The organism is Sphingomonas paludis (genome assembly GCF_053502515.1).
Genome location: NZ_CP187558.1, coordinates 1233105 through 1344771 on the forward strand (window position 1 = coordinate 1233105; position 111667 = coordinate 1344771).

General features: G+C 66.5%; 111 protein-coding genes (2 of these 111 only partly in view). 62 read left to right on the forward strand and 49 right to left on the reverse strand.

Going from position 1 to position 111667, the window contains the following annotated elements; genetic code table 11:
* On the reverse strand, positions 1-199 hold the 5' portion of the coding sequence (gene rsmI / locus ACPVPU_RS05975; protein ID WP_448660052.1) for a 16S rRNA (cytidine(1402)-2'-O)-methyltransferase. It extends 734 nt beyond the left edge of the window; the window shows 199 of its 933 coding nt (coding positions 1-199); its start codon is at positions 197-199; the stop codon falls past the left edge of the window.
* 15 nt (positions 200-214) lie between these two features.
* On the opposite strand from rsmI, the gene ACPVPU_RS05980 reads away from it, so the two are divergent.
* Positions 215-1408, forward strand: a complete 1194-nt coding sequence (locus tag ACPVPU_RS05980; protein ID WP_448660053.1) for a penicillin-binding protein activator — start codon at positions 215-217, stop codon at positions 1406-1408.
* Here the strand turns inward: ACPVPU_RS05980 and hemW are convergent.
* Positions 1405-2553: a radical SAM family heme chaperone HemW gene (hemW, locus tag ACPVPU_RS05985; protein WP_448660054.1), complete on the reverse strand. Its 1149-nt coding sequence runs from the start codon at positions 2551-2553 to the stop codon at positions 1405-1407. The two genes, ACPVPU_RS05980 and hemW, sit on opposite strands and share 4 nt — an antisense overlap.
* 29 nt (positions 2554-2582) lie before the next feature.
* Here hemW and ACPVPU_RS05990 point away from each other — a divergent pair, with 29 nt between their 5' ends.
* Positions 2583-2978: a cupin domain-containing protein gene (locus tag ACPVPU_RS05990; protein WP_448660055.1), complete on the forward strand. Its 396-nt coding sequence runs from the start codon at positions 2583-2585 to the stop codon at positions 2976-2978.
* A 118-nt stretch (positions 2979-3096) separates the two neighbouring features.
* Here the strand turns inward: ACPVPU_RS05990 and rdgB are convergent, their stop codons facing one another.
* From rdgB to ACPVPU_RS06005, 3 genes are all read right to left on the reverse strand, one after another.
* Positions 3097-3768: an RdgB/HAM1 family non-canonical purine NTP pyrophosphatase gene (rdgB, locus tag ACPVPU_RS05995; RefSeq protein WP_448660056.1), complete on the reverse strand. Its 672-nt coding sequence runs from the start codon at positions 3766-3768 to the stop codon at positions 3097-3099.
* Entirely contained in the window at positions 3765-4481 is a 717-nt protein-coding gene (gene rph, locus ACPVPU_RS06000) for a ribonuclease PH (RefSeq protein ID WP_448660057.1), read from the reverse strand. The genes rdgB and rph overlap by 4 nt, the downstream gene beginning before the upstream one ends.
* A gap of 236 nt (positions 4482-4717) precedes the next feature.
* Positions 4718-4957, reverse strand: a complete 240-nt coding sequence (locus ACPVPU_RS06005; protein ID WP_448660058.1) for a hypothetical protein — start codon at positions 4955-4957, stop codon at positions 4718-4720.
* Positions 4958-5043: 86 nt separating this feature from the next.
* Here ACPVPU_RS06005 and hrcA point away from each other — a divergent pair, with 86 nt between their 5' ends.
* The 4 genes from hrcA to ACPVPU_RS06025 all read left to right on the forward strand — a co-directional run bounded on the left by hrcA (position 5044) and on the right by ACPVPU_RS06025 (position 9883).
* Positions 5044-6087, forward strand: a complete 1044-nt coding sequence (gene hrcA, locus ACPVPU_RS06010) for a heat-inducible transcriptional repressor HrcA (protein WP_448660059.1) — start codon at positions 5044-5046, stop codon at positions 6085-6087.
* Positions 6088-6107: 20 nt separating this feature from the next.
* The gene (grpE, locus tag ACPVPU_RS06015) at positions 6108-6680 is read left to right on the forward strand and encodes a nucleotide exchange factor GrpE (RefSeq protein ID WP_448660060.1); all 573 of its coding nucleotides are present in this window, start codon (positions 6108-6110) and stop codon (positions 6678-6680) included.
* A 29-nt stretch (positions 6681-6709) separates the two neighbouring features.
* A complete protein-coding gene (locus ACPVPU_RS06020) occupies positions 6710-6949 on the forward strand; it encodes a hypothetical protein (RefSeq protein ID WP_448660061.1) in 240 nt (79 codons plus the stop codon).
* A gap of 186 nt (positions 6950-7135) precedes the next feature.
* Positions 7136-9883 carry a [protein-PII] uridylyltransferase gene (locus ACPVPU_RS06025; protein ID WP_448660062.1) on the forward strand — a complete coding sequence of 916 codons (2748 nt, stop codon included), beginning with the start codon at positions 7136-7138 and terminating at the stop codon, positions 9881-9883.
* Positions 9884-9889: 6 nt separating this feature from the next.
* On the opposite strand, the gene ACPVPU_RS06030 is transcribed toward ACPVPU_RS06025, so the two are convergent.
* Entirely contained in the window at positions 9890-11707 is a 1818-nt protein-coding gene (locus ACPVPU_RS06030) for a cation:proton antiporter (protein WP_448660063.1), read from the reverse strand.
* Between the two features lie 83 nt (positions 11708-11790).
* On the opposite strand from ACPVPU_RS06030, the gene ACPVPU_RS06035 reads away from it, so the two are divergent.
* Entirely contained in the window at positions 11791-12171 is a 381-nt protein-coding gene (locus tag ACPVPU_RS06035; protein ID WP_448660064.1) for a VOC family protein, read from the forward strand.
* Entirely contained in the window at positions 12168-12350 is a 183-nt protein-coding gene (locus tag ACPVPU_RS06040) for a hypothetical protein (RefSeq protein ID WP_448660065.1), read from the forward strand. Before ACPVPU_RS06035 ends, ACPVPU_RS06040 begins: the two co-directional genes overlap by 4 nt.
* A 142-nt stretch (positions 12351-12492) precedes the next feature.
* On the opposite strand, the gene ACPVPU_RS06045 is transcribed toward ACPVPU_RS06040, so the two are convergent.
* Positions 12493-12777 carry a BolA family protein gene (locus ACPVPU_RS06045; RefSeq protein WP_448660066.1) on the reverse strand — a complete coding sequence of 95 codons (285 nt, stop codon included), beginning with the start codon at positions 12775-12777 and terminating at the stop codon, positions 12493-12495.
* A 35-nt stretch (positions 12778-12812) separates the two neighbouring features.
* Between ACPVPU_RS06045 and ACPVPU_RS06050 the strand changes: the two genes are divergently transcribed.
* A complete protein-coding gene (locus ACPVPU_RS06050) occupies positions 12813-13433 on the forward strand; it encodes a J domain-containing protein (RefSeq protein WP_448660067.1) in 621 nt (206 codons plus the stop codon).
* A gap of 80 nt (positions 13434-13513) precedes the next feature.
* On the forward strand, positions 13514-13897 hold the full coding sequence (locus tag ACPVPU_RS06055; protein WP_448660068.1) for a hypothetical protein: 384 nt from the start codon (positions 13514-13516) through the stop codon (positions 13895-13897).
* A gap of 157 nt (positions 13898-14054) precedes the next feature.
* Here the strand turns inward: ACPVPU_RS06055 and ACPVPU_RS06060 are convergent, their stop codons facing one another.
* From ACPVPU_RS06060 to ACPVPU_RS06090, 7 genes are all read right to left on the reverse strand, one after another.
* Positions 14055-14510 carry an SRPBCC family protein gene (locus ACPVPU_RS06060; protein ID WP_448660069.1) on the reverse strand — a complete coding sequence of 152 codons (456 nt, stop codon included), beginning with the start codon at positions 14508-14510 and terminating at the stop codon, positions 14055-14057.
* A 10-nt stretch (positions 14511-14520) separates the two neighbouring features.
* Positions 14521-15291 carry a VOC family protein gene (locus ACPVPU_RS06065; RefSeq protein ID WP_448660070.1) on the reverse strand — a complete coding sequence of 257 codons (771 nt, stop codon included), beginning with the start codon at positions 15289-15291 and terminating at the stop codon, positions 14521-14523.
* Positions 15292-15319: 28 nt separating this feature from the next.
* On the reverse strand, positions 15320-15682 hold the full coding sequence (locus ACPVPU_RS06070; protein ID WP_448660071.1) for a DUF1428 domain-containing protein: 363 nt from the start codon (positions 15680-15682) through the stop codon (positions 15320-15322).
* Positions 15683-15695: 13 nt separating this feature from the next.
* Positions 15696-16349 (reverse strand): glutathione S-transferase family protein, encoded by a 654-nt coding sequence (locus ACPVPU_RS06075; RefSeq protein WP_448660072.1) that lies wholly within the window; start codon positions 16347-16349, stop codon positions 15696-15698.
* Positions 16346-16996: a glutathione S-transferase family protein gene (locus tag ACPVPU_RS06080; protein WP_448660073.1), complete on the reverse strand. Its 651-nt coding sequence runs from the start codon at positions 16994-16996 to the stop codon at positions 16346-16348. Before ACPVPU_RS06080 ends, ACPVPU_RS06075 begins: the two co-directional genes overlap by 4 nt.
* A complete protein-coding gene (locus tag ACPVPU_RS06085) occupies positions 16993-17223 on the reverse strand; it encodes a DUF4287 domain-containing protein (protein WP_448660074.1) in 231 nt (76 codons plus the stop codon). Before ACPVPU_RS06085 ends, ACPVPU_RS06080 begins: the two co-directional genes overlap by 4 nt.
* Before the next feature lie 70 nt (positions 17224-17293).
* Positions 17294-17728 carry a VOC family protein gene (locus ACPVPU_RS06090; RefSeq protein ID WP_448660075.1) on the reverse strand — a complete coding sequence of 145 codons (435 nt, stop codon included), beginning with the start codon at positions 17726-17728 and terminating at the stop codon, positions 17294-17296.
* A gap of 116 nt (positions 17729-17844) precedes the next feature.
* Here ACPVPU_RS06090 and ACPVPU_RS06095 point away from each other — a divergent pair, with 116 nt between their 5' ends.
* From ACPVPU_RS06095 to ACPVPU_RS06115, 5 genes are all read left to right on the forward strand, one after another.
* Positions 17845-18516 (forward strand): winged helix-turn-helix transcriptional regulator, encoded by a 672-nt coding sequence (locus ACPVPU_RS06095; RefSeq protein ID WP_448660076.1) that lies wholly within the window; start codon positions 17845-17847, stop codon positions 18514-18516.
* Between the two features lie 48 nt (positions 18517-18564).
* On the forward strand, positions 18565-19569 hold the full coding sequence (gene cobS / locus ACPVPU_RS06100) for a cobaltochelatase subunit CobS (protein WP_448660077.1): 1005 nt from the start codon (positions 18565-18567) through the stop codon (positions 19567-19569).
* 107 nt (positions 19570-19676) lie between these two features.
* Complete coding sequence (locus ACPVPU_RS06105; RefSeq protein WP_448660078.1) at positions 19677-22472, forward strand: calcium-binding protein; 2796 nt, start codon at positions 19677-19679, stop codon at positions 22470-22472.
* 107 nt (positions 22473-22579) lie between these two features.
* Positions 22580-26668 (forward strand): calcium-binding protein, encoded by a 4089-nt coding sequence (locus tag ACPVPU_RS06110; RefSeq protein ID WP_448660079.1) that lies wholly within the window; start codon positions 22580-22582, stop codon positions 26666-26668.
* 33 nt (positions 26669-26701) lie between these two features.
* A complete protein-coding gene (locus ACPVPU_RS06115; protein WP_448660080.1) occupies positions 26702-28249 on the forward strand; it encodes a tryptophan halogenase family protein in 1548 nt (515 codons plus the stop codon).
* Here the strand turns inward: ACPVPU_RS06115 and ACPVPU_RS06120 are convergent.
* Entirely contained in the window at positions 28246-29634 is a 1389-nt protein-coding gene (locus ACPVPU_RS06120; protein WP_448660081.1) for a cation:proton antiporter, read from the reverse strand. The two genes, ACPVPU_RS06115 and ACPVPU_RS06120, sit on opposite strands and share 4 nt — an antisense overlap.
* Positions 29631-30626 (reverse strand): TSUP family transporter, encoded by a 996-nt coding sequence (locus ACPVPU_RS06125; protein ID WP_448660082.1) that lies wholly within the window; start codon positions 30624-30626, stop codon positions 29631-29633. Before ACPVPU_RS06125 ends, ACPVPU_RS06120 begins: the two co-directional genes overlap by 4 nt.
* Positions 30627-30812: 186 nt before the next feature.
* Between ACPVPU_RS06125 and ACPVPU_RS06130 the strand changes: the two genes are divergently transcribed.
* The 4 genes from ACPVPU_RS06130 to ACPVPU_RS06145 all read left to right on the forward strand — a co-directional run bounded on the left by ACPVPU_RS06130 (position 30813) and on the right by ACPVPU_RS06145 (position 33796).
* Positions 30813-31052 carry a type II toxin-antitoxin system prevent-host-death family antitoxin gene (locus tag ACPVPU_RS06130; protein WP_448660083.1) on the forward strand — a complete coding sequence of 80 codons (240 nt, stop codon included), beginning with the start codon at positions 30813-30815 and terminating at the stop codon, positions 31050-31052.
* A 25-nt stretch (positions 31053-31077) separates the two neighbouring features.
* Entirely contained in the window at positions 31078-31545 is a 468-nt protein-coding gene (locus ACPVPU_RS06135; RefSeq protein ID WP_448660084.1) for a PIN domain-containing protein, read from the forward strand.
* 65 nt (positions 31546-31610) lie between these two features.
* Positions 31611-32900, forward strand: coding sequence for a hypothetical protein (locus tag ACPVPU_RS06140; RefSeq protein WP_448660085.1), 1290 nt, complete (start codon positions 31611-31613; stop codon positions 32898-32900).
* 62 nt (positions 32901-32962) lie between these two features.
* Positions 32963-33796, forward strand: a complete 834-nt coding sequence (locus ACPVPU_RS06145; protein WP_448660086.1) for an energy transducer TonB — start codon at positions 32963-32965, stop codon at positions 33794-33796.
* 8 nt (positions 33797-33804) lie between these two features.
* Here the strand turns inward: ACPVPU_RS06145 and ACPVPU_RS06150 are convergent, their stop codons facing one another.
* The 3 genes from ACPVPU_RS06150 to ACPVPU_RS06160 are packed head-to-tail and all read right to left on the reverse strand — an operon-like array spanning position 33805 to position 35250.
* A complete protein-coding gene (locus ACPVPU_RS06150; RefSeq protein ID WP_448660087.1) occupies positions 33805-34260 on the reverse strand; it encodes a vgr related protein in 456 nt (151 codons plus the stop codon).
* Positions 34261-34779, reverse strand: coding sequence for a PH domain-containing protein (locus ACPVPU_RS06155; RefSeq protein WP_448660088.1), 519 nt, complete (start codon positions 34777-34779; stop codon positions 34261-34263).
* A 27-nt stretch (positions 34780-34806) separates the two neighbouring features.
* A complete protein-coding gene (locus ACPVPU_RS06160) occupies positions 34807-35250 on the reverse strand; it encodes a copper chaperone PCu(A)C (protein WP_448660089.1) in 444 nt (147 codons plus the stop codon).
* Positions 35251-35407: 157 nt separating this feature from the next.
* Here ACPVPU_RS06160 and dnaK point away from each other — a divergent pair, with 157 nt between their 5' ends.
* A complete protein-coding gene (dnaK, locus tag ACPVPU_RS06165; protein WP_448660090.1) occupies positions 35408-37312 on the forward strand; it encodes a molecular chaperone DnaK in 1905 nt (634 codons plus the stop codon).
* A gap of 134 nt (positions 37313-37446) precedes the next feature.
* Positions 37447-38565, forward strand: coding sequence for a molecular chaperone DnaJ (gene dnaJ / locus ACPVPU_RS06170; protein WP_448660091.1), 1119 nt, complete (start codon positions 37447-37449; stop codon positions 38563-38565).
* 15 nt (positions 38566-38580) lie between these two features.
* Here the strand turns inward: dnaJ and ACPVPU_RS06175 are convergent, their stop codons facing one another.
* Positions 38581-39663: an HD-GYP domain-containing protein gene (locus tag ACPVPU_RS06175; RefSeq protein ID WP_448660092.1), complete on the reverse strand. Its 1083-nt coding sequence runs from the start codon at positions 39661-39663 to the stop codon at positions 38581-38583.
* An 81-nt stretch (positions 39664-39744) separates the two neighbouring features.
* Positions 39745-41061 (reverse strand): adenylosuccinate lyase, encoded by a 1317-nt coding sequence (purB, locus tag ACPVPU_RS06180; protein ID WP_448660093.1) that lies wholly within the window; start codon positions 41059-41061, stop codon positions 39745-39747.
* Positions 41062-41308: 247 nt separating this feature from the next.
* Between purB and ACPVPU_RS06185 the strand changes: the two genes are divergently transcribed.
* Positions 41309-41710: a calcium-binding protein gene (locus tag ACPVPU_RS06185; RefSeq protein WP_448660094.1), complete on the forward strand. Its 402-nt coding sequence runs from the start codon at positions 41309-41311 to the stop codon at positions 41708-41710.
* 115 nt (positions 41711-41825) lie between these two features.
* On the forward strand, positions 41826-42008 hold the full coding sequence (locus ACPVPU_RS06190) for a CsbD family protein (protein ID WP_448660095.1): 183 nt from the start codon (positions 41826-41828) through the stop codon (positions 42006-42008).
* Between the two features lie 72 nt (positions 42009-42080).
* Here the strand turns inward: ACPVPU_RS06190 and radC are convergent, their stop codons facing one another.
* Entirely contained in the window at positions 42081-42764 is a 684-nt protein-coding gene (gene radC / locus ACPVPU_RS06195) for a RadC family protein (protein WP_448660096.1), read from the reverse strand.
* A 138-nt stretch (positions 42765-42902) separates the two neighbouring features.
* On the opposite strand from radC, the gene ACPVPU_RS06200 reads away from it, so the two are divergent.
* From ACPVPU_RS06200 to ACPVPU_RS06240, 9 genes are all read left to right on the forward strand, one after another.
* Entirely contained in the window at positions 42903-46151 is a 3249-nt protein-coding gene (locus ACPVPU_RS06200; RefSeq protein ID WP_448660097.1) for an intermembrane phospholipid transport protein YdbH family protein, read from the forward strand.
* Positions 46148-46390 carry a YnbE family lipoprotein gene (locus tag ACPVPU_RS06205; RefSeq protein ID WP_448660098.1) on the forward strand — a complete coding sequence of 81 codons (243 nt, stop codon included), beginning with the start codon at positions 46148-46150 and terminating at the stop codon, positions 46388-46390. Before ACPVPU_RS06200 ends, ACPVPU_RS06205 begins: the two co-directional genes overlap by 4 nt.
* 5 nt (positions 46391-46395) lie before the next feature.
* Positions 46396-46791, forward strand: a complete 396-nt coding sequence (locus ACPVPU_RS06210) for a YdbL family protein (RefSeq protein ID WP_448660099.1) — start codon at positions 46396-46398, stop codon at positions 46789-46791.
* 186 nt (positions 46792-46977) lie between these two features.
* Positions 46978-47298: an AtpZ/AtpI family protein gene (locus tag ACPVPU_RS06215; RefSeq protein ID WP_448660100.1), complete on the forward strand. Its 321-nt coding sequence runs from the start codon at positions 46978-46980 to the stop codon at positions 47296-47298.
* A 97-nt stretch (positions 47299-47395) separates the two neighbouring features.
* Complete coding sequence (locus tag ACPVPU_RS06220; RefSeq protein ID WP_448660433.1) at positions 47396-48160, forward strand: F0F1 ATP synthase subunit A; 765 nt, start codon at positions 47396-47398, stop codon at positions 48158-48160.
* A 47-nt stretch (positions 48161-48207) separates the two neighbouring features.
* Positions 48208-48435 carry a F0F1 ATP synthase subunit C gene (locus ACPVPU_RS06225; RefSeq protein ID WP_448660101.1) on the forward strand — a complete coding sequence of 76 codons (228 nt, stop codon included), beginning with the start codon at positions 48208-48210 and terminating at the stop codon, positions 48433-48435.
* Between the two features lie 66 nt (positions 48436-48501).
* Complete coding sequence (locus tag ACPVPU_RS06230) at positions 48502-48999, forward strand: F0F1 ATP synthase subunit B family protein (RefSeq protein ID WP_448660102.1); 498 nt, start codon at positions 48502-48504, stop codon at positions 48997-48999.
* Positions 48992-49555 carry a F0F1 ATP synthase subunit B family protein gene (locus ACPVPU_RS06235; RefSeq protein WP_448660103.1) on the forward strand — a complete coding sequence of 188 codons (564 nt, stop codon included), beginning with the start codon at positions 48992-48994 and terminating at the stop codon, positions 49553-49555. The genes ACPVPU_RS06230 and ACPVPU_RS06235 overlap by 8 nt, the downstream gene beginning before the upstream one ends.
* A gap of 169 nt (positions 49556-49724) precedes the next feature.
* Complete coding sequence (locus tag ACPVPU_RS06240; RefSeq protein WP_448660104.1) at positions 49725-50030, forward strand: hypothetical protein; 306 nt, start codon at positions 49725-49727, stop codon at positions 50028-50030.
* Positions 50031-50042: 12 nt separating this feature from the next.
* Here the strand turns inward: ACPVPU_RS06240 and ACPVPU_RS06245 are convergent, their stop codons facing one another.
* Positions 50043-50621, reverse strand: a complete 579-nt coding sequence (locus tag ACPVPU_RS06245) for a hypothetical protein (RefSeq protein ID WP_448660105.1) — start codon at positions 50619-50621, stop codon at positions 50043-50045.
* Between the two features lie 84 nt (positions 50622-50705).
* On the opposite strand from ACPVPU_RS06245, the gene uvrC reads away from it, so the two are divergent.
* The 8 genes from uvrC (at position 50706) to ACPVPU_RS06285 (ending at position 60893) form a co-directional block, all read left to right on the forward strand.
* Positions 50706-52628, forward strand: coding sequence for an excinuclease ABC subunit UvrC (uvrC, locus tag ACPVPU_RS06250; protein WP_448660106.1), 1923 nt, complete (start codon positions 50706-50708; stop codon positions 52626-52628).
* A 65-nt stretch (positions 52629-52693) separates the two neighbouring features.
* On the forward strand, positions 52694-55534 hold the full coding sequence (locus tag ACPVPU_RS06255) for a DUF3857 domain-containing protein (protein ID WP_448660107.1): 2841 nt from the start codon (positions 52694-52696) through the stop codon (positions 55532-55534).
* Positions 55535-55591: 57 nt separating this feature from the next.
* Positions 55592-56548, forward strand: a complete 957-nt coding sequence (locus ACPVPU_RS06260; RefSeq protein ID WP_448660108.1) for a polysaccharide deacetylase — start codon at positions 55592-55594, stop codon at positions 56546-56548.
* Positions 56545-57477 carry a GNAT family N-acetyltransferase gene (locus ACPVPU_RS06265; RefSeq protein ID WP_448660109.1) on the forward strand — a complete coding sequence of 311 codons (933 nt, stop codon included), beginning with the start codon at positions 56545-56547 and terminating at the stop codon, positions 57475-57477. The genes ACPVPU_RS06260 and ACPVPU_RS06265 overlap by 4 nt, the downstream gene beginning before the upstream one ends.
* 74 nt (positions 57478-57551) lie before the next feature.
* Entirely contained in the window at positions 57552-57932 is a 381-nt protein-coding gene (locus ACPVPU_RS06270) for an endonuclease domain-containing protein (RefSeq protein ID WP_448660110.1), read from the forward strand.
* 2 nt (positions 57933-57934) lie between these two features.
* A complete protein-coding gene (gene recO, locus ACPVPU_RS06275; RefSeq protein ID WP_448660111.1) occupies positions 57935-58666 on the forward strand; it encodes a DNA repair protein RecO in 732 nt (243 codons plus the stop codon).
* Positions 58667-58726: 60 nt separating this feature from the next.
* Complete coding sequence (leuB, locus tag ACPVPU_RS06280; RefSeq protein ID WP_448660112.1) at positions 58727-59770, forward strand: 3-isopropylmalate dehydrogenase; 1044 nt, start codon at positions 58727-58729, stop codon at positions 59768-59770.
* Positions 59771-59774: 4 nt separating this feature from the next.
* The gene (locus ACPVPU_RS06285) at positions 59775-60893 is read left to right on the forward strand and encodes a glycosyltransferase family 2 protein (protein WP_448660113.1); all 1119 of its coding nucleotides are present in this window, start codon (positions 59775-59777) and stop codon (positions 60891-60893) included.
* Here ACPVPU_RS06285 and ACPVPU_RS06290 read toward each other — a convergent pair.
* Entirely contained in the window at positions 60890-62101 is a 1212-nt protein-coding gene (locus ACPVPU_RS06290; protein ID WP_448660114.1) for a phospholipid carrier-dependent glycosyltransferase, read from the reverse strand. The two genes, ACPVPU_RS06285 and ACPVPU_RS06290, sit on opposite strands and share 4 nt — an antisense overlap.
* Before the next feature lie 86 nt (positions 62102-62187).
* On the opposite strand from ACPVPU_RS06290, the gene ACPVPU_RS06295 reads away from it, so the two are divergent.
* From ACPVPU_RS06295 to ACPVPU_RS06315, 5 genes are all read left to right on the forward strand, one after another.
* Entirely contained in the window at positions 62188-63396 is a 1209-nt protein-coding gene (locus ACPVPU_RS06295; protein ID WP_448660115.1) for a trans-sulfuration enzyme family protein, read from the forward strand.
* Complete coding sequence (apaG, locus tag ACPVPU_RS06300) at positions 63393-63791, forward strand: Co2+/Mg2+ efflux protein ApaG (protein WP_448660116.1); 399 nt, start codon at positions 63393-63395, stop codon at positions 63789-63791. Before ACPVPU_RS06295 ends, apaG begins: the two co-directional genes overlap by 4 nt.
* 4 nt (positions 63792-63795) lie before the next feature.
* Positions 63796-64587, forward strand: a complete 792-nt coding sequence (locus ACPVPU_RS06305) for a LysR family transcriptional regulator (RefSeq protein WP_448660117.1) — start codon at positions 63796-63798, stop codon at positions 64585-64587.
* Positions 64588-64672: 85 nt separating this feature from the next.
* A complete protein-coding gene (locus ACPVPU_RS06310) occupies positions 64673-65296 on the forward strand; it encodes a GNAT family N-acetyltransferase (protein WP_448660118.1) in 624 nt (207 codons plus the stop codon).
* Positions 65296-66144 carry a hypothetical protein gene (locus tag ACPVPU_RS06315; RefSeq protein ID WP_448660119.1) on the forward strand — a complete coding sequence of 283 codons (849 nt, stop codon included), beginning with the start codon at positions 65296-65298 and terminating at the stop codon, positions 66142-66144. Before ACPVPU_RS06310 ends, ACPVPU_RS06315 begins: the two co-directional genes overlap by 1 nt.
* Here ACPVPU_RS06315 and ACPVPU_RS06320 read toward each other — a convergent pair.
* The 3 genes from ACPVPU_RS06320 to parE are packed head-to-tail and all read right to left on the reverse strand — an operon-like array spanning position 66122 to position 70680.
* The gene (locus tag ACPVPU_RS06320) at positions 66122-67465 is read right to left on the reverse strand and encodes a serine hydrolase (RefSeq protein WP_448660120.1); all 1344 of its coding nucleotides are present in this window, start codon (positions 67463-67465) and stop codon (positions 66122-66124) included. The genes ACPVPU_RS06315 and ACPVPU_RS06320 overlap by 23 nt on opposite strands.
* 29 nt (positions 67466-67494) lie before the next feature.
* Entirely contained in the window at positions 67495-68646 is a 1152-nt protein-coding gene (locus tag ACPVPU_RS06325) for a tetratricopeptide repeat protein (protein WP_448660121.1), read from the reverse strand.
* Positions 68647-68688: 42 nt separating this feature from the next.
* The gene (gene parE, locus ACPVPU_RS06330; protein WP_448660122.1) at positions 68689-70680 is read right to left on the reverse strand and encodes a DNA topoisomerase IV subunit B; all 1992 of its coding nucleotides are present in this window, start codon (positions 70678-70680) and stop codon (positions 68689-68691) included.
* 159 nt (positions 70681-70839) lie between these two features.
* Here parE and ACPVPU_RS06335 point away from each other — a divergent pair, with 159 nt between their 5' ends.
* A complete protein-coding gene (locus ACPVPU_RS06335) occupies positions 70840-71664 on the forward strand; it encodes an outer membrane protein (protein ID WP_448660123.1) in 825 nt (274 codons plus the stop codon).
* Positions 71665-71748: 84 nt separating this feature from the next.
* Here ACPVPU_RS06335 and ACPVPU_RS06340 read toward each other — a convergent pair whose 3' ends face one another.
* From ACPVPU_RS06340 to ACPVPU_RS06350, 3 genes are all read right to left on the reverse strand, one after another.
* Positions 71749-73392 (reverse strand): TadG family pilus assembly protein, encoded by a 1644-nt coding sequence (locus ACPVPU_RS06340; protein WP_448660124.1) that lies wholly within the window; start codon positions 73390-73392, stop codon positions 71749-71751.
* A complete protein-coding gene (locus tag ACPVPU_RS06345; protein ID WP_448660125.1) occupies positions 73392-73832 on the reverse strand; it encodes a TadE/TadG family type IV pilus assembly protein in 441 nt (146 codons plus the stop codon). Before ACPVPU_RS06345 ends, ACPVPU_RS06340 begins: the two co-directional genes overlap by 1 nt.
* 152 nt (positions 73833-73984) lie before the next feature.
* Positions 73985-74665: a GcrA family cell cycle regulator gene (locus ACPVPU_RS06350; RefSeq protein WP_448660126.1), complete on the reverse strand. Its 681-nt coding sequence runs from the start codon at positions 74663-74665 to the stop codon at positions 73985-73987.
* A gap of 62 nt (positions 74666-74727) precedes the next feature.
* Here ACPVPU_RS06350 and ACPVPU_RS06355 point away from each other — a divergent pair, with 62 nt between their 5' ends.
* The 9 genes from ACPVPU_RS06355 (at position 74728) to ACPVPU_RS06395 (ending at position 82163) form a co-directional block, all read left to right on the forward strand.
* Positions 74728-75570 (forward strand): ABC transporter permease, encoded by an 843-nt coding sequence (locus tag ACPVPU_RS06355; RefSeq protein WP_448660127.1) that lies wholly within the window; start codon positions 74728-74730, stop codon positions 75568-75570.
* 126 nt (positions 75571-75696) lie between these two features.
* Positions 75697-76893, forward strand: a complete 1197-nt coding sequence (locus ACPVPU_RS06360) for an acetylornithine transaminase (protein ID WP_448660128.1) — start codon at positions 75697-75699, stop codon at positions 76891-76893.
* Between the two features lie 93 nt (positions 76894-76986).
* Positions 76987-77910 carry an ornithine carbamoyltransferase gene (gene argF, locus ACPVPU_RS06365; protein ID WP_448660129.1) on the forward strand — a complete coding sequence of 308 codons (924 nt, stop codon included), beginning with the start codon at positions 76987-76989 and terminating at the stop codon, positions 77908-77910.
* Between the two features lie 147 nt (positions 77911-78057).
* Positions 78058-78966, forward strand: coding sequence for an Hsp33 family molecular chaperone HslO (gene hslO, locus ACPVPU_RS06370; RefSeq protein ID WP_448660130.1), 909 nt, complete (start codon positions 78058-78060; stop codon positions 78964-78966).
* A gap of 82 nt (positions 78967-79048) precedes the next feature.
* Positions 79049-79471: a hypothetical protein gene (locus ACPVPU_RS06375; RefSeq protein WP_448660131.1), complete on the forward strand. Its 423-nt coding sequence runs from the start codon at positions 79049-79051 to the stop codon at positions 79469-79471.
* 150 nt (positions 79472-79621) lie between these two features.
* On the forward strand, positions 79622-80314 hold the full coding sequence (gene queC, locus ACPVPU_RS06380) for a 7-cyano-7-deazaguanine synthase QueC (protein ID WP_448660132.1): 693 nt from the start codon (positions 79622-79624) through the stop codon (positions 80312-80314).
* A 3-nt stretch (positions 80315-80317) separates the two neighbouring features.
* On the forward strand, positions 80318-80950 hold the full coding sequence (queE, locus tag ACPVPU_RS06385) for a 7-carboxy-7-deazaguanine synthase (RefSeq protein WP_448660133.1): 633 nt from the start codon (positions 80318-80320) through the stop codon (positions 80948-80950).
* Between the two features lie 24 nt (positions 80951-80974).
* Positions 80975-81610, forward strand: a complete 636-nt coding sequence (locus ACPVPU_RS06390; RefSeq protein WP_448660134.1) for an SOS response-associated peptidase family protein — start codon at positions 80975-80977, stop codon at positions 81608-81610.
* 19 nt (positions 81611-81629) lie between these two features.
* Positions 81630-82163, forward strand: coding sequence for a thermonuclease family protein (locus ACPVPU_RS06395; RefSeq protein ID WP_448660135.1), 534 nt, complete (start codon positions 81630-81632; stop codon positions 82161-82163).
* A 276-nt stretch (positions 82164-82439) separates the two neighbouring features.
* Here ACPVPU_RS06395 and ACPVPU_RS06400 read toward each other — a convergent pair whose 3' ends face one another.
* The 5 genes from ACPVPU_RS06400 to ACPVPU_RS06420 all read right to left on the reverse strand — a co-directional run bounded on the left by ACPVPU_RS06400 (position 82440) and on the right by ACPVPU_RS06420 (position 86603).
* Positions 82440-83492 carry a ribonucleotide-diphosphate reductase subunit beta gene (locus ACPVPU_RS06400; RefSeq protein WP_448660136.1) on the reverse strand — a complete coding sequence of 351 codons (1053 nt, stop codon included), beginning with the start codon at positions 83490-83492 and terminating at the stop codon, positions 82440-82442.
* A gap of 233 nt (positions 83493-83725) precedes the next feature.
* Positions 83726-83911 carry a hypothetical protein gene (locus tag ACPVPU_RS06405; RefSeq protein WP_448660137.1) on the reverse strand — a complete coding sequence of 62 codons (186 nt, stop codon included), beginning with the start codon at positions 83909-83911 and terminating at the stop codon, positions 83726-83728.
* A gap of 9 nt (positions 83912-83920) precedes the next feature.
* Positions 83921-84247, reverse strand: coding sequence for a hypothetical protein (locus ACPVPU_RS06410; RefSeq protein WP_448660138.1), 327 nt, complete (start codon positions 84245-84247; stop codon positions 83921-83923).
* On the reverse strand, positions 84244-84654 hold the full coding sequence (locus ACPVPU_RS06415; protein WP_448660139.1) for a membrane protease subunit: 411 nt from the start codon (positions 84652-84654) through the stop codon (positions 84244-84246). The genes ACPVPU_RS06410 and ACPVPU_RS06415 overlap by 4 nt, the downstream gene beginning before the upstream one ends.
* A 65-nt stretch (positions 84655-84719) precedes the next feature.
* A complete protein-coding gene (locus ACPVPU_RS06420; RefSeq protein WP_448660140.1) occupies positions 84720-86603 on the reverse strand; it encodes a ribonucleoside-diphosphate reductase subunit alpha in 1884 nt (627 codons plus the stop codon).
* A gap of 482 nt (positions 86604-87085) precedes the next feature.
* Here ACPVPU_RS06420 and ACPVPU_RS06425 point away from each other — a divergent pair, with 482 nt between their 5' ends.
* The gene (locus ACPVPU_RS06425; protein ID WP_448660141.1) at positions 87086-88141 is read left to right on the forward strand and encodes a flagellin N-terminal helical domain-containing protein; all 1056 of its coding nucleotides are present in this window, start codon (positions 87086-87088) and stop codon (positions 88139-88141) included.
* A 61-nt stretch (positions 88142-88202) separates the two neighbouring features.
* On the opposite strand, the gene ACPVPU_RS06430 is transcribed toward ACPVPU_RS06425, so the two are convergent.
* On the reverse strand, positions 88203-90521 hold the full coding sequence (locus tag ACPVPU_RS06430) for a TonB-dependent receptor (RefSeq protein WP_448660142.1): 2319 nt from the start codon (positions 90519-90521) through the stop codon (positions 88203-88205).
* 159 nt (positions 90522-90680) lie between these two features.
* On the opposite strand from ACPVPU_RS06430, the gene ACPVPU_RS06435 reads away from it, so the two are divergent.
* Together ACPVPU_RS06435 and ACPVPU_RS06440 are read left to right on the forward strand one after the other, a co-directional pair.
* Positions 90681-92294, forward strand: a complete 1614-nt coding sequence (locus tag ACPVPU_RS06435) for an amidase (protein WP_448660143.1) — start codon at positions 90681-90683, stop codon at positions 92292-92294.
* Positions 92295-92335: 41 nt separating this feature from the next.
* The gene (locus tag ACPVPU_RS06440) at positions 92336-92959 is read left to right on the forward strand and encodes a phosphatase PAP2 family protein (protein WP_448660144.1); all 624 of its coding nucleotides are present in this window, start codon (positions 92336-92338) and stop codon (positions 92957-92959) included.
* Here ACPVPU_RS06440 and ACPVPU_RS06445 read toward each other — a convergent pair.
* Both ACPVPU_RS06445 and ACPVPU_RS06450 read right to left on the reverse strand, forming a co-directional pair.
* Positions 92956-94209, reverse strand: a complete 1254-nt coding sequence (locus ACPVPU_RS06445) for a threonine synthase (RefSeq protein WP_448660145.1) — start codon at positions 94207-94209, stop codon at positions 92956-92958. The genes ACPVPU_RS06440 and ACPVPU_RS06445 overlap by 4 nt on opposite strands.
* The gene (locus tag ACPVPU_RS06450) at positions 94206-94667 is read right to left on the reverse strand and encodes a DUF2721 domain-containing protein (RefSeq protein ID WP_448660146.1); all 462 of its coding nucleotides are present in this window, start codon (positions 94665-94667) and stop codon (positions 94206-94208) included. The genes ACPVPU_RS06445 and ACPVPU_RS06450 overlap by 4 nt, the downstream gene beginning before the upstream one ends.
* An 84-nt stretch (positions 94668-94751) precedes the next feature.
* Here ACPVPU_RS06450 and ACPVPU_RS06455 point away from each other — a divergent pair, with 84 nt between their 5' ends.
* Complete coding sequence (locus ACPVPU_RS06455; protein ID WP_448660147.1) at positions 94752-95861, forward strand: GNAT family N-acetyltransferase; 1110 nt, start codon at positions 94752-94754, stop codon at positions 95859-95861.
* 6 nt (positions 95862-95867) lie between these two features.
* Here ACPVPU_RS06455 and ACPVPU_RS06460 read toward each other — a convergent pair whose 3' ends face one another.
* The 4 genes from ACPVPU_RS06460 to ACPVPU_RS06475 form a co-directional block, all read right to left on the reverse strand.
* Positions 95868-97235, reverse strand: coding sequence for a PQQ-dependent sugar dehydrogenase (locus ACPVPU_RS06460; RefSeq protein WP_448660148.1), 1368 nt, complete (start codon positions 97233-97235; stop codon positions 95868-95870).
* 65 nt (positions 97236-97300) lie between these two features.
* Complete coding sequence (locus ACPVPU_RS06465; RefSeq protein ID WP_448660149.1) at positions 97301-98224, reverse strand: hemolysin family protein; 924 nt, start codon at positions 98222-98224, stop codon at positions 97301-97303.
* A gap of 8 nt (positions 98225-98232) precedes the next feature.
* Positions 98233-98742: an rRNA maturation RNase YbeY gene (gene ybeY / locus ACPVPU_RS06470; RefSeq protein ID WP_448660150.1), complete on the reverse strand. Its 510-nt coding sequence runs from the start codon at positions 98740-98742 to the stop codon at positions 98233-98235.
* Positions 98735-99733, reverse strand: coding sequence for a PhoH family protein (locus tag ACPVPU_RS06475; RefSeq protein ID WP_448660151.1), 999 nt, complete (start codon positions 99731-99733; stop codon positions 98735-98737). Before ACPVPU_RS06475 ends, ybeY begins: the two co-directional genes overlap by 8 nt.
* 98 nt (positions 99734-99831) lie before the next feature.
* Between ACPVPU_RS06475 and ACPVPU_RS06480 the strand changes: the two genes are divergently transcribed.
* Both ACPVPU_RS06480 and ACPVPU_RS06485 read left to right on the forward strand, forming a co-directional pair.
* A complete protein-coding gene (locus ACPVPU_RS06480; protein ID WP_448660152.1) occupies positions 99832-101955 on the forward strand; it encodes a calcium-binding protein in 2124 nt (707 codons plus the stop codon).
* Positions 101956-102072: 117 nt separating this feature from the next.
* A complete protein-coding gene (locus tag ACPVPU_RS06485; RefSeq protein ID WP_448660153.1) occupies positions 102073-104070 on the forward strand; it encodes a calcium-binding protein in 1998 nt (665 codons plus the stop codon).
* Positions 104071-104136: 66 nt separating this feature from the next.
* Here ACPVPU_RS06485 and ACPVPU_RS06490 read toward each other — a convergent pair whose 3' ends face one another.
* The 7 genes from ACPVPU_RS06490 to ACPVPU_RS06520 are packed head-to-tail and all read right to left on the reverse strand — an operon-like array spanning position 104137 to position 110838.
* Positions 104137-104751, reverse strand: a complete 615-nt coding sequence (locus ACPVPU_RS06490; RefSeq protein WP_448660154.1) for a retropepsin-like aspartic protease family protein — start codon at positions 104749-104751, stop codon at positions 104137-104139.
* A 51-nt stretch (positions 104752-104802) separates the two neighbouring features.
* Positions 104803-105702: an RDD family protein gene (locus ACPVPU_RS06495; protein WP_448660155.1), complete on the reverse strand. Its 900-nt coding sequence runs from the start codon at positions 105700-105702 to the stop codon at positions 104803-104805.
* Positions 105695-106714 carry a stage II sporulation protein M gene (locus ACPVPU_RS06500; protein WP_448660156.1) on the reverse strand — a complete coding sequence of 340 codons (1020 nt, stop codon included), beginning with the start codon at positions 106712-106714 and terminating at the stop codon, positions 105695-105697. The genes ACPVPU_RS06495 and ACPVPU_RS06500 overlap by 8 nt, the downstream gene beginning before the upstream one ends.
* On the reverse strand, positions 106711-107976 hold the full coding sequence (locus tag ACPVPU_RS06505; protein WP_448660157.1) for a DUF58 domain-containing protein: 1266 nt from the start codon (positions 107974-107976) through the stop codon (positions 106711-106713). The genes ACPVPU_RS06500 and ACPVPU_RS06505 overlap by 4 nt, the downstream gene beginning before the upstream one ends.
* Positions 107973-108929 (reverse strand): AAA family ATPase, encoded by a 957-nt coding sequence (locus ACPVPU_RS06510; RefSeq protein WP_448660158.1) that lies wholly within the window; start codon positions 108927-108929, stop codon positions 107973-107975. Before ACPVPU_RS06510 ends, ACPVPU_RS06505 begins: the two co-directional genes overlap by 4 nt.
* Entirely contained in the window at positions 108926-110161 is a 1236-nt protein-coding gene (locus ACPVPU_RS06515) for a hypothetical protein (protein WP_448660159.1), read from the reverse strand. The genes ACPVPU_RS06510 and ACPVPU_RS06515 overlap by 4 nt, the downstream gene beginning before the upstream one ends.
* Positions 110161-110838, reverse strand: a complete 678-nt coding sequence (locus ACPVPU_RS06520) for a DUF4129 domain-containing protein (RefSeq protein WP_448660160.1) — start codon at positions 110836-110838, stop codon at positions 110161-110163. Before ACPVPU_RS06520 ends, ACPVPU_RS06515 begins: the two co-directional genes overlap by 1 nt.
* 171 nt (positions 110839-111009) lie before the next feature.
* Between ACPVPU_RS06520 and ACPVPU_RS06525 the strand changes: the two genes are divergently transcribed.
* Positions 111010-111667 carry the 5' portion of an amidohydrolase gene (locus ACPVPU_RS06525; protein WP_448660434.1) on the forward strand. It continues 749 nt past the right edge of the window, so the window shows 658 of its 1407 coding nt (coding positions 1-658); the start codon lies at positions 111010-111012; its stop codon lies beyond the right edge, outside the window.

The following is a 111667-nucleotide window of genomic DNA, read 5'->3' on the forward strand; positions in this document are numbered from 1 at the left end:
GATCCGCATTATGATCGTGATAGGGTGTCATTGGCCGCTTTACCCCGATATGGCGAAGCAGACCGGCCGTCACACGGCTGTCTTCAACCGCGATCACATCGGCGCGGGACAGGATTTCGGCGGCACGCGGCGACAGATCGCCAAGATTGCCGATTGGGGTGGCGACGATATAGAGACCGGGCGGAAGTTCGGCGTTCATTGGACGGGGAGTGGCATGACTGAAGCGGCAGGGAAACCCGGAAGCGTGACGAAGCTGTTCAGGATGGCCGTCATCGGCCTGGGGCTGGTGCTGGCCGGTTGCCAGGTGGTGCCGAAAAGCGGGCCGCAACAGCCCGGCCCGGTCACCCAGCCGCGTCCCGTCGATCCGCCGCCGATCACCGGCGGCATTCCGGAAGACCGCGAACGCCATCGGATTGCGCTGCTGGTGCCGATGACCGGCCCCAACGCCGGGGTGGGGCAGAGCCTTGCCAACGCCACTACGCTCGCATTGCTGGATACCAATACCAAGGCGATCCGGATCACCACCTATGACACCCAGTCGGGGGCGGCAGTCGCGGCGCAGCGGGCGATCGCCGATGGCAACCGCCTGATCCTGGGGCCGCTTTTGTCCGAGGATGTCCGTGCCGTCGCGCCGATCGCCCGCCGGGCGAATGTGCCGGTGCTGAGTTTTTCGAACGACGTGTCGGTGGCGGGCAATGGTGCCTATGTCATGGGCTATTCCCCCGACCAGTCGATCGAGCGGGTGGTCGATTTCGCCCGCCAGAACGGGATCAGCGACTTTGCCGGGCTGATGCCGCGCGGCACCTATGGCGACCGCGCCTCGACCAGTTTCCTGCGCGCGGTGGAGGGGGCGGGCGGCCGCGTTGTCGCCATGCAGAGCTATGACCGAAGCCAGGCATCGATCAACGCAGCCGTCGGCCGGTTGAATGGCGCATCCCCGTTTCAGGCGGTGCTTGTGGCGGACAGTTCGGGAACGGCGGCGCTGTCGATCCCGGCCATCCGGCGGGGCAAGAACAGCGGTGCGCGGCTGCTTGGTACCGAATTGTGGAACACCGATACCGGGCTGGCGAGCAATGCCGCGCTGAACGGCGCATGGTTCGCCAGCGTGTCGAACGGTCTGTATCGCACCTATGCCACCAAATACCGCACGCGGTTCGGGGCGGCGCCATATCGCCTGTCGAGCCTGGGATATGACGCGGTGCTGCTGACCGTGCGGATTGCCCGCGACTGGAAAGTGGGCACGCCGTTCCCGCAAGGGCGGCTGGTGTCGCCGGACGGCTTTGCCGGACTGGACGGTGCGTTCCGATTTGGCCGCGACGGCGTGGCGGAACGCGCGCTGGAGGTGCAGGAGATCAAGGGCGGCACAACCGCCGTCGTGTCGGCAGCGCCGCGCAGCTTCGCCGACTAACGGGCGATTTCGCGCAGTATCGCATCGAGCAGCGGCATCCCGGCGGGGGTCAGGCCGATGCGATCGGGCGACTGCCAGACCAGGCCGTGACCCGCCAGCCGGTCGGCCGCCCTCAGGTCGATCCGCGTATCCGCCGGGGCATTGCCCACCGCCGCCAGATGGCCAAGGTCCAGCCCCTCGGCCAGTCGCAGGCCCATCACCATCGCCTCGGTCGCGCGCTCATCCCGGATGAGCGCCGTCTCTTCGCGCAGGCCATTGCCGTTTCGCTGGACCGCCGCGATCCAGTTTTCCGGCTTCTTGTGGCGAAAGGTCGCCATGCCGTCGCGCCGGCCATGCGCGCCGGGGCCGATGCCGGCATAGTCGGTATAGCGCCAATAAGTCAGGTTATGGCGGCTTTCCGCGCCCGGCCGTGCGTGGTTCGACACTTCGTAAAGCGGCAGCCCGGCGGCGGTGGTGAGCGTCTGGGTCGCGTCCCACAGATCGGCGGCGGCATCGCCATCGGGGATGATAAGGTCGCCCCTGGCCGCCAGCGTGGCAAAGCGGGTGCCGGGTTCGATGGTCAGCTGATAGAGCGAGAGATGCTCGGTGCCGAAGGCGAGGGCGCGGGCCAATTCCGACTGCCAGGCCGCAAGCGACTGGCCGGGGCGGGCGTAGATCAGGTCGAAGCTGACGCGGGCGAAGGACGCTTGCGCGGTGGCGAGCGCGGCCAGCCCCTCGTCCACGCCGTGCGCGCGGCCGAGAAAGACGAGCGCGGCGTCGTCCAGCGCCTGCAGCCCCAGCGACACTCGGTTCACGCCCGCAGCGGCGAGATCGGCGAAGCGCGCCGCCTCGACCGAGGAGGGGTTGGCCTCCAGCGTCACTTCCAGCCCGTCGACGGGCGACCAGATGCGTGTCGCGGCATCGATGATCGCGGCGACGGTGGCGGGCGGCATCAGCGAAGGGGTGCCGCCGCCGAAGAAGATCGAGCCGAGCCGTCGGCCGGGAAGCAGGGCGGCTTCGTGCGCCAGGTCGGCGAGCAGCGCGGCGGCCCATGCGTCCTGGTCGACGGTGTCGCGGACATGGCTGTTGAAGTCGCAATAGGGGCATTTGCTGACGCAGAACGGCCAGTGGACATAGAGGGCGAGGGGAGGGATCATGCGGGCCATGCTTCGACGCCGAGTGGAAGGGGAAGTCCATGCCCAAGCTGACCGATCATCCGATCCATCTGGGGCCGGGCGGTACCGCAGCGGCCCAGCCCGTGCTCGACGGGCCGCAATGGTATGAAGGCTATGACGTTCGGCATGGCAATGATGGCATCGAGGGGCGGCTGGTGTTGCAATACCGGTTCGACACGAGCTGGGACAGTTGGGAGATGCATCCCGCCGGGGCGGAAGTGGTGCTGTGTGTCGCAGGGGCGCTCACGCTGGTTCAGGAATTTCCGGACGGGCGGACGGAGCGGGTGACGCTGAGTGCGGGGGAATTTGCCATCAACCCGCCGGGCGTCTGGCATACCGCCGACGTCGCGGCCGGGGAGGAGGCGGATTGCGTGTTCATCACCACCGGCATGGGGACGGAGCATCGGGCGCGCTGAGATGGCGTGCCGAAGCCTGTATCCCCGTCTGCGTTTGGGCATTCACCCTCTCCAAGCTCTGCTAGCCGCTGGCGCGGCAAGCGGCGCTATCCTCCCCCGTCGAGGGGGAGGATAGGGTTTAGAACACCGCTTCGACCAGCTGGCGGAAGGCGTCGGCGCGGTGGCTGACGGCGTGTTTTTCCGCCGGGTCCATTTCGGCGAAGGTGCGGGTTTCGCCGTTGAGCACGAACACCGGATCATAGCCGAAGCCAAGTTTCCCGCGCGGCGGCCAGACTAGGTGGCCGTGCGCGCGCCCTTCGAACCACTCGACATGACCGTCGGGCCAGGCGAGCGCGAGGGTGCAGGCGAAATAGGCGGAGCGGTTGGCGTCCGGGCCAAGCTCGGCGAGTTTCCCCTCTACCTTGCCCATCGCCATGTACCAGTCGCGACCCTTTTGTCCCTCGTACGGCTGACGCTCCGCCCAGTCGGCGGTAAAGACGCCGGGTGCGCCCAGCAGCGCCTCGACGCACAGGCCGCTGTCGTCGGACAAAGCGGGCAGGCCGCTCAGGTCGGCGGCCTGCATCGCCTTCAGCTCGGCATTCGCCAGGAAGGTGGTGCCGGTCTCGATGGGCTCCGGCAGGTCGAGTTCCTTGGCGCTGACCGGCTCGATGCCATAGGGGGCGAGCAGGTCGCGGATTTCGCGGACCTTGCCCTCATTATGGCTGGCGATGACCAGCTTGCCGGGGGCGAGCTTGCGGATCGCCTGGGGCGGCACCGCGTCCTCGTCGCCATCCTGTCCCGGCGCGCTCACCGGCCCACCGCCTTTGCCTGAGCGGCGAAAATCTGCGTGCAGCCGATGCGGGCGAGGCGGAGCAGGCGCAGCAGCCCTTCCTCGTCATAGGTCGCGCCCTCGGCGGTCGCCTGCGCTTCGGCGATGTTGCCGTTGCCGAGCAGCACGAAATTGGCGTCCGCGTCCGCCGCCGAATCCTCCGGGTAATCGAGGTCGAGCACCGGCGTGCCTTGCCAGATGCCGCAGCTGACCGCCGCGACCTGGCTGGTGATCGGATCGACGGTCAGCTTGCCCTCGGCCAGCAGCTTGTCCACCGCCAGGCGCAGTGCGACCCATGCGCCGGAAATGCTGGCGGTGCGGGTGCCGCCATCAGCCTGGATCACGTCGCAGTCGAGCGTGATCTGGCGCTCGCCGAGCAGTTTGAGGTCAGTGACCGCGCGCAAGCTGCGGCCGATCAGCCGCTGGATTTCCTGGGTCCGGCCCGACTGCTTGCCTTTTGCCGCCTCGCGGCTGCCGCGCGTATGGGTGGCGCGGGGCAGCATCCCATATTCGGCGGTCACCCAGCCCTCGCCCTTGCCGCGCAGCCATGGCGGCAGCTTTTCCTCTATGCTGGCGGTGACCAGCACCTGGGTATCGCCGAACGCGATCAGGCAGGAACCCTCCGCATGGCGGGTGTAATTGGGCGTGATGGTAATGGCGCGCATTTCGTCGGGCGCACGGCCGGATGGACGCATGGGGGTTTCTCCTGTGGCTGTCGCTGCGTCCCCTAGACCCGATGCGCGCGGGGCGAAAGAGGCGCGGAAGGTGGCGAAGGTGGTGGCACGTCACATTGAAAATCGCCCCTCGCGCTGTCTCGCCGACGATGCGGGGCGGGCGAGGGCGGTTATGGGCATGGGGGTGTTAGAGCAGGGGAAACCCAACATTGCCAGCGGGGCGCGGGCGTTCACGCGGTGCCGGCCTGCCCGATCAATCAGAACAGCAGGAGTGGTGCGGCCCCCAGCGCAATGTAACCGATGCCCAATATTCTGATCCATCTGGCCCTGGTCGGGACATAGGTTTCAAGGGCGCGGCGCTCTTCGAAATGAGCCTCGCTGGCTCCGGCCTTGAGGTCCGCAAGCCGCGCATTCTGGCGCGCATGGGCCTTGCCTGAAATCTGGTTTGAAAAGGCCAGCAGAAGGATGCCGACGACAATCAGGACGATTTCCCACATCGTCCGACGGTATCCTTGCCAGTGACTGCTGGCAATGCCGCCTCAACCCGCTTTGATTCTGCGCAAAAATCCCTAAATCTGAGCCCATGATGGGGCCGCCGATTACCGAATTGACCGACCGGGCGCGCGATGTGTTCCGCATCGTCGTGGAATCCTATCTGGACAGCGGCGCGCCGGTGGGATCGCGGACCATTTCCAAGGTATCCGCGCTGAACTTGTCCCCCGCATCCATCCGCAACGTCATGCAGGACCTGGAGGAGCTGGGCCTGCTAGCCGCGCCGCATACCAGCGCGGGGCGGATGCCGACCGACATGGGCCTGCGCCTGTTCGTCGACGGGATGATGCAGGCGCATGAGCCGTCGCAGGACGAACGCGCCGCGATCGAGCGCGAGGCGGGGCAGGGCGGGCCGGTGGATGCGGCAATCGCCAGCACGACCGCCGCGCTGTCCGGCCTGTCCGCCTGTGCGGGCCTGGTGCTGGTGCCCAAGCGTGAGCCGGTGCTGCGTCAGGTGGGGTTCGTGCCGCTGGCGCAGGACAAGGCGCTGGCGGTGCTGGTCGGCGCGGACGGGACGGTGGAGAACCGGGTCATCGACCTGCCCCCCGGCCTGCCGCCCGGCGCGCTGGAACAGGCGGCCAATTACCTGTCCGCCATGCTGGCCGGGCAGACGCTGAGCGAGGCTCGGGCCCGGCTGTCCGGCGAGATCGCGCGGGAGCGGGCCGAGCTGGACGTGGCGGCGCGGGCGCTGGTCGAACGCGGCCTGGCGGTGTGGAGCGAGGATGGCGACCGGCGGCCGGTGCTGATCGTGCGGGGACAGGCGCGGCTGGTCGACAGTGCGGCGGCCGAGGACCTGGAGCGCGTGCGGCAATTGCTGGACGAGCTGGAGGGCAAGCAGGAAATCGCGCGCCTGCTCGATTCGGCGCGGGAAGGGGATGCGGCGCGCATCTTCATCGGCAGCGAGAACAAGCTGTTCGCCCTGTCCGGATCGTCGGTGATCGCCAAGCCGGTGCGGGCGCTTGACGGGCGGGTGGTCGGCGTGGTGGGGGTGATCGGCCCAACGCGGTTGAACTATGCCCGCGTGGTCCCCATGGTGGATTTCACCGCAGCGACGCTGGCGCGTCTGCTGGCATAAAGACGAAGCAGAACAGGGACATGATGACTGAGGAAACCGAGAACGCCGGGCAGCAGCCGGGCGGCGAGACCATCAGCGAGGAATTGCGCGAGGCAACCGCCGAAGCAGCGCCGGAAGTGGCGATGCAGGACCGGTTGGCCGCGCTGGAGGCCGAACTGGCCGAGGCACGGCAGCAGGTTCTCTATGCCCGCGCGGATACCGAGAATGTGCGCAGGCGTGCGGAAAAGGAAGCGCAGGACGCCCGCGCCTATGCGGCGACCGGCTTTGCCCGCGACATCCTGTCGGTGGCGGACAATCTGTCGCGCGCACTGGCCGCGATCCCCGACAGCCTGCGCGCCGACGAGAAGATGAAGGGCCTGGTCATCGGGCTGGAGGCGACGGGCCGCGAGCTGGAAACGGTGTTCAGCCGCCACGGCATCACGCGGATCGAGGCGGTGGGCCAGCCGCTCGACCCCAACCGGCATCAGGCGATGATGGAAATGCCGTCGGACGCCGAACCGGGCACGGTCGTGCAGGAAATCCAGGCGGGGTACATGATCAAGGACCGGCTGCTGCGGCCCGCGCTGGTGGGCGTGGCGAAGAAGGCGGAGTGATCGGGGTGGCGTGGACGGCCGACCGATAAATGTCAGAAGACGGCTTCATCGCGCCGGGAACGCATGTTCGTTTAGATAGCCTACTGGGCGACGACGGCAAAACATCCCCCGAATATGGCGTGGTTGTGCACTGTTGGTTTGATGACGAGCTCAGCGGTTTTGACTGTTATGTGGCGTTTTTCGGCGCGGCAATTCCAAATGGAACGCCCAACGATAAGCCCTATGTTCTTCGTTATGCAGCAACGTCGCTAACGAGCTTGTCCGTTTGACGATCCGCGATGCAAAGGCAATTAGGACTGCCGCCATCCCCCCTTTCCAAGCTGCGCTAGCCGCATTTGAGGCAAGCTCCGCTATCCTCCCCCGCAAGGGGGGAGGAGGGGCTGCCCCGGCGGTTTTGGGGTAGAGCGTCCTTTTCGGCCGTGACGTTGGGGCCACGACCCCCTATCTGACAGCCCATGCCAGAACGTTTTGCCGCCGTCCGCAATCGCCGTGAGATCATCGACCGCCGGGCGCTGGCCGAGGTGCTGGCGGCAATTCCGGTGAGTGATGCCGGGCGGATGCGGCAGGCGGCGACGGCCGAGCTGAAGGCGGCGCTGACGGCCGGCTGGGTGGAAATCCGCAGGCGGTTCGAGGAGAGCCCGGCGCATGGCATGGTGGCGGCCGCGTCGGGCGCGTTCCTGACCGACCAGATCCTGCGCCTGCTCTGGGATTTCACCACCGAGCGGCTGTATCCGCTGGCCAATCCGACCGCGTCGGAGCGGATGACGCTGATCGCCGTCGGTGGCTATGGTCGCGGCGAGATGGCGCCGTTTTCGGACGTCGATATCGGGTTCCTGACCCCCTACAAACAGTCGCAATGGCATGAGCAAGTGATCGAGACCATGCTCTATGGCCTGTGGGACCTGGGGCTAAAGGTGGGCCAGTCCAGCCGGTCGATCGATGAGATGGTCCGCCAGGCCAGGGGCGATATCACCATCCGCACCGCACTGCTCGAGGCGCGATACGTCTGGGGCGATACCGGCGTCTATGAAGAAGCGGCGCGGCGGTTCAAGACCGATGTGCAGGCGGACGGCGCGCGCAGTTTCGTGATCGAAAAACTGGCAGAGCGCGACGAGCGGCACCGCAAGATGGGCGACAGTCGTTACGTCGTCGAGCCGAACGTCAAGGAGGGCAAGGGCGGCTTGCGCGACCTGCACACGTTGTTCTGGATCGGCAAATATGTGCACAATGTGGGCGATGCCGCCGCGCTGGTCGATGCGGGGTTGCTCACCAAGACCGAATATCGCCAGTTCAAGCGGGCGGAGAATTTCCTGTGGTCGGTGCGGTTCCACCTGCACCTGCTTGCGGGCCGTGCCGAGGAGCGGCTGACGTTCGACGTGCAGCCGGAGATTGCGGAGCGGATGCATTATGCCGACCGGCCGGGGAAATCCAAGGTCGAGCGGTTCATGCAGTTCTATTTCCTGCAGGCCAAGCGGGTCGGCGACCTGACGGGGCTGTTCCTGGCGCATCTGGACGAACAGTTCGCCAGCCGCACCGCGCGGTTCGGCCTGCCGCGCATTCGGCGCTCGCCCCGCAAGCTGAACGGGTTCGTACTGGATCGGGGACGCCTGGCGCTGCCGGCCGACGACTGGTTCGCGGACGATCCGGTGCGGCTGATCGAGATGTTCTGGCTGGCCGACAAGCACGGGCTGGAGGTGCATCCGCTGGCGATGCGGGCGGCGGCGCGCGATGCGAAGATGATCGACGACAAGCGCACCGATCCGCGGGCGAACGCGCTGTTCATGGATGTGCTGGCGTCGAAGCGCGACCCGGCACTGGTGCTGCGCTGGATGAACGAGGCAGGCGTGTTCGGCCGGTTCATGCCGGATTTCGGCCGCGTCGTGGCGCAGATGCAATATGACATGTACCATCATTATACGGTGGACGAGCATACCATCCGGGCCATCGGCCTGCTCAGCCGGATCGAACGCGGCGAGCTGACCGAGGATCACCCGCTGGCGCATGGCATCTTCCCGCAGATCGTGTCGCGCCGTGCGCTGTATGTTGCGGTTTTGCTGCACGATATTGCAAAGGGCCGGGGCGGGGATCATTCGATCCTGGGCGCGGAGGTGGCCGAACGGCTGTGCCCGCGCCTTGGCCTGAGCAAGGCGGAGACGGAGACGGTCGCCTGGCTGGTGCGGTACCATCTGTTGATGTCGGCGACCGCGTTCAAGCGCGACCTGTCGGACTTCAAGACGATCCTGGATTTCGCGGAAGTGGTGCAAAGCCCGCAGCGTCTGATGATGCTGCTGGTCCTGACGGTCGTCGATATTCGCGCGGTCGGGCCGGGCATCTGGAACGGGTGGAAGCGGCAGTTGCTGACCAACCTGTACGACAGCGCCGAGGAAGTGCTGCGGCTGGGCCACAAGCAGAAGGGGCGGGGGGAACGGGTCGCGGTCAAGCAGCAGACGGTCGCGGACGCGCTGGGATGGGACGATGCCGAGCGCGACCGCATGGTGCGCGTCCTGCCCGAGGCCTATTGGGTGGCGGAGCCGGTCGATGTGCTGATCCGCAATCTGAAGCTGATGGCGGAAGCGGGCGATGCGCCGCTGTCGATTTCGACCGAGCCGGACGGAGAGCGCGCGGCGACGCTGGTGACCGTCTATGCCGCCGATCATCCCGGCCTGTTCTATCGCATCGCAGGCGCGATCCATGCCGCCGGGGGCAACATCATCGATGCGCGCATCCACACGACCCGCAGCGGCATGGCGCTGGACAATTTCCTGGTCCAGTCGCCGATGGGCGGGCCGTTCGACGATGTGGCGCAGCTGCAGCGGCTGAAGGCGGCGATTGCGGATTCGCTGGCCAACCGGGCGCGCCTGCGCGAGCGGCTGGCGCGCAAGACGGCGATCCGCCCGCGCAGCGATGCGTTCACCATCGAGCCCAATGTGCTGATCGACAATCGCGCGTCCAACCGCTTTACCGTGATCGAGGTGAATGCCCGCGACCGGCCCGCGTTGCTGCACCATCTGGCCAATGCGCTGTTCCAGTCGAAGGTGACGATCCATTCGGCACACGTCGCCACATATGGCGAGCGCGCGGTGGATACATTCTATGTCACCGACCTGATGGGCGACAAGATCGGCAGCGGAACGCGGCTGCGCGCGATCGAGCGGCGGTTGCTGGAGGCGGCGGGCGGCGAGGTGCTGGCGGACGCGGCCTGACCGGGTTCAGGCCGGGTCGATCGGCGGTTGCAGCTCAGTCGCAGGTTCCTTTGATTCTTCCTTTGGCGGGACAAAGGCGATGACGCTGTCGCCCGACTGGATGGCGGGGCGCAGCCCCTGGGCGACGAAGCTGACCGCGCCGTCGTGGTCGACCGCGACGATTTCGCCGCCCGGTCCCAGCGATGCGCGATAATCGTCGAGGCTGAATTTCTCGGTGATGCGCGTGCGGCGGAAGGTCCAGCCGGATGCCAGTTGCTGCTGCAACTGGTCCACGCTGCGACCGCTGTCGAGCAGGACGGGGCCGCGCGCCGCTCGCTGCTTGCCCATCGGGGCGGTGCGCAGGATGCGGTGCGAGCCCATTTCCGGGCCGAGATCGGCAGCGACCAGCGCGTTGTAGGCGTCATTTTCGCTGGCGGCGAGCAGCGTGGAAAAACCGTGCAGGTCGAGATCGTCGCTGGTCACCTCGTCCAGGATTTCGCCGCGATGGACGGTGATACCCGACTGCCGCGCCCGGCGCAGCGCAAAGCTGGACGTGTCGGCAAGAAGGACGTTGTGGCCCATCGCATGCAGCTGTTCCGCCAGGCCGATCGTCCAGTCATTGGCCCCGACGATCAGCACGCCGTCCCCAGGCCCCCGGTCGATGCCGAGCCAGCGGGCAACGGCGGCCGCCGAAAAGCCATGGGCAAAGATGGTCGCGACGACCACGCCGAAACTGAGCGGGACCAGCGCGGCGGCATCGGGCACGCCCGCTTCCTGCAACCGAAGCGAGAACAGGCCGGTGATCGCCACCGCCACGATGCCGCGGGGCGCGATCCAGGCGACGAACGCCTGTTCAGCCAGCGGCATTTTCGACCCCGCCAGGCTGGCGAACACCGTCATCGGGCGCACCGCGAACAGCAGCAGGAATAGGAACACCAGGAATTGCCAGCGGAAGGCGGAGAGGGTTTGCCAGTCGAGCGTGGCCGACAGGATGATGAACACGCCGGAGACCAGAAGGACGGTCAGATCCTCCTTGAACCGGCGAAGCGCCCGGCTGGACTGCACCTCGCGGTTGGCGAGGACGACGCCCATCACCGTGACGGTGATCAGGCCGGTTTCATGGAGGATGCTATCCGCCGCCACGAAACCGCCGATGACGGTGACCAGCAGCACCGGCGATTTCAGATATTCGGGCACCGCCCCGCGCGGGAACAGCCAGGTGAGCGCAAAGCCGAGGGCAAGGCCGATCAGCGCGGCGGCAAGCGTCGCCAGCAGGACGTCGGTTGCGATCGGCAGGATCGGGGTGCCGCCCGACCCTTCATAGGTGATCCAGCCATAGATGCCGATGGCGAGCAGCGCGCCGATGGGATCGTTGACGATTCCTTCCCATTTCAGCGTGTCGGACACGCGCTGCGGCACGCGCAGGGTGCGCAGCATCGGGCCGATGACGGTGGGGCCGGTGACGACCAGGATGCCGCCGAACAGCAGCGATACTTCCCAGCTCAAGCCCGCGGCATAATGCGCGGCGAGCGTGCCGAGCGCCCAGCCGATGGGCACGCCCAGGAATACCAGGCGAAGCACCGGGCCGCCGGCATGGCGCAGGTCGCGGAAATTGAGGCTCAATCCCCCTTCGAACAGGATCACCGCCACGGCGAGCTTGATGATGGGTTCCTGAAGCGGGCCGAGATCGCGTTCGGGCACGATGATGCCCAGTACCGGCCCGGCGATGACGCCCGCGATCAGCATGAGCGCGATTGCCGGGCGGCCCGTGCGCCAGGCGAGCCATTGCGCGCCGATGCCGATAATGCCGATCAGCGCGAGTTTGACGAGAAGCGAGGAGATCATCGGCGCGGCCATAACAGACGGGCGGGCTGGGCGGTATTGGAATGATCGGATAGGATGGCGTTCCATCGACGGGAGGAACGGCCATGGGCGTGCTGGGCATTGGCGGTGTGTTTTTCCGGGCGCGCGATCCGGATGCGCTGTCCGCATGGTACCGCGAGCACTTGAACATCGGGGCCGGATGCGTCGCGGAGGGTGCGGGCGAGCCGAACGACTGGGTGTGGCAGACGCTGGGCGGGCCGGTGGTGTTCGCCCCGTTCAGGGCGGACAGCGATTATTTCGCCGCGGACAAGGCATTCATGATCAACCTGCGCGTCACCGACCTGGAGGGGATGTGCGAGCGGCTGAACGCGAGCGGGATTGCGGTCGAGACGCGGGCCGAATGGGATTCGCCTGAGGCGGGTTCGTTCGCGCGCATCCACGACCCGGAGGGCAATGCCATCGAGCTGTGGGAAGCGCCGCGATGACCGCCGTCTGGATCGCGCTAGCCGCAGTATTCATCGCGCTGATCCCGGCATTCGCCATGGCCGGGCAAAGCAAGGAAAAGGGCAGGCCCGGACGGAATGGCGGCGATGGCGGATCGACCGCAGCCGCATCGGACAGCGGGTCCGATTGCGGAAGCGACGGCGGCGGAGGGTGCGACTGACAAGCGACCTTGTTGACGCGGGAAGGCCCTCACCCTTCCCACCGCTTTGCGGCGCCCCTCCCTCCCTCTCCCGTTTACGGGAGAGGGAGGGAGGGGCGCAGCCCCAGCAGGGTGAGGGGTTATGCAGCGGGAAATGGCGCTTTCAGGCCGTCGGCACCCGCGTCCGAAGCGCAAGCGCGTGGATGCGTTCTGCCAGAAGATCGGCCAGCTCGCGGTTGACCATGCGCTGCTGCTCGACGCGGGACTTGCCGGCAAAGGCGGCGCTTTCGATCACCACGGTGAAATGCGATTCCCCCGTGCCATCGTCGCCCATATGGCCGGCATGGTGATGGCTGTCGTTGACGACCTCCAGCCGGGACGGGGCGAATGCCTGGGTCAGGCGGGCGGTGAGTTCGGCGGCGACTGGGCCGGTAGCGGGATCGGTCATCGGCCCTATATAGGCGATTTGTTCCGAGGAGCCACGTGGCAAGCCGTTCTGATTCCCCGCGTTCCGACCGACCCCGTACCCGCTTTCATGGCCGCGTCGAGGGGACGGGCCGGGTGTGTGCCCACCCCGGATGCAACGAGCCGGGCGAGTTCCGCGCGCCGATGGGATCGGCGGGATCGGGTTTCGACGGGCCGGGGCAATATCAGTGGCTGTGTCTGGACCATGTGCGCGAGTTCAACACGCGGTACAATTTCTTCACCGGCATGAGTCCCGACGAAATTCATGAGGCGCAGCGCCCGACCGCGGGGTGGGAGCGCGAAACGCGGGCGTTCAAAGCGACCGGCGGCGCGGACCGTCCGCCCCGCTGGGCCGATTTCGCCGATCCGCTGGATGCTATCGGTGCGCGGTTCAAGCGGCGGATGGAGGAGGAGCGCCAGCGCCCCGATGGCCGTCCGCTGACGGGCCGCGAGCGCGCCGCGCTGAAGGTGCTCGACCTGCCCATCGATGTCGACCGACGGGCGCTGAGGCAGCGTTATTCGGAGCTGGTGCGCAAGTTCCACCCAGACAGGAACGGCGGCGACCGCAGCCACGAACGCGCGCTGCAGGCGGTGATCGAGGCGTATAATGCGCTGAAGGGATCGGCGGCGTTTGCCTGAGCGAGGTCCAGTCGTCGCTTTACAATGCCGGCGAGCGACATAGGCTGAGGTCCGACGACTGAACGGCAAAGGGGGCTGCCATGTCGAGTCGAACCCGGATACGCATCGTCGGCGTGCTCGCTGCGCTCTGGAATTGCGTTGGCGTCGCCAGCTATCTTGCTCATGTCGGCGTGATCGTGGGCGACGCGCCGCCACCCGGCGGTCCGGTCATGCCAGCAGCGATCACGGCCAGCTTTGCCATCGGCGTCTTTGGCGGGGTCGCCGGATCGGTGGCGCTTGCCCTGTTGTCCCGCCGGGCGCGGCCGTTGCTCTGGCTGTCCTGGGCTGGCACGGTCATCGACTGGGTCTGGGTGTTCGGGTGGAGCGGCTCCGCCTTCGTGCCGCTGGGCGTGACGGTCGTGGTGGTGGCAACGCTATTCGCGGTGCTGGCCGAATGGGCTGGGCGGCGCGGGCTGTTGCGATAGGCGAGCGCGGTTTCGCAGCAACGGGACCGTCTCGAAAGAAAAGGACAGTGCTTCGACAAGCTCAGCACGAGCGGGTGCGGGGTCCATGGGAAGCTGCAGGCCCGCACTCTTTCGCGGCTGACGCCGCACCCTCCCTCTCCCGCAGGCGGGGGAGGGATCAGCCCTCCGCCGCGATCCGCTTTGCCACGGCTTCCCATTGCTCGGCGACCTTGCCCCAGCCGGCTTCGAAGCCCATCGCTTCGTGCTGCGCCTTTGCCTCCTCGGTCCAGTGGCGTGCCCAGCCGCGATAGCGGGTGCGGTCGCCATCGGGTTCGAAGTCGAAGCCGCCGACCATGAACGGGCCCTGGGGCTGCCAGTCGGTGGTCAGCGCGTCGGTGAACACGATGCGGCGTTCGGGGATCACCTCCAGATAGATGCCGTCATTGGGCATCACCTCGCCGTCCGGGCCATACATGGTGATGGCGGAGCGGCCGCCGGGGCGCAGGTCCATCTCGACCACTTCCGCCCGCCAGGGAACGGGGCAGAACCATTCGCCCAGATGGTGGGTATAGGCCCGCCAGACGGCGGCCACGGGCGCGTCGAGCACGCGTTCGATGCTGAGTTCGTTGGACATGGAGCCTCTCTTATTTCGGGCCGACGAGCGAGAAGGCCGCGCCCTGCGGGTCGGTGGCGACCAGGATATATTCGCCGCCGGGAATTTCGCTGGGGCCGAACATCACCGTGCCGCCGCCTGCCTCCACCCGGCCCTTTGCCGCGTCGATGCCGATGACTCGGACATAATGGCTCCAGGCGGGGCGGGGGGTGCCGGGCTGCATCGGCATGACCGCACCCATCGGTGCGCCGCCCGCGGGGCCGAGCATCTGATACTGGCCCGCCGGACCCATATCCATCGTGTCGAGCACCACCCAGCCGAACAGCGCGCCGTAAAAGGCCAGCGACCGGGCAGGGTCGGCGGCGGACAGCTCGTTCCAGGCGAAGTGCCCGGCGGGACCGTCATGCCCGCCGAACGCCTTGCTGACCCCGCTCTCCACGCTGCCGCGCATGATGTAGAACATCGCGCCGTCGGGATCGGCGCAGAAGGCGAAGCGGCCGACGCCGGGAATATCCTGCGGCCCCATATGGATGGCGCCGCCATGGTCGGTGACCAGCGCGGCCGTGGCATCGACGTCATCGACGGTGACATAGCCCAGCCAGCAGGGCGGCATCGGATTGCCGGGCATCGCCATGAAGCCGCCGATATCCTCGCCATGCATGGCGAAAAGGCGGTAATCCATCCCCTCCTGCCCCGCGGAGCGGGCTTCCCAGCCGATCAGGTTGCCGTAGAATGCGGCGGCCGCGTCGGCGTCGGTGGTGATCAGCTCGTACCAGAGCCAGCTGCCATGTGGATTGGTCATGTTTCCCCTCCTCGTTTTCCCGGGCGCGTCAGCCGCGATCGTCGACGAAGGGCGTGAAGCCGCCCCAGAACATGCGCTTGCCGTCGAACGGCATCTCCGCTGTCGCGTTGGATTGGGATCGTTCGTCGGCCATCACCGCTGCCCAGCCGGTGTCGCGCGTCGCCTTGTCCGGCCAGACGATCCAGGAGAAGACGACCGTTTCCCCTTCTTCTGCCTTCACTGCCATCCAGAAATCGGTGTGCTCGCCCTTGGGCACATCGTCCGCCCAGGCCTCGACCACATGCAGCGCGCCGTGATCGCGGAACACGCCGCTCATCCGGGTCGCAAGATCGGCATAGGCGCCGCGCTTGCCCTCTGGCACCGGCAGCACGAATCCGTCGATATAGCTCATGATCCTCTCCTCCTCAGTAATCGGCGGGCCAGTCGAACGGCGTGCCCGCGCGGTAGGGGCGCGCTTCGTCGATGACGCGGGCGATGGCGGGTCGCGCGCGCAGCCGCGCGAACCAGGCGGCGAGCAGCGGACGGTCGCCGAACGGTTCGACCAGATTGGCATAGAATAATGCGGGCGCGGCGGCGCAGTCGGCCAGGCCGAACGCATCCCCCGCACCCCAGGCGCGTCCGGGCAGGCGGGCCTCCAGAAAGTCATAGGCGGTGGCGATCGTCGCGCGCTCGGCGGCCTCGTCCGCTGTCTTGCCGGTGAAGCGGCCGACCACGATCCGGGTCAGCGGATCGGCGACATGATGGTCCAGCACCCGCTCCAGCATGCGCGGTTCCAGCGCCGCCCGCCGGTCCGCCGGGATCATGGGTTCGCGTTCCGGCGACAGCGTGTCGAGATAGTCGATGATGACCCCGGATTCGCCCAGGATCGTGCCGTCGCCGGTGTCGAGCGCCGGAAACTTCGCAAAGGGCCAGACGCGCGCCAGCTTTGCCCGGCTGTCGGGATCGCCCAGGTTGATCCGGACGGGATCGAACGCGACCTCCCGCTCGTACAGGGCGATCAGCACCTTCTGGCAATATTGCGCGAAGGGATGGAAATAGAGGCGGGGCAGGGCCGTCATGCTGCGGTCGCTTCGGGATTGAAGTCGGCCAGTTGCGCCGCGAGCGCGCGCTGAAAGGCGGGGCGGGCGGTGCCGCGTTCGACATAGGCGACAAGCGCGGGGCGATCGCTGATCACGCCGGTGCCGCAATCGTCGCGCAGCATGGTGATCATGGCGATATCGGCGATGCTGAAGTCGCCCGCCAGCCAGTCGCGGTCGCCAAGTGCCGTGACCAGCCGGTCCAGCCGCTTGCCCGCATCGGCGACCAGGCTGGGACGTCGCGCCTCTGCCCAAGGTTTGTCTGAGGAGAACAGCATCACGTCGACGATCTGGAAAATCCACGGTTCGACGGAGTTGTAGGCGGCGAACAGCCAGCTGATCGTACGGGCGCGGGCCGCCGGATCGGTCGGCAACAGGGCGGGGCTGCGCTCGCCCAGATGCAGCAGGATCGCGCCGCTTTCGAACCATTCGACGCCGCCATCGTCCAGCGTCGGCACCTGACCCCAGGGCTGGCGCGCATAATGGTCGGCGGGTTTGTTTCGCGGGTCGATCAGGTCCATGCGATACTCGCAGCCGATCTCTTCGCATGCCCAGCGTACGCGCAGATCGCGGACATAGCCTTTCGCGAAATCCGGAACCCAGTCGAAGCCGGTGATGGTAAGCGTCATTGGTCGCCCTCCTTCTTCGCCCCCTTGAGGAGCGCAACCACCGCCATCGCATGGCCGTGCCCCAGGCCGAGCTCCTCCTTCAGCACTGCCACGATGCCCATCGGCTTGATGCCCGGCGCGAGCGTGCCGCCCGCCGTCCAGCCGCGTTCGGCGCCCATTGCGCGCAGGTCGGCGGGCGTCTTGCCGGTCTTTTGATGAATGGTGTTCAGATAGGCCTGGAACGACATGGTCAGCCTCCGTTTGCCGCCGCCTCGACATCGCCGTCGAACCACAGGACGGTGGTGAGCTTGTCCGCCATCATGCCGGCTCCTGCTGCGGCGCGTTCGTCGCGGCGAGCGCGGCGTCAATGTCCATCCAGAACGGACCGAAACCGTGCCCGTCCGGGTCGGCAAAGGCACGGCTGTACATCCAGCCATGATCTTCCGGCGGATGCACCTCCCGACCCCCGGCGGCGATGGCCGCTTCCGTAACGGCGTCCACTGCCTCCCGGCTGTTGAAGGAAAGCGCGTAGAGCGCAGCGCTGACGGCGTTGGCATGGGCAATCGGCTTGGATGTGAAGGTCGAGTAGAACGGCCGTGACAGCAGCATGAAATAGATGGTGTCGGACCAGATCATGCCCGAGCCCTGTTCATTGCTGTACCGAGGATCGATTTCGAAGCCGATGGCCTGATAAAAGGCGGTTGACCGTGCCACGTCGCTGACGGGCAGGTTCACGAAGATCATCTGGGCCATGGGTCCCTCCTTCCGGCCGTTACCGACCGACCCGTTGTCCACCGAGTCGGCCCGCTTGAAAGAGGTGACGCAGTCAGTTAGTTATTGCAACCATGCAGTTAGAAAAAATAACTAACATGGGTCGTAAGCGAAAGGGGCGGTGGTACGACGATGCCTGCGGCACCGCCCTCGCCCTGGAATTCGTCGGCGAACGCTGGGCGCTGCTGATCATCCGCGAATTGCTGTTGGGGCCGCGGCGGTTCGGCGAAATCCGGGCCGGGCTGCCTGGCCTGAGCGCCACGGTGCTGACCCAGCGGCTGGAGGCGATGGAGGCGGATGGCATTCTGGTCCGCGACATCCTGCCGCCGCCCGCCCGCGTGCCCGTCTATTCGCTCACGCCATGGGGTTATGAGGCGGAGCCGGTGGTGATGGCGCTGGGGCGATGGGCGCTGCGGTCGCCCCGGCACGATCCTTCGCTGCCCTTTTCGCGGGTTTCGCTGATGCTGGCGCTGCGTATGAACCTGCTGGCCGACCGTGCGGCGGGCGAGCGGATGTCGATGGCATTCCGGCTGGGCGACGACCTGTATCGGTGCGATCTGGCCGACGGGACGATCGGTATCAAGCGCGGCACGGCCGACGGGGCGGCGGCGATATTCGTCGGCGAGCCGAACGATTTCCTGCCCGCCCTGTTCGGGCCGATGCCGCTAACGATGGCGGTGGAAAAAGGATTGTTTCGCGTCGAGGGCGATCAGGCGCAGGCGGCGCATTTCTGCACCTTATTCGCGCTGCCGCCAAAGATCGGCGCTTGACCTGGCCGTCCCGGCTTCCCACTGACAACGGGCAACAACGGAATCGACATGGCCAGCATCCCGAATACCCAGCCCGACAGCCGCGACATGACGATCCTCGCCGCACCCGACAAGATGGTGAAGGCGCGCGACGTGTTCGGCATCGACAGCGACATGGAAGTGCCCGCATTCAGCGAGGCGGACGAGCGGGTGCCGGACCTTGATCCGGCCTATGTGTTCGATCCCGACACGACCATGGCCGTGCTGGCGGGCTTTGCCCATAACCGCCGCGTGATGGTTCAGGGTTATCACGGCACCGGCAAGTCGAGCCATATCGAACAGGTGGCGGCGCGGCTGAACTGGCCGTGCATCCGCATCAACCTGGACGCGCATATCAGCCGCATCGACCTGATCGGGCGCGATGCCATCGTGCTGAAGGACGGGCAGCAGATTACGGAGTTCCGCGAGGGGCTGCTCCCCTGGGCGCTGCAGACCCCGACCGCGCTGGTGTTCGACGAATATGATGCGGGCCGCCCAGACGTGATGTTCGTGATCCAGCGCGTGCTGGAAACCGAGGGCAAGCTGACCCTGCTCGACCAGAACCGGGTCATCCGGCCGAACCCGTGGTTCCGGCTGTTCGCCACCGCCAATACCGTCGGGCTGGGCGATACCAGCGGGCTTTATCACGGCACGCAGCAGATCAATCAGGGCCAGATGGACCGGTGGAACATCGTCGTCACCCTGAACTATCTGCCCGCCGCGACCGAGGCGCAGATCGTGCTGGCCAAGTCGGGCGAATATGACAAGCCGGGCGGCAAGGAAGTCGTCGAGAATATGGTCCGCGTGGCGGAACTAACGCGGCGCGGGTTCGTGAACGGCGATATCTCGACCGTGATGAGCCCGCGGACGGTCATCACCTGGGCCCAGAATGCGCTGATCTTCGGCGATGTCGGCTTCGCGTTCCGCCTGTCGTTCCTGAACAAGTGCGACGAGGCGGAGCGGGCGCTGGTCGCCGAATATTATCAGCGCGTATTCGGCAAGGATCTGCCGGAAAGCGTCGTCAGGAAGGTTTAGGCCATATTTCGTCCCCGAGCGGCGATGGACTTCCCGGTTGCTTGCTTGCGCTGAATGATCCGCTCTGAAATACCTGATCGCGCGGTGTTGCGTATCGGGAGCGGGGCATGACGAATGGGGTGAGCGCGATCGCCGGGGATGCCGAGGCGATCATGGCGGTGACCACCGGCCCCGATGGCGCGCCGCAAGTGCGGGTCGATACCGTTATCACGGCCGACCAGACGGTGACGGGACCGACGCTGATCGTCCTGGACGGTGCCGACCTGGACAATCGCGGCACGATCCGGGTCAACCACCAGGGCATCGGCCAGGGCAATGGCGTGTTGGTCCGGACCGGATCGACGCTGACCAACGAGGGCCTGATCGAAAGCACCGCTTCGGCACCCAATGGTTATTTCGGCATCGCAACCGGCGTGTTGATGGAGGGCCTGTCTGACCGGTTCGTCAATCGCGGCACCGTGCGTGCAGTCACGGACGCCGAGGGCACGGCTTACGGCGTCCAGGCGGGGAATGTCAGCAATCTGGGGACGATCGAGGCGGTGGGCAATTACGCCTATGCCTATTTCCTGGGTGCGCCGACGCGGAACGACGGGACGCTGCGCGCCACCGGACTGGCCGATGCCGACACGCAGACGGGGGGGATGGCGATCGGCGCCTGGCTGGTCGGCGATTTCGTCAACAACGGGCTGATCGAGGCGACGTCGGAGGAGGCCAATGCCTATGTGGTCGGCATCGCGTTCTTCACCGGTTCGGTCAACATCAATGTCGTCAACCGGATCGTCAACAACGGCACGATCAGCGCCGAACTGGCGATCGTGCGTCATGCAAGCTATTCGGGCGCGCTGCACCTGACCAATACCGGGCTGCTCGACGGGCGGATCGAGCTGGATGCGGGCTATAACCGGTTCTGGAACAGCGCCGACGCGCGGGTGAGCGGCAGCATCACGCTCGGCATCTGGGACGATATCGTCGTCAATGCCGGGCGGCTGGACGGGTTGGTGACGCTGAACGGCGGCTTTGACCTGTTCGACGGGCGGCGATCGGCCAGCGTTCAGCAGGTCGAGGGCGGCGAGGGTGCCGACGTGCTGTGGGGCGGCGACGCGGCGGATGTGCTGAACGGCGGGGCGGACATCGACCTGATTGCTGGCGGGTCGGGTGCCGACGTGCTGACGGGCGGCGGCGGGGCGGACCTGTTCGTCTATCGATCCGCAAGCGATTCCACCGCAGCGGCGATGGACCGGATCGCCGATTTCGTCAGCGGCGAGGACCGGCTGGACCTGTCGCGCATCGGGGCGACCGGCATCACCCTGACCGTCGATGGCGCGGGGACCATCGTGACGGCGCAGACCGCCGCTGGTGCGCTGCAGGTGCGCGTGAGCGGCACGATCGCGCTGACCGACATCGTGACCGCGCCGATAGGCTCCATCATGATCGGCACGGGCGGTATCGACGCCCTGAACGCAGGCGATGGCGGCGTCGAGATGCAGGGGCGATCGGGCGACGACGTGCTGATCGGCGGCGACGGCAACGACCGGATCGACGGCGGCAGCGGGGCCGACCGCATGGTCGGCGGGCTGGGCGACGACATCTATCTGTTCGACGATCTGTTCGACCGGGTGGTGGAGGAAGCGGACGGCGGCCACGACACCGTCTATTCCTATGCCGATTTCCACTGGATGCGCGACCATGTGGAGGACCTGTATGTCGTCAACGGCGAATATGGCTGGGGCAATGGCAGCGACAACCTGATCGTCGGAAACGCGCGTAACAACAATCTGGATGGCGGCGGCGGCGTCGACCGGCTGGTCGGCGGGGCGGGCAACGACCTGTACCGCGTCGATGACGCGCGCGACACCGTGGTCGAGGCGGCGGGCGAGGGTCGCGACCGCATCGTCGCGGCCGACACCGGCTATTACCTGCCGGACCATGTCGAGGAGCTGGAGCTGACCGCGTTCCGCCTCGCCTTTGAACCCACAACGACGCCGGGGGGGTACGGCGTCGGCAACGCGCTCGATAACCTGATCATCGGGTCCTATCTGGCCAATCTGTTGCTGGGCGGCGACGGCGACGACCGGATCGATGCGGGCGAGGGCGCGGATTGGATGTTCGGCGAAACCGGCAACGACACCCTGTTCGGACAGAACGACAATGACGTGATCGACGGCGGCATCGGCGACGATGTGATCTGGGGCGGCAACGGGGCCGATTATCTGATCGGCGGCGAGGGCGATGACGCATTGCATGGGCACCGCGAATATATTCTGGACGTGATCAGCGGCGGGCCGCTTCGCCAAACCGATTTCGTGACCGACATCCTGGTCGGCGGTGCGGGCAACGACCTGCTCGACGGGGCGAGCGGGCTTGGCGATTACGACCTGATGGACGGGGGCACGGGCAATGACGTGTACCGTGTCGATACGCCGGCGGACCTGACGTTCGAGGCGGCGGGCGGCGGCATCGACACCGTGCAGGCGGATATCACCGGTGCCGGCTATTACCTGTACGATCATGTCGAGAATCTGGTGCTGGAGGGCGCGACGCCGTTCGGTGTCGGCAATGCGCTGGCCAATCGCATCACCGGCAGCGGCAGCGCCAACTGGCTGCTGGGCGGGGCGGGCGACGATGTGCTGGACGGCGGCGGTGGCAATGACGTGCTGTTCGGCGAAGCGGGTGCCGACCGGTTCGTGTTCGCACGCGGCACCGGCGGCGACGTGATCGGCGATTTCCAGTCGGGCACCGACCGGATCGACCTGTCCGCATTCGGCTTTGCCTCGTTCGCGGCGGTGCAGGCAGCGATGGGCGAGAATGGCGGGACCGCGTTCATCGACCTGGGCAATGGCGACTTCATCGTGCTGAACGGCGTGGCGATGAGCACGCTCGGCGCGGGCGATTTCATCCTCTAGGCCGACAGGCATCCTGCCGCCCTCGCTAGCCCGATTTTGTCCAAAATCTCCAATCCCTTCGGTCGAGCCGGATTACATCTGGCGCGGGCGACGGGGGGGATGGTTCAATGGCACGCGTACGGGTGAATGTCGGCACTAATTTCAATGAGATCGACCTGTACTGGTATCGCCGCCATCAGGTGGATGCCGACGCCGAGAAGAACACCAATTTCGTCTATAACGGCGTCACCTATCCCGACACATTCTATGTAAACGGCAAGGATGGCAGCGAGATCATGTCGCTGACCTTTGGCGCCTATGACCTCGCCTATACCAGCAATGGCCAGATTACCGGGGGACGGGTGACCGGCATCCTGGAACAGGATCTGGTATCCGGCATCGCCACGCTGATCATCGAGGGGATCGATGTGTCTGCGGTCGCCATATTCAACGCCTATCGCAGTTCGAGCAATGCCGACGACCTGGCGCTGCTGGAATCCGCGTTTTCGGGCAATGACGAATTTTTCCTGTCCGAAGAACGCGACGTGATGAACGGCTTTCGCGGCAACGACCGGATGTTCGGTTACGGCGGCGACGACACGCTGTACGGCGGCGAGGGGGCCGACCTGCTGGACGGCGGTTCGGGATCGAACATCCTGTACGGCGGATTGGGCAACGACATCCTGCTGGTCCGGTCGATCGGCGACACCATCATCGAATATGCCAATGAAGGGTTCGACATCGTCCGATCGGCGATCAGCTATACCCTGGGCGCGAACCTGGAGGTGCTGGAACTCTATTCCAGCGCGCCGATCAACGGCACGGGCAATGACGCGGACAATTACATCGTCGGCACCAATTCGGACAATGTGCTGGAAGGGCGCGGCGGCGACGATATCCTGGTCGCCTATTCCGGCAACGACATCATGCGCGGCGGGGTAGGGAACGACACCTATTACGTCCATTCGACCAGCCAGCAGGTCAGCGAGCTGGCCGGGCAGGGCTATGACGATGTGCTGTCCTATGTCTCCTACACCCTGCCCGATCATGTCGAGGACCTGGAACTGCTGTTGCTGAACGGGCCGCCCACCAGCAGCTCGGCACGGGAGGGGACGGGCAACGCGCTGGACAACTGGATCACCGGCAACAGCCTGGCCAATGTGCTGCGCGGATTGGACGGCGACGATACGCTGATCGGCGAAGAGGGCGACGACCTGTTGATCGGCGGCAGCGGGGCCGACGACCTGCGCGGCGGGGACGGGTTCGATACCGTTTCCTATGCAGCGGCAACCGCCGGCGTCACCGTCAATCTGCTGGGTGCCGGCACGCCGGGCGAAGACAGCATCGAGGGCGTGGAGAGCGTCATCGGTTCCGCCCATGCCGACCGGATGATCGGCAGCCTGACCGGCGACCGGCTGGCAGGCGGCGAGGGCGGCGACGTGCTGCTGGGCCTGTACGGGACCGACACCTTGCTGGGCGAGGGCGGCGACGACGTATTGTCGGGCGGGCACGGCGCCGACCGGATCGAGGGCGGGGCGGGGCGCGACGTCCTGTTCGCCCATGAACAGGGGGATGCGGCCTTTGGCGGGGACGAAGGCGGCAACGAGCTGCTGGGCGGCGACGGCAACGATATCCTGGTCAGCTGGAACTCGGTGGCCACCGGCAACGACGACATCCTGACCGGCGGCGCGGGCGCGGACCGGTTCTATGTCGATACCTATGTCATCGACCGGACCACCGGCGCGCGCGACCGCATCATGGATTTCAGCGATGGCGACATCGCATCGACGCGGACATCGGCCGATCCTGGCCGCTATTTCGTCTTTTCCGGCGCGACGCTGACCGTCGTCAGCTATTCGGGCGCGGACGGCAAGCTGGGCGAATTCCAGTTTTCCGGCCAGATCGTGCCGGGCAATCTGCAACTCTACCGCGAGCAGTCGCCGTTCGATGCCGGCGATCTGCTGAGCGTCCGATATACGACCGACCGGATCGCCGAGGCCTATGACTGGGCCAGGGAGATGGAGCCGTATCTGAAGATCCTGCGCGGCCAGGTCGCCAAGCTGGTCGTCGAACTGGGGTCGGAGGCTGCGGCGAGGAAGCTGTGGGCCTATTTCAAGGACAAGCTTTCGCCAGACGGCGCGCTGACGATTGCGTTGCAGGAGGCGGTGAAGAAGGCGACGCCCGAGCTGTCCTTTGCCGATGCCAAGCAGAACGAGGAAATCCGCAAGCAGATTGTCGACAAGCTGAAATCCGAAATCCTGTCGTCGCTGACCAAGACGTTGAACGAAGCGACGGATTCGGGGCGCGCCTATTCGTCCGGCGACCTGTTCGATACCGCCGTCGACGGGCTGAAGGCGGCGGCGGTCTTTTTCCCGGTGGTCAGCCCGGTGGTGAAGGCGCTGGAAATCGGGGAAAAGGTCATCAGCGGCTTTTTCCTGGCGGCCGACCTGTATCTGGCGTCGCAGGACGTGGAGATCCTGCGCAATACCCCGGATACCGAAGCCGGAACGATCGATCCGCGGGTGATCCGGCTGGATACCGGCACCCAGTCGCTGATCCAGCGCGCATCGGACATGAGCGAGGCGCTGGGCAGCGCGGGCGAGGACAATGTCTATTCGACCGTGGGGCTGGCGACGCTGGCGGCCAATGTCGAGAATGCAACGCTGCTGAACGGCGAAAACGGTGCCGCCAAGAACGGGCCGGGGGAAGCCGCCGCCGCCGAGGGGCCGATGGTGGCGCTGGGCGGCAATGCGCTGGCCAATGTGCTGACCGGCAACGATCAGGCCAATGCAATCGAGGGGCGCGGCGGTGACGACCGGTTGACCGGCGGCGGCGGCAACGACCGGATCGACGGTGGCGACGGCACCGATACCGTGGTGCTGCGCGGCATCGCCGGCGATTATGCCGTCCGCATGGTGGACGGCACGATGGTGATCGAGGATCTGGTCGCCGGGCGCGATGGCCAGGACGTGCTGATCGGGATCGAGCGCGTTGCCTTTGCCGACGGCACGGTCGATGCGGCGACCCTGGCCAGCGGGGCGGCCACCGTCCGCACGGGCACGAACGGCGATGACGGCATTGGTGCTGCGGGACTGACCGGCAGCGTCGATCTGCGCGGACTGGCGGGGAACGACACGCTGATCGGCGGCAGCGGCAACGACATCCTGCGGGGCGACAGCGGGCTGGATGCGATGCGCGGGGGGCTGGGCAACGACCGATATCTGGTCGACCGGCAGGACGATCTGATCTTCGAGGATGCCGATGGCGGGCACGACACCGCCGTCGCCGACGCCAGTTTCTACCTCTATGCCAATGTCGAGGACCTGATCCTGCTGGACGGCACCGCGTTTTTCGGCGTCGGCAATGCGCTTGGCAACCTGTTGCTGGGGAATGCGGGGGGCAATCTGCTGCTGGGCGGTGCGGGTGACGACCGGATCAGCGGCGGCGCGGGCATCGACCTTTTGTGGGGCGAGGACGGGGCCGACCAGTTGTTCGGCGATGCGGACAACGACGTGCTGGTCGGGGGCGGCGGCAACGACCGGCTTTTCGGTGGCGAGGGCGGCGATGGCCTGTACGGCGAGGACGGCGACGATGTGCTGACCGGCGGGGACGATTTCGTGTTCGACCAGCTGGTCGGCGGTGCCGGGAACGACCAGCTGTTCGGCAATAGCGGGCGCGGCGATTTCGACTATCTGTTCGGCGGCACCGGCGACGACCAGTTCTGGGTCGACACCCCCGCCGACCTGGTGTTCGAGGACGCCGATGGCGGCACCGATACGGTATATGCGGATATCGCCGGTGCTGGTTACTATCTGTTCGGCGGGATCGAGAACCTGGTATTGCAGGGCGCGACGCCGTTTGGCGTCGGCAATGCGCTGGCGAACCGCATCACCGGAAACGACATCGGCAATTACCTGCTCGGCGGGGCGGGCGACGATGTGCTGGACGGGCGCGGGGGCAATGACGTGCTGTTCGGCGAAGCGGGTGCCGACCGGTTCGTGTTTACGCGCGGCACCGGCGGCGACGTGATCGGCGATTTCCAGGCGGGCACTGACCGCATCGACCTGTCGGCATTCGGCTTTGCGTCGTTCGCGGCGGTGCAGGCAGCGATGGGCGACAATGGCGGGACGGCATTCATCAACCTGGGCAATGGCGATTTCATCGTGCTGAACGGGGTGGCGAAGGCCGCGCTCGGCGCAGGCGATTTCATCCTCTAGCCCGGTGGCACTGCTTGCCCTATGCCTGTCGGCATGGCGCAGCGGTCGATCCTGATTATCGGCGGTGGGACGGCAGGGTGGCTGACCGCTGCCTATCTGGCGCGGCATTTCGACCTTGAACATAATCCCCGCGTCACCATCACGCTGCTTGAATCGCCGGACATCGGCATCATCGGCGTGGGCGAGGGGAGTTTCCCGACGATCCGCAACACGCTGCGCTTTCTGGGCGTGGACGAGTCGGCGTTCGTGCGGGAGGCGTGCGCGACGTTCAAGCAGGGCATCCGGTTCGACGACTGGCTGCACGCGCCGACGGGCGGCCGGCGGCACAGTTACCTGCATCCGTTCGAGGCGCCGTTCGACGGCGAGGGCGGGCCGAGCCTGGTCGATTACTGGCTGCTGGAGGACCCTGCGGCGCGCCCGTCCTTTGCCGAGGCGATGACCATTCAGAACCGGGTGGCGGCGGCCCAGCGTGCGCCGAAGCGGGCGGGCGAAGAGGCGTTCGACGGGCCGCTCAGCTATGCCTATCATTTCGATGCGCAGCGGGTTGGCGAAGTGCTGGCCATGCGGGCAGTTGAGCTGGGCGTCCGGCATCTGAAAGGGCGGCTGGACGGGGTGACGCTGGATACCGAGACCGGGGCGATCGCCGCAGTCCAGTGTGCGGCGCACGGGCCGCTTACGGCAGACCTGTATGTCGATTGCACCGGATTTCGTGCCGAGCTGATCGGGCGGGCACTGGATGCGCCGTTCAAAGGCGTGCGTGACACGCTGTTCGCCAATCGCGCCATCGCCTGCAAGCTGCCCTATGACCGGGCCGACGCGCCGCTGGACAGCTATACCATCGCCGCCGCGCATGAAGGCGGATGGCTGTGGAATATCGGGCTGTCGGGCGCGCGGGGGCTGGGCTGCGTCTATTCCAGCGATCACCTGGACGACGCGCGGGCGCACGACATTCTGGATGCCTATAGCGGCGGGCGCAGCCGCGACGTCGCCGTCAGGGCGCTGCCGTTCGAGGCCGGGTATCGCACCACGCCCTGGGTGAAGAACTGCGTCGCGGTGGGGCTGGCCGGGGGATTCCTTGAGCCGCTGGAATCGACTGGCATGGTGATGATCGAGACGGCGGCGGCGATGATTGCGGAGTTGCTGCCGCTTACCGGGCCGGTCGCCGGGCCTGCGCGCCGGTTCAACGAGCGGATGCGGGCGCGGTACGACAATACGGTCGCGTTCCTGAAGCTGCATTATTGCCTGAGCCGCCGGGACGAGCCGTTCTGGCGGGACAATGCCGCGCCGGAATCAGTGCCGGAGCGGCTGGCGGAGCTGCTGGAGGAATGGCGCTATCGCCCGCCGGGGCGGTTCGATTTCATCCTGGATCTCGATAGCTTCGCCTGGTTCAACTATCAGTACATCCTGTACGGGATGGAATATCCGACCGACCTGTCGCCGGTGCGCGGGGATTATGCCGATCTGGCGGGGGCAAGGCGGCAGTTCGAGCGGATCGCGCGGTTCGGCGCGCGGGCGGCCAGCGAGTTGCCGGCGCACCGCGCGCTGATCGACAGTTTCCATGCCGAGGGGATGGCGGCTTAGACCGATCGCGCGACTGGCGTCCGCCCGGCACCCTCGGACAGCGCGCCCAGCTCGCCGCTTGCCCGCGCCTTGCGGCCATAGACCAGTTCGAACAGCGGCCCCGCCATCACCGTGGTGACGATCGCCATCAGCACCATCATGGCGAACAGGGTCGGGCCGATAATCCCCTTTTGCAGGCCGATATTGATGATGATCAGCTCCATCAGCCCGCGCGCGTTCATCAGCGCGCCGATGCCCATGGCGGTGCGGTTGTCCTCGCCCGCCAGCCGCGCCGCCAGCCAGCAGGCCCCGAACTTGGCGGCGATCGAGACGGCCAGAATGCCGAGCGCGACCAGCAGCAGGGTGATGCTGTTCACCATGTCGAGCCGGGTGTTGAGGCCCGAATAGGTGAAGAACATCGGCAGCAGGAACACGACCGTCATCGGTTCCACCTTGCGCTTCAGTTCCTCGACGAAGCGGCCGCGCGGCATGCAGGCGCCGAGCAGGAAACCGCCGAACACGGCATGGATGCCGACCGCGTCCATGACGAATGCGGACAGGGCATAGAGCATCAGGACGACGGCAAGCAGCCCGTGGCTCATCTGCCCCTGACGCTCGACGATCCCACCCAGCGGGGCGAGCAAGCGGCGGCCGAACAGCAGCATGAAGACAGCGAAAGACACGCCGCCCAGGATCGCCAGCAAGGCGACGCCGGGTCCGCCGCCAAAGGTCGCCAGCACGATGGCCAGGATGCACCAGGAGGCGGCATCGTCGAACGCGCCGGCCGTCAAGGACAGCGTGCCGAGCGAGGTGTTGGCCAGGCCGCGTTCGTTGATGATCCGCGCCAGCATCGGAAAGGCGGTGAGCGCGATGCACGCCCCCATGAACAAGGTGGCGTTCACCCGGCTGATCCCGTCCGTGAACAGGCCCGGAATAGTGAGCAGGAACGGCGTGATCAGAAAGGCGAACAGGAACGGCGCGCCGATCCCTGCCGCCGACACGCCGACCGCGCTTTTCGCCTTTGACTGGAAATGATCGAGCCGGAGCGTGGTGCCGACCAGGAACATGTAAAGGCCGACGCCGAACTGCGCCCCGACATAGAGGACATTGCGCGTCTCCCTGGGGAACAGTGCGCCTTGCACCTCGGGGAACAGCAGCCCGAACAGCGACGGGCCGAGGATCACGCCCGCGATCATTTCGCCCACCACCTGCGGCTGGCCGAAGAAGCGATTGGCCGCCCAGCCGACCACGCGGCAGGTGGCTAGGATTACCGCGATCTGCAGGAAGAAGTGGATGGAATAATCCGACGGCGCATAGCTTTTGGCCGCTTGGACCGCCGGGCCATGGGCATTGAGGATGTCGCCCGCCACGCGCCATAGATCGGCGATCCACTCCGAGATCGTCATGCTTCAAGTTCCACGGGATCAGGGGGACAAGCAGCCCTGTATCGGGCAAGCCGGGTGAGCGAGAACCAGAACAGGGCGAATAGCAGGGCGCTGGCCGCGCCCGACCAGGCGAGCTTTTCGAGGCTGGGGTTCTTCAGGTTGAAATAGCCGAGCTGGAAGATGTTCAGCGCGACGATGCCGCGCAGCATCCATTCGACATTGAGCCTGGCGAGGATGTGGCTGCCGAACGGCGCCATGAACAGGACGACGGGCCAGGCGCACAACCAGGTCTGGACCTGATAGGCGGTGATGTCGCCGTCCCAGAAGGCGCGATAGCCATAGCCGAGCACCGAAATCGCCGCCATCACCATGATGCTGATGTGCGTCGCCACCTTTTCCCGCATCCGGAACCGGGTGACGAGCAGGGTGTAGATGCAGATGTCGGCGCCGGTGCCAAACAGGCTGGCGCACATTCCGCCGACCAACAATACCCCGGCGAGCATCGCATGATCCCCGGCCTTGGCCGTCCGCAATTCCGACCGGTCGCCGCGATGGCCGCCCAGTGCATAGGCAAGGGCGAAGGTGAAGATGAGCGACAGGAACAGCGCCTGGATGATGAACACCGGAATCGCCTGAAGCAGCAGCATCCCCAGCACGAAACCGGCAAAGGCGATGGGCACGAACCAGACCACCGGGGCATAGGCAGAGACGGCATGTCCGCGCCGGGACAGGATCCAGATACTGGCGCTGGTCATGCCGACCGACTGGATCATCAGGCTGAAATCGCGGGCCATTTCCCGTTTGATGTCGAGAAACACGCTGAGCACCGGAAAGGCGACCGCGCCGCCTCCCTCTGGGGTCAGGCCGGCGACAAACGCGCCGACGACCATGATCGCGGGGTAATACCAGTGCTGGGCGAGGAAACCGAGCGAGCAGAAGGCGGCGAACAGCGCTGCCCACAGCAGCATCATGCCGCCATACCATGCCCGAAAGATCCGGCTTTCGAAAAACATTCCTCTCCCCCGCCCGGTCATGCCTTGGGCGGAGGCATGGGGAGCGTCATCCGCGTGCGCGTGCAAGCGGGTTTATGGATCGACCCCGACGATTTCCGGCCCCCGGCTGCAATTTGTTGCACCGTGGCAACGTTGTAGTAATGTAGGTACATCGAAAGAGTGGATTTCGGACCATCGAGACGCGCCATGAAGCTGATTTCTGCCCGCGCCTTCAATCAGGATGTGACCGCCGCCAAGCGATTCGCCGATGTCGAGCCGGTGTTCGTCACCGATCGTGGGCGGCCCAGCCATGTGCTGCTGTCCATCGCCGCCTATCGCCGGATGGCGGGCGAGGAGGAGGGGGTGATCGACCTGCTGGCCGCGCGGGTAGGGGCGCCGGCGTTCGATCCCGCCGATCTGGCGGCGGCGATGGCGGCAGGAGGCTGATCCTCTGTTCCTGATCGACGCCCCCATGCTGGTCGGGCTGCGCGAGGCGAGGCGCGGCGGAGCGCCCGGCCTGTCCGCATGGGCCGGGCGGACGCCCCGCCACCGGCTGTTCCTGTCCGCCGTCTCGCTGATGACGCTCTACCGCGCGGCGACGATTGCCGAGGCACGGTCGCGCGCCGAGGGCGAGGCTTGGCGCGAATGGCTCGACGGGCCGGTCAGCGCGGCGTTCGACGGGCGGATCCTGGCCGTCGACCCGGCCGTGGTGCGCAGGCGGGCGAAGCTGCCCCTGACCGACGACCGCGACGCGCTGATCGCGGCGACCGCGCTGGAACACGGCCTGACGCTGGTGACCGGGCGAATGGCGGCGTTCCGGGGGGCGCGGGTCAAGCTGCTGGATCCCGAACGCACCGAGACGGAAGCGGAGGAGGGCGATTGGCAGACGGCGGCGCGGGGCGGATCGCGCTGGTTGAAGACGCTGTTCGTGCGGGGGTGACGATGCGCACCGCTCATGCCCTGTTCAGCGGCACGATCTCATCCCGAACGTCAGGGAGAGTGGCGATGGCACGGGTCAGGATGATGGCGAGCATAACGGCGATGGCGCTGATGCTGGGCGGATGCATGATGCCGCTGGCGGCCGACGCCGGTTATCCGCCGCAGGCGATCGGCGAGTTCGGGGCGGAGGCCGCCGACTATGCCTGGATCGACCGGGCCGATGCGCTGTGGGAAGCGATTGGCGAGGCTCCGCCCGATTTCTCGCTGGCCAGCGGCGGCGGAGACCCGCAATGGGTGTGGGTGACCGCCGACGGCTATTGGGTCATCACCGAGCCGGTGGGGCCGGACGGGGTGCGCGGATATTATTTCGAGCCCGGCGCGATGCTGCCGTTCCTGGTGCGGGATACCGACTGGAGCTATGGCTTTTCGGGCGAGCGGCTGGCGGTCGTCTATGGCGGCGACGGTCGGCTGTCGACGACAGCGCCAGCGCCCGTCCAGCGGGCCGATGCCATCGAATTGTTGCGACGCGGCCAGATGCTGCGCGCCGAAGCCGACGGACAGGGGCGGCGCGATGCAGTGCGGCCGGAGATATGGGCGGGCAGCGCGCCGTTGTTGTGGGACAATTTCGCCACCTGGGATTTCGGCTATGCCGCCGATCCGCTGTGGGGCAGCTATCGCCGGTCGCCAGGGGGCAGGGCGGAGCGCGAGCGCTGGCGGCTGGAACGCGAACGGCGGCGGGCGCGGGCAGAGGCGTTCCGCGACTGGCGCGAACGGGGGTTCGTGGGCGAGCCGCCGCCCGGACTGGACCGGCCGGGGCGCCTTGGTCGACCCGGACGTCCGGAGACGGGCGGGCGTCCGATCCGGCCCGGCCGTCCCGATGGCAATGCAGCCCCGCCCATCCTGTCATCCCCCGACCCGATCCGCAGGCCGGTGCGGCGGGAAGACGCCCTGCGCCCCGACCGGATCGAGCGCGCGCCCGCCGTTCGGCCGACCCGGCCCCAGTCGCCCCCCGGCGCCATCGGCATCCGGCCCGACCGCGATGCCGGTGCCGGGTCGGGTCGACGCCCGCCCGGGACCGACCGGTCCCTGGAGCGCCCCGCCATCGCTCCGCCGCCAGGCGGCGGGGTGACGGGCAGGGGCCAGCCGACCCGGCCGCTATACACGCCAGAGCGCGCCGGTGCCCGGCCGGTCACTCGGCCCGCCACCCCGATGGTTCGCCCGTCGCAGCCGGCGGCAATAGCCCCCGCGCCGCCCCGCGCCGCTCCGCCGCCGCCACCCCGTGCCGCGCCACCGCCACCGCCACCGCCGCGGATCATGCAGCGGATGGAGCCTGCACCGCAGCTGTCGCCGGAATAGCGATGGCCCGACCGGACGATTTCCGATAAGCCACTGCGAACAGGCGAAAACCGGGGGCAGCGATGCGCAGAGGGTGGCGGGTGATCTGGGCCGGGGTTGCGGCCGCTGTGCTGGCACCGCCGTTGCCCGCCGCCGATCCGGTCGTGCTGAGTCCATCGACCGGATGGACGCTGGAGTTCGGCGAGAAAAGCTGTGCCGCCATCCGCAGCTTTGGTTCAGGGGCCGAGGCGGTGACGCTGGCCGTGCTGCCGTCGCCCGGCCTTGAATCGACGACGCTGGGGCTGGTTAGTGAACGCAGGCCGAAATTATGGCAACGGATGCGGGTCGGCCTTTCCAATCGGCCGGACCCCATCGATACCGATCTGTGGGTGGATCCGGTCGGCAAGGCGGGGCGGTGGATGATTTCCACCTTTACGCCGATCGCCTTGAGCGATCTGGACGGCGCAAACCGGATCAGTTTCACGATGGACCGCGATCCACCCATCACACTGGCGGTGGGCAACATGGCGGCGCTGCTGAAGGCGATCCGCGATTGTGATGCCGATTTGATGCAGCAATGGGGCATTGGCCGGCCCGATCCGGTGTTGGCCGGCGCGACCGCGCCCGGACCGGCAGCGGCCGACGGCGATCCGGGTGCATGGCTTACGTCCGACGATTATCCGCCCCGCGCCGTCATCGACCGCCAACAGGGCATGGTGGTGGTGACGTGGATCATCGATGTGGACGGCCGGGTCCGCCAATGCCATGTGACGCGCACCAGCGGGTGGCCGCTGCTGGACGATGCCGCCTGTCAAGCGATGATCAAGCGCGGGCGCTTTACGCCCCGAAGGAACGAAGCGGGCGAAGCGATCCGCAGCCTCGGTTCGCGCCGCGTGATCTGGCGCCTGCCCGGATAATCACACCATCAAAAGGGCAGGATGCCCCGATATTGCTCCAGCGGCGGTGCGCCGGGGACGGCCATGCCCTGCCGCAGCAGAAAGACGTGGCGGACGATTTCCGCCTGTTGTTCGATGCCGTACCTGTCCAGCCGCCAGCCAGGTTTCAGGGCATAGTCGTATCGGCAGAAGGGGTGTCGGCGCAGCGGCAGGAAGATGCCCTGCTGATGCTGCCACACATGGACCAGTTCGTGGATGAACAGCCCCTGGAGATGCGGGGCAGCGCAGCCGAAATCGTCGCAATAAAGGCCGCCCTTCGGGTGGAAATGGATTGTCCCCACCGGGGCCATCGTCACACGGCGAGGCTGGAAAAAGGCCCATTTGCGATTGGCGACGCGCGCCGCGTCATAGTTCAGCGCATCGCCGAACACGGTCCGGGCGAGCGCGATCTCGTCGGGCGTCAGCGGGCGGGACGGCGCCGCCATTCAGACGGCATCGCCGCCGAAATCGATTTCGCGCACGCCGCGCGCCTGGCGGGCCAGGTTGACCCGGTCGCGGATCTGTTCGCGGCGGGCGCGGGCACCGGGAATGTCCCGCATGACCAGCGGCGCAGCGGCGGTGGTTTCGTCCGACGACCCGATGGTGATCCGGCCGATATCCGCAATCTGATTGATGATGGTGAAATCGATCCGCACATTCTTGACGCGGTAGAGTTCGATTTCGTCGATCGATTTGGCAATGATCCCCTGACGCAGGATCAGCCGGTCCTCCGTCAATTCATAGGCGGTGGCGATGTTGCCCAGCCAGCGGACAATGACGATGCCCAGCCCGCCCGCTAGGACAATCGGGGCGAGCCAGGCCGCCCCGGTCAGCGTGCCCTGAGCCTGGAAATAGAAGCTGACCAGCAGGCCGCCGACGATCAGCACCAGCGTACCCCAGCCGGCCAGCGTGCCGATCAGCCAGCCACGGGTGGAGGAGCGGAAACGATCGATGATGGTCGGCATGGTTCGCTGTTCCCCCCGTGCAGATGGTTATTCACCCGGTGCGGGATCGCCCGCGCCGATCAGCTTCGCCTCTGTCCGGACCGTGCTGCCATCCGCGAACTGCAGGGTCAGCGGTGCCGTGGCGCCGGGCGCGGCCCCGGCCGTCACCCCGAACAGCATGACGTGCTTGCCGCCCGGTTCGAACCGGATGGTCTCGGCGGGTGCGACCTGCACTTCTTGAATGGCGGCCATGGACATGGCCCCGCCGTCCCGGCGGATGGTTTCGTGCAATTCCGCCCGCGTGGCGAGCGGTGTGGTGATGCCGGTCAGAACCGCGGCGTTGCGCCCGGCGGTGAACGCGAAATAGGCAGCCGCAGGCCGTCCCTCGACGGCGGGCAGGCGAACCCACGCGTCGGTGACGGCCGGTTCCCCGATGCCGCCACAGGCGGCCAGGCCGGACAGCAGGGCGATTGTGAGAAGGCGGCGGATCATGACATGGCTCCCAATTCGGGAATCACCGGTAACGTCCGCCCAATCTTGCGGCAAGCCAAAGCCCGCCTATATCCCGTCCAGTCAACCGAGCGATCCGGCCAGGGATGGGCGGGGTCGGTCACCAACTGTTTGAACTTTCGGGGGCTTACGAGGAGCTATGGGTAAAGTAATCGGTATCGACCTCGGCACGACCAATTCGTGCGTCGCGGTGATGGAGGGCGGCAAGCCCAAGGTGATCGAGAATGCGGAAGGTGCGCGCACCACGCCGTCGATCGTTGCGTTCGCCAAGGATGGCGAGCGGCTGATCGGCCAGCCGGCCAAGCGCCAGGCGGTGACCAATCCCGACAACACCGTTTTCGCGGTGAAGCGGCTGATCGGTCGCCGGTTCGACGATCCGATCACCAAGAAGGACACGGAGCTGGTCCCCTATTCCATCACGCGCGGGCCGAACGGCGATGCGTGGGTGAAGGCGGGCGGCGAGGATTATTCGCCGTCGCAGATTTCCGCGTTCATTCTTCAGAAGATGAAGGAAACCGCCGAGAGCTATCTTGGTGAGACGGTGACGCAGGCGGTGATTACCGTTCCCGCCTACTTCAACGACGCCCAGCGCCAGGCGACCAAGGATGCCGGCAAGATCGCCGGGCTTGAGGTGCTGCGCATCATCAACGAGCCGACGGCGGCCGCGCTCGCCTATGGCCTCGACAAGAACGAGAACAAGACCATCGCGGTCTATGACCTGGGCGGCGGCACGTTCGACATCTCGATCCTGGAGGTCGGCGACGGCGTGTTCGAGGTCAAGGCGACCAATGGCGACACCTTCCTGGGCGGCGAGGATTTCGATTCCAAGATCGTCCAGTTCCTGGCCGGGGATTTCCAGAAGGCCGAAGGCATTGACCTGACCAAGGACAAGCTGGCGCTTCAGCGGCTGAAGGAAGCGGCGGAAAAGGCCAAGATCGAGCTGTCGAGCGCGGCGACGACCGAGGTCAACCTGCCCTTCATCACCGCCGATCAGAATGGCCCGAAGCACTTGGTGAAGAGCATCAGCCGCGCCGATCTGGAGCGGCTGGTCGACGATCTCATCCAGCGCACGCTGGAGCCGTGCCGCAAGGCGATGGCCGATGCGGGCGTCAAGAACGACGGCATCGACGAGGTCGTCATGGTCGGCGGCATGACCCGGATGCCCAAGGTGCGTCAGGTCGTGAAGGATTTCTTTGGCAAGGAGCCGCATGTCGGCGTGAACCCGGACGAAGTCGTCGCGATCGGTGCGGCCATCCAGGCAGGCGTGCTACAGGGCGACGTCAAGGACGTGCTGCTGCTGGACGTCACCCCGCTGTCGCTGGGCATCGAGACGCTGGGCGGTGTGTTCACGCGCATGATCGACCGCAATACGACGATCCCGACGAAGAAGAGCCAGGTCTATTCGACTGCCGATGACAATCAGCAGGCGGTGACCATCCGCGTGTTCCAGGGTGAGCGCGAAATGGCTGCGGACAACAAGATGCTCGGCCAGTTCGATCTGGTCGGCATTCCGCCTGCGCCGCGCGGCGTGCCGCAGATTGAGGTGACGTTCGACATCGACGCCAACGGCATCGTCAACGTCAGCGCCAAGGACAAGGGCACCGGCAAGGAACAGCAGATCCGCATCCAGGCATCGGGTGGCCTGTCGGACAGCGACATCGAGCAGATGGTGCGCGACGCCGAGCAGTTCGCCGAAGAGGACAAGAAGCGCCGGGCATCTGCCGAGGCGAAGAACAACGCCGAAAGTCTGATCCACACGACCGAGCGTCAGCTGGCCGACAACGGCGACAAGGTGGATTCGGCGCTGAAGGGCGAGATCGAAGCCGCGATTGCAGAGACCAAGACGGCGGTCGAAAGCGGCGATGCCGATGCGATGACGCAAAAGGCGCAGGCGCTGGCTCAGGTGGCCATGAAGCTGGGCCAGGCAATCTACGAGAAGCAGGCGGCATCCGAAGCCTCTCCGTCGGCGGACGCCGAATCCGGCCCGAAGGAAGAGGTGGTCGACGCCGAATTCTCCGAGGTGGACGACAACCAGAAGGCGTAATCCTCCATGTCACACCCCCGTCATCCCCGCGAAGGCGGGGATCCATCTCCGAACCGTCCCGTTCAGTGCGGCGCTTCGGAGTTGGGTCCCCGCCTTCACGGGGGCGACGGTGGGGCTGACGGAGCCGGGGCTGTATGACCACCCAGATCGATTATTACGAGCTGCTCGAATGCGAGCGCGGGGCCGACGACAAGACGATCAAGGCCGCCTATCGCAGGCTCGCCATGAAGTATCACCCGGACAAGACCGGGGGATGCAAGGAATCGGAAGCCAAGTTCAAGGCGATTTCCGAGGCCTATGAGGTGCTGAAGGACCCGCAGAAGCGCGCCGCCTATGACCGATATGGCCATGCCGCTTTCCAGCAGGGTGGCGGGGGTGGACCGCAGGATTTCAGCGGGTTCAGCGACATTTTCGAAAGCGTGTTCGGCGAATTCATGGGCGGTGGGCGCGGCGGCGGCGGGCGCAATTCGCCCCGGCGCGGCGCTGACCTGCGTTATGACATGGAAATCACGTTGGAAGAGGCGTTCCACGGCCGCCAGGCGGAGATCACCGTCGACGTGTCTGGCACCTGTTCGCGCTGTTCCGGCTCGGGTGCCAAGCCCGGCACCGCGGTCAAGGCGTGCGGGACCTGCGGCGGTGCCGGCAAGGTGCGCGCGCAACAGGGATTCTTCGTTGTCGAACGGACGTGCCCCGCCTGTCACGGCCAGGGCCAGGTGATCGCCGATCCCTGCCCCGATTGCCGGGGCGAGGGGCGCGTGGACCAGACCAAGACGCTGCAGGTCAACGTCCCCCCCGGCGTGGACGAGGGCACGCGCATCCGGCTGAGCGGCGAGGGCGAGGCGGGCGCGCGCGGCGGTCCGCCGGGCGACCTCTACATCTTTCTGCACATCAAGCGACACGCGATCTTTGCCCGCGAGGGCACGACGCTGCACGCGCGCGCGCCGATCAGTTTTACCACAGCGGCGCTGGGCGGCGAGATCGAGCTGCCCGGCCTGGACGGCGAGACGATCAGCGTGAAGGTCCCGCAGGGCACCCAGTCGGGCAAGGAAGTGCGCCAGCGCGGTGCCGGGATGCCGGTGCTGCAGGGGCGCGGTCGCGGCGACCTGGTCGTTCATCTGCAGGTCGAGACTCCGACCAAGCTGTCGGCACGCCAGCGTGAGTTGCTGGAGGAGTTCCGCGCGCTGGAGACGGGTGAGGAATGCCCGGAATCGAGCGGCTTTTTCGACCTTTTGAAGCGCGCCGTCGGCGGGTGATCGGCTGGGCCGGGTTCAGGCCCAGCCGCGCGGCATTTCGTCGCCCCAGTGCATCAGGACCCGGCGCAGTTTCGGCCAGTCGGCGATCGACCAGCGGTCGGGGCGTTCGATCCCGACCACCGGGTCGTCTCGGGTATCGATGCGCAGCCATTCGATCGGCCGGTTGGATGCGCCGTGGTGAAAGGCGATGACCGGGGGGTTTAGCGGATCGTCGCCGCCCGGCACGATCACCGCCAGACGGTCGCTGCTGAGCCGCACGAGCGCCCCGGGCAGGAACGCGCCCAGCATCCGCACCAGGGCGGCGACCAGCGACCGGTCATATTCCAGCGGGCTGGCGCGGAGTTGATCGATCAGTTCAGCGCCCGTCAGCGGTTCCGCATAGGGACGGGGCGCGGTGCCCGCGTCGAAACTGTCGCAGATCGCGGCGATGCGCGCGCCCTGGCTGATCGCATCCCCCGTCAGACCATAGGGATAGCCCGACCCGTCCAGCCGTTCATGATGGTGTAGGCAGATATCGAGCACGAAATCGGAGACTGTGCCGGTTTCGGCCAGCAGCTTGCAGCCCAGTTCGCAATGCCGTTTGACGTGATCCTGTTCCGCCTCGGTCAGCGGCGCCTGCTTGTTCAGGATTTCCGGCGGCAGCGCGGTCATCCCGATATCGAGCAGCAGGCCGGCCAGCCCGTATTCGGCGACCTGGCCCGCGTCCATCCGCAATTCGCGCGCCATGCCGATCATCAAGCTGCTGGTGCCGATGGCATGGAAATAGGCCGATTCGCTGGCATCGCGGAGTCGGAGAAGCCCGGGCAACGCGGTTGGATTGCGGGCGAGCGATGCGGAAATCGCATTGACGATCGGCATCAGCGCGCCGGTATCGACGGGCTGGCCACCGCGCGCGCAGGCAAAGGCATGGGCCAGCGTTTCGCGCGCCAGCAGGGTGATCTCGTGTGCGCGCGCCAGTTCCTCCTCGCGCGAGGCGGGGCGGGCACGCAGATGCAGGCTGGGCGCACGACCAAAGGCCGGACGCGCCGGGGCAACCGGCTGCGGGGACGGCGCCTTTCCACCCCCGGCCCATTCATCGCTGTTGAGCAGACCCGTCATGACGCCCGCTGTAACGATCCGTGGTTACCAGCGCGTTAGGATGGGCGTTCGTATCGTTGCGCAGCGGCGAGCTCTTGCCCGCTACTCCGCGCCGAAGACGCGGGTGAAGATCGTGTCGACATGCGCAAGGTGATAGTCGAGGTCGAATCGCGCCTCGATTTCCGGAACGCTCAAGGCCGCCGATACTTCCGGATCGGCCTTCAGCAGGTCCATCAGCGACAGGGCGCCGTCCGATTCCCACACCTTCATCGCGTTGCGCTGAACCAGGCGATAGCTGTCCTCGCGGCTGAGCCCGGCTTGCGTCAGCGCCAGCAGCACGCGCTGCGAATGGACAAGGCCGCCCATGCGGTTGAGGTTCTTCTCCATCCGTTCGGGATAGACGACCAGCTTGTCGATCACGCCCGTCATCCGGCCCAGCGCGAAATCCAGCGTGATGGTGGCGTCGGGGCCGATATAGCGTTCGACCGACGAATGGCTGATGTCGCGTTCGTGCCACAGCGCGACGTTTTCGAGCGCCGGGGTGACATAGCCGCGCACCATGCGGGCCAGGCCGGTGAGGTTTTCGGTCAGCACCGGGTTGCGCTTGTGCGGCATGGCCGACGAGCCCTTTTGCCCGGGCGAGAAATACTCCTCCGCCTCCAGCACCTCGGTGCGCTGCAGATGCCGAACCTCGGTCGCCAGCCGTTCGATCGAGCTGGCGATGACGCCGAGCGTTGCAAAGAACATCGCGTGCCGGTCGCGCGGGATCACCTGGGTCGAGACGGGTTCGATGGCGAGGCCCAGCTTGTCGGCGACATAGGCTTCCACCTGCGGGTCGATATTGGCGAAGGTGCCGACCGCGCCCGAAATCGCGCAGGTGGCGATATCCGCCCGGGCGGCGGCAAGGCGGGCGCGGTTGCGGTCGAACTCGGCATAGGCCTGGGCCAGTTTCAGGCCGAAGGTGACGGGCTCGGCATGGATGCCATGGCTGCGGCCGATGGTGGGGGTGAGCTTGTGCTCCATCGCCCGGCGCTTGATCGCGGCGAGCAGCGCGTCGAGGTCGGCGATCAGCAGGTCGGCGGCGCGGGCAAGCTGGACCGCCAGCGTCGTATCGAGCACGTCGGAGCTGGTCATCCCCTGATGCATGAAGCGGGCTTCGTCGCCCACCTGTTCGGCAACCCAGGTGAGGAAGGCGATGACGTCGTGCTTGGTCACCGCCTCGATCGCATCGATGGCGTCGACATCGATCGTCGGTTTGGTCGCCCACCAGTCCCATAGCGCCTTGGGCGCCGATTGCGGGACGACGCCGAGATCGGCCAGTGCCTGGGTCGCGTGCGCCTCAATCTCGAACCAGATCGCGTAGCGCGCCTCCGGCGTCCAGATGGCTGTCATGTCGGGGCGGGCATAGCGGGGGACCATCGGATGTCCTTTTTCGGGCGAACTGGCGGGTTCGGAATGTGGCGAAAATGCGGCTCGTCGTGCCTGGATACCGGAATCCGGGCGAGGCGGCCCCTAGCAAAGGCGGCCCGAGCGGGCAATTCGCAGCTTTATCCGTCGTGCGGGATTGATGTTGCAGCGGTTCAGGCCGCAGCGGCCGGGCCAGAAATCGCCCCATAGTTCGTCGGTCCGGCCGCAGAGATTCACTGTTTCGCAAAGGAGCAACACCATGCTGAAGACCATGATGCTGGCCGGAGCGGCCCTGATTGCCACCCCCGCCATCGCCCAGGATATGCAGACCCCGGCGGCCCCGACGCAGGAAGGCACGGCGCCGATGCAGGGTACGGACACAGCCCCGGCACAGGGCCAGCCCGCCACCACCGAGGCTCAGGTCGCTCAGGTCGTCGAAGCCGACTGGGCCAAATATGACACCGACGGCAACGGCGAATTGAGCCAGGACGAGTTCGCCGGCTGGCTGGGCGCGTTGCGCAAGGCAAGCGAGCCGGGCGCCGACATGGCCTCGACCGAAATGCAGGGATGGATGGGCCAGGCATTTGCCGCAGCCGATGCCGACAAGTCGAGCGCGGTGACCAAGGAAGAGCTGACCAGTTTCCTGTCGCAGTCGGCCTGATTTCGGCCAAAGCTCCCGCCCTTGCCGGTGAAACCAGCATGGACGGGAACACCCGCCGGAACCCGATTTCAGTCGTGACGTTTTACCGTCAACTTCAACCCGAAGGAGACATCAGATGGGTGAACTGACCGACAAGCTGGCAGCCGCTGGCAACAAGATCGCCGGCAACGTCAAGGAAGCCGCGGGCAAGGCGACGAACAACCCGGAACTGGAAGCCGAGGGCAAGGCCCAGCAGCTCAAGGGCACGGGCCAGGATGTCGCTGGCAGCGTCAAGGGCGCACTGGGCGACAAGATCTGACGATATCGTCATGTTCTACGGGAACGGGGTCGGGCCGCAGGGTCCGGCCCCGTTTTTTTGCGAGTGCGGCGGTCAGATCATCCCTTGGGCGCGTAGGCTGACATGGCCGTTGCGACCCATGATCAGGTGATCGTGAACGGCGATGTTGAGCGGTTTGCCCGCCGCCGCGATGGCGCGGGTCAGGTCGATGTCCGCCTTGCTGGGCGTCGGATCGCCGGATGGGTGATTGTGGACGAGGATGATGGCCGCCGATCCGAAATCGATGGCGCGGCGGATCACCTCTCGAAGATGGACCGGCGCCTCGTCGATCGTGCCCCGGCTCATCGCATCGTCGGCGATCAGGATGTTGCGGGTGTTGAGGTGCAGGACCCGGACCTGTTCTACGGCATCGTGCGCCATCCGCACGCGCAGATAGTCGAGCAGCGCCTGCCAGTTGGACAGGACGGGGCGGTCCATCACCTGCGCCTTCAGGGTACGGGTCATGACGGCGCGCACGATCTTGATCGCAGCGGCGGTCGCTTCGCCAGCGCCATCGACTTTCAGGATGGATTGCACGTCGGCAGCCAGCAGATCGGGCAGACTGCCGAACCGTTCGATCAGCCGCTTGGCCGTATCCTTGGTATCGACGCGGGGCTGGGCGGTGGCCAGCAGATATTCGATCAGTTCGTGATCGGCCAGGCCGTCGCCGTCCGATGCCAGCAACCGATTGCGCACGCGTTCGCGGTGGCCGGTCCGGTCGGTTACGGGGCGGTTCATGCCCAAGGGCGTAGCGACAGGTGGCCAGAGCGGCAAGCCGTGCTAACGAACGGAGCGCATGACCCCGGAACCTTGTCCTTTGCTGATTGACCCGGCATGCGGTGCAACGGTCCCGGCAGTCGGGACGTTGTGCGCGTCGTGAGCGAACCACCGGGCCAGCCCGTCCTGAACGATAAACCGGCCCCGGCATCGCCGATGCGGCGACGGCGATTGCGACGGACTGCCCGATTTGGCGGTATCGTCATCCTGATGCTGTTTGCGGCATCGGCGCTGATCTGGTCGCAGCGGCGGCCGATTGCCGACGGGTTCATCCGCGACGCCCTGGTTTCGCGCGGAGTGCCGGCCCGGTACCGGATCGAGGATATCGGGTTTCGCACGCAGCGGATCACCGACCTGGTGCTGGGGGATCCGGCCAACCCGGACCTGACCGCCGACTGGGCCGAACTGGACCTGAGCCTGGGCTTTGGCACGCCGGAGGTGGTGGCGGTGCGGGCGGGGCGGGTTCGGATGCGGGGTCGAGTCGAGGGCGGCCAGTTGCGCCTGGGGGCGCTCGACCGGTTGATGCCGCCCCCGTCGGGCAGGCCGTTCGCCCTGCCGGAGATTGCGGTTGCCGTGGCCGACGGCCGGGCGCGGATCGACACCGAACAGGGGCAAATTGGGGTCAAGCTGAGCGGCAGCGGGCGGTTGGATGACGGCTTTTCGGGGATGCTCGGCCTCGTCGCGCCTCGACTGGCCATGGCGGGATGCCAGGCGGACAGGGCCAGCTTCTATGGATCGTTGCGGATCACCGACCGCCAGCCCCGACTGACCGGATCAGTGCGGATCGGCGCGGGGCGCTGTGCCGGTGGCAGCATCGGGCGAGCAGCGGCGGTGGTGGACCTTGCGCTGAACGAGCGGCTGGACCGGTGGCAGGGCATCGCCGAATTGAACGCCAGCGACCTGTCGGGCGCCGATGCCCGGCTGGGCCGAATGGCGGGGACGGTCCGGTTCGATGGCGGACCGCGCGCGACGACGGGTTCGGTCGACCTGAGCGGCAGCGGGATCAGGGTGCGGGGGGCCACCGCGGCGAAGGGCCGGATCACTGGCGATTACAGGGTTGGCGGCGACAATCGGTTGAGGGCGCAGCTGAGCCTAGATGGTGCAAAACCCGACGCGGCGCTGCGGCAGCAATTGGCCAGCCTGAACGGCAGCGGCGCGGGAACGCCGGTGGGGCCGTTGGTCGACCGGCTGGCCGGTGCGCTGGCAGGGATGGCGAAGGGCGTGTCGGTACGGGCCGACCTGACCGCGCGATCGGCGGCGGATGGCGGGGAACTGGTGGTGCAGCGGCTGGCGCTTTCCTCGAACAGCGGTGCGCGGATCGCCCTCAACGACGGAGCGGGCGCCCGGCTGGCCTGGCCTGGCGGCGGCTTTACGCTGAACGGTCAGTTGGCGATGGGCGGGGGCGGATTGCCCGACGGCGTCGTCCGGCTGACCCAAGCGGCGCCCGGCGGGCCGGTGACGGGCAGCGCGCTGCTGGCGCCCTATCGCGCCGGGACAGCCAGTCTGGCGCTGAATGACGTGCGGTTTCGAATGAACGGGCCGAACATGCGGGTTCAGGCCGACGCGGTGCTGAGCGGGCCGCTGGGCGATGGCCGGGTGGATAGCGTGCGCCTGCCGATCGATGCGGCACTGGCGGGGGGCGCGCTGACCGTCAATCGCGCCTGTGCGCCGCTGTCGTTCCGGCGATTGGCCGTATCGAGCCTCGACCTGGGCGCGACGCGCTTGACGCTGTGTCCGGCGGGCGGCGCGATGGTGCGGATGGCGGGCAACCGGGTTTCGGGCGGCATGACCACGGGTCCGCTGACCCTGAACGGACGATTGGGCAGTGCGCCGCTGATGATCGAGGCGGCAGCGGCGCAAATCGACCTTGGCAGTCGCCGCTTTGCGCTGAATGACGGCAGGGTCGTGCTTGGCCAGCCAGACCGGCCCAACCGCCTGACCGTCGCCCGGCTGGACGGAGCCATTGACGGTGCCGCCATGGCCGGTCGGTTCGAGGGGCTGGCGGGGGGCATCGCCAATGTCCCGCTGGTGCTGTCCGGCGGGGCGGGGGATTGGCGCTTTGCCGATGCCGCACTGTCGCTGACCGGGCGACTGGACGTCAGCGACGATGTGAACGCGGTCGAGCCGGGGCAGCCACCGCGCTCGCCGAGATTCAATCCGCTGGTCAGCAACGACGTCCGCCTGACCCTGGTGGACAACCGGATCGAGGCCGCAGGTGCGCTGACCCTGCCAGAGGGTGGCGCGACGCTGGCGCAGGTGACGATCCGGCACGACCTGAACCGCACGGTCGGCGATGCCGTGATCGACGTGCCGGGCATCCGGTTCGATCCGAAGGGCGTGCAGCCCGCCGACCTGACCCGGCTGGCGCTGGGCGTCGTGGCCGAGGTTGACGGCGTGGTCAGCGGTCGGGGCACGATCGAGTGGACCGCCGACGGCGTGACGAGCGGCGGCGTGTTTCGCACCGACGATACCGACCTGGCCGCGGCGTTCGGACCGGTGCGGGGGCTGTCCGGGGAAATCCGCTTTACCGATCTGCTGGCCCTGGAAAGCGCCGACCGGCAGGAAGTGCGCCTGGCGGAGGTCAATCCCGGCTTTGCGGTGACCGACGGCATGGTGCGGTACCGGCTGCTGGCCGGACAGAAGGTGGCGATCGAGGGTGGCCGCTGGCCGCTGGCGGGCGGTGTCCTTACGCTCGCCCCCACCGTGCTGGATTTCGCCAGCGAGGCCCCGAAACGGATGGTGTTCGAGGCCAGCGGCATCGATGCCGGCCAGTTCCTGCAGCAGTTCGATTTCGATAATCTGAACGCGACGGGGACGTTCGACGGGACGATCCCGGTGGTGTTCGACGCCAGCGGGGCGCGGGTGGTGGACGGCCGCCTGTCGGTGCGCGAGGGCGGCGGTACCGTCGCCTATGTCGGGGAGTTGACCGAAGAGGATCTGGGTGCATGGGGGGATTTCGCGTTCCAGGCGCTGCGGTCGCTGCGCTACCGCGAGCTGGAACTGGGACTGAACGGGCCGCTGGCAGGCGAGATGATCACCCAGATCCGCTTTGCCGGCATCGCGCAAGGGGAGGGGACGAAGAGCAATTTCCTGATCCGCCGCCTGGCCCGGTTGCCGCTGGTGTTCAATGTGCGGATCGAGGCGCCGTTCCTGCAGCTGATCGATTCAGTGCAGTCGGTGTACGATCCGGCGCGCCTGGTGCAGCGGCAATTGCCGGCGCTGTTGCGCGAACAGGCTGAGCAGGAGGAACGGGCACGACCGGACACGCCGGTGCCGCCAGCCAAAACGCCCTCGCCAGCGCCATCCCGACCGGTTATTCAGCCCAGCGAAAGCGAGACCATGCCATGAACGCAATGAACCGGGGCGGCGCGGTGTCGCCCGGCAACACGGACAGGGAGGCGAAGGTTCGCACAGGGTGGGCGATGGGCGCGGTGGCTGCCGGAATGACGCTGTGCGGATGCGTCACCGTCAATGCGCCGGACAAGCCGATCGAGATCAACCTGAACATCAAGATCACGCAGGAAGTGGTTTATCGCTTTGACGGCGATGCCAAGCGGCTGATCGAGGAAAATGCGGATATCTTCTGATGGGAATGATGATGAGCAATCGTGGACGAACCTTTACGACGGCGCTGCTGTCGCTGGCCCTGCTGGGTGCGGGCGGCATGGCGCTGGCCCAGGCCCGTGACCCGGCCTATGCCGCCGCGCGCTCTGCGGGCCAGGTGGGCGAGCGGCCCGACGGCTATCTGGGCGTTGTCGGCAACCAGTCCGATGCGATCCGCGACATGGCGGCCGACATCAACCTCAAGCGCAAGAAAGCCTATACCGACCAGGCCCAGGCCGAGGGCGGCACGGTGGAGCAGCGCGGCTTCGTCGCGGGTTGCAACCTGATCGCGCGCACGTCGGCTGGCGAGAAGTACATGGACCCGGCGGGCGCTTGGCAGACGCGCGGCAGCGGTGCGCCGATCCGCGACCCCAAGTGCATCTGACGCAGACCGCATAGGTATGCAGGGCGCGCCGTCCATTTCCGGGCGGCGCGTTCCCGCCAGTTTGCCGGCGCTAAATCCTATCTGTTGACTCAGGGGTTTCCCCTTCCTAAACGGCCCCTGCCTTGGCGGGCCGACGCCCGTCATCGGCGTCCTTCCGCCCCGCAACCGGGCAGGGGAGCGACGCGGATGACGGAACAGCGGCCCGGACTGGACCCCCTTGGCCAGGATGCGCAACTGGAGTCGCTGGAAGCGCGGCTCAAGCGGGCGCAGGTCGAGGAAGCGGTGCGGCGCGGCGAAGCACAGCCCGATACGGGCAAGGCGGATACCCGGATGGGGAACCGCGTGCTGGCCGAGCTGATCGGGGGAATGGTCGGAGGAGCCGTGGTCGGGTATGTGCTCGACCTGTGGTTCGAAACCTCGCCCTGGCTCCTGCTGGCGATGCTTGCCCTTGGGGTGGCTGGCGCCTTCAGGAACATCATCCGGATTGCGAACCGGCGCTCGAAATGATTTCGGGCGTCGTGTTTTAAGTGGGTTCTTTGACTGGAACGGCGTTTACTAAGGAATGGCTGGGGCAGTGGCTGAAGAAGCAGGCAAGATCGACCCGATGCACCAGTTCGAGGTGCAGACGATCGGCGACCCGTTGTTCACGGTCGGCGACGCCGCGGTCTCGTTCACCAACAGTGCGTTGTGGATGCTGATCGCGCTGGTCGCGCTGTGGGCATTCGTGATCGGCGGCGCCAAGGGGCAGCTGGTGCCCGGCCGCTGGCAGATGATGGTCGAGGGCTTTACCGGCTTCATCGGCAACCTGCTGAGCGCCAATATCGGCCCGGCGGGCAAGAAGTACGTGCCGTACGTCTTTACCCTGTTCATGTTCATCCTGTTCGCCAACGTGCTCGGCCTTTTGCCGCTGGGCCTGATCGGCGTGCATCCGTTCACCTTCACCAGCCATTTCACGGTGACGGGCGTGTTCGCCATCGTCAGCTTTGCGATCGTGCTGGCCGTCGGGTTCGGCAAGCACGGGCTGAAGTTCTTCAAGCTGTTCGTGCCGCACGGGACGCCGGTGCCGGTGCTGCTGCTGGTCGTGCCGATCGAGATGATCTCGTTCCTGGTGCGGCCGTTCAGCCTGGCGCTGCGGCTGTTCGTCGCCATGACGGCGGGCCACATCCTGCTGAAGGTGCTGGCCTATTTCATCGTCAATTCGGTGAATGCGGGTGCTGGCCTGGGTGCGGCGGTGGGCATTCCCAGCTTCCTGCTGATGGTCGGCGTGTCCGCGCTGGAACTGCTGGTGGCGGGCGTTCAGGCTTATGTCTTTGCGCTGCTGACCAGCCTCTACATCAACGATGCCGAGCATCTGCACGAGCATCACTGAGCCGTTTTTCGTCAAATAACCTGATTATCCCGAAGGAGTGAATTCAAATGGAAGCTGATGCGATCAAGCTGCTGGGTGCCGGTCTGGCCGCCATTGGTGCCGGTCTGGCGGCGCTGGGCGTGGGCAATGTGTTTGCCGCGTTCCTCGAAGGCGCGCTGCGCAACCCGTCGGCCGCTGCCAGCCAGCAGGGCAACATGTTCATCGGCTTCGCCGCCGCCGAACTTCTGGGCCTGCTCGCGTTCGTCGTCGCGGTTCTGCTGATCTTCGTCGCGTAACACCGCTTGCGACGATGGATTGCCGGGCCGGAGCTGTTCCGGCCCGTGGAACACGGGAAACGCTGAATGCCTCAAATCGCGCAATTGGGTGACCTTGGCTATCTGCTGTCGCAGGTGCTGTGGATCGTCCTGATCTTTGGCCTCGCCTATGTGCTGGTCGGCCGCGGGCTGGTGCCCAAGGTGACCCGGACCATGGATGCGCGCGATGCCGCCATCGCTGCCGATCTGGCGGCGGCGGAAAGCGCGCGGGTTCAGGCCGATGCGACCGAGGCAAGCTGGCGTGCCAAGGAAAATGCGGCGCGCGAGGCGGCGCAGAAGCTGATCGCCGAGGCGAAGGCGGCTTCGGCCCGTTCGACCGAAGCGGCGCTGGCCAGCGCAAATGCCGATGCCGAAGCGAAGATCGCGGGGGCTGAGGTCCGGATCGCCGCGTCGCGCGATGCGGCGGTCGCCGAGATCGAGGGCGTCGCCGCCGATGCGGCACGCGATATCGTTGCCCGCCTGTCGGGTGTTTCGGTATCCGACGAAGCCGCCCGTGCGGCGGTGAAGGAGGCCCTGAATGGCTGAAGCGACCCATGGCGTGACCGCCACGACTGAAGCTCATGGCGGCCCGGCCGAGCATCATGCCGATCCGACCGCGCTGTTCCTGGACCCGACGGGCTGGGTCAGCCTGGCCATGGCGGTGTTCATCCTGATCCTGCTGGTCAAGAAGGTGCCCGCGCTGATCGGCGGGATGCTGGACCGGCAGATCGCGGGGATCCGCGCTCGGCTCGACGAGGCAAAGGCCCTGCGCGACGAGGCGGAGCGGCTGCGTGACGATTATGCGCGCCGGATCGCCAATGTCGAGGCGGAGACCAAGGCGATGGTCGATGGCGCACGGGCCGAGGCCGAAGCGCTGGTGGCCAAGGCACAGACCGATGCCGACGCGCTGATCGTCCGCCGCGCCCGCATGGCCGAGGACAAGATCGCCGCTGCCGAGCGCCAGGCGCTGGCCGATGTACGGGCGACCGCCGCAACGGCCGCAACCCGCGCCGCAGGGACGATCATCGCCGGACATCATTCCGCCGACGCGGACAAGGCGCTGGTCGATCGCACCATTGCGGGCCTGTCGCGCCTGAACTGATTATTGCCGCGCCACCGCCGATCGGCGGGTGCGGGAGACCGAACGACAAAGCCCCGTCCGGCATGCAGCCGGGCGGGGCTTCCTCGTTTGGATCATGCCCGGCATCGAAGGTGATTGATGCGCGCAATACGCTGGGCTAGGCCATGGCGACATTGCGAGAGGATTGGACATGATTGAAGTCGTTCTGGCCGGCCTGGTCGGCATGATGCCGGTGCAGGATCATTCCGCCCATGCCGGGCATGACGCCGCGCAGGCACCCGCTGCCGCGCTGACCTTGGACACGCCGGTCGAGGCCCTGGCCGCCAATCCGGCCGCCAAGGCGGTTCTGGACAAGCATTTCCCCGAAATGCTGAGTCACCCGATGTACGACCAGTTCAAGCAGATGAGCCTGAAGCAGCTGCAGCCGATGGCGCAGGGTCAGATCACGAACGACATGATGACCGCCGCCGAAAAGGATCTGGCCGCGATCAAGTAAGCCGATTGGGGGTCAGCCGGGCTGCGCACGCCTCAGGGTGCCGCAGCCATAGGCCCGGGCATAGGGCTGATCCCAACAGGCCAGAAAGCCGTCGAGCACGTGCAGGTTCATCGGCCAGATCACCGGCTGGGGCTTGCCGTCGGGGCCGACGGGTTTGAACCAGTCCGGTTGGGGCAGCATCGCCAGCTGTGCCCGCGCCCGTTCCAGCGCGGGCCGGTCGCGGCGCAGGAACGCGATGCTGCCGTCGACATAATGGTTCCAGCCGAACGGCGCGTCTTCATCCGCCGGTTTGCGGGATTGATCGAACAGGGCGATCGCGGCATCGGTTTGGCCGGCATAGGCGCGCGACTGCCCTTCGTGCCATATCAGGATCGAGTCGTTGACGCCGTGCCGGGTGCGCCAGTCGCGGATGAGGTCCGCCGCCTGTGCATCGCAGCCGCGATTGGCCAGCGCCCGCCAGCCGCCGTCCATGTCCTGATCGAACGCCTGTTGTGGCAGGGCGAGCAGCGCCTCGCGGTCGTGGCTGCAATCGGGTGCAAGGGGTGCCGCGGGCGGCACGGTCTGGGCGAGCAGGGCAAGGGCGAACAGCATCGCCCGAAAGGCTGATGCAGCGGCGGGGAAGCGTCAAGCCATGGCTGGCGTTTCCATTGCCGCGTCCCTAAATCCAGCCGGACCATGTCGACCCCCAACAGCCCCGACCGGTTCAACGAAGACAAGGCCGCCTATGCAGTGCGCGGCGCGGAACAGCCCGACCTGGATGCGGGCGTGGCGGCGATCCGCAATGTGCTGAAAACGCTGCCGACGCGGCCCGGCGTGTACCGGATGACGGATGCGCGCGGCGACGTGCTGTATGTCGGGAAGGCGCGGGCGCTGAAGCACCGGGTGTCGAACTATACCCAGGTCAGCCGCCTGTCGAAACGGTTGCAGCGCATGGTCGCGCAGACGCGCGGCATGACTATCGTGACGACGGGCAGCGAGGCGGAGGCGCTTCTGCTGGAGGCGCAGCTGATCAAGCGCTATCGCCCGCCCTACAACGTCCTGCTGCGCGACGACAAAAGCTTCCCCTTCATCCTGATCCGGCAGGATCACGACTTTGCCCGCATCCAGCTGCATCGCGGGGCACGGCGGGCGAAGGGGGATTATTTCGGGCCGTTTGCGGGCGCGGGACAGGTGCGCAAGACGCTGAATGCCCTCCAAAAACTGTTCCTGCTGCGGTCGTGCACCGACAGTTTCTTCAAGACGCGGGACCGGCCATGTCTGCTCTATCAAATCCGCCGCTGTTCGGCGCCGTGCGTGGGGCGCATCGGCAAGGCGGACTATGCCGAGCTGGTCGCGGATTCAAAGGCGTTCCTCACGGGCAAGTCGACCCAGGTTCAGGCCAAGCTGGGCCAGCAGATGACGGCGGCGGCCGAGGCGATGGATTTCGAGCTGGCCGCCGTGCTGCGCGACCGGTTGAAGGCGCTGACCTTCATCCAGGGGACGCAGGCGATCAACGCGGACGGCGTGGGCGATGCGGACGTGTTCGCGCTGGCCGCAAAGTCGGGCGTGATCGGGATCGAGGCGTTCTTCATCCGGGGCGGGCAGAACTGGGGGCATCGCAGCTTCTATCCCACGCATGTCGCCGATGTCCCGGAGGATGAGGTGCTGGCGGCGTTCCTGATGCAATTCTATGAGGAAGTGCCGCCGGCGCGGAACGTGTTCCTGGACCGCGACCTGGCGGAGGCGGAATTGCTGAGCGAAGCGCTGTGCGAGCGCGCCGGGCACAAGGTGGCGATCAGCGTGCCCCAGCGAGGCGCTCGCCGCCGCCTGATGGAACAGGCGCAGCGCAATGCGGCAGAGGCGCTCGACCGGCGACTGGCGGAGAGCACGACCCAGGCGAAGCTGCTGCGCGAGGTGGCCGAGTTGTTCGACCTGCCCGGCCCGCCAGAGCGGATCGAGGTCTATGACAACAGCCATATCCAGGGGACGAACGCGCTGGGCGCGATGATCGTCGCCGGGCCAGAGGGGTTTCGCAAGGGCGGCTATCGCAAGTTCAACATCAAGCGGAAGGAGACGGTGGGGGGCGATGACTTTGCCATGATGCGCGAAGTGCTGACCCGGCGTTTCGCGCGTGCGCAGGAGGAAGACCCGGACCGCGAGCGCGGCGAATGGCCCGACCTGGTGCTGGTCGATGGCGGCAAGGGGCAGCTGGGCGTCGCCATGCAGGTGTTGGAGGAACTCGGTATTGAGGATGTGCCGGTGGTCGGCATCGCCAAGGGCCCGCATCACGGGCGCGACGGACGCGAGGTCTTCCACCTGATGGACGGGCGCGAGTTTCAGTTGCCGGTCAACGCGCCGGTGCTGTTCTACCTCCAGCGGCTGCGCGACGAGGTGCACCGCTTTGCCATCGGTGCGCATCGGGAGAAACGGGCCAAGGCGATCGGCGCGTCGCCGCTGGACGAGGTGCCCGGCATCGGCCCGGCGCGGAAGAAAGCACTGCTGATGCATTTCGGCACGGCCAAGGCGGTGCGATCGGCCAGCCTGGACGACCTGAAGCGTGCGCCTGGTGTGAGTGCCGCCGTCGCACAGCAGGTTTACGATTTTTACCACCCGAATTGAACGCTTTGCCGCTTGCCCCCCGCCTGAACAAGGGGATACGCTGATCGCATCGCGCGCCGACAGGCTTGGCTGCGCCGGTTGGGGTGGGTTTCGGCATGATCTGGATGCGGTGGATGTTGGTGCTGGTGGCGATCGTCCTGTCGCCGGCCGGGGCGATGGCCGGGGAGACGATCCGGTACGAATCGGCACCGCAATGGGTGAAACCAGCCCCGGCAATCGATGCGAAGACGCTGACCGACGCCGATCCGGTGTTGCAGCTGCGCGATATCCAGGTCCGGTTGAACGGCAATGAAGTGTGGAATTACACCGCCATCGCCACGCGGGCGGCGACCGCCCAGATGCTGGGCGATATCGGCAATCTGCAACTCGGCTGGAGCCCGGACAGCGGCGACCTGATCATCCATTCGGTCGAGATCCTGCGCGGCGGCGACACCATCGACGTGGTGAAAGCGGGCCAGAAGTTCGAAGTCCTGCGCCGGGAACAGCGGCTGGAGCAGCGCTGGGTCGACGGGGTGCTGACGGCGACATTGGCCGTCCAGGGGTTGAGGGTCGGCGATGTCCTGCGCCTGAGCTTTTCCATAACCAGCAAGGACACGGCGCTGAACAACGGGGTGCAGGGCGCGATGAGCCTGCCCACGCTTCCATTGAAGGTCGGTTATGCGCGCAGCAGGATGATGTGGCCGGAAGGTCAGCCGATCCGCTGGAAAAGCTATGCCGACGGGTTCGACGCGACCGTGCGGACCAGTGACGGTTGGAACGAGCTGGAGCAGATCGGCACATTGCCCAAACCGGCGGACCTGCCGGAGGATACCCCGGTGCGGTTCCGCAAGCTGCCCATCCTGGAAGCCACCAGCTTTACCGATTGGCAGAGCGTGTCGCAGACGATGGCGGCGCTGTATGCGACCGACGGCCTGATCACGCCCGGCAGTGCGCTGGCCGACGAAGTGGCCCGCATCCGGGGAGCAGAGCGCGACCCGCTGAAGCGCGCGGCGCTGGCGCTGATCGCCGTGCAGGACAAGGTCAGTTACCTGTTCAACGGCATGAACGGCGGCAATTATCGGCCGCAGGCGCCAGCCGAAACGTGGGAATTGCGCTACGGCGACTGCAAGGCGAAATCGCTGTTGCTGCTGGCCATGCTGCGCGAGCTGGGGATCGAGGCGGAAGCGGTACTGGTGCACAGCCAGCTGGGCGATCTGCTGCCGGGTCGGCTGCCCATCCCGGCGGCGTTCGACCATGTGATCGTCCGGGCGCAGATCGACGGCACCAGCTATTGGCTGGACGGGACCAGCGCCGGTGCCCAGCTGGCCGATATCGCGGACGTTCCGCCGTTCCGCCACGCTCTGCCGCTGCGGACTGCTGGCAGCGGGCTGATCCCGATCGATCAGCGCCCCCCGGCGCGGCCGCAATATCTGGCCGAGATCGAACATGACCTGTCGGCCGGAATCGACATGCCGGGCGTCTATTCGGCAAAGATGACGCTGCGCGGCCCGTTGGTCGAACAGATCCGCGTCGGACAGGCGCAGGGCAATGCCGACGGCATGGAGCGGATGGCCGAATCGCTGAACAAGACCCTGATGGGTGACGGCGCGACGATGACCGATCACAGCATCCGGTTTTCGGACGAGGACGGCACGGCCGTCGTCGCCATGACCGGGGTGGCGCATGGCGGCTGGACACGCGATGGCGACCGACGGACGCTGTCGCTGGACGAAGCGCTGGGCGCGATCCGATTCGCGCCCGACCGTTCGCGCACGGCGTGGCGTGACCTGCCCGTTTCGATCGGCGATGCCGAACATCTGCTCCATCGCCAGCGGGTGAAGCTGCCCGATGGCGGCCGCGGCTTTACGCTGGATGGCGACCTGACGCTGCCGCCGACCCTGGCGGGCCGTGCGCTGTCGCGCAGCGCGGTTATCGGTGCGGACGGATGGTTGTTGGTGGAGGACCGGGTGGGATCGGGCGGCGGCGAGATCGCTGCGGCGGATATTCCCGCAACCCGGCAGGCGCTGGCCCTGGCCAAGAGCCGGGCGCTGCGGCTGATCGCGCCGTCAAGCACCCCGGCGCAGTGGCAGCAGGTGCAGGCGGCGCGAAAGGCCAATGCCTTTGCCCCCGCGCTGGCCGCCTATGCCCGCGCCATCGCCGCCAAGCCGGACGAACGGTTGCCCCTGACCAACCGGGCGGATTTCCATGCGACGCTGCTCGACTGGAAATCGACGCTGGCCGACCTGGATCGTGCCATGGCGATCGAGCGCGACGTGGATCTGTTGCTGTGGCGGGCGCGGGTTCACCAGTTGGTCCGGGACGATGCCAGCGCATTGAAGGACATCCTGGCGGCCCGCGAACTGGATCCCGGTTCGTCCAGCGCGGTCAGCGCGCTGGCCATGCTGCAGATGAAGACCGGCCAGACCGACGCGGCGCTTGACCTGCTCGACGAACGCATTGCCGAAGGCGGCGAGGACAAGGCGAGTTACCTGTCGCTGAAGGCCGAGGTGCTGGCGCATCTGGGCGACACCGACCAGGCACTGACCGTGATGGACGAGGCGATGGCGGCGGCGCCCGGCAATGCCGACATGCTGAACGGGCGATGCTGGTTGAAGGGGACGCGCAACGTCGCGCTGGATACCGCGCTCAAGGACTGCACCAAGTCCATCGAACTGAGCGATTATCCGGCATCCGCGCTGGACAGCCGGGCCATGGTCTATTTCCGGATGGACCGGATGGACGATGCCCTGGCCGACCTGAAGGCCGCGCTGGACATGTCGCCCGACATGCCGGCCAGCCTGTACATGCGCGGGATCATCCAGCAGCGGATGGGAAAGCGGGCGGAAGGGGATGCCGACCTGGCCGCAGCCCGGATGCTGGCGCCGCGAATCGACGAGGATTATGCCCGCTATGGGATCAAACCCTGATCGGATCGACGGCGGGCCATTGGCACTATCTTTACCCGCGTGGATTAACCGGGCGGCATGGCAACCGATGTTTTCCTGACGATTGATACCGAGCTATCCTGGCGACAGCATCGGGCGGGGCATGACCTGTCCGCGATCGTCGCTCGGTCGCTGGAACCGGCAGGGGTGGGGATCGCGCATCAACTGGCGCGGTTGAACGCGTATGGGCTGAAGGCGTGTTTCTTTGTCGATCCGATGCCGGCCATCCCCTTTGGCCCCGATCCGATCCGCCGGGTGATCGAGGCGATCCTGGCGGCGGGGCAGGAGGTGCAATTGCATCTGCATCCCGGCTGGACCGACGCGGTGCCCGGCGATGGCGGCGCGGCCCATGCGCTGTTCAACCTGATCGACTATGACGAAGCGGCGCAGACCGAGCTGATCGGTCGGGCGATCGAGCTGTTGATGGCGGCGGGCGCGCCGCGGCCGGTGGCGTTCCGATCGGGCAGCTATGCCGCCAATGACGCGACCCTCCGGGCGCTAACCGCGCACGGCATCCGATACGACAGCAGCCATAACGGCGCCGCCGCGCCCCGGCCCAGCGCCATTACCCTGTTGCCTGACCGGCTCGCGCCGGTCGCGCATCAGGGGGTGATCGAGGTGCCGGTGACGGTAATCCGAGATACGGCCGACAGCCTGCGCCATTTCCAGATTTGTGCGCTGTCGGTGGGGGAGATGCGGGCCGCGCTGAACCATGCGGTGCGGCAGGATCATTCGCTGGTGACGATCGTCGGGCACAGTTTCGAACTGGCCAACCGGGCGGGCACGCGAGCCAATGGCGTGCATGTCAGCCGGTTCGAGGCATTGCTTTCGATGCTGGCCGAACGCCGCGAGACATTGCCCACCCGGCATTTCGCCGAGCTGCCCGAATGGCCGCTGGACCGCACCGATGCGCCGCTGGGGCCGGATGCGCTGCGCACGCTGCGCCGCCGCGCCGAGCAACTCTGGTCCAACTGGATCGAGGAGCGGGCGGCATGAAGCCCGAACTGTTCGATAGCGGCGTGCCGATGCGCTCCGTCGCCCCGCCATGGCCGGTGCATTTCCAGGCGGGGGCGCACACGCTGCTGACCGTGCATCGCCGCCTGTCGCGGGTGCCGCTTGGGCTGGACGAGGTGCTGGCCGATGCCGCGCCGGTGCTGCCGCCGCTGAGTCCCGACGAGCAGGGGTATTTGGTCACTTCCTTGCCCGCACGCCATGTCGCGCCGCTGCTGGCCGGGACCGGTGGCCTGTTGATGCAGGAACGCCAGCGGTACACCCGCTATCATGCCGACCTGTCGACCGGGTTCGACGCTTGGTTCGCCGGGCTGTCGGGCAACACGCGATCCAGCCTGAAGCGCAAGGAAAGGAAGCTGGCGGCGGCAGGCCGGATCGAGGTGCGGCGCTATCGCAGCCCGGCGGAGGTCGCGGCATTCTTTCCGCCTGCACGGCAGGTGGCGGCGCTGACCTATCAGGAGCGGTTGCTGGACGCCGCTTTGCCGGAGGACGAGGCGTACCGCGCCGAGATGCTGGCGCTGGCGGCGGACGGCAATGCGTGGGGCTGGCTGTTGACGGTAGACGATCGGCCCATCGCCTATCTGTGGTGCCCGGTGACCGACGGCATCGTCCGGTACGAGCATCTGGGCCATGATCCGGCATGGAACGACTGGTCGCCGGGCAGCGTGCTGCACCTGGCGGCGATGCGCGACCTGTTCGCCGACGGCACGCTGCGCCAGTTCGATTTCACCGAGGGCGAGGGCCAGCACAAGCGCCAGATGGCGACGGGTGGGATCGAATGCGTCGACCTGTTGCTGCTGCGCCCGACGCTGGCGAACCGGGCGCTGATGGCGGGGCTGGGGGCGTTCGACGGCGCCGTGGCGCGGGCAAAGCAGCTGCTGGGCAGCGGCTGGGCCAGGAAGCTGCGGCGGTAGCCCCGCTCCCCTCCCTGAAAGGGAGGGGCCGGGGGTGGGTCGATGGCGCGACCAACCTCTGTTATGCAAGCCGGGTGCAGCGCATCTCGCCCGAACTGACCCACGCCGCGCGCGCGATGCGATCCGATCCGACCGAAGCGGAGAAGCGGTTGTGGCTCTGGCTGCGGCGGGTCCGGCTACGGTTCACCCGCCAGTTGGTGATCGGGCATTTCATTGCAGACTTCGCCTGCCGGAGCGTGAAGCTCGTCATCGAGCTGGACGGCGGTCAGCATTCGGCACAAGCGGGCTCAGACGAGACCCGCACCCGCTATCTGGAAGCGCAGGGCTGGCGGGTGCTGCGGTTCTGGAATCACGAGGTGCTGGAGAATGTCGGGGGCGTTGTCGCCACCATTCTCGACGCTTTGTCCGCTGCCTCCACCCACCCCCGACCCCTCCCTTTCAGGGAGGGGAGATAAGGATGCATCTGATTGCCCCCGCCATCCTGCTGTCCGTCCGCGCGCATGGTGAGCATGGCGCGATTGCGCGGGCGCTGACCGAAGAGGCGGGGATGATCGCTGGTTATGTGCGCGGCGGGCATTCGCGGCGGTTGCGGCCGATCCTGCAGCCGGGCAACCTGATCGCGGGCGAGTGGCGGGCTCGCACCGATGAGCAATTGCCCGGGCTGACCGTCGAGCTGATCCACAGCCGTGCGCCGCTTTATGCCGAACCGCTGCCCGCCGCCGCGATCGACTGGGTGACGGCGCTGACGGCTGCGACGCTGCCGGAGGGGCTGCCCTATCCGGTGGTTCATGCCACGCTGGCCGCGCTGTTGACCGCGATCGAGGCGGCGCCGGCGGCACGCGGATGGGCGGCGGCGCTCGTCCGGTACGAATTGCTGCTGCTGGGCGAACTGGGGTTCGGGCTGGACCTGAACCAGTGCGTTGCCACCGGGGCGACCGATGACCTGACCCATGTCAGCCCGAAGAGTGGCGGGGGGGTGTGTCGCGGTGCGGCAGTCGGGCTGGAGGGGCGTTTGCTGCCCCTGCCACGGTTCCTGATCGCCGGGGGCGATGCGGATTGGGACGCGGTGCTCGACGGCCTGCGGCTGACCGGCCATTTCCTCGCCCGAGACCTGATGACCGGACGGGGCCAGGATGCGCTGGCGGCGCGCGAGCGGCTGGTCGAACGGATGAAGCGCGTGGTTGCGTGAGCGGGCCAGCCGGGGCTAGAGCGCCCCCGAACGGGTTGCAATGCTGTTGGGGGGTTCCGGATGACGTTGATCGCAGTGCTGTCGGGCGACGGTATCGGGCCAGAGGTGACTGCAGAGGCGGTGCGAGTGCTCCAGCGGCTCGACCTTGGCCTGACGTTCGAGGAAGCGCCGGTCGGCGGTGCGGGATATGAGGCGGCGGGCCATCCGCTGCCGCCAGCGACGCTTGATCTGGCGAAGCGCGCGGATGCGGTGCTGTTCGGCGCGGTGGGCGACAGCCGCTATGACGGGCTGGAACGGCGGTTGCGCCCGGAACAGTCGATCCTGGGCCTGCGCGCCGAACTGGGCCTGTTCGCCAATCTGCGCCCGGCGCGGTTGTTTCCTGGCCTTGAGGACGCATCGAGCCTGAAGCGCGAGGTGGCCGAGCGGATCGACATGGTGATCGTCCGCGAGCTGAACGGCGACGTCTATTTCGGCGAAAAGGGGATGCGGAGCACCGCCGACGGGCGGCGTCAGGGCTATGACGTGATGGCCTATGCCGAGGATGAGGTGCGGCGCATCGCCCATGTCGGGTTCAAGGCGGCACAGGGGCGCAAGGGTCGGTTGTGTTCGGTCGATAAGGCCAATGTGCTGGAAACCAGCCAGTTGTGGCGCGATGTGGTGATCGAGGTGGCGGCCGAATACCCGGATGTCGCGCTGAGCCATATGTATGTCGACAACGCCGCGATGCAGATGGTGCGCGATCCCGGCCAGTTCGACGTCATCCTGACCGGCAACCTGTTCGGCGACATCCTGTCGGATCAGGCGTCGATGTGCGCGGGATCGATCGGCATGCTGCCCAGCGCGGCGCTGAACGAGACGGGCAAGGGGTTGTACGAACCGATCCATGGTTCCGCGCCCGACATTGCGGGGCAGGGCAAGGCCAATCCGTGCGCGACCATCCTGTCGGCGGCGATGATGCTGCGCCATTCGCTGGGCATGGCGGATGCGGCCGACCGGATCGAAGCGGCGGTGCGGGCAGCATTAACCGGCGGCGCGCGGACGCCCGACCTGGGCGGCGCGCATTCGACCCGTGCCATGGCGGACGCAGTGCTGGCCCAGCTTTGAGATCATGGCCGATTCCCTGCACCTTGCCATCGTCGTGCCCGTGTTCAACGAGGCGGCGAACGTCCCGCGCCTTGTCGAGCGGCTGGACGCGGTGCTGGGCGAAAGCGGGTGGGAAGTCATCTTCGTCGACGACGACAGCCCGGACGGTACCAGCGACGCCGCCCGCGACCTGGCCCGGCGCGACAGCCGCGTCCGGGTGATCCAGCGGATCGGCCGCCGGGGCCTTTCCACTGCGTGCATCGAGGGGATGTGCGCGACCGCAGCCCCGATCGTCGCGGTGATGGACGGCGATCTGCAGCATGACGAAACGCTGTTGCCGCGCATGTTCGAGATGCTGTTTGATAATCCCGGCATCGACCTCGTCATCGGTTCGCGCTTTGTCGATGGCGGCGGGACCGGGGAGTGGGACCGCGACCGGGTGGCCAAGTCCGCGCTGGCGACGCGGCTGTCGCGACGGGTTCTGAAGGCCGATCTGTCGGACCCGATGAGCGGGTTCTTCATGATCCGCAGCACGGTGCTCCGCGATCTGGTGCCGCGCCTGTCGGGAATCGGGTTCAAGATCCTGCTGGACATCATGACCGCCAGCCCCCGTCCGCTGGCCTTTCGCGAACTGCCCTATGTGTTCCGCACCCGCGATGCCGGGGAAAGCAAGCTGGATCACGTTGTCGCGCTGGAATATCTGATCGCGCTGTACGACCGGCTGTTCGGCAAATGGGTGCCGGTGCGGTTCGTCATGTTTGCAGGGGTCGGCGCACTGGGTGCCGGGGTGCATATGGGCGTCCTGCTCGCGCTGCTCGAAGGGGTGGGGGCAACATTCCTGGCGGCGCAGATCGGTGCGACGCTGGCGGCGATGACGTTCAACTTCTTTCTGAATAACACGCTGACCTATCGCGACCGGCGTCTGCGCGGGGCGCGCGCGCTGATCGACGGGTGGGTCAGTTTCTGCGCGATCTGTTCGGTGGGCGCAGTGGCGAATGTCGGCGTTGCCGCGTTCCTGCACGATGCGCAGCAGGGGGCATGGGCGATCCCTGCTCTTGCCGGTGTCGCGGTCGGCGCGGTGTGGAACTTTGCCCTGTCGTCGCGCTTCACCTGGGGCCGATATGGCCGCAGGGCCGCTGCCTAGCGCCAGCTGTCCAGCCACATCCAGCGACTGAACGCCTGCGCATCGGGCAGGGGGCGGGCCGCAATGATCGGATAGAACCAGGCGAACAGCGCCGCCGCCAGCCCCAGCGCCGCCCAGCGCCAGCGGACCGCCACCCGGTCGAGCGCCAGGGCTAGGCACAGGCACAGCCAGATGGCACTCATTTGATAATAATAGAAAAAGCCGAGCGATTTGGGGATCACGATCCACACGCCCAGCGAAAAGACCCACAGCAATGCCATGGCGAGCATCCAACCGCCGCCGCGCCGCAGCCCCAGCCGGATACAGGCGGCAACCGCGACCAGCCCGCCCCACAGCACCGCCGGGTTGCCGATGAGCAGCACGCCGCGCTGAACGCCCTGATCGGGTTCATAGAAATACCAGATCGGTCGCAGCATCGCGGGCCATTGCCACCACTGCGATTGATAGGGGTGCGCGGGCAGTTTCATCGTCTGCAGCCGCAACATCTCGAACTGGAACCAGCCGATGCTCGCAAGCGGCACCGGTTCGTTCGTGAGCCAGGCGGCGGGCAGGAATGTCAGGAAATAGGTGCCGAGCGCGCACAGCCCGGTCAGCAAGGGCGCGCCCAGCGCCTGCCGGAGGCCGCCCCGCCGCCAGCCGAGCACGATCAGCACCAGACAGGCCAGCGCGACATAGGGCGCCGCCGCCCATTTGACCGCCGTGGCCAGCCCCAGGAGCATACCCGCCGCCGCCAGCCGGGCCGGCGTCATGCGATCCCGGATGCGGACCATGGCCACCAGCGCCAGCACCAGGAACAGGGCCAGGAACGGCTCAAGCATCCCGATGCGCGCATGGATGAAAACCAGTCCGTTCATCGCGGTGAGCGCTGCGCCCAGCGCCGCCGTGCCGACCCGGCGGGTAATCAGCCAGAGTGCCCAGTAAACGCCGAGGACGGTGCCCGTTCCGGCCAGGGTCGATGCAATCCGCCAGCCGAGCGGCCCGTCCCCGGCGACCGTCATGCCCAGCGCGATCAGCAGCTTGCCGAGCAGCGGATGTTCGGGATTGGCGCGGTGGCTGAGGTCGATCAGCGCGCGCGCGGCTGGGACGTAATGCGTTTCGTCGAAATAGATGCCCGATGGCGACGTCACCCCAACCGAAAACAGCAACTGAGCGGCAACCGCGATCAACAGCGCGGTTGCGATCGGGCGGCGGGCGAACGATGCGGTCATCGGCGCGCCCCATAGCGGATCGCCGTGCCGCCGGAAACGCGCAACTTGCTTGACCTTGGCCCCCGCCACCCGGCAAAGCAGCGCCCATGAAGCGCACCACAGGCCAGGACCGATCGATCACCCAGAATTGGCGCCCCGCCACCCAGGCGGTGCGCGGCGGCACGGCACGATCCGAGTTCGGGGAAACGTCGGAGGCGCTGTTCCTGACCTCCGGCTATGCCTATGACCGGGCGGAGGATGCGGCCGCGCGGTTCGCCGGCGAACAGTCGGGCATGACCTATTCCCGGTTGCAGAATCCGACCGTCGAGATGCTGGAACAGCGTATCGCCCTGCTGGAAGGGGCCGAGGCGTGCCGCGCGACCGCCACCGGCATGGCGGCGATGACGGCGGCGCTGTTGTGCCAGTTGCAGTCGGGCGATCATGTGGTGGCGGGCCGGGCATTGTTCGGATCGTGCCGCTGGCTGACCGACACGCTGCTCCCGAAGTTCGGCATCGAGACGACGATCGTCGATGCGCGCGATCCGCAGCAATTCGCTGATGCGACAAGGGCGAACACCAAGGTCTATTTCTTTGAAACGCCGGCCAATCCGACGATGGACATCGTCGACCTGCGCACCGTTTGCGGGATGGCCCGCGACCGGGGCATCACCAGCGTGGTCGACAACGCCTTTGCCACCCCGGCGTTGCAGCGGCCGATGGATTTCGGGGCCGACGTCACCGCTTATTCCGCCACCAAGATGATGGACGGGCAGGGGCGGGTGCTGGCGGGTGCCGTTTGCGGGACGCAGGACTTCATCCTGAACACGCTGTTGCCGTTCACCCGCAATACCGGGCCGACGCTGAGCGCGTTCAACGCCTGGGTCGTGCTGAAGGGGCTGGAGACGCTGGACCTGCGCATTCGCCGCCAGTCGGAAAATGCGCTGGAGGTAGGGCGTTTCCTGGAAGGCCGGGTGCCCCGGATCAATCATCCCGGCCTGCCAAGCCACCCGCAGCACGCGCTGGCCATGAGCCAGATGGCGATGGCCGGATGCATTTTCAGCATGGAGCTGGATGGCGGCCGGGCGCAGGCCCATGGCCTTTTGAACGCGCTGACCCTGATCGACATTTCGAACAATATCGGTGATTCCCGGTCGCTGATGACCCATCCTGCCTCTACGACCCATGCCAGCGTTGCCGAGGAAAAGCGCCTGGAAATGGGAATTACCGAAGGGACGTTGCGGCTGAACGTCGGCCTGGAGGATCCGGCCGACCTGATCGACGACCTGGATCAGGCGTTGCGGGTGGTGGGGCTGTGAAATCGCTTTTCGGCCAGTCCGCCGAGACGCATGGCGTCATCGTCCGGGTGGCCGTCAGTTTCCTGCCCGAACAGTCGGAGCCGGATCGCGGCCGCTGGTTCTGGGCCTATCATATCCGCATCGAGAACGAGAACGACCATGCGGTGCAGTTGTTGACGCGCCGCTGGGTCATCACCGACGGCCGGGGGATGCGGCACATGGTCGAGGGTGAGGGCGTGGTCGGCGAACAGCCGTTGATCGAGCCGGGCGCGAGTTTCGACTATGTATCGGGCTGTCCGCTGACGACGCCGACCGGGCATATGCAGGGCAGTTATCAGATGATCTCGGCCGGCGGCGACGAATTCGATGCGGAAATTCCGAAATTCGCGCTGATCGCGCCTGCGGTGGCGGGATAGGGCGATGAAGCGGACGCACCTGCCCCTGAACGGCCTGCGCGTGCTGGACGCGGCGGCGCGGCACCTGTCGTTCACGCGCGCAGCCGACGAACTGGCGGTGACGCCTGCCGCCGTCGGCCAGCAGATCCGGGCGCTGGAGGATACGCTGGGCGTCGTCCTGTTTCGCCGGACGGCCAAGGGGCTGGAGCTGACGCCGGAGGGCGCGGCGGGGCTTGAGGCGCTGCGCATGGGCTTTCTTCAGTTCGAGGAAGCGGTGCGGGCGATGCAGGCGGGGCAATCGTCCAAGTCGCTGACCGTTGCCGCGCCGCGCGACCTGGCCGAAAAATGGCTGCTGCCGCGACTGTCGGAGATCGCGGCGGCCGATCCGGACCTGCGCTTTCATCTGGTCACGGCCGCCGATGCGATCGAGTTCACCGAGGCCAATCTGGACCTGGCCGTCCGCTGGGGCGAGGGGCCGGGGGAGCATGAGGGCGAGGCGCTGGAATCGGACGGCATGGTGACCGTCGAGCGGCCCGGCGGCGGGGCGGATACCCGCATTTCATGGCCCGGATGCCTGAACGAGGAAAGCGTGTCGCGCATCCTGGTCGGCGATGCTGGCCTCGCGGTGGATGCAGCCGCAGCGGGCATGGGGCGGACGACGGTGCCGGAAATCATCGCCCGTGCCGATCTGGCGGCCGGACGGGTGGTGCAATCAGGGGACACCAAGCCGTATCGGATGGGATATTGGCTGGTCGCCCCGCTGCCGCAATGGCGCCAGGCCAAGGTGCGTGCCCTAGTGGATGCGCTGGCGGATTAGCCAGCCCTTTCCTATCAATCGCCGCTCTTGCTGAGCCTGTCGAAGCACTGACTTTACTTCTCTGCCAAAGGGGCTGCGGCACGAAGTGGCAAGGCAATGCTTCGACAAGCTCAGCACCAACGGTTTGGGTTTGGCAGCCCCCATAAGACAGGAACCTATATTGTCCGATTTCCCTACCCTCGAAAGCGAGCGATTGATCTTGCGCATGCTGGCGATCGAAGATGCCGATGCGCTGCTGCCCGCCTTTGCCGATGATGCGCAGATGCGGTGGTGGTCGCACGCCCCGATCCGCGAGGCGGCGGCGCTTCGCGAACATCTGGCACCGCGCATCGACAATGACGGCTGGCGCGCCTTTGCGATGGTTCTGAAGGCCGAGCAGCGAGTGATCGGCATGGTCTCCGTCGGCGAACGGCGCCAGGGTGGGGTGGGGGAGATCGGTTACATGATCCTGCCCGCGCTGGTCGGCAAGGGACTGGCGCGCGAGGGTGTCGCCCGGTTCCTGGACCATCTGTTCTTTACCGAGGGCAAGCGGCGCGTGTTCGCCGATACCGATCCCGACAACCTGCCGTCGCGGCGGTTGCTGGAACATCTGGGCTTTCAGCTGGAAGGCGTGCTGCGCGAGGAATGGGAAACCCATATCGGGGTGCGCGATACCACGCTGTACGGGCTGCTCAGGCGCGAATGGGAAGCGCGGCGGGGAACGGCGTGATGCGGATCATCCTGTTGGCGGGCGGCTTGGTCGCGCTGGTCGCCGGCGCGGCGCAAGCAGGCATTCCGGTGACCGTGCAGATGACGTGCGCGGTTGGCGGCGAGAGCTTCACGCACATCCGCACGGCGTCCTACAGCACTTGGGGATCGCGGCCGGACGGCAAGCCCTATGGCAGCTGGACCTTTCCATTGGCGATTCCGGAATGCCCGACCAATCGGCTGGTGATGTATCGCGACTTTACCGATGCGGAGAAAGAGACGCTCGCCCCGCTGATCGCCCGGCCGGATTATGCGGCGATGCGCGAGGAGAACAGCTATTTCCGGGCGGCCTGGCTGGCGCGCATGCTGGGGGACGGAGAAGAGGCCGCCGCATGGCTGATGCTGCGCGCGGTCTGGCAGGCAGAGCCGGGCACGCCGGTGCGGGCGCGGTATCTGGCCCTGTTCGCCGAACAGGTGCAGGCCATGCCCCATGATCCCGACCGGCTGGAAGGCGCGGTGCTGCGCCTGCGGGCCGCCAATGCCCTGCGCGAGCTGGGCCGGTTCGACGCGGCCATGGCGATGATCGAGGCGACGCCGATTTCGGACACCGCGGCTTTCGCGGACGAGGATGCGGCGGATGCCCCCGAAGCGCGCGGGAATGTGGGCAGTCTGGCCGATCAGTTCCGGCGCCTGATCGTCCGGCGGGATCAGGGGGCGGAACCGGTGGACGCCATGCCCCCGCGCGAGGCGGCGTTTCGATGCATCGATACCGACGCCGCGCTGACTCCGTTCGAGCGCGAATATTGTCAGGGCGCGCTGGCCGAGGCCGTGGCCGAACTGCGCAAGCTCAGGGCTGAACGGGGCGACTGATCAGCGTCAGGGCACGGTTCATGATCGCTGCAAAGCGCGCCTCGCTCACCTCTCCGCCGGGATTGTGCCACTGGCCGGTGACCGCGAACCATTGCCCCGATTTCGTTCGCACCAGATAATTGAGGCTGAGGACGCCGGGTTCCGACCCGCCCTTGAACCCCACCCACTCAAACCGGTCGGCGACGCCGGTGCCGGGATTGACGGCCAGGATCGCCATGGTTTCCTGTCCGCCGTTGCGGCGCAGCCAGTCCAGCGTGCGGGCCATATCGGCGGGGCTGGCGATCCATTCGATATCTGTCCGCAGCGGGCCGTCGGCGAAGAGGGTTCCGTCAAAGCGCGTCGAGGCCAGCCGGGCCGAGCGATCTTGGATCAACTGGCGGCGGGCGGCGGGAGCCAGCGTGTCCCAGCGTTCCGGCACTTCGCTTGCGCGAGCCAGCGCCTTCAGCCGGAAGGCCTCCATCGTGGTCAGCAAGGGCAGCGTCCGGTCGGCATCCGCCACGCCCGCCCGCCCGACCATCGCATCGATGCGGGCGCGGCCCAGCGCGTCGATCAGGGTGTCGGTGGCGGTGTTGTCGCTGATCGAGATCATCTGGACCGCCAGCGTGTGCAGCGTGACCGGCGATGCGGCGGGCCAGTCCTGGGTGACGCCGCTAGGCAGCGATGGCTGGCCGAGCGGCACAACATCCGCCCATCGACGCTCCCCGGCCGCCACCTGACGCGACAGTTCGGCCAGCACCCAGAGCTTGAACGCGGAACCGATCGGCCCGGCCCGGTCGGCGGCATGGGCGAGCAGCGGTTCGGGCCGCACGCCGTCCAGCCGCCAGACGGCGATCCCGGCTGCGCCGGGCAGGCCAGCGACATCAGCGACGATGCGGTCGGCGCTGTCGTTCCTGGGTTCGGTGTTGGTGATCAGCAGGCCGCTGATCCGGCCCTGGTCCCCTGGTTCCACGGCGATGCGCAGGGAGGCGATGCCCCGTTCGAAACCGAAGCGCAGGCGCGCGCCATTCGGCCCCTCCTCCTCCCGGCTTTCGACCCCGGTCGGCGCACCGATCGCCGCCACGACCTGAGCCGCCAGCGCCCGCCAGCGCGCCTCCGGCACTTCTGCCCGGAACGCTTCGGTAAAGGTCGACGCATAGTCCCCGCCGCCGGTGAACAGCGCATCCAGCAAGGCGATGCGGCGGTCGAGCGCGGTGCCACGGGGTGACGGGGCGTCGATGGGCGTCGCCGTCTGGGGCGATGCCGCCGCCGACCCGGCGATGATGGGCATGGCCAGCAGGGCGGCAAGCGCCAGCCAGTGGGTCAGCCCTTGCCATCGTGCCATCAACGTCGCTCCCGATCCGGTCGGGCAGCCTATTCCACCGGCGGCTCGTCTTCCAGCATCAGCGTGACGAGGCGGACGTCATAGATCGGGATGCGCGAGCCAATTGCGGTGTCCTCGCTGGGCGGGATGCGCTGTTTGACGACGGAAAAGCGTTCGACCCGGAAGCGCTCCTGGCTGGCCCCATCCGGGGCGAAGGGGGCATAGCGACGCCCGCGCACCGCCGTGACCACCGGATCGACCCAGCGCTTGTCCTGCGGCCGGGACGTGCGCAGCACCTCTGCCGAACTGACCTTGCCGGTATGGCTGACCCAGTACCCGATATCGGCCCAGGCACCCGCGTCATGTTCCCGCGCCTTGACGGTCATTTCCGGCGCATGGATCATGGCCAATGGCGCCGAGGAGGGCTTCGGCCGATAGGCGGCGACCAGTGCGTCCATCGGCCCGTCGTCACCCAGTTTTTGCGCCATCCGCGCCAGCATCATCCGGGCCGCGACCTGGAAATCGATGACGACCGGATCGTCGCTGGCCAAGAGCGGCGCCAGCGTTCGCTGTGCATTGAATTGGTGCACGTTCCTCCGACTGGCCATGGCGATGTAGATGTTGGCAAGACGCAGCCGGGCGTTGGCGGCCAGCAGCGCGCGATCCGACTGATCGGCCTTGTCGCGCGCCAGCCGGTAGGTCAGGATCGCTTCGTCCAGCCGACGGCTGCGCACCATCGAATCGCCCAGTTCCAGCAGTGCGCCCAGCGACCGGTCGTCGGTCGGTTCCAGACCGCCTTTCAGGATGGATCGAACCTCGCGCGCGTGGAACACATCCTCGTCCAGGTCGCCGCTGTGGGACGCGATCCGGCTGGCCGCGCGGGCCAGATCCGATACGGGCAGGGGATGGGCGTCGCGGTGCCGGCGATTGCGGTGCAGTCCCCGGCGGACGGTCAGCGTGGCATCGCGGTAATCGCCGGCCAGGAACTGGTTTTCGGCAAGCGCGAGTGTCCGGTCGATCTCCTCTGGCACCGGGCATTGCCGTTCGATGCAGTCGGCCAGTTCGTCGCGCAGCTGGTCGACGCCGACGGCATTGACGGTGATGTCTGGGCCATCGGTCGCCTGCTGGGCATGGCCGACCCCCGTACCGGCAATGACGAGAGAAGACAGGCCGACCCAGTAATGGAAACCCCGGAACCGCATCTTCGTCTCCCATTTGTCTACCGCAGTCGATTTCCCGGCGAGTCAGGCGTCGATCGCCTCATCCTCTATTCTTGCGGCATTTTCCTGAATGAATGCAAAACGATGTGCCGGATTGGTGCCCATCAGGCGGTCGACCAGATCCTTCACGCCGGCCCGTTCCTCATATTCCTGGGGCAGGGTGATGCGGATCAGGCTGCGGCTTTTCGGGTCCATCGTCGTTTCCTTGAGCTGATTGGGGTTCATTTCCCCCAGCCCCTTGAACCGGGCGACATCGACCTTCTTGCCCTTGAACTCCCTGGCTTCCAGCTGGGCGCGGTGGGCATCGTCGCGGGCATAGAGCGATTTGGTGCCGCTAGTCAGCCGATAGAGCGGCGGCTGGGCCAGATAGAGGTGCCCGCGACGCACCAGTTCCGGCATCTCTTGAAAGAAGAATGTCATCAGCAGCGTGGCGATATGTGCGCCGTCGACATCCGCGTCGGTCATAATGATGATGCGTTCGTAGCGCAGATGATCGGGCTGGCAGTCCTTGCGCGTGCCACAGCCAAGCGCGAGGGCAAGATCGGCAATCTCGCTGTTCGCACCGATCTTGGCGGCGGTGGCGCTGGCGACGTTCAGGATCTTGCCGCGAATGGGGAGGATCGCCTGGGTCTTGCGGTCACGGGCCTGTTTCGCGCTGCCGCCGGCGCTGTCGCCCTCGACGATGAACAATTCCGTCCCCGCCGGATCGTCGGCGGAACAATCGGTCAGCTTGCCGGGCAGGCGCAGCTTGCGCGCGCTGGTCGCCGTCTTGCGCTTGACCTCGCGCTCCTGCTTGCGGCGCAGGCGGTCGTCCATTCGCTCCAGAACATAGCCGAGCAGAGCCTTGCCCCGGTCCATGTTGTCGGCGAGGAAATGGTCGAAATGATCGCGCACGGCACGCTCGACCAGTTGCGCCGCTTCCGGACTGGTCAGCCGGTCCTTGGTCTGGCTCTGGAACTGCGGATCGCGGATGAACACGGACAGCATCAGTTCGCTGCCGGTCATCACATCCTCTGCCGTGATGTCCTTAGCCTTTTTCTGGCCGACCAGCTCAGCAAAGGCCCGGATGCCCTTGACCAAAGCCGCGCGCAGTCCCGCTTCGTGCGTGCCGCCATCCGGGGTGGGAATGGTGTTGCAATACCAGCTGTAGCTACCCTCGCTCCACAGCGGCCAGGCGACTGCCCATTCGACCTTGCCCATGGTGGCGCCATCGGGTCCGGGGGCGAACGCCTGTTGCCCGGCAAAGAAATCGGCGGTGGCGCATTCCCGTCCGCCGACCTGTTCGCGCAGATGATCGGCAAGGCCGCCGGGAAACTGGAATACCGCCTCTGCCGGCGTATCGTCGGTAATCAGTTCGGAGGCGCATTTCCAGCGGATCTCGACCCCGGCGAACAGATAGGCCTTTGACCGCGCCAGCCGGTGCAGCCGGGCGGGCTTGAACGCCATTTCGGGGCCGAAGATTTCGGGGTCGGGCGTAAAGGTGACGGAGGTGCCGCGCCGGTTTGGCGTCCCGCCCAAATGTTCGATCGGACCCAGCGTCACGCCCCGGCTGAACCGTTGGCGATAGAGCTGGCGGTCGCGTGCCACCTCGATCACCGTTTCGGTACTGAGTGCGTTGACGACGCTGGCCCCGACGCCGTGCAGGCCGCCCGAGGTGGCATAGGCCTTGCCCGAAAACTTGCCGCCGGAATGCAGCGTGGAAAAGATCACCTCGAGCGCCGACTTGTCGGGATATTTCGGATGCGGATCGATCGGGATGCCGCGCCCGTTATCGACAACGGTCAGCCGGTTGCCGGGTGCGAGAGTGATTTCGATACGCGTGGCATGGCCGGCCACCGCCTCGTCCATCGCATTGTCGATGACCTCTGCTGCCAGATGGTGAAAGGCGCGTTCGTCGGTGCCGCCGATATACATGCCGGGACGCCGCCGGACCGGTTCCAGCCCCTCCAGCACCTCGATCGACGCGGCATCATAGGCAGGACCGGGCTGGGGAACGACATCGAAAAGCTGGGACATGGCAAAGCTATAGGGCCGGGCGAAAGCCGCAGGCAAGCCGAACGATCATGTTGCATAAATGTCGCAGCTTCACTGTTTGTCGTGGTGCGATGCACCCAAAGCGGGGGCTCGCGCGTATTTCCGCCCGCACCACAAACGACATCACAACCGGAGTATCCCATGCGTCATTTCCTGCTTGCCGCGTCCGCCCTGGCCGCGATCGCTTCCCCCGCCATGGCTCAGGAAGTCGAAGAAAAGCCCTTTGACGGCGTCTATATCGGCGGTTCGTTCGGCTATTCGGTCCAGAACAACGACAACCAGGAAAGCGTCACCTTTGACCGCAACCTGGACGGCCAGTACGGCGACACGATCGTGAATGCCGGCGGCGTCAACGTGTTTCCGGGCTTTTGCGCCGGTCGCCCGAACGGCAACAGCCTGAACACCGGCTGTGTCGGCGACAAGGACGACATCGAATATTATGGCCGGATCGGCATCGACAAGCAGATGGGCAACATCGTCGTCGGCGTGGTCGGCGAATTCGGCAAGTCCGAGGCAAGCGACAGCGTGACGGCGTTCAGCTCCACGCCCGCCAACTATCAGTTCACGCGCCAGCTCGACTGGAACGGCGCCGTGCGCGGCCGCGTCGGCTATGCAGCGAACACCACGCTGTTCTACGGCACCGGCGGTGTGACCTATGGCAAGATCAAGAACAGCTTCACCTCGACCAACACGCTGAACGCGTATGAAGGTCGCGGCGACAGCGAGGAGTGGGGCTGGCAGGCCGGCGGCGGCGTCGAGCAGAAGCTGGGCCGCAACTTCTCGATCGGTCTGGAATATCTGTTCACGCGGTTCGACGATGACGACTATGTCGTCCGCGCCAGCCGTGGCCAGGCAGCGGCGAACCACCCGTTCGTGCTGGGCAATGCCAACGGTACGGATTTCGCCCGCACCAACAACCGCTTCGATTTCCACAGCCTTCGCGCGACGGCGGCGTTCCGCTTCTGAAGCGCGCAACGGTGTAGCGTTCGAGTAGGCGTATGCGTACCCGGGCCGGCGGCATTGCCGTCGGCCCGTTTCTTTTGGCCGGCCTCAGCCGACCAGGCTGGGCATGCCGCAGCGAAGGCCCGTTACCCGCACATCGGCCTCGCCATAGCGAACCCCCAGCGTACCGGTGGCCAGATTGATGATGCCGTCCAGCGCCGGGCCGACAGCCTGCAGCTGTCCGGCAACGGCGCCGGTCAGTTTGCGGGCGTCAAGCCCGATCAGCCCGGCGACGTCTACCCGCAGATCCGCCTGCTGGAGCAGGCTGGTCGTCACGCCGGTCGCCAGCGTCGAACTGGACACGGTTCGGACGGTGTTGTTCGCGATATCCGACCGGTCGAAACTGACCTGCTGCCACGGCTCGGCCACCCCAAGATCGATGGTGGCCATGCCGGTGACATCGACCAGCAGCGTATCGACCAGCCGGGCGCGCGACAGCCGGACGGGCTGGGAAAAATCGTCGAAACCGGCGGTTTCGCTGGCGGCCAGCGCAACGATGCCCGGGCTTGGCCGGGCAGCGATGGTCACCCAGTCGCCCTGTGGCCCGCAGGCCAGCCGCTCCAGCCGCGCCTCGGCCGAAGTTAGTTCGACGAACAGCGGCACATGCACCGATGCCAGCCCGGCCAGCCCCGGCAACAGGGCCGGTGCGGTCCGGCTGTCCACCCGCAGCCGAGCCTGGGCCGTGCGCACGATCGGGGTGCCATGGTCGGTGATCGCGATCCATGGCGACTGGACCGCCCGCTCGCCAACCGCAAGGGTCAGGGTGGTAGCGCCAAGCCCCGGCACGGCGGTTCCGATATCCAGTTCGACCTGGCGGCGATCCGATTGGAGCTGGGCCAGCATGGTCGCCAGCGACAGGGCATTGACCCGCACCAGGCCCAGCCCGCCCGAATCCTGTCCACTCAACGGTCCGGCATCGATCAGCGTGCCCAGCCGCGCGCTGCCGCCGCGCATCTGGCTGGCCAGCGCCCGCAATCCGGCCGCCGCCGTAGCATCGCCGATGACGTCGGCCAGCGCGCCGATGCTTTGTTCGCCGGTCACAGGCGTGTCGAGCACCGCACCGTAATTCAGGTCGGTCAGCCGCGCCCGTACCTTCAGCGCATCCAGATAGGCGATCAGGTCGATATCGGCCGCGGCGATGGCGCGGTAATCGAGCAGGGTCAGGCCGATCGATCCGCCGGTCAGCGCCGACAGATAGCCATTGATCAGGCCATCGTTCAACGAAGCCAGCCGCGAGCCGACCGAAAAGGCGGCGTAATCCACCCGCGCAGCGGTGGCGGACCGGGCGATGGCAATGCTGGAGCGGCCGAAAATGCGTCCGAAATAGGTGGGGCTTTGGCCAGTCAGCGTCACGCGCGCAGCGTTGCCGCCGGTGGCCTGGGCGGTAAACCGCGCCTGGGCGGCGACGGCGGGATCGGCGCTGTAGCTGCCGGTGACGACATCCACCTGGATGGTGGCCGGCGATCCGGCGCCGGCGACGGCTGCCCGGGCCTGGCCCTGCGCGGCGGGGATATTGGCAGCGGCGGCAATCGCGGCATCGTCGGCCATGCCCTGCAGTCGCCGGGTTTCCAGCTGGACCGCACCGACATCCACCGCCAGCGCCGCCGACCCGATCAGCACCGGCAGCGCCGCTGCCAGCAGGATCGCCGTACCCCCGCCAGTATCGCGGAGCAGACGATTGATCCCCCGCATCACAGAACCCCGCCGCGATGCGCCACGGCCCGGCGGCGAATGACGGGATCGGGCATGGGCACCAGCGGCAGGCGCACCATCGCCATGCCATTGGTGTCCAGCGTGACCTGAACCGTCACCCGCGACCCCGTTTCGCTGACGCTGCTGCTGAGCCGGTTCTGCGGAATGGCCCCGATCGCTGCAGCCCCGCTGGTAACGCTGGCACGGGCCAGTTCGGCTCGTTCCTCGCTGCTGATGCCGCCGACGCTGGCGCGGGCCGCGTCGTTGGCCAGTTGCTGGGCGGTGTGCGCCATCAGGAAATACTGGCCATATCCGATCATTCCGATCAGCAGCATGGCCAGGATTGGCAGCAGCAGCGCGAATTCAATCAGCGCATTGCCGCGGGCATCACCGGTCAGGCCGGCACGATGCGGGCGGATGGGGGGCGGCGGCTGGATCATGAGCGCCAGGATAGGCCCCGCGCCTTAGGGAGCGATTATGCCCGACCGACCGCCGATATGCTTGATTCAAGCAACGGGATCGGCCCAGACCCGTCCGGGTTCGGGCCAATCGTCCGTGCAATTGCGTTATTGATGTATCCGGCGGGACCGGATTACCGGACCCGCGGGCCGCCATAGGGCATGGGCGGCGGCGGGCGGCGATCACGGCGCGGCAGCTGCGCCTGATAGGCATGGCCGCAATGATCGACGCAATAGGGGAAGCCGGGGTTCACCTTGTCGCCGCAGAAGTGGAAATCGGGCTCGCCCGGATGCCCGATCGGCCATTTGCAGATCTTGTCGTTCAAATCCAGGAGCGTCGTCTTGCCAGCAATCGCATCGCTGGGCCGCGCGGGCACCAGGCGGCGGGGCGGCGCGGGCTGCGACGGCGCGGTCTGTTCGCCGGGATTCTGACGCAGGAAACCGCCCGGCCCGATCGAGCGCAGTTCCTGTTGCGGCTTGGCCTCCGGCGCGGGGCGATCCGCCGGGGCGGCGGCGGCGGGTGCAGCAGGCGGCGGGGCGACATACGGCTCGGCCTTGGGCAGCGGCGCCTTGGACGCGCGGACCGCCTTTTCGGGCGGCGCTGCGACCGCTGGCTCGGCGGCCGCCTTTGCGGCCTTTGCCTCCGCATCGTTGGGCTTTACCGGCGACGGGCGCGGTTTCAGGCCAAGGCGATGCGCCTTGCCGATCACCGCATTGCGGCTGATCCCGCCAAGTTCTTCCGCAATCTGGCTCGCGGTCTTGCCGGATGCCCACATCCGGGTCAGGGTATCGATGCGTTCTTCGGTCCAGCTCATCAATCAATCCGTTGCTGTCCCCGGCTTGCGGGGGCGTCTCCATCCGACTAGGCGAAGGCGACATGAACGACCAGCCCGAAAATCGACTGACGCCTGCGGCACCCGGCTTTGCCGAACCGGGCGTGGCGGTGATCCGTCAGGTCAATTGGGGCGGCCTCAAGACCCTGTATATCAAGGAGGTGCGCCGGTTCTTCAAGGTGCAGTTGCAGACGATCTGGGCACCGGCCGTCACCACCTTGTTGTTCCTGATCATTTTCACGGTCGCGCTGGGCGGCGCGGGCCGACAGGTGATGGGCGTTACCTTTGCCCAATTCATCGCCCCGGGCCTGATCGTGATGGGGATGCTGCAGAACGCGTTTGCCAATGCCAGCTTTTCGCTGCTGGTCGGCAAGATGCAGGGCACGATCGTCGATTATCTAATGCCGCCATTGTCCACGGCGGAATTGCTGGCCGCGCTGGTCGGCGGTGCGGTCACCCGGGCGTTGCTGGTCGGCGTGGCCGTTTGGATCGCCATGGCGGTATGGGGCGTGGACGTCTGGCCGCGCCATCCGCTGGCGATGCTGTGGTTCGGGCTGATGGGATCCGTGTTCCTGGCGCTGATGGGCGTCATCACGTCGATCTGGGCCGAAAAGTTCGACCACGCGGCCGCGGTGACCAATTTCGTGGTCGCGCCGCTGGCGCTGTTGTCCGGCACCTTTTATTCGGTCGACGCGCTGTCGCCGACCTTTCGCGCGATCAGCCATGCCAATCCGTTCTTCTACATCATCTCCGGCTTTCGCTACGGATTTCTGGAGCGGGCCGATTCGAACGTGCTGCTGGGCGCGGTCCTGTTGCTGGCATTGAACATCGCCATGGCGCTGGGTGCCTATGCCCTGCTGCGCGCCGGGTGGAAGATCAAGAACTGAAGCGGTGTTGACGCGCCACCGGCGATCCCTGTAAATCCGCGATCCGGGCGGCCGGTCGGAGCCGCCCTTTTTCGTTTATCCGGAGTCCCGTTCGACCCGTTTCGTTTGCAAGGAGGAGCAGTTCCCATGACCATCACCCCGCTCATGCCCGTTTACCCGCGGTGCGATGTGCGTCCGGTGCGAGGCGAGGGCTGCTATCTGATCGGCGAACGCGGTGAGCGTTACCTCGACTTCGCCAGCGGCATCGCCGTCAATGCCCTCGGCCACAGCCATCCGCACCTGATCCGGGCAATCCAGGAACAGGCCGCGACGCTGATGCATGTCAGCAACCTGTACGGATCGCCCCAGGGCGAGGCGCTGGCCAAGCGGATCGTCGACAATTGCTTTGCCGACACGGTGTTCTTTACCAATTCGGGTGCGGAAGCGGTGGAATGCGCGATCAAGACCGCGCGCCGCTATCATTACGCCAATGGCAATCCGCAGCGGCACACGCTGATCACGTTCAACAACGCCTTTCACGGGCGGACGCTGGGCACGATCTCGGCAACCAATCAGGCGAAAATGCGGGACGGTTTCGAACCGCTTTTACCCGGTTTCGCTTATGCCCCGTTCAACGACTTGGACGCAGCATTGGCGCTGATCGACGATCATACCGCCGGGTTCCTGGTCGAGACCGTGCAGGGCGAGGGCGGCGTTTCGGCGGGCACGGCCGAGTTCATCCAGGGTCTGCGCAAGGCGGCGGACGAGCACGGCCTGCTCCTGGTGCTGGACGAGGTGCAGTGCGGTTATGGCCGCACCGGCAAGATCTGGGCCTATGAGCATTACGGGATCACCCCGGACATTCTGGCGTCGGCCAAGGGCATTGGCGGCGGCTTTCCTCTGGGCGCCTGTCTGGCGACCGAGGAAGCGGCCAAGGGCATGGTGTTCGGCACGCACGGGTCCACCTATGGCGGCAATCCGCTGGCAATGGCTGCGGGCAATGCCATTCTGGACGTGATGCTGGAACCGGGGTTCCTGGAGCATGTGACGGCGATGGGCGACCGGCTGCGCGCTGCGCTGGCGCAGATGATGCCCAATCACGACCATCTGTTCGACGAATTGCGTGGCCTTGGCCTGATGGCGGGCGTCAAGTTGAAGGAGCCGGCGGTGGCGCGCGATTTCGTGGCCCATCTGCGCGACCATCACGGGTTGCTGACCGTGGCTGCGGGCGAGAATGTCGTCCGTATCCTGCCGCCGCTGATCATCGAGGAAAGCCATATCGCCGAGGCGGTGGAAAAGATGAGCGCCGCGGCACGCACCTATGCGCTGCCAGTGGCGGCCTGACATCTCCATAGCGCTCCTGCGAAGGCAGGAGCCCAGAGCCCAGACGTGGACCCTTGTCACTCTGGGCTCCTGCTTTCGCAGGAGCACGATCCCATGACCATTCGTCACTTCACCGACCTGTCCGATGCCGGACCCGATGCCATTGCCGCAATGCTGGCCGATGCGCTGGATCGCAAGGCAGCGCGCAAGGGAATGCCCAAGGGCGCGGCCGATGCCGATGCGCCGCTGGCGGGCCGTACGCTGGCCATGGTGTTCGAAAAAAACTCCACCCGGACCCGCGTTTCGTTCGACGCCGCGATCCGTCAGCTGGGCGGCACGCCCGTCATCCTGGATTCAGGCACCAGCCAGCTGGGGCGCGGGGAGACGGTGGCGGATACCGCGCGTGTCCTGTCCGGCTATTGCGACGCGATCATGGTGCGCACCGACGATCATGCCAAGCTGATGGAAATGGCCGAATATGCCAGCGTGCCCGTCATTAACGGCCTGACCGACCGGTCCCATCCATGCCAGATCATGGCCGACCTGTTGACGATCATCGAGGCGGGCAAGACGCTGCCCGGCCTGAAGGTCGCGTGGCTGGGCGATGGCAACAACGTCCTTCATTCGTTCGTCGAGGCCGCAGGGCTCATGCAGTTCGACGTCGTTGCCGCCTGTCCCGCAGGCTATGATCCCGATGTCGATGTGCTGGCCGCCGCCAATGGCCGGGCGCGCGTGACTCGCGACCCGATCGAGGCAGCCAGCGGCGCCGACGTAATCGTCACCGACACCTGGATCTCGATGGGTCAGGCCCATGCCGAGGCAAAGCTGGCGGCGATGATGCCGTATCAGGTGACGACGGACCTGATGGCGCGCGCCAGGGCGGATGCGATCTTCCTCCACTGCCTGCCCGCGCATCGCGGCGAAGAAGTGGTGGCCGAGGTGATCGACGGGCCGCAGTCGCACATCTGGGCAGAGGCCGAAAATCGGCTGCACGCCCAGAAGTCGGTCCTTCGCTGGTGCTTCGGCCAATTGGGGTGAGTTGAAGCAACAATCTTGCTTCCTATCTAAAGTCCGTTCCCAAGAACCCCGTTCGCCCCGAGCTTGTCGAAGGGCTTTCTTTCTTGCGTTGTCGGGCAGCAGGAAGGGCAGGGCTTCGACAGGCTCAGCCCGAACGGATTTCCGGTGATGACTGACAGAATAACCCCCGATCTCGACCGCGCGATCGGCTTTACCCTGCCCGACCGCGATGCCCGCGGCCGTATCGTCCGGCTCGGCCCGGTACTGGGCGACATCCTGGCCGCCCATGCCTATCCGCCGGCCATCGAAAGGCTGTTGGCTGAAGCTCTGGTGCTGACCGCGCTGCTCGGCTCCACGCTGAAGGATGCGGGCGGGCAGTTGACCCTGCAGGCGCAGACCGAAAGCGGCATCGTGTCGCTGATGGTCTGCGATTATCAGGGTGGCGCGGTGCGCGGCTATGTGCAGTTCGACGCCGACCGGCTGGCCGAGGCGCCGGGTGAACCGACGCTGATGGCGCTGTTCGGCACTGGCTATCTGGCGATCACGTTCGACCAGGCGACGACGGGCGAGCGGTATCAGGGCATCGTGCCGCTGGACGGTGCGACGCTGGCCGATGCGGCACAGGCCTATTTCATGCAGTCGGAACAGATCCCCAGCCTGATCCGGCTGGCGGTGACGCGGGGCACGCATGGCGACATGATCGGCGGCGGCCTGTTCCTGCAGCATCTGCCCGAGGGCGAGGAGGGGCGCGAGCGGTTGCACGTGCGCGACGATCATCCCGAATGGCAGCACGTCGAGACGCTGGCGGCGACGATGGGCGCGGACGAGCTGACCGATGTGTCGGCATCGTTCGAAACGCTGATCTGGCGCTTGTTCAACGAGGAACGGGAAGTGCGCACGCTGGCGGCGGTCGACCTGTCCAAGGGATGCCGGTGCAGCGCCGATTATATCGGCCAGGTGATCGCCAAGTTTCCCGTGGAGGATCGGGCGCACATGGCCGGTGATGACGGCATGATCACGGTCGATTGCGCCTTTTGCGCCCGCAAGTTCCCGGTGCCCGCCGATCTGGCTGCGTAACCGGGGCGATTTCGGCGGTCCACCTGTCGGGCGAATCATGCTATCGTCCCGCCTCGTCCGGACAGGGGGGACGAACGGCATCATGGGCAATTGGCAACGGCATGGCCGGATCTTGGTGGCATCGATGCTGCTGGCGGCTGGCGCTGCCGCGCTGCCGGCCGCTGCGCCGGGGGTTCTGGACGGAATCGAGGACGGGCAGTGGGAACTGGTCGAACGCGGCGATCCGTCGAGCCGTCGGCTGGTGTGCCTGGGCAGCCGCAGCCAGCTGATCCAGATCCGCCACGCAACGCTTTCCTGTCGCCAGCAGCTGATGATGGATGATGCCAAGGAAACGACCGTGCATTATACCTGCCCCGGTGCGGGCGAGGGGCATACGACCGTTCGTGCGCTGACGCCGCGTTCGGCCATCATCGAAACCCAGGGACTGGTGGACGGCATCCCCTTTCATCTCGACGTCGATGCGCGGCGGCTCGGCGCATGTCCGGCTGGAAATCCGCGTCGTTAATCCGGCGTTTAGACGCGTCTGATACCTCCATGGATGTGCGGCGATGGTCGTACGGAGTTCCCCTTTGAAGTTCCCAAGCAATGGGCCGCTGCGGCGGCCCTTTTTTGTGCGGTTGCGGTTGCCCCGCCTAGGGCGTAGCGACGGTGGATCATGACTGACCAGCCAATTGCCGTCGCCCTGTTGTCCGGGGGCCTGGATTCCATGGTGTCCGCCGCGCGGGCACGGGCGGACGGCTATCGGTTGATGGCCCTGTCGGTAGATTACAACCAGCGGCATCAGGTGGAGCTGGCGGCGGCTCGGCGGATTGCAGCCGCGCTGGGGGCGGAGCGGCACATCGTCCTGCCGCTGGACTTGCGCCAGTTCGGCGGCTCTGCGCTGACCAGCGACATTGCGGTGCCCAAGCAAGGCGTGGGGCATGACATCCCCGTTACCTATGTCCCCGCACGCAACACGATTTTCCTCAGCCTGGCGCTGGGCTGGGCGGAGGCGGCGGGCGCGCGTGACCTGTTCATCGGGGTCAATGCGCTCGATTATTCCGGCTATCCCGATTGCCGCCCGGAATTCATCGCCGCGTTCGAGGGGCTGGCCGAACTGGCCACCAAGGCCGGGGTGGACGGGCATCCGTTCCGCATCCATGCGCCGCTGCAATTCATGACCAAGGCTGATATCGTGCGCGAGGCGGCGGCGCTGGGGCTGGATGCCGGAATGAGCTGGTCCTGCTATGACCCTGCTCCCGGCGGGCTGCATTGCGGCCTGTGCGACAGTTGCCGATTGCGGATGAAGGGGTTCGAGGAAGCGGGCCTGCCCGATCCCACCCGCTATGCGACCCGGCCAGAGGGCTGAGCCATGGTCTATGCGGTCAAGGAGATGTTCCTGACCCTGCAGGGGGAAGGGGTGCAGGCCGGGCGTCGGGCGGTGTTTGTCCGCTTTGCCGGGTGCAATTTGTGGTCGGGGCGCGAGCAGGACCGGGCGAGCGCGGTGTGCCGGTTCTGTGACACCGAATTCGTCGGCACCGACGGCGATGGCGGCGGCAAGTTCGCGGACGCCGATGCCCTGGCCGGGGCCGTGGCCGCGCATTGGGGCGTCGGCGCGGCGGGCCGCTTCGTCGTGCTGACCGGCGGCGAGCCGATGCTGCAGGTGGACGCGGCGCTGGTTGCAGCATTGCATGCCCGGGGGTTCATGGTGGCGATCGAAACCAACGGCACGCTGCCGGTGGAGCCGGGCATCGACTGGGTCTGCGTCAGCCCAAAGGCGGGCAGCATCGTGGTGCAACAGTCGGGCAACGAGCTGAAGCTGGTCTGGCCGCAGCCGGGATCGGACGTGGATGCGATGGAGGCATGGGCGTTCGACCATTTTCTGGTGCAGCCGATGGACGATGCGCGCGGGGCGGCGAATGTCGAGGCGGCGGTGGCGATGGCGATGGCGCGGCCCAAATGGCGGCTCAGCTTGCAGAACCACAAGGCCTTGGGCCTGCGCTGAACGGCCGGAGGAGGCGGCGCGGCGATGTGCAATCATTACCAGAAGCATCCCGAGGCGATCCAGAGCTGGGCCGAGTATATCGGGTGGAGCCTGCCCGACCGCGACGGCGACCGGATCACCGACGATCTGGCCGAGGCGATGGACGCAACCGATGTCTGGCCCAAGGGGAAGGCGCTGGTGGCGCGGATCGAGGACGGGGTGCGCCATGTCGAGGCGATGCGATGGGGCGTGCCGCTGACCCTGCCCGGCAAGCGGCCTGGCACCACCGTCACCAAGCATGTGACCAACGTCCGCAACTTGGCCAGCCCATTCTGGCGCAGCATGATCGCGGCGCCGGAACGCCGGTGCCTGGTGCCGTTCAGCCGCTTTGCCGAGCCAAGGGCGGGCAAGGACGCCGTGACCGGCCGCCCGGCGGAATGGTGGTTCACCGTCACCGGGCGGCCCGCCGCTGCCTTTGCGGGCATATGGCGGCCGAGCGAGGCGGGGCGGGTGTTCGCGTTCCTGACCTGCGAACCCAATCCGCTGGTAGCACCATTGCACCCCAAGGCGATGCCCGTGATCCTGGCCGAGGATTCCTATGACAGCTGGCTGACCGGCGATGCGGCGGCGGCAACGGCGTTGGCGGTACCCTTTCCGAGCCAGTTGATGGCGGTCGAATGAGCGCGGCGGGGGCGGCGCGATGAGGCGGCGGAGCCGGTACGATCCGCGCTTTCCCGATATCGGGCAGCACCGCGCGGCGCGGCGTCGGCGGGCAACGCTGTGGGCGCGACTGGGCGTGCTGGCGCTGATGCTGTTGATCCTGATGGCGCTGCGCTTTCCCCTCGGTTGGTATGCCGAGAACTGGCGTGAGGTGGCGAGCGGCGAGCGGGTCTATTTCGAGCTGTGCAAGGACGGCGGCGGGACGAACTGCGTCGTGGATGGCGACACGATCTGGATGGGCGGCATCAAGATCCGGCTGGCGGACATCGACGCGCCGGAAACGCATCCACCGCGCTGTGCCCGGGAGGCGGCGCTGGGCGAGCGGGCGACGCTGCGCTTGCAGGAACTGCTGAATGCCGGGCCGGTGACGGTGCAGGCGGGGAACCGCGATGCGGACCGCAATGGGCGCAAGCTGCGGCGGCTGGTGATCGGTGGCCGCTCGGTGGGCGACGTGCTGATCCGCGAGGGGCTGGCCCGGCCCAACAATGGCGAGGCGCGGCGGGGCTGGTGCTGAGCCGAGGTTGACAGATCGGTTGACAGTTTTGACGAAAACAGCGTGTTTTGTGTGGAGGGCGATAGGCGTCAACGCGGCTGGTTGCTGCGGTTGACAGTTCGCCTGGTGGGAGCATTTTGGCAGCAGAAGCGGAAGGATGGCCATGCGGCCGTTCTGCCATGACCAGGCCGGTGTAGGACAGGGACGCCGATGGCGGTGGCGGTACAGATGCCCCGGCGATGCCATAGCCCAAGGGGAGGACAGGGCAAGAACGGTGCCTTGCCCTGCCGATTCCGTTTACTCCGCAGCAACCCCCGCAGCCGCGAACATATCGCCGCATTCGCCGGGGTCCTCGTTCGCCACGGGCGGCTTGATCTTCTGGCGCTTGTCGAAGCTGGACCAGACGTCGTTCCAGTTGCCGCGGGTCGCGCCCTTTGAATATTCGGTCGCGCGCTGTTCGAAGAAATTGGCGTGCTCGACGCCGTTGAGCAGCGGCGCGAGCCAGGGCAGGGGATGTTCGTCGATCATGTAGATCGGCTTCAGCTGCAACTGCGACAGGCGCCAGTCGGCGATGTAGCGGATATACTTCTTGATCTCCTTGGGCGTCATGCCGTTGACCGGGCCCTGTTCAAAGGCGAGGTCGATGAACGCATCCTCCAGCCGCACGGTCGTCTGGCACATGTCCATAATCTCGTCCTTGACCGATTTGGTCAGGCAGTCCCGCTCCTTCACGAAGGCGTGATAGAGGTGGATGATCCCTTCGCAGTGCAGGCTTTCGTCGCGGACCGACCAGCTGACGATCTGGCCCATGCCCTTCATCTTGTTGAAGCGCGGGAAGTTCATCAGCATGGCGAAGGACGCGAAGAGCTGAAGCCCCTCGGTAAAGCCGCCGAACATCGCCAGCGTCTTGGCGATATCCTCGTCCGTATCGACGCCGAACTTCTGCAGATAGTCGTGCTTGTCCTTCATCTCGGCATATTCGAGGAACATGCCATATTCGCTTTCCGGCATGCCGATCGTGTCGAGCAGGTGGCTGTAGGCGGCGATGTGCACCGTTTCCATGTTGGAGAAGGCGGCGAGCATCATCTTGATCTCGGTCGGCTTGAACACGCGACCATATTTGTCGTGATAGCAATCCTGCACCTCGACATCGGCCTGGGTGAAGAAGCGGAAGATCTGCGTCAGCAGGTTGCGCTCATGATCGGTCAGTTTCTGCGCCCAGTCACGGCAATCCTCGCCCAGCGGCACTTCCTCCGGCATCCAGTGGATCTGCTGCTGACGCTTCCAGAACTCATAGGCCCAGGGATATTCGAACGGCTTGTAGGTCTTGCGGGCTTCGAGAAGGGACATGGGCGGTTACTCCGAGAATATGTCAATTAGCATTGCTAAAATTATTAAAGGAACAAAAATTGATCCAAGTATACCAATGATACGAAAGTATGAAGTGACGAACTTGTCGGGCTTGGCGAGCCTATCATGAATGAATCGAAGACGGGTATACACATAGAAGGCGGTTCGCTCTGGATAAATAGCAATAAAAGCAAAGCCAGAGGTCATAAAAACAAGAGAAAATAGATTAAAGATCATCCGACAGCAGTCGAATAAAATACTGTAGCAAATCCACCTGAAAATAGCCCGATCATGTCGGCGATCCCCCAAGCAGAGTGGGCAGGCTCGCTGACGGCGCGGCGGGCGCGGACCAGCAGGGTGGCACCGGCCATGCCGACCATCGCCCCGACCCCCATCTGGATGGCGAGCGCGCGGGTCATGGCCGGCCCCTATTCATTGTCGATCACCCGGCCACGCCGCGCTGGCCGTTCGATGATGCGCTCGCGATAGATCACCTTGCGCCCGCCATTGGCGCCCACGCCGAACACGCAGATGCCGAGGAAATAGCCGAAATCATACCAGCCGCCATTGTTCGGCACGGCATAGACCGCGACGTCGGGCAGGAAGAGCGAGGCGACCCAGGCGACGGGAAAGATGAAGCCGTGCACGATGCCGAGCAGGATGCCGGGCGCATCGGGCTGAACCGCGCTGTCCACCTGCCGCGCGCAGGCGGCGAGGGCGAGGAGCAGGGCGAGGGCGGCGATGCTGCGCGTCATTCCGGTTCCCCTCCAACTGCAAACCGGCGACTTTCCGTAACGGGTAGCCCAGCTTCAGTCGGCACATAGATCAGCGAAGCCCGGCTCGATTCAAGCGCCTGAATCTGGAGATAGCGCAGATATCCTTCTGGTCCGCCCAGGCTGTTTTGAAGGATGGCGTTCGCCTTTGCTGCACCCTCCGCGCGAATGACTTCAGCCTCGGCCAATGCGATGGCACTTTCCTTTTTCGCGCGCGCTTCAAGAATGGCAACCTGGCGCGAAGATTGCGCCTCTGCGAGCGCGGCCTCGCCGGAGAGGCGCTGAGAGTAAACGCGATACTGCGGATAGGCGACCATCGCGATGAGGATCAGGATGACGGCGGCAAACCCCCCGATGAGCCCGCATCCCCACTGACGATCCACATTCATTCGAATTTTACTCCAAACCAACGCTGATCCAAGCTCGCCTCTCCCATTGGGAGAGGGACCTTAGTTCACTGACACGCCAGGCATTCGTCGTAATCGGTCGTTTCGCCGAGGTTGAACTGCGGCTTTTCGATCGTGTTGTCGGCTTCCACGCCGCCGGCGAACCCGGCGCGCTGCACCGATTTCGAGCGAAGATAGTAGAGCGACTTGATGCCCAGTTCCCAGGCGCGGAAGTGGAGCATGAGCAGGTCCCATTTCTCGACATCCGCCGGGATGAACAGGTTCAGGGACTGCGCCTGATCGATGAACGGCGCGCGGTCGCCGGCCAGTTCGAGGATCCAGCGCTGATCGATCTCGAAGCTGGTCTTGAACACGTCCTTTTCCTCTGGGGACAGGAAGTCGAGATGCTGGACTGAGCCGCCGCGCTCGAGGATCGAGGACCAGACGCCCTCGCTGTTCTTGGCCTTTTCGATGAGCAGCTTTTCCAGATGCGGATTGCGGACCGAGAAGCTGCCCGACAGCGTCTTGTGGGTGTAGATATTGGCCGGGATCGGCTCGATGCAGGCGCTGGTGCCGCCGCAGATGATGCTGATCGACGCGGTGGGCGCGATCGCCATCTTGCAGCTGAAGCGCTCCATCACGCCCATGTCGGCCGCGTCGGGGCAGGGGCCGCGCTCGACCGCCAGGTTCATCGACGCTTCGTTCACCTGGGCGTTGACGTGCTTGAAGATGCGCAGGTTCCACATCTTGGCCATCGCCCCCTCCATCGGCAGGCCGCGCGCCTGGAGGAAGGAGTGGAAGCCCATGACGCCAAGGCCGACCGAGCGTTCGCGGCTGGCCGAATAGCGAGCGCGGGCCATTTCATCGGGCGCGCGCTCGATATAGTCGGTCAGGACGTTGTCGAGGAAGCGCATCACATCCTCGATGAAGCGCTTGTCGCCTTCCCACTCTTCCCAGGTTTCCAGGTTGAGCGAGGACAGGCAGCAGACCGCCGTGCGGTCGTTGCCCAGATGATCGCGGCCCGTGGGCAGCGTGATTTCGGCGCACAGGTTCGACGTCGTGACCTTCAGCCCCAGTTCGCGGTGATGCTTGGGCATGGTGCGGTTCACATGATCGCTGAACACGATGTACGGCTCACCGGTGGCGAGGCGGGTCTCGACCAGCTTCTGGAACAGGCCGCGCGCATCCACCTTGCCCCGGACGCTGCCGTCCTTGGGCGATTTCAGTTCCCATTCGGCGCCGTCGCGCACCGCTTCCATGAAGGCGTCAGGGATCAGCACGCCGTGGTGCAGATTGAGCGCCTTGCGGTTGAAATCGCCCGAGGGTTTGCGGATTTCGAGGAACTCCTCGATCTCCGGATGGCTGATGTCGAGATAGCAGGCGGCCGAGCCGCGGCGCAGCGACCCCTGGCTGATGGCGAGCGTGAGCGAGTCCATCACGCGGACGAACGGGATGATGCCGCTGGTCTTGCCGTTGAGGCCGACCGGCTCGCCGATGCCGCGGACCGTGCCCCAATAGGTGCCGATGCCGCCGCCACGCGAGGCGAGCCACACATTCTCGTTCCAAGTGGCCACGATCCCTTCAAGGCTGTCGGGCACGGAATTGAGATAGCAGCTGATCGGCAGGCCGCGGCCGGTGCCGCCGTTGGAGAGCACGGGCGTCGCCGGCATGAACCAGAGCTTCGAGATATAGTCGTAGAGCCGCTGGGCGTGCGCCGCATCATCGGCATAGGCGGAGGCAACGCGGACGAACAGGTCCTGATAGCTTTCGCCCGGCAGCAGGTAGCGGTCCTTCAGCGTTTCCTTGCCGAAATCGGTCAGCAGCGCGTCGCGCGAGTGATCGACCTCGAGCGTGTAGGGGCGCGGGTCGATGCGCTTGCTGTCGCTGGCGGTGGTCGCCGGTTCGATGGTGGCGGTATCTGTCACGGTTTCCGTTGCGTCCCTGAAATCCATAGCTGCCCCATCATCCTTCCAGCGGTTCATCCGACTCGGGCGGGGCCGGTGGATGCTATCATCCTTACCCGCGCGCGAGAACAAAAAGTGATCATTCCGACCCGTCACAGTGCGCGCAAGCCCGGGCCGCAAGTTAGCCTTGCAGGTCAAGGAATACCAGTGCTTGGGCTTGCCCCCGCAAGCGACCACAACAGATTGTGTGCAATCGCGTTCCAAGGCAAGTCGGTAAATGCCGATGTAACGATTCAACTCGTCGCTAAAAAGACTCGTCTCATGGAACGACCGACAGCGTGCAGGTGCAGCGACGCGCGGGTTTCCCTTGGCTGGCGGACGATGCAAGAGAACGGGGCGCGAACGTAAAATATTTACCTGTGGAGGAGGGGATGGCCGCCCGAATGGTTATCGGCCGGTTGACTAAACAATGCCGATCAGCGGCCGTTTCATATGGCGACCCCGACCGTAACGGAGCGAGCGCGTACGCCATGACAGCCATTTCCGCCACCAGCCGCGCCGCCCGCGCTGCCGCCGCCGCCGCGACCGCCGCCCAGAAGCTGAACCGCAGCGCGGACCGGCTGGCAACCGGCAAGCGAATCAATTCCGCCGCAGACGATGCAGGGGGGCTGGGCGTTGCCGCGAGTATGACGGCGCAGCTGCGCGGCTATGCGCAAGGGGTGCGAAATGCCCAGGACGGGATCGCCATGGCGCAGACGGCCGAAGGGGCGATGGTCGAGATGACCTCCATGCTCCAGCGGATGCGCGAACTGGCGGTGCAGTCGGCCACCGGCACGATCACCGACGACGACCGAGCCAATTTGCAGGCTGAGGTTGCCCAGTTGAAGACGCAGATGAGCGAAGCGGTAACCGGCGCGACATTCAACGACATCGCCCTGTTCGCCGAGGGCGGATCGTCGTTCGGGATCCAGGTCGGCGCCAATGGCGATCGCAGCGTCGCGCTGAGCATCGACGATCTGGCGTTGTCGGCGGTGACGGGCGGCACCGTTTCCGTGCCGGGCACCGGTGCGTTGATGGTCGTCGGCACGACGCCGGGCGCGCTGCCCGAAGGGTCGGGCAAATATATCACCCAGGAAGACGTCGATAACGGCGCGATGATCTATAACTATCTGACCAATAGCCTGATGCCGATCCAACAGAGCAGTGTCGGGGGATATCAGGGTCTGACCAATGGCGAGAGCTATTGGGATCCGCAGGGCGGCGGCACCACGACCGTGTCCAGCGGCATTTCGGTGGCGACCGCGGACGAGGCGGTGGCATCGTTGCAGACGCTGGACGATGCGCTGACCCGCGTGACCCAGGGCCGGGCGGAGGTCGGCGCGACGATCAGCCGCCTCGAATCCGTGGCCAAGGGGCTGGACAATGGCGCCGGCCATTTGGCGGAGGCCCGGTCGCGCATCGAGGATGCCGATTACGCCAGCGAGGCCACGCAACTGGCGCAGTGGCAGATCCTGAGCCAGTCATCCACCGCGATGATCGCCCAGGCCAACCTGTCGCAGCGGGACGTGACGGCGCTGCTCCGGTAACGCCCACGCCTCATCCCGCTCGCATTGAACCGGCGAGCGGAGATGGGGCAGGTCGCTCCGTCTAGAAACGCCCGGTCAGCTGAACGCCGTAGAAGCGCGGCTCGGCCGGGATGAAGGTGGGGATGCCGAACGCGCCGCCGGTGTTGCCGGCGTCGAGCAGATAATCCTCGTCCGACAGGTTCCGCCCGAACACCGCGATCTCGTAGCGATCCTCGGCGAAGCTGACCCCGGCGCGCGCGTTGAACAGGGTGACGCCCGGCTGGCTGATCAAGGGGTTGTTCGGCACTTCGAAGAAGATCTGCGAACGATAGGTGACGCTGGGCGTCGCAAAGATCCGCGCGCCACCCAGATCCGCATCCAGCGTGAACCCGCCCGCTGCCTGCCATTCCGGCTGAAGGCGGAAACGCGCGCCCGAAAAGGCCGGGGAGAGTGCCGAATTCTCCTCGATCTTGGCATCGATATAGGCGCCGTTGCCGAAGAAGGTCAGCCAGTTCGAGGCGCGCAGCTGAAGTTCCGCCTCGACGCCCAGATTGCTGGCATTGCCCGCGCTGCGGGTGCGGGTGATGCCGTCGGGATCGACCACGCTGACCTGGAACCCTTCATATTGCTGGTAATAGACGCCGAGGGTGCCGGAGACCGGGCCGACCGTCCCCTTGATCCCGCCTTCGTAGTTCCAGACGATTTCCTCGTCGATGATCGCCAGATTGCGTTCCGGGCCGCGCACGGTGCTGCGCGCGCCGACCTGAACCACCGGCGAGCGGCGGCCCTGCGACACGGTGGCATAGAGGTTCACGTCGTCGGTTGCGCGGACGAGCACGTTGAAGCGCGGCAGCACGGCGGCGAAATTGCCCTCCGCCCGAAAGGTCTGGCCGCGCGTATCGACCTGACCCGGCACCAGCGAAGCCTGATTGCCGATCACCGTGCGCGGCACATCGGCGCGGAAGCCGGATTGCCGCTCCTCGATCAGGAAGCGGACCCCGGCGGTCAGCTCGATCCAGGATGCAGGGGTCAGCGTGCCGTCGAAGAACATCGAATAGCTGGTATTGCGACCCTGATTTTCGAACACCGACCGATAGGGGATGACGGTGGCCGCGCCACCGGTCAGCTGTGCCGTCGCCTGCGATGCGGTGACGACGCCCTGGGCGTTGATGCAGGGCAGGTTGGGGATGCGCCGCGTCGCGCACTGGATGAAAATGCCTTCCTCGGACGAGAAGGGCACGTTCTGGATGCTGTCTTCCAGGAAGAAGTTGAAGCCGAACGAACCGCGGAACAGGTCGCTGGTATAGGCGAAACGGGTTTCCTGATTGACCTGCCACCCCTTGGCGAACTCGGCGAATTCCAGATACCAGGCGGCCGACCCGTCGGCGTCGAAGATTTCGAGGCTGTCAAACTCGCGGTAGCCGTTGACGAGGGTCAGCGTCCAGTCGTCGGCAATGTCCCAGCCAAGGGTCAGGTTGGCGTCATAGACCTCGCGGTTCAGGCCGAGCTTTTCCTGGCCCAGCACCGCCTCCGACAGGGGCGAGCCGCCCAGATTGGCGCGGCCGAAGGGGTTGCCCGGCCCGTCGCTGGTCGGCAGCGCGCGCGAGATGAAGGGCGTGCCCGAATTGCGCTGCTGATCATAGGTCAGGATCAGGTCGGCAGTGAAGGCGTCGGACGGCGTGTAGCGGAGCGAGCCGCGAATGCCGAACTGGTCCTGCGCATAGAGATCGTCCTGATTGGGCGCGAGATTTTCGACATAGCCGTCGCGCTTCTTGTATTCGAAGCCGATGCGCCCGGCCAGCACGTCCGACCCGGCATTGACGAAGCCGGCGATCCGGTACGCATCGAAATTGCCGTAGCTGGCGGACAATTCGCCCGAAAAGCCCTCCCGCGGGCGGGCCGAGATCATGCTGATCGCGCCGATGGTGGAGGCGGTGCCGAACAATGTCGCCTGCGGTCCCTTCACCACCTCGACCCGTTCGAGGTCATAGATCGCCTGATAGGAGCCGCGCGAGCGGGAGATGTCGACGCCGTTATAATAAAGCGAGACGCGCGGCCCTTGCTGCGCGGAGCCGCTGTCCGACGTGATGCCGCGAATGACGATGCCCGGATTGTTCGCGCTCTGCTCCTGCACGTTGAGGCCGGGGACATAGTTGGACAGTTCGTCCAGATCCTGCACGCCCAGCTCGCGGATGCGCTCGCCAGTGTTGGCTGTGATCGTGATCGGCACGTCGACCAGGCGCTGTTCGGTCTTTTGCGCGGTGACGATGATGTCATTGTCGGATTGGGCGGTGGCGGTTTCGTCCGGCTGGACGGGATCGACCATGGGCTGGGCCAGGGCGGCGGTGGCAGTGGTGGCGAGCAGCGACGCGATGGCGACGCGGGCAAGGCGAAGACCCATGGTGATTCCCCGTTTGATTTGCTTTGATTGTGCGCTGCCCCTGCGCGCCCTGTGTTGCGTCGCAGCGTAAGGATGATGACGCGACTGTTTCACCCGGTCGATTGCGGGGGCGACCAAGTGACCCTAGCCTGTAACAATCACCTGATTCGGGGGAATTCCATGCGTGTTTCGATGATTGCCGCCGCCTTGTTGATCGCTGTTTCGCCGGTGGCGGTCATGGCGCAAGCGAATGAGATCGTGTTGAAGGAACTGCCCCCGACCGCGCTGATGGTCAGCGAGAAATCGATCGAGGAATTGCAGGCGATGCTGGCGAAGGGCGAGTTGACCAGCGAGCGGCTGGTCCAGGCCTATTTGACCCGGATCGAGATGATGGATCGGGCGGGACCGGCCCTGCGCAGCGTCATCGCCATCAACCCACAGGCGTTGGAGCAGGCGAAAAAGGCCGACCGCGACCGGCGGCTGCGCATCGCGCGCGGGCCGTTGTTCGGCATTCCCGTGCTGATCAAGGACAATATCGAGAATGCGGAGAATGCGACCACGGCGGGGAGCCTGGCGCTGAAGGACAACAGGACGGGCCGCGATGCGCCACTGGTCGCCCGGTTGCGCGAAGCGGGCGCGATCATCCTGGGCAAGACCAATTTGTCCGAATGGGCGAATATCCGCGACGGCGATTCGATGAGTGGATGGAGCGCGGTCGGCGGGCTGGTGCGCAATCCCTATGCGCTCGACCGGACGGCGTGCGGATCGTCGAGCGGCACGGGTTCGGCCATCGCCGCCAGCCTGGGCGCGGTGGGCGTGGGGACCGAGACCGACGGATCGGTGATCTGTCCCAGCAGCATCAACGGCCTGGTTGGCCTGAAACCCACGCTGGGCGCGATCAGCCGCACCCATGTCGTGCCGATCAGCCACAGCCAGGATACGCCGGGGCCGATGGCGCGTAGCGTCAAGGACGCCGCCGCGCTGTTTTCCGGCATGATCGGCAGCGATCCGGCTGATGCGGCGACCAGGGAGGCCGATGCGAAGCGGGAGGCGCTGACCCCCGACTGGAGCAAGGCGAGCCTGAAGGGCGTGAAGCTGGCGGTGATGCGGCCGCAAATGGGCGCGGCGCTGGCGGCGCAGTTCGATGCGCAGCTGGCGATCCTGAAGGCCGAGGGCGCCGAGCTGATCGATGTCGAGCGGCCGGCGACCGAGGGGCTGGGCGAGGCCGAGTTCAACGTCCTGTTGATGGAGTTGAAAAGCGATCTTGCCGCCTATCTGGCGACCACGCCGGACAGCGTGAAGATCCGCACGCTGGCGGATGCCATCGCGTTCAACAAGGCGAACGCCGACACCGAGCTTCGCTATTTCGCGCAAAGCATTTTCGAGGCGGCGGAGGCGACCGGCGGCACGGCCGACCCGAAATATGCCGAGGCGCGGGCCAAGTCGCTGAAGCTGGCGAGCGAGGCGATCGACGCGATGCTGGCCAAGGCGGGGGCACAGGCGATCGTCACCCCCAGCTATGGCATGGCATGGCTGTCGGACCCGGTTTACGGCGACCAGTTCAACGGGCCGAGCGCCAGCCAGTTGCCCGCCGTGTCGGGCTACCCGCACCTGACCGTGCCGATGGGGCTGGTGAAGGGGCTGCCGGTGGGCCTATCCTTTATCGGTGCGAAATGGACTGACGGGCGGCTGCTTGAGCTTGGCCATGCCTATGAGACGGTGTCGAAGGCGCGGGTCGCGCCGACCTATCCGGCGACGGTGATGCAGGGCGGCGGGCTGGACGGGGTGCAATAGTCGGCTGGGAGCCGCAGCGCCGCAATGTGCGTTATCGCGCGATGACAAAGCCGCACGAGCGCAAGACAACCGATGACGGCCGGACGTTGCACGCCATCGAGCGGGCGGACCTGGTGATCGCCAATGCGGTGGCGGTGGATGGCGATACGCGCGCCGGGCAGGCGATCCGCTGGTTCGCCGAAGCCGGCGATCAGCCGCCACTGACCGCGATTGCCCTGTTCACCCTGACCGCCGGCATGGTCGGGCGGGATGCGCGGATGGTGCGGGCTGGCGCGCACATGCTGGCGGCGCACGGGCTGGCGACGGGCATCAAGACGGTGATCAAGGACCGGATCGACCGGACCCGGCCCAATGATGCGCTGGACGGCAAGGGCTATCGGCTGGGACCGGGGCGGAGCAAGCAGGGGCCGAAACGGTCGATGCCATCCGGGCATAGCGCGGGGCTGGCAGCGACGGCTGTTGCCGCTGCCGGTCATTATCCGGCGGCGGCTCCTGCGATCGGTTTGGCGGCCGGCGCGGTGGTGGCGGCACAGCTGCCGAGCCGGAACCATTATGCCAGCGACGTGATCGTCGGCGGCATGATCGGCGTCGTCAGCGCGGTGGCCACCGGTGCCTTGCTTGGCTGGATCGAGCGGCGAGCGAGGCGGGTGGTAATTAGCGGCTAAAGGGTTGCGAAGTCGATCGCGGCGTGGCGGTCCAGCGTGCGCGATGCGTCGGGTAGCGGGTATTTCAGGCCGGTGGCGCAGTTGAACAGCAATGCCGTCTCACCGTCCCTGACCCAGCCATCGGCGCGGGCCTGTCGCCACGCGGCGAGCGTTGCGCCGCCCTCTGGACACAGCAGCAGGCCGTCGGTGCGGGCGGTGTCGTCCACCGCCTGAGCCAGTGCGGCGTCGCTGACCGCCATGGCGCGCCCGCCACTTTCGCGCACGGCATCGAGGATCAGGAAGTCGCCCACAGCCTGCGGCACGCGGATGCCGGCGGCGATGGTGTGCGCATCCTCCCAACGGGTCGCGTGGCGTTCGCCCGCTTCCCAGGCGCGGACCATGGGTGCGCACCCTTCGGCCTGCACGGCGACCATGCGCGGCAGCTTGTCGCCGATCCAGCCGAGCGCCTGAAGCTCGCGGAACGCCTTCCACATGCCAATGAGGCCGGTGCCGCCGCCGGTGGGGTAGAAGATGACGTCGGGCAAATGCCAGCCGAACTGTTCGGCCAGTTCGAGGCCCATCGTCTTCTTGCCCTCGATCCGGTACGGCTCCTTGAGCGTCGACAGGTCGAACCAGCCCTGCGCCGCCGCGCCCTCGCGCACCAGCTTGCCGCAATCGTCGATCAGGCCATTGACGCGGTAGACGCGTGCGCCCTGGGCGGCGATTTCGCGCACGTTGATCTCCGGCGTGTCGTCGGGGCAGAAGATGATCGCCTCCATCCCCGCCTGAGCCGCATAGGCGGCGGCTGCAGCGCCGGCATTGCCGTTGGTGGGCATGGCGATGGTCGTGACGCCCAGTTCGCGCGCCATGCTGATCGCCATGACGAGGCCGCGCGCCTTGAACGATCCGGTGGGCAGCCGCCCCTCGTCCTTCACCAGCAATTCGCCCGGGGCGGCACCGGCGGCACGGCCGACCTGATCCAGCGGGATGATCGGCGTGTCGATCTCGCCCAGGCTGACGATGCTGTCGGTGCGGCGGACGGGCAGCAATTCGCGCCAGCGCCACAGGTCGCGCGGGCGGGCGGCCAGGGCCTGCCGGTCGAGCGCGGCACCGATGCCGGCCAGGTCGTAGCGGACGAGCAGCGGCCGCCCGGCGGCGGACAGGCCGTGCAGCCGGTCGGTCTCATACCGCTCGCCGGTCAGGCCGCATTCCAGATGGGTGACGAAGGTCGGCCGATCTGCCGTCAGATTGGCGTTGACGGGCAGGGTCATTTCCGGTCCCGTTCCAGCAGTTCCTGGCGGACATGGATGGATCGGAGCGACAGCCGCACTTCGACCAGGAACAGCGCCAGCCCGGCCGTGAGCATCAGCATCGCCGCGATGAAGGCGAGCGCGATGACGTTGCCGATATGCAGGTTCGCCATCTGCGCCCCGAACAGCAGCGCGACGACCAGCGAGATCAGCATCGCGCTGCCCACGCCAAGGCCGAGGGCTGCGTTGATCACCGTGATGCGCTTGTCGAGGATGCGAAGTTCCCAGACATGGCGGTCATGTTCCGGCCCCGTGGAGCGCGGATGCAGTTCCTCGAGCTTGCGGACCCGGTCGACGATCCGGGCCAGCCGACCCGCCATCACGTTCAGGATCGCGCCCATGCCGGCGAGCAGGAACACGGGCGCGATCGCAACCTGAATGGTTTCTGCGATGGTGGAGATCATCGGTCCGTCGAACATCGCGGATTTATGCGGTTTGCAGGGTAGGGCGCGCAACAAGTTTCTACCGCTTGGTAATAAACAGCGACTATGACCTGGCGGGCCATGAACTCGCCGCTGCGCTCATCCGACTTTGCCGTTTCCGCGCCGACGCCGATGGTCGTGCGGGAGCCGGGGATCGCTGCGTCCATCGATGCGGTTGCCGATGCCGCGCCGCCCAGTCACCGGTTCCTGCGCCGCGCCTGGTTTGCTGCGGCGGTGGCGCTTTATGGTGGGGAAGCAACGACTTGGACGGTGATGCAGGGGGGCACGCCCATCCTGGCCCTGCCGCTGGTGCCGGTGCAGAAGCGATGGGCCGCGCGCGCCGGACTGGTGCAGGTGCCCGGATGCTATTGGCCGTTTCGCAGTATTGCCGTGCACGCCGGGGCCGACGGCCCGATGGCGGCCGCCGCCCTGTTCGATGGCCTGCCCAACGGTGTTCGCGCGATTCGCATGGGGCCGGTCTATGACGGCGACCCGGCGCTGACGGCGATGCTGGCGGCGGCACGGGGCAATGGCTGGTCCGCGCTGTCGCGCCATGTCGCCACCAGTTTCCTGCTGGATATGGCGGCAAGGCGGACCGAAGGCACCTGGCCGCGCACGTCCACGCTGAAAAAGAACCGCTTCCACGAAAAGCATCTGGGCGATCATGGCGCGCTGGACTGGTCGTTCGTCAGCGGTGCCGGTTGGACCGCCGATCAGTTCGATGCCTTGGCGACCATCGAGCGGGCGAGCTGGATCGCGTCGGAAACCGATGGCCGCGATGCAAAGTTCACCGATGACGGCCACGGTGCCTTCTGGCGCGCGGCGAGCGCCGATCCCGTGATCGCCGACATGCTATGGGCGGCGATCCTGCGCATCGACGGCAAGCCGATGGCGTTTTCGTTCGACATCAACGCCGGCACGCTGAAATACGCCATCGCCAACAGCTATGACCCCGCCGTGGCCAAGCATTCGCCGGGCAAGCTGCTGTATTACCGCAATCTGGTGCGCGCGATCGAGGACGGGATCACCACGGTCGATTGGGGCGCGGGCGACAGCGGCTACAAGGGCGTGATCGGCGCGGAACCGGGGCCGGCGATCAACGACTGGCTGTTCGTGCGCCCCGGCGTGTCGGGCACGCTTGCCCGGGCGCTGGCCGGGGTCTGGCGGCGCAGCGGCAATCCCGAGGCGTGAGGCGGCCTAGCGGCTGGCGCTTTGCTGGCCCCCGGCACTGACGCGCCAGATGGTGTTGCCCACATCGTCGGCGACCAGCAGCGCGCCGGTTGCATCCGCCGATACCCCGACCGGGCGGCCCATGGCCTGGCCGTCCTTGTCCAGAAACCCGCTGAGCACGTCGACCGGCTTTGCGCCCTTTACCGGATAGCCATTGCCGGCGAAGGGCACGAACACGACCTTGTAGCCGGATACCGGCACCCGGTTCCACGACCCGTGCTGGCCGACGAACGCCCCATTGGCGAAGCGGCCGCCCAGCCGCGTATCGGCCGCGAAGCTGAGGCCGAGCGAGGCGGTGTGCGGGCCGAGCGCATAATCGGGTCGGGCGGTATATTCGAGGAGGTCGCGCCGGCGCGGCTCGACCCGCCGATCCTCGTACCCGCCCCAATAGGCCCAGGGCCAGCCATAGAATTTGCCGAAGCCGACGCGGGTCAGATAATCGGGTGGCAGGTCCGAACCCAGCATGTCGCGTTCGTTGACGACGGTCCACAGCGTATTGCTTTGCGGCTCGATCGCCAGACCGACCGGATTGCGCAGGCCGCTGGCATAGATGCGAAACCGCTTTTGTTCGGGGAACACCTCGAGGATCGCGGCGCGGTTGCGCTCGATCTCCAGTCCCTTTTCGGCGATGTTCGACGTCGATCCGACCGCGACCAGCAACGAACCGCTGCCGTCGGGATTGGCGATGACGTTGCGGGTCCAGTGATTGCCCCCGGCGGGCAGGTCGATCACCTTTTCCGGTGCGCCGGCGATTGCCGTGGCGCCAGCGGTGTAGCGATAGCGGACAAGAGCATCGTTATTGGCGACGTACAGCCAGTCGCCGACCAGCTGCATCCCGAGCGGGCTGTTCAGGCCGGTGGTGATGAACGGCGTTTTGGTATCGACCCGCCCGTCGCCATTGCCGTCGCGGAGCAGGGTGATGCGGTTGGCCGACGGCACGGCCGCGCCCGCCCGCTTCATCAACAGGCCCATCACCCAGTTTTCGATCGAAAAGCCGTCCGGTTCGGCGGCAGGCGGCGCTGCGGTTTCGGCGACCAGCACATCGCCATTGGGCAGCCGGTACAGCCAGCGCGGATGCGCCAGACCGTCGGCATAGCGCTCGACCGTCAGCCCGGCCGCGGCCACCGGCTTTGCCCCGGCTGGCCAGCCGACGGCCTTGGCCACGCGGACCGTGGGAATGGTCTGTTCACGCGCCGCCGGCAATTCGGGGGCAACGCCCATGCCGTCGGCGACGGTCAGACGGGCGCTGTCCGGCCACATCAGCCAGGTTGCCCCGCCAATCAGTGCAACGGCGGCGATGCCCGCCGGAATCAGGATGTTCTTCAGCTTTGCCATGTCCGGTCAGATAGGATGGCGCGCCGCCATGGCCAAGAGCCGCCGCGCGGCCATCGGGGCGCAGATCAGTCCGCTTCCTCGAGATCGGCGAGCGCTGCGGGCGGATGCAGCCGCACGCGCGTGACGCGCCGCTGGTCCGCCTCCACCACCTCGATGCACCAGCCGCTGTCGTGGAACACGCGCTCTCCGGGCAAAGGCACATGGCCCGCCAGGACGATGGCAAGCCCGCCCAGCGTTTCCACATCCTCGTCCACCTCGGCCAGGCGGGGGTCGATCAGTTCGGCCGCATCCTCCAGCTCGGCACGGCCATCCGCTTCCCAGCCGCCGCCATCGATCGGCACCAGCAATTCGGTCGGCGCCTCGTCATGCTCGTCCTCGATCTCGCCGACGATTTCCTCGACCAGATCCTCGATGGTCACCAGCCCCTCGGTCCCGGTATATTCGTCGAGCACGATGGCAAGGTGGGTGTGGCTGGACTGCATCCGGGCGAGCAGGTCGAGCACGCCCATGGATTGCGGCACGTAAAGCGGCTGGCGGATCAGCCCCTGGACGGTGGCGGGACGCGGCGCGTCTGCGGCCAGGATGCCGAACACGTCCTTCATATGGACCATGCCGATGACGTCATCCAGATTGTCGCGATAAACGGGCAGGCGGCTGTGCCGCGCCTCGGCAAACAGGGCAACGACCTGATCGAACGGCGTGTTTTCCTCGACCGCCACCATATCCGCGCGGGGCACGCCGACATCGCCCGCGTCGCGTTCGCCGAAATGCAGCAGGTTGCGCAGCATCTGTCGTTCGATGGGGGCAAGGTCGCCCGCGACGGGGGCGTCGTCCTCTGCCTCATGCTCGACGATCGCCGCCTCGATCCGGGTGCGGAGCGTCTCTGCGCTTTCGGTGCCGAAGATCAGGGCGCGCAGGCCCCGCCATATACTTCCGCCGTCACTGTCCCCTTGCTGAGCGGACGTGGTACTACTGGGGCCCTCGGGCATGGTCGTCGTCAATCCTCGCGCACGGGGTAGGGATCGTGCAGCCCGAGCGCGGCGAGCGCATCGCGCTCAATCGCCTCCATGGCCTCCGCTTCCGCGTCCCCCTGATGGTCGTAACCCAATAAATGCAGGCAACCGTGAACGATCAAGTGGCTTGCATGATCCTCCAGCGAAATTTCGCGTTCGGCCGCCTCCGCCGCACAGACGCCGTGGGCCAGCACGATGTCGCCCAACAACACCTCGCCATCGTCGCTGTTCTGCGTGACGGTATCGAGCAGATCGGGCTGGATCATCGGAAAGGACAGCACATTGGTCGGCTTGTCCTTTTGCCGATACTGGCGGTTCAGCGTGTGAACCTCTTCATCGGCGGTCAGCCGGATGGCGAGTTCGACCGTCTGCGGCTCGCTGGTCCAGCTGGCATAGGCCGTGCGGGCGAACGCGGCCTGGACGGCGCGGTCGGCCAGCGCCTGCCAGTCGGCATCGGGCCAGGGCTGTTCGACGATGACGGCGTTCTCAAGCATCCGGGCCCTCATAGGCTTCGACAATCCGGCCGACAATGGGATGGCGCACCACGTCGCCGATGCCGAAGCGGACCATGGACAGGCCCTCCACGCCCTCCAGCCGGTCGACCGCGTCGTTCAGGCCGGAGGCGCGGGTGCCGCCGGGCAGATCGGTCTGGTTGGGATCGCCGCACACCACCATCCGGCTGTTCTGGCCGAAACGGGTGAGGAACATCTTCATCTGCATCGGCGTCGTGTTCTGAGCCTCGTCCAGGATGACGAAGGCGTCGGCGAGCGTGCGGCCGCGCATGAAGGCGATGGGCGCGATCTCGATCTCTCCGCTCGCGATGCGCCGCTCGACCTGTTCGGCGGGCAGGCAATCGTTCAGCGCGTCATAGAGCGGGCGGAGATAGGGATCGACCTTGTCCTTCATGTCGCCGGGCAGGAAGCCCAGCTTTTCGCCCGCCTCCACCGCCGGGCGGGAGAGGATCAGCCGCTGCACGCTGCCGGTGATCAGCTGGCTGACCGCCTGTGCCACGGCGATATAGGTCTTGCCCGTGCCCGCCGGGCCGAGGGCGAAGATGATGTCGTTCCGCGTCAATTCGCGCATGTAATGCGCCTGGGTCAGGCTGCGCGGGACGATGGTTTTCTTGCGCGTGCGGATCATGATCGGCGGCGCGCCGTCGGTATCCTGGCGGATGATGCCGGTCAGCGTCGGCTGGCTGGACATGGCGATCACCGCCTCGATCAGGCCGGTATCGACCGATTCGCCGCGGATCACGCGCGATTGCAGCTCAAGGAGGACTTCGCGCGCCTGGGCGACGGCATCGGCCGTCCCCTCGATCCCCACCCGGTCGCCCCGCGCGGTGATATAGACGCCCAGCCGTTCCTCCAGCGCCAGCAGATTGGCATCGAACTCGCCGAACAGGCGCGGCAGCAGTTGCGGCCGATCGAACACCACTTCCGTGCGGCTGCGGTCGCCCGGCTGGGCGGGAACTGGCTTGCGGCTCATGCAATCCTTTCGACGAACGGAGATGGGGCAGGGGCAGCGCATGGACCGGTCGGATCGCATGAGATGATGAGTCGCTGCATCGCGGCCGAATGTGACAGATGCAGCCGGGCGATGACAGAGGCTTTGTCGATGCACGGGCCGACGAACCAATTGACTGGCGGTCCGAATTTTCCAATCCCCTGTCACCGATGGCCAGTTACTGGCAGGTCGATAGTGAAGAGGGGCGTGGCGTGGCGATCATAAGGGGCACCAGCGGAGCGGACGAACTGAGGGGAACCGACGCCGACGACGAGATTTCCGGCGAGGGCGGCAACGACCGGCTGTTCGGCAATGCGGGCAACGACATCTTGCGCGGTGGCGACGGCGACGACGTCGTGAACGACGGCATCGGCAACGACCAGATGTACGGCGATGGCGGTAACGATGTGCTGACCGCCCTTTACGGCAACGACATCCTGTATGGCGGAGACGGCGACGATGTGCTGGAGGGCAGTTTCGAACTGGCCGCCAATGCCGACTTCGCGGCGTTCGGCGTCGGTCCCGACGGGTTCCAGACCAGTTATCTGTACGGCGGGGCGGGCAATGATCGGTTGATCGCGGAATCCACGCTGGCGACGGCGGGCAGCGGATTGCGCCGGACTTACCTGACCGGGGGGACCGGGAACGACACCTATTTCGTCCGGTTCGACGACCAGCGTTATATCTTTGAAAACCCAGGCGAAGGCACCGATACGATCATCCTGCTGTATCGCGCGCTGCAGGGCGAGGCGAGCGTGTTCTACATGCCCGCCAATGTCGAAAACCTTCAGGGTGTGCTGGGCACTCGCACCGTCAACGGCCAGCAACTGCCCGCGGCGATCGTCGGAAACGAGCTGGACAATTTCATCGTCACGGCGGGCGAACTGGGCGGCACCCGTATCTCGACGGGCAACATGACCGTGCTGGGCGGCGGTGGCAACGACACGATATCGTCCGACAACGGCAACGACGTGCTGTTCGGCGAGGCGGGCGACGACCAGCTGAACGGAGCGACGGGGATCGACACGCTGGTCGGCGGGGACGGCAACGACCTGCTCGACCTGTCGTTCATCGCAACCGACATCACCTCGCCGGACGCCCTGTATGGCGGGGCGGGCAACGATGTGTACGGCATCGATCATGCCGGCGACATCGTGTTCGAAAATCCGGGCGAGGGCCGGGACATTGCCCGCGTCCGCATCGAAAATGGCGGCTGGTACGCGCACGACAATCTGGAAGTGATCGAGGCCGCGTCCGCCACGGTCACCTTCCTGGTCGGCAATGCGCTGAACAACGAGATCCGCGGCGCGGGCGGCAACGAACTGCTGCTGGGCGGGGCGGGCAACGACCAGATCGAGGGCAATGCCGGCAACGACGTGCTGTACGGCGAAAATGGCGAGGACATGCTGTTCGGCGGCGTCGGCATCGATTACCTGTTCGGCGGGGCGAGCCGCGATGAACTCTATGGCGGTGCCGGTCCCGATGCGCTGTACGGCGAGGGCGGAGACGATCTGATCGACGGCGGGACGGGGGATTTTTCGACCGACATCCTGGTCGGCGGCGACGGCAACGATCAGCTGGACGGGGCCAGCGGCCTTGGCGAATACGACCTGCTGTACGGCGGGGCAGGCAACGACATCTATACGGTCGACACCCCGGACGACCTGACGTTCGAGGATGCGGGCGGCGGGACGGATACGGTCATCGCCGAAATCGAGGGCGCGGGTTACTATTTGTACGCCAATGTCGAAAACCTGACCCTGCGGGGAAACACGACGTTCGGCGTGGGCAACGAGCAGAACAACCTGATCACGGCACAGGTCAATGCCGGCATCAATGCCGCGCTGCTCGGCGGGGGCGGTGACGACATCCTGACCGGCAACGGCGGTGCCAATGCGCTGTTCGGAGAGGCGGGGAACGACCAGCTGTTCGGGCAGGGCGGCAACGACGTGATGAGCGGCGGGGCGGGCAACGACACGTTCTTCTTCTTCGGGATCAGCGGGATCGACACCATTGTCGATTTCGAAACGGGGCGTGACCGCATTTCGATCAACAATGGCGGCTTCACCAGCTTTGCCGCCATCCAGGGTGCGATGTCGATGAACAATGGCAGCACGGTCATCCAGTTGAATGCCAATGACGTGCTGATCCTGCTGGGCGTTGACATGAACACGCTGGTCGCGGCCGATTTCGGCTATTTCTGACCCATGGCAAAGGGGTGCGGCGGGCCGGGGGGATAGTTCCGCCCCCCGCCGTCCGATTTTTCCAATCCCTGTGTTTCGGCTGCCGATAGGCCTGCCGAATGTGAGTGGAGGCGTTGCGTGGCGATCCTGAGAGGCACTGCCGAAGCGGACCAATTGAACGGCACCAGCGGCGCCGATGAACTGTTCGGCGAGGGTGGCAACGACACGCTGTTCGGCGACGATGGCAACGACGTCATCCGGGGCGGGGACGGCAACGACACGATCGGTGGCGGCGAGGGCAACGACATCCTGTACGGCGATGCCGGGGCGGATACGCTGCTGGCCGGCACGGGCGACGACATCCTGTACGGCGGCGACGGCAACGACATCCTGGAGGGCAGTTTCGAGGTGCCCGCCAATTTCGATTTCGCCTCGCTGGGCCTGCCGCCCGGCGGTTTCCAGACCAGCTATCTGTATGGCGGGGCGGGCAATGACCGGCTGGTCGCCGAATCCACCGTCGGCACCGCGGGCAGCGGCCTGCGCCGGACGATCATGGCGGGCGGGACCGGCGACGACACCTATTTCGTCCGATTCGACGACCAGCGCTATATCTTTGAGAATGCGGGCGAAGGGATGGATACGATCATCCTGATCTATCGCGCGCTGCAGGATGAGCCGAGCATTTTCTATATGCCCGCCAATGTCGAATATCTGTTCGGCGCGCTGGGCACGCGCACGGTGAACGGCACGCGGCTGCCCGCGACCATCGTCGGTAACGAACTGGACAACAGCATCGTGACCAATGGCGAAATCGGCGGGGTGCGTAGCCCGACCGGCAACATGACCATCCTGGGCGGTGCAGGCAATGACAGCATCAGTTCGGATGCGGGCAACGATATCCTGTTCGGAGAAACCGGCGACGATTTCCTGAGCGGGGGCACGGGCATCGACGTGCTGATCGGCGGCGACGGCAATGATTCGCTGGACAACAGCTTCATGCAGGGGGAACCGACATCGATCGACGCCCTGTATGGCGGGTTGGGCAACGACAGCTTCGGCATCGACCATGCCAGCGACATCGTGTTCGAAAATGCGGGAGAGGGCACCGATACCGCGCTGGTTCGCATCCAGGATGGCGGCTGGTATGCATTCGATCACATCGAGAATATCTGGGCCGCGGCGGGCAACAACCGGCTGACCTTTCTGGTGGGCAATGCGCAGGACAACGACATTCGCGGCGGGGGCGGCAACGAGCTGCTGCTGGGCGGCGGCGGCGTGGATACCATCAACGGGAATGACGGCGCCGACGTGATCTACGGCGAGGATGGCGACGATTCGCTGATCGGCGGGGCGGGCATCGATTACCTGTTCGGCGGAGCGGGGCGGGACACCCTGTCCGGCGGGGCGGGTGCGGATGCGCTGTACGGCGAGGCGGGGGACGATTTCCTGGAAGGCGGTTTCCGCGATTTCGCCACCGACATCCTGGTCGGCGGTGACGGCAACGACCGGCTGGGCGGGGCAAGCGGACTGGGCGATTACGACCTGCTCTATGGCGGTGCCGGGGACGACCAATATATCGTCGACAGCCCCGACGACCTGACGTTCGAGGATGCGGGCGGCGGCACCGACAGCGTCGTGGCCGACATCAGCGGGGCCGGATATTATCTCTATGCCAATGTCGAGAACCTGACATTGACCGGCAATACCGCGTTCGGCGTGGGCAACGCATTGAACAACCGGATCGACGCGCAACAGGCGAACGCCAGCGCCAATGCCGCCTTGCTGGGCGGGGCCGGCGACGATCAGCTGATCGGCAATGGCGGCGCGAACGGGTTGTTCGGCGAGGCGGGCGACGATCAGCTGAACGGGTTCGGCGGCAACGATGTGCTGAGCGGCGGAGCGGGGCGGGACATGTTCACCTTCTTCGCCAATGCCGGCATCGACACGATCACCGATTTCGAAACCGGGGTCGACCGGATCGTGCTGGGCAATGGCAGTTTTCAGGGGTTTGCAGCGATCCGTGCCGCCATGTCCATGAACAATGGCAGCACGGTCATCCAGGTGAATGCCACCGATGTCCTGATCCTGCTGGGCATCGACATGAACAGTCTGGTCGCCGCCGATTTCGGGTGGTGAACGGGTCCCGGGGGGGACGGGCGGCGCGGCAGTTCCGGGGGGAGGATGTCGTGCCGCCCAAGCGTTTTACCCAGCCGGGGTCCGGGGAACCAGGATCAGCGTCCGTCCCTCCACCCGCCAGGATTCCAGATCCGACAGAAAGTTCATGCCGATCACGTTGATCCGGCCGAGCGCAGGCGAAATCACGACCGGCAGGTCGCTTGCCTCGATCCCGCCGATCGCCAGCCGGTCGATCCGGCCGGTTTCGGCGGTGACGGACCCGTTTGCGGTTTGCAGGATGACCGGCACCGGGCTCGCCTGACGCACGATGCCGGCCGCGTCCGCCGTGTCGGCGGAAATGGCGGTGATCGTCGCCCCGCTGTCGATCAGCATCCGCCGTTCGATGCCGTTCAGCCGGACCATCGCCCAGAAATGGCCGTCGCGGGCCATGGGGATGCGCACTTCATCGCCCACCACCTGTTGCCGGTCCAGCCCCAGCCCGCGCATCGCCCCGGATAGCGTGGGATCGAACGGTGCCTGCCGCACCAGCAGGAACAGGCAGAGCGCCAGCAGCCCGACCGAGAACAGCGCCCGCAGCACCCGGCCGACATAGGGCAGGTTGAACAACAGGATCAGCAGCGCCGCCGCGCCCAGCGCATACAGGGCCAGTTGCTGCCATTCGGGAGATGGGGACAGGGTCATTGCCGGAATAACCCTGCTTGGCTCGTTTCGATCCTGTTGCGGGCGGGCACGTCAGCGCGTGGCATCGAACTTGTCCGCCTTTCGCTTGCCGAACAATAGCTTGCGTTCCAGTTCCTGGCGAAGCGCGGCGTAATAGGCGTCCAGGAACGCGCGGTCCTGCCGGTCGTCCGGCCGGCCGATCTTGCGCCGGATGGTCGCGGCCACGGTGGTCAGCGCATCGCCATCATCCTGGCGGAGCAGTTGTTCCAGCCGCTGCAACTCATACTGGCCGTAATGGGCGAGTTCGGCCGGGGTGAAGGGGGCAATCGCGGTGGTCGCGGCATCGGTGGCCAGCAATTCCCGGCCGATCTTGCGCCGTTCGCTTTCCACGACCCAGGTCCCGGCGATCAGATCGCCCGCCCGCATCCGATCGCGGTTGAACAGCGGAAAGAACAGGAAGATCAGCGTCCAGCCAAAGCCCAGCATCGCCGCGACGCCCATCGACACGCCGTCGGTATGCGCCGCCGGAATGGCGGCAAGCGCCATGAACAATTCGATTTCGCGGATCATGTTGCGCGCGACCACCGCGCCTGCAGTCAGCCTGCCCCCATCGCGGCTGACGACGCGCAGCTTGAGCAGGCGCTTGCCGGGCGTGGCGGCGCGACGACCCCCTTCGAACAGGATGAAATAGAAATTGCGCAGCAGGAATGCGCCCAGCAGCCAGATGACCAGCACGACGCTTTCCGCGCCCTTGGCCGCGCTGAACCCCGTCAGCACGGACAGCAGGGTAAAGCCGATCAGGATGAGGAGCATGATGATCAGGTCGATCATGAATGCTCCCGCGCGGTTGCCGGCGGTGGCCAGGGTCAGGTTCAGCGCCACGCCCTCTGGCGTGACCAGCCGGCGGATGCGGGCGGTATCGGCGGCGGCACGTGCCAAGCGGCCACGGGCGGGGCGGGCGGCACTAGCCATGCCGACGCCGCCGTCCGGCCAGCGCGAAATAGCCGACCCAGAAGGTGAACATGGCAAGGGCGATGGCAAAGCGGGGCAGGTCCGCCCGGATCAGCTGTCGCCCGAATCCTTCGAGGAGCGCCGCCACCGCCATCATCACGACGACGCCCATCATCACCATCGCGGCCCGCCGCCCGGCCGTCGATGCCGCCGCCAGCCGGGTGCGCTCGCCCGGAAAGGCGACGGCACGGCCGATATGCAGGCCGGCCGCCCCGGCCAGCAAAATGCCGAAAATCTCTGTCGAGCCGTGGATCATCAGCCATCCGGTCAGCCCCCAGCCAAGGCCATGCGGGATATAGGCGGCATAGAATGCCCCCAGCGTCGTGGCGTTCGACGCGATCAGGAACAGGGTGGGGATGCCGAACGCAAAGCCGAGCGCGAAGGCAAAGATCGATACCCGCGCATTGTTGCTGAACAGAAACGCCGCGAACACGTCCAGCCCGCCCTGCTGGGGCGGATCATAGAGGCTGGCGCGCATCGTTTCCGCCGATGCAGACATGTTGCGTTCGTCGGCGAATTGCTGGGGCACCAGCGCTTCGAACCAGGCCGGATCGCCAGCGACCAGGAAATAGCTGGCGATGGCGCTGGCGAAAAACAGCGCGGCGATGATCAGGATTTCGGGCAACAGTGCGCGCACGGCGGACGGCCAGCCATGGCCGAAAAAGCCGGCGATCTGGCGGGTCCAGGGTTCGCGCGTTCCGTACAGCACGAAATAGGCGCGGGTGGACAGCGATTCGAGATAGGCGACCATCGATGCGTCGAGCGATGTTTCGCGCGCCACCGACAGCGCCGACAGGGTGGCGCGGTACAGCCGGGGCAGCTCCATCAGGTCGCCTTGCGCCAGCCGACGGGGCGACCTGCCCTCGACGGTGTCGAGCAACCGTTCCAGCCGGTGCCAGTCCGCTTCCCGTTCGGCCCGGAAATGGCGGCTGGTAAAGACGGGTAGGGCGAGGGGTGCGGGTTCCGTCGTCATGCCCGTTCCCGCATGGCAAGATAGCGTTCGACCAGCGTCAACGGCATGGCGTCCGGCGCGGCTTCGATCACGTCGATGCCGGACCGTTTGAGGCGTTCGACGACGATCCGCCGTTCGCGCAGCAGTGATTGGGCGATCGTTGCGCGCACCACATCGTCGGCGCTGTTCGGCCGCCGATCGACCAGCGTTTCCAGCTCGACGTCACGGAACATGAGGACGAGGACGCGGTGCCGCCGTTTCAGCCGCTGGACCGCGGCGAACATCAGTTCGGCACCGGTCGGATCGGCGGATTCGGTGAACAGGATGACCAGCGACCGCCGTTCCAGCCGCTGGTCCAGCGTGACCAGGGACAGGGTGTAGTTGCTCTCATCCGTGCCGTAATCCAGCGCGGCGGCGGCGCGGTGCAATTCGGTAAAGCCGCGCGCGCCGCCCAGCGTCCCGCTGTCGACGCTGGGCCGGGCGGCAAATCCGAACAGCCGGGCGCGGTCGCCGGATTTCAGCGCGACGAAACCGGCGAGCAGGGCGGCGGAAACCGCCCGGTCGATGCGCGGCAGATCGCCGACCGGATCGCTCATCGCGCGTCCCGCATCGATGGCGAACACCACATTGTTTTCGCGTTCCGGCCGGTATTCGCGGGCTAGCAGGGCATTCATGCGGGCCGATGCCTTCCAGTCGATCGACCGCCTGGCCATGCCCGGCTGGAAATCGGTCAGCGTCTGGAACTCCATTCCGTCTCCCGCTTCCGGGCGAAGGCGATTGCCGGTAAAGCCGGATCGCTGCACCTGACGCATCCCCTGATCGCGCACCGGGGTCAGGTCGGGCAGCACCAGGATCGTCCGGTCGATGGGTCGAATCGTCTGACGCAAGCCAAGGCCCAGCGGCCCGGCGCGGCGTGCCCAGATGCGCCCCAGCCGGGCGGTGCCGCGCCGCACGAAGCGCAACCGCATCGTATCCCGGGCCACCGGTTCGGCAGGCGCCCCGGCCTCTACCGCAAAGCGGGTGCGGCCTGGCCCGTCGCCGCCCTGGATGCGGGGCACAAGGTCGATCTGTTCGCCGACATGCACGGTCGCCGGGGCATCCAGCGCAAACTGCTGTCCGCCAAAGCCGGGGGTGACCAGCCCGTCGAGCAGGGTCAACAGCGCGATGGTCGCCACCCAGGCGAGGCCGATCGTCCAGCCATCGGGGCGAAGCACCCCGATGAGCAACGCGACCGGTGCCGCCGCCAGCACCAGGACGACCGCGCGCTGGGTGGGCAGGATCACCGGGGCGCCTCGACACCATCGACGATGGCGGCAATCACGTCCTCAACCCGGCGCCCGTCGATTTCCGCCGATGGGGAGAGGATCAGCCGATGCCGCATCAGCGCGGGGGCGAGCAACTTCACATCGTCGGGAATCACATAGTCGCGGCCGTCCAGCGCCGCCGCCGCCCGCGCCGCGCTGGCCAGGGCAGAAGCGGCACGCGGGCTGGCCCCGCTGGACAGATCGGGATGGCTGCGCGTCGCACGGATCAGGTCGACGATGTAATCGATCACCGTTTCCTTCAGCGTCACCGTCGATACCGCATCGACGGCGGCGGTGATCGCGGCATGGTCCGCCACCTGGGTGACGCCCGAATCCTCGGCCTTGGGCGTGCCGGTGCGCACGCCATATTGGGCGACGATCGCGCGTTCCGCCGCTGCACTGGGATAATCGACCGCCAGCTTGAACAGGAACCGGTCAAGCTGCGCCTCGGGCAGGGGATAGACGCCCTGCTGCTCGATCGGGTTCTGCGTCGCCACCACGGTGAAGCGGTTGGACAGCGGCTCCGTCTTGCCGTCGATGGTGATGGCGCGTTCCTGCATTGCTTCAAGCAACGCCGCCTGGGTCTTGGGCGGGGTCCGGTTGATTTCGTCGGCCAGCAGCAGTTCGCAGAAGACGGGGCCGCGCGTCAGGTTGAAGGTGGAGGTCTGGAAATTGAACAGGTTCGATCCGATGATGTCGCCGGGCATCAGGTCGGGCGTGAACTGGATGCGGCCGAAATCCAGGCCGAGCGTGCGGGCGAAGCTTTGCGCCAGCAGCGTCTTGGCGGTGCCCGGCGGTCCTTCCAGCAGGATGTGGCCGGCGGAAAACAGGGCGATGGTCATGAACCGGACGATGGCCGATTGATCGACCACCGCCCGTGCCACCTGTTCATCAATCGCTTTGCCCAGATCGCGTACGTCGTCCAAGGTCATCGGGGCAGGTTCCTTCGCCAGTCATAAAGTGCGCGGGCCGTATCGATCAGCTCCGGCTCGGTCCGCGCGGCCAATGCCGCCGCGCGCAGGGTGGAATAGGTCGGTTCGCCGTCGCGGGACAGCGAATCGAGATGCGCATCCAGCGCCTCGCCCGACAGGTGCCGGGGCGGATTGATCCGGCGCAATACGGCATCGCGCACCATGTCGGCATAGGGGGTGCCGCTGGACGTGGTGCGCCCGGCCAGCCGGGTCAGCGCGGCGATGGTATCGATCAGCGCACGCTTGCCCGGCGCGATTGCCCGATCCTCGCGCCGGGGCGGTCCGAAACGATTGGCGGTGGCGATTCCGGCCAGAACCGCAGCGACGATCAGCGCCAGCGTGACCGCCAGGAAGGGCGGCGTGAACATCAGTTTCAGGACGTTGCGTTCGCCCGCTGCATATTGGAGCGTCACGTCGAACGCGATCCCGCCGGGGTCGTCGGGGTGCATCAGGGCCAGCAGCTCAAGCGCCGCCCGGGCATTCTGCCGGCGGCTGAGGCCGAAATTGTTGAACAGGTCGGGATCAGCAGCGACGAACACATTGCGCCCCTTGACCCGCGCGATCAGCGCCGCGCCGCCTTTTGCCGTGACGACCGGCTCCAGCTGGTCGCCGATGATCGTCTGCATCACCCGTTCGGGGGCCACAAACGGGGTGCGCGCCCCGCCCCAGACGGTCTGCACCGCATCCGGCCCGCGCTGGTTGATCGACACCCGCCCGAACAGCGGCGGCAGCATCGCGGTCAGCCGCCGGGTTTCGACCAGCCCGGTGCGCGTCACCCGATCCTGGACCAGCGGGATGCCGGTGACGGTCCATTTGGGCAGGATGACCAGGGTCGGCGCCTCCACCTCCTGATCGTCGTCATCATAGACGATGCGGTTGCCGAGCAGCCTGGCCAGATCCTCCTGACGGGTATCGGCGCGCGGGGTGACGATCAGCAGGTCGGGCGTCGAAACCTGAACCGCACGGCCGATAATCACCTTTTCATAGGGGCCGGTCGCCTCGGTCAGTTCCATCAGCGCATGAAAGCCGATGCCGTTCTTTGCATCGGCGCGCGGCTGAAGCCCGACGGCGCGGTCGATATCGGCGCCGAAGCCGGTCAGCAGGAGCGTGGCGAGGGCGAGTATCGCTCCGCCCACCACCATCAGCACGACGGTGCGGACCGCAAAGGCGGGGGTGGAGGCGCTGTCGGCCATCAGGCGCCCTTCAGCGCGAAACGGGCATAATCGCCGCGCGCCCGCTCCCAATCGGCCGCACCCAGATTGCGACCCGCGAACAGGCTGCGTTCCACCGCCGCGACGATACGGGCGAATACCGGCTGCGCTTCCCCCGGCAGGGCGCGCAGTGCAACGATATCCCGGCTGGTGAAGGACGGGCGGACCAGTTCGCCCCGCCAGCGCTGAATATCCTCGATGCTGCGGTGAAGCAGAAGCCGGACCGCCTCGTCAAAACGGCCCTCCGCCGCCAACGCGTCGGCGTCGCCGAGCAGCCGGCGGGCTTCGTCGGCCGTCGGGGTCCAGGCAGGGGGCGGCGAATCCGGTTTCGGCCGTCGCCGCAGCAGTCCGATCAACCGTTCGCGCAGCGAAGGCACCGTCAGCCAGATCACCAGCGCGATCAGGATCGCCAGGATCACCCAGAACAGCCAGGACCAGACCGGCCCTGCCCACCCGACGAATTCACCCACCCCCCTGAGCAGCCGCAACAGCCATTCGGGAAACTGGGGCGGCTCCACCTCGCGCAACGGCAGGTCGAACTGGATGCTGCTGTCGCCGCGGACGCGGGCATAGGCATCGTCGAAACGGGCGGGATCGGGAAAGGGGGCGGGCGTTGCCGGGGCGGCTGGCGTCGCCACCGAAGCGCTGCTGGCGGTCATCGACCCCTCGATCCTCCGGCCGCGCGACCATCGCGCCTGCCCGTCCAAGCCCTTGGAGCAAATGAGCGATTTACACGCAATGCTTTTCGCGCCAGCTTTGCCGCATCGACCCGGCAATGGGGAATGCATGGCCGGGAACAGGGAGATTACAGGGTGAAGAAACTGACGCTGATGCGCGTCACGGCGGCGTTCGTCGCCTGCGCGCTGGCGGGGCCGGCCATTGCCGCCGACCGCGAGAAAAAGGGGGACGGGGACAAGAAGGGCGGCGAGAGCTATGCCCGCGATCCGTTTCCTTCCACCTACAAGCCCTATCCGGGCGTGCCGACCCTGATCGTCAACGCGACGGTGCTGGATGGAGAGGGGCAGCAGATCGACGGGGGCGCGGTGCTGTTTGCCGATGGCAAGATCGTCGCGGTCGCGCCCAATGCCGCCGCGCTGACCGTGCCTGCGGGCACGACGACCATCGATGCGGCGGGCAAATGGGTGACGCCCGGCATCATCGACGTGCACAGCCATCTGGGCGATTATCCCAGCCCCGGCGTGGACGCGCATTCCGACGGCAACGAAGCGACCGGCCCGGTGACGGCGGATGTGTGGGCCGAACATTCGGTGTGGCCGCAGGACCCCGGCTTTTCGCGCGCACTGGCCAATGGCGGCGTGACCGCGCTGCAGATCCTGCCCGGTTCCGCCAATTTGATGGGCGGACGGTCGGTGACGCTGAAGAACGTCTATGCCCGCACGGTGCAGGGCATGAAGTTCCCGGGCGCGCCATACGGCCTGAAAATGGCGTGCGGCGAAAATCCCAAGCGCGTCTATGGATCGCGCGGCC

What these genes read in the sequence shown, in the direction of transcription:
- ACPVPU_RS05980 (WP_448660053.1), top strand. Translation starts at nt 215, where the DNA reads ATGACTGAAGCGGCAGGGAAACCCGGAAGCGTGACGAAGCTGTTCAGG.
- hemW (WP_448660054.1), bottom strand. Translation starts at nt 2,553, where the DNA reads ATGGCCCGCATGATCCCTCCCCTCGCCCTCTATGTCCACTGGCCGTTC.
- ACPVPU_RS05990 (WP_448660055.1), top strand. Translation starts at nt 2,583, where the DNA reads ATGCCCAAGCTGACCGATCATCCGATCCATCTGGGGCCGGGCGGTACC.
- rph (WP_448660057.1), bottom strand. Translation starts at nt 4,481, where the DNA reads ATGCGTCCATCCGGCCGTGCGCCCGACGAAATGCGCGCCATTACCATC.
- ACPVPU_RS06005 (WP_448660058.1), bottom strand. Translation starts at nt 4,957, where the DNA reads ATGTGGGAAATCGTCCTGATTGTCGTCGGCATCCTTCTGCTGGCCTTT.
- hrcA (WP_448660059.1), top strand. Translation starts at nt 5,044, where the DNA reads ATGATGGGGCCGCCGATTACCGAATTGACCGACCGGGCGCGCGATGTG.
- grpE (WP_448660060.1), top strand. Translation starts at nt 6,108, where the DNA reads ATGATGACTGAGGAAACCGAGAACGCCGGGCAGCAGCCGGGCGGCGAG.
- ACPVPU_RS06020 (WP_448660061.1), top strand. Translation starts at nt 6,710, where the DNA reads ATGTCAGAAGACGGCTTCATCGCGCCGGGAACGCATGTTCGTTTAGAT.
- ACPVPU_RS06025 (WP_448660062.1), top strand. Translation starts at nt 7,136, where the DNA reads ATGCCAGAACGTTTTGCCGCCGTCCGCAATCGCCGTGAGATCATCGAC.
- ACPVPU_RS06030 (WP_448660063.1), bottom strand. Translation starts at nt 11,707, where the DNA reads ATGATCTCCTCGCTTCTCGTCAAACTCGCGCTGATCGGCATTATCGGC.
- ACPVPU_RS06035 (WP_448660064.1), top strand. Translation starts at nt 11,791, where the DNA reads ATGGGCGTGCTGGGCATTGGCGGTGTGTTTTTCCGGGCGCGCGATCCG.
- ACPVPU_RS06040 (WP_448660065.1), top strand. Translation starts at nt 12,168, where the DNA reads ATGACCGCCGTCTGGATCGCGCTAGCCGCAGTATTCATCGCGCTGATC.
- ACPVPU_RS06045 (WP_448660066.1), bottom strand. Translation starts at nt 12,777, where the DNA reads ATGACCGATCCCGCTACCGGCCCAGTCGCCGCCGAACTCACCGCCCGC.
- ACPVPU_RS06055 (WP_448660068.1), top strand. Translation starts at nt 13,514, where the DNA reads ATGTCGAGTCGAACCCGGATACGCATCGTCGGCGTGCTCGCTGCGCTC.
- ACPVPU_RS06060 (WP_448660069.1), bottom strand. Translation starts at nt 14,510, where the DNA reads ATGTCCAACGAACTCAGCATCGAACGCGTGCTCGACGCGCCCGTGGCC.
- ACPVPU_RS06065 (WP_448660070.1), bottom strand. Translation starts at nt 15,291, where the DNA reads ATGACCAATCCACATGGCAGCTGGCTCTGGTACGAGCTGATCACCACC.
- ACPVPU_RS06070 (WP_448660071.1), bottom strand. Translation starts at nt 15,682, where the DNA reads ATGAGCTATATCGACGGATTCGTGCTGCCGGTGCCAGAGGGCAAGCGC.
- ACPVPU_RS06075 (WP_448660072.1), bottom strand. Translation starts at nt 16,349, where the DNA reads ATGACGGCCCTGCCCCGCCTCTATTTCCATCCCTTCGCGCAATATTGC.
- ACPVPU_RS06080 (WP_448660073.1), bottom strand. Translation starts at nt 16,996, where the DNA reads ATGACGCTTACCATCACCGGCTTCGACTGGGTTCCGGATTTCGCGAAA.
- ACPVPU_RS06085 (WP_448660074.1), bottom strand. Translation starts at nt 17,223, where the DNA reads ATGTCGTTCCAGGCCTATCTGAACACCATTCATCAAAAGACCGGCAAG.
- ACPVPU_RS06090 (WP_448660075.1), bottom strand. Translation starts at nt 17,728, where the DNA reads ATGGCCCAGATGATCTTCGTGAACCTGCCCGTCAGCGACGTGGCACGG.
- ACPVPU_RS06095 (WP_448660076.1), top strand. Translation starts at nt 17,845, where the DNA reads ATGGGTCGTAAGCGAAAGGGGCGGTGGTACGACGATGCCTGCGGCACC.
- cobS (WP_448660077.1), top strand. Translation starts at nt 18,565, where the DNA reads ATGGCCAGCATCCCGAATACCCAGCCCGACAGCCGCGACATGACGATC.
- ACPVPU_RS06105 (WP_448660078.1), top strand. Translation starts at nt 19,677, where the DNA reads ATGACGAATGGGGTGAGCGCGATCGCCGGGGATGCCGAGGCGATCATG.
- ACPVPU_RS06110 (WP_448660079.1), top strand. Translation starts at nt 22,580, where the DNA reads ATGGCACGCGTACGGGTGAATGTCGGCACTAATTTCAATGAGATCGAC.
- ACPVPU_RS06115 (WP_448660080.1), top strand. Translation starts at nt 26,702, where the DNA reads ATGGCGCAGCGGTCGATCCTGATTATCGGCGGTGGGACGGCAGGGTGG.
- ACPVPU_RS06120 (WP_448660081.1), bottom strand. Translation starts at nt 29,634, where the DNA reads ATGACGATCTCGGAGTGGATCGCCGATCTATGGCGCGTGGCGGGCGAC.
- ACPVPU_RS06125 (WP_448660082.1), bottom strand. Translation starts at nt 30,626, where the DNA reads ATGTTTTTCGAAAGCCGGATCTTTCGGGCATGGTATGGCGGCATGATG.
- ACPVPU_RS06130 (WP_448660083.1), top strand. Translation starts at nt 30,813, where the DNA reads ATGAAGCTGATTTCTGCCCGCGCCTTCAATCAGGATGTGACCGCCGCC.
- ACPVPU_RS06135 (WP_448660084.1), top strand. Translation starts at nt 31,078, where the DNA reads ATGCTGGTCGGGCTGCGCGAGGCGAGGCGCGGCGGAGCGCCCGGCCTG.
- ACPVPU_RS06140 (WP_448660085.1), top strand. Translation starts at nt 31,611, where the DNA reads ATGGCACGGGTCAGGATGATGGCGAGCATAACGGCGATGGCGCTGATG.
- ACPVPU_RS06145 (WP_448660086.1), top strand. Translation starts at nt 32,963, where the DNA reads ATGCGCAGAGGGTGGCGGGTGATCTGGGCCGGGGTTGCGGCCGCTGTG.
- ACPVPU_RS06150 (WP_448660087.1), bottom strand. Translation starts at nt 34,260, where the DNA reads ATGGCGGCGCCGTCCCGCCCGCTGACGCCCGACGAGATCGCGCTCGCC.
- ACPVPU_RS06155 (WP_448660088.1), bottom strand. Translation starts at nt 34,779, where the DNA reads ATGCCGACCATCATCGATCGTTTCCGCTCCTCCACCCGTGGCTGGCTG.
- ACPVPU_RS06160 (WP_448660089.1), bottom strand. Translation starts at nt 35,250, where the DNA reads ATGATCCGCCGCCTTCTCACAATCGCCCTGCTGTCCGGCCTGGCCGCC.
- dnaK (WP_448660090.1), top strand. Translation starts at nt 35,408, where the DNA reads ATGGGTAAAGTAATCGGTATCGACCTCGGCACGACCAATTCGTGCGTC.
- dnaJ (WP_448660091.1), top strand. Translation starts at nt 37,447, where the DNA reads ATGACCACCCAGATCGATTATTACGAGCTGCTCGAATGCGAGCGCGGG.
- ACPVPU_RS06175 (WP_448660092.1), bottom strand. Translation starts at nt 39,663, where the DNA reads ATGACGGGTCTGCTCAACAGCGATGAATGGGCCGGGGGTGGAAAGGCG.
- purB (WP_448660093.1), bottom strand. Translation starts at nt 41,061, where the DNA reads ATGGTCCCCCGCTATGCCCGCCCCGACATGACAGCCATCTGGACGCCG.
- ACPVPU_RS06185 (WP_448660094.1), top strand. Translation starts at nt 41,309, where the DNA reads ATGCTGAAGACCATGATGCTGGCCGGAGCGGCCCTGATTGCCACCCCC.
- ACPVPU_RS06190 (WP_448660095.1), top strand. Translation starts at nt 41,826, where the DNA reads ATGGGTGAACTGACCGACAAGCTGGCAGCCGCTGGCAACAAGATCGCC.
- radC (WP_448660096.1), bottom strand. Translation starts at nt 42,764, where the DNA reads ATGAACCGCCCCGTAACCGACCGGACCGGCCACCGCGAACGCGTGCGC.
- ACPVPU_RS06205 (WP_448660098.1), top strand. Translation starts at nt 46,148, where the DNA reads ATGAACGCAATGAACCGGGGCGGCGCGGTGTCGCCCGGCAACACGGAC.
- ACPVPU_RS06210 (WP_448660099.1), top strand. Translation starts at nt 46,396, where the DNA reads ATGATGATGAGCAATCGTGGACGAACCTTTACGACGGCGCTGCTGTCG.
- ACPVPU_RS06215 (WP_448660100.1), top strand. Translation starts at nt 46,978, where the DNA reads ATGACGGAACAGCGGCCCGGACTGGACCCCCTTGGCCAGGATGCGCAA.
- ACPVPU_RS06220 (WP_448660433.1), top strand. Translation starts at nt 47,396, where the DNA reads ATGCACCAGTTCGAGGTGCAGACGATCGGCGACCCGTTGTTCACGGTC.
- ACPVPU_RS06225 (WP_448660101.1), top strand. Translation starts at nt 48,208, where the DNA reads ATGGAAGCTGATGCGATCAAGCTGCTGGGTGCCGGTCTGGCCGCCATT.
- ACPVPU_RS06230 (WP_448660102.1), top strand. Translation starts at nt 48,502, where the DNA reads ATGCCTCAAATCGCGCAATTGGGTGACCTTGGCTATCTGCTGTCGCAG.
- ACPVPU_RS06235 (WP_448660103.1), top strand. Translation starts at nt 48,992, where the DNA reads ATGGCTGAAGCGACCCATGGCGTGACCGCCACGACTGAAGCTCATGGC.
- ACPVPU_RS06240 (WP_448660104.1), top strand. Translation starts at nt 49,725, where the DNA reads ATGATTGAAGTCGTTCTGGCCGGCCTGGTCGGCATGATGCCGGTGCAG.
- ACPVPU_RS06245 (WP_448660105.1), bottom strand. Translation starts at nt 50,621, where the DNA reads ATGCTGTTCGCCCTTGCCCTGCTCGCCCAGACCGTGCCGCCCGCGGCA.
- uvrC (WP_448660106.1), top strand. Translation starts at nt 50,706, where the DNA reads ATGTCGACCCCCAACAGCCCCGACCGGTTCAACGAAGACAAGGCCGCC.
- ACPVPU_RS06260 (WP_448660108.1), top strand. Translation starts at nt 55,592, where the DNA reads ATGGCAACCGATGTTTTCCTGACGATTGATACCGAGCTATCCTGGCGA.
- ACPVPU_RS06265 (WP_448660109.1), top strand. Translation starts at nt 56,545, where the DNA reads ATGAAGCCCGAACTGTTCGATAGCGGCGTGCCGATGCGCTCCGTCGCC.
- recO (WP_448660111.1), top strand. Translation starts at nt 57,935, where the DNA reads ATGCATCTGATTGCCCCCGCCATCCTGCTGTCCGTCCGCGCGCATGGT.
- leuB (WP_448660112.1), top strand. Translation starts at nt 58,727, where the DNA reads ATGACGTTGATCGCAGTGCTGTCGGGCGACGGTATCGGGCCAGAGGTG.
- ACPVPU_RS06285 (WP_448660113.1), top strand. Translation starts at nt 59,775, where the DNA reads ATGGCCGATTCCCTGCACCTTGCCATCGTCGTGCCCGTGTTCAACGAG.
- ACPVPU_RS06290 (WP_448660114.1), bottom strand. Translation starts at nt 62,101, where the DNA reads ATGACCGCATCGTTCGCCCGCCGCCCGATCGCAACCGCGCTGTTGATC.
- ACPVPU_RS06295 (WP_448660115.1), top strand. Translation starts at nt 62,188, where the DNA reads ATGAAGCGCACCACAGGCCAGGACCGATCGATCACCCAGAATTGGCGC.
- ACPVPU_RS06305 (WP_448660117.1), top strand. Translation starts at nt 63,796, where the DNA reads ATGAAGCGGACGCACCTGCCCCTGAACGGCCTGCGCGTGCTGGACGCG.
- ACPVPU_RS06315 (WP_448660119.1), top strand. Translation starts at nt 65,296, where the DNA reads ATGCGGATCATCCTGTTGGCGGGCGGCTTGGTCGCGCTGGTCGCCGGC.
- ACPVPU_RS06320 (WP_448660120.1), bottom strand. Translation starts at nt 67,465, where the DNA reads ATGGCACGATGGCAAGGGCTGACCCACTGGCTGGCGCTTGCCGCCCTG.
- ACPVPU_RS06325 (WP_448660121.1), bottom strand. Translation starts at nt 68,646, where the DNA reads ATGCGGTTCCGGGGTTTCCATTACTGGGTCGGCCTGTCTTCTCTCGTC.
- parE (WP_448660122.1), bottom strand. Translation starts at nt 70,680, where the DNA reads ATGTCCCAGCTTTTCGATGTCGTTCCCCAGCCCGGTCCTGCCTATGAT.
- ACPVPU_RS06335 (WP_448660123.1), top strand. Translation starts at nt 70,840, where the DNA reads ATGCGTCATTTCCTGCTTGCCGCGTCCGCCCTGGCCGCGATCGCTTCC.
- ACPVPU_RS06340 (WP_448660124.1), bottom strand. Translation starts at nt 73,392, where the DNA reads ATGCGGGGGATCAATCGTCTGCTCCGCGATACTGGCGGGGGTACGGCG.
- ACPVPU_RS06345 (WP_448660125.1), bottom strand. Translation starts at nt 73,832, where the DNA reads ATGATCCAGCCGCCGCCCCCCATCCGCCCGCATCGTGCCGGCCTGACC.
- ACPVPU_RS06350 (WP_448660126.1), bottom strand. Translation starts at nt 74,665, where the DNA reads ATGAGCTGGACCGAAGAACGCATCGATACCCTGACCCGGATGTGGGCA.
- ACPVPU_RS06355 (WP_448660127.1), top strand. Translation starts at nt 74,728, where the DNA reads ATGAACGACCAGCCCGAAAATCGACTGACGCCTGCGGCACCCGGCTTT.
- ACPVPU_RS06360 (WP_448660128.1), top strand. Translation starts at nt 75,697, where the DNA reads ATGACCATCACCCCGCTCATGCCCGTTTACCCGCGGTGCGATGTGCGT.
- argF (WP_448660129.1), top strand. Translation starts at nt 76,987, where the DNA reads ATGACCATTCGTCACTTCACCGACCTGTCCGATGCCGGACCCGATGCC.
- hslO (WP_448660130.1), top strand. Translation starts at nt 78,058, where the DNA reads ATGACTGACAGAATAACCCCCGATCTCGACCGCGCGATCGGCTTTACC.
- ACPVPU_RS06375 (WP_448660131.1), top strand. Translation starts at nt 79,049, where the DNA reads ATGGGCAATTGGCAACGGCATGGCCGGATCTTGGTGGCATCGATGCTG.
- queC (WP_448660132.1), top strand. Translation starts at nt 79,622, where the DNA reads ATGACTGACCAGCCAATTGCCGTCGCCCTGTTGTCCGGGGGCCTGGAT.
- queE (WP_448660133.1), top strand. Translation starts at nt 80,318, where the DNA reads ATGGTCTATGCGGTCAAGGAGATGTTCCTGACCCTGCAGGGGGAAGGG.
- ACPVPU_RS06390 (WP_448660134.1), top strand. Translation starts at nt 80,975, where the DNA reads ATGTGCAATCATTACCAGAAGCATCCCGAGGCGATCCAGAGCTGGGCC.
- ACPVPU_RS06395 (WP_448660135.1), top strand. Translation starts at nt 81,630, where the DNA reads ATGAGGCGGCGGAGCCGGTACGATCCGCGCTTTCCCGATATCGGGCAG.
- ACPVPU_RS06400 (WP_448660136.1), bottom strand. Translation starts at nt 83,492, where the DNA reads ATGTCCCTTCTCGAAGCCCGCAAGACCTACAAGCCGTTCGAATATCCC.
- ACPVPU_RS06405 (WP_448660137.1), bottom strand. Translation starts at nt 83,911, where the DNA reads ATGACCCGCGCGCTCGCCATCCAGATGGGGGTCGGGGCGATGGTCGGC.
- ACPVPU_RS06410 (WP_448660138.1), bottom strand. Translation starts at nt 84,247, where the DNA reads ATGACGCGCAGCATCGCCGCCCTCGCCCTGCTCCTCGCCCTCGCCGCC.
- ACPVPU_RS06415 (WP_448660139.1), bottom strand. Translation starts at nt 84,654, where the DNA reads ATGAATGTGGATCGTCAGTGGGGATGCGGGCTCATCGGGGGGTTTGCC.
- ACPVPU_RS06420 (WP_448660140.1), bottom strand. Translation starts at nt 86,603, where the DNA reads ATGGATTTCAGGGACGCAACGGAAACCGTGACAGATACCGCCACCATC.
- ACPVPU_RS06425 (WP_448660141.1), top strand. Translation starts at nt 87,086, where the DNA reads ATGACAGCCATTTCCGCCACCAGCCGCGCCGCCCGCGCTGCCGCCGCC.
- ACPVPU_RS06430 (WP_448660142.1), bottom strand. Translation starts at nt 90,521, where the DNA reads ATGGGTCTTCGCCTTGCCCGCGTCGCCATCGCGTCGCTGCTCGCCACC.
- ACPVPU_RS06435 (WP_448660143.1), top strand. Translation starts at nt 90,681, where the DNA reads ATGCGTGTTTCGATGATTGCCGCCGCCTTGTTGATCGCTGTTTCGCCG.
- ACPVPU_RS06440 (WP_448660144.1), top strand. Translation starts at nt 92,336, where the DNA reads ATGACAAAGCCGCACGAGCGCAAGACAACCGATGACGGCCGGACGTTG.
- ACPVPU_RS06445 (WP_448660145.1), bottom strand. Translation starts at nt 94,209, where the DNA reads ATGACCCTGCCCGTCAACGCCAATCTGACGGCAGATCGGCCGACCTTC.
- ACPVPU_RS06450 (WP_448660146.1), bottom strand. Translation starts at nt 94,667, where the DNA reads ATGTTCGACGGACCGATGATCTCCACCATCGCAGAAACCATTCAGGTT.
- ACPVPU_RS06455 (WP_448660147.1), top strand. Translation starts at nt 94,752, where the DNA reads ATGAACTCGCCGCTGCGCTCATCCGACTTTGCCGTTTCCGCGCCGACG.
- ACPVPU_RS06460 (WP_448660148.1), bottom strand. Translation starts at nt 97,235, where the DNA reads ATGGCAAAGCTGAAGAACATCCTGATTCCGGCGGGCATCGCCGCCGTT.
- ACPVPU_RS06465 (WP_448660149.1), bottom strand. Translation starts at nt 98,224, where the DNA reads ATGCCCGAGGGCCCCAGTAGTACCACGTCCGCTCAGCAAGGGGACAGT.
- ybeY (WP_448660150.1), bottom strand. Translation starts at nt 98,742, where the DNA reads ATGCTTGAGAACGCCGTCATCGTCGAACAGCCCTGGCCCGATGCCGAC.
- ACPVPU_RS06475 (WP_448660151.1), bottom strand. Translation starts at nt 99,733, where the DNA reads ATGAGCCGCAAGCCAGTTCCCGCCCAGCCGGGCGACCGCAGCCGCACG.
- ACPVPU_RS06480 (WP_448660152.1), top strand. Translation starts at nt 99,832, where the DNA reads ATGCAGCCGGGCGATGACAGAGGCTTTGTCGATGCACGGGCCGACGAA.
- ACPVPU_RS06490 (WP_448660154.1), bottom strand. Translation starts at nt 104,751, where the DNA reads ATGACCCTGTCCCCATCTCCCGAATGGCAGCAACTGGCCCTGTATGCG.
- ACPVPU_RS06495 (WP_448660155.1), bottom strand. Translation starts at nt 105,702, where the DNA reads ATGGCTAGTGCCGCCCGCCCCGCCCGTGGCCGCTTGGCACGTGCCGCC.
- ACPVPU_RS06500 (WP_448660156.1), bottom strand. Translation starts at nt 106,714, where the DNA reads ATGACGACGGAACCCGCACCCCTCGCCCTACCCGTCTTTACCAGCCGC.
- ACPVPU_RS06510 (WP_448660158.1), bottom strand. Translation starts at nt 108,929, where the DNA reads ATGACCTTGGACGACGTACGCGATCTGGGCAAAGCGATTGATGAACAG.
- ACPVPU_RS06515 (WP_448660159.1), bottom strand. Translation starts at nt 110,161, where the DNA reads ATGGCCGACAGCGCCTCCACCCCCGCCTTTGCGGTCCGCACCGTCGTG.
- ACPVPU_RS06520 (WP_448660160.1), bottom strand. Translation starts at nt 110,838, where the DNA reads ATGACCGCCAGCAGCGCTTCGGTGGCGACGCCAGCCGCCCCGGCAACG.